At 69.8% G+C, this 113,996-nt stretch carries 108 protein-coding genes and 3 pseudogenes (2 of these 111 only partly in view); 51 read left to right on the top strand and 60 right to left on the bottom strand.

The window, feature by feature from the left end; all coding sequences use genetic code 11:
* From OHB21_RS12750 to OHB21_RS12735, 4 genes are all read right to left on the bottom strand, one after another.
* Positions 1-155, bottom strand: the beginning of a protein-coding gene (locus OHB21_RS12750) for a transposase (RefSeq protein WP_195142536.1). Its footprint begins 466 nt before the window's first position; the window shows 155 of its 621 coding nt (coding positions 1-155); it begins with the start codon at positions 153-155; the stop codon falls past the left edge of the window.
* Positions 80-619, bottom strand: coding sequence for a winged helix-turn-helix domain-containing protein (locus OHB21_RS12745; protein ID WP_195142535.1), 540 nt, complete (start codon positions 617-619; stop codon positions 80-82). Before OHB21_RS12745 ends, OHB21_RS12750 begins: the two co-directional genes overlap by 76 nt.
* A gap of 93 nt (positions 620-712) precedes the next feature.
* Positions 713-1,060, bottom strand: a complete 348-nt coding sequence (locus tag OHB21_RS12740; protein WP_228815696.1) for a cytochrome P450 — start codon at positions 1,058-1,060, stop codon at positions 713-715.
* Complete coding sequence (locus tag OHB21_RS12735) at positions 1,057-1,587, bottom strand: PaaI family thioesterase (protein ID WP_195142534.1); 531 nt, start codon at positions 1,585-1,587, stop codon at positions 1,057-1,059. The genes OHB21_RS12740 and OHB21_RS12735 overlap by 4 nt, the downstream gene beginning before the upstream one ends.
* Positions 1,588-1,824: 237 nt before the next feature.
* Between OHB21_RS12735 and OHB21_RS12730 the strand changes: the two genes are divergently transcribed.
* Both OHB21_RS12730 and OHB21_RS12725 read left to right on the top strand, forming a co-directional pair.
* The gene (locus OHB21_RS12730; RefSeq protein ID WP_324192310.1) at positions 1,825-2,460 is read left to right on the top strand and encodes a TetR/AcrR family transcriptional regulator; all 636 of its coding nucleotides are present in this window, start codon (positions 1,825-1,827) and stop codon (positions 2,458-2,460) included.
* Positions 2,461-2,532: 72 nt separating this feature from the next.
* Positions 2,533-3,534 carry an IS481 family transposase gene (locus OHB21_RS12725; RefSeq protein WP_328435373.1) on the top strand — a complete coding sequence of 334 codons (1,002 nt, stop codon included), beginning with the start codon at positions 2,533-2,535 and terminating at the stop codon, positions 3,532-3,534.
* A 557-nt stretch (positions 3,535-4,091) separates the two neighbouring features.
* Here the strand turns inward: OHB21_RS12725 and OHB21_RS12720 are convergent.
* From OHB21_RS12720 to OHB21_RS12700, 5 genes are all read right to left on the bottom strand, one after another.
* Positions 4,092-4,754, bottom strand: coding sequence for a response regulator transcription factor (locus tag OHB21_RS12720; RefSeq protein WP_195142346.1), 663 nt, complete (start codon positions 4,752-4,754; stop codon positions 4,092-4,094).
* Between the two features lie 52 nt (positions 4,755-4,806).
* The gene (locus tag OHB21_RS12715) at positions 4,807-5,412 is read right to left on the bottom strand and encodes a transposase (protein ID WP_324192240.1); all 606 of its coding nucleotides are present in this window, start codon (positions 5,410-5,412) and stop codon (positions 4,807-4,809) included.
* Between the two features lies 1 nt (position 5,413).
* Positions 5,414-5,605 carry a transposase gene (locus tag OHB21_RS12710; protein ID WP_324192241.1) on the bottom strand — a complete coding sequence of 64 codons (192 nt, stop codon included), beginning with the start codon at positions 5,603-5,605 and terminating at the stop codon, positions 5,414-5,416.
* A gap of 61 nt (positions 5,606-5,666) precedes the next feature.
* On the bottom strand, positions 5,667-6,176 hold the full coding sequence (locus OHB21_RS12705) for a universal stress protein (protein ID WP_195142347.1): 510 nt from the start codon (positions 6,174-6,176) through the stop codon (positions 5,667-5,669).
* A 22-nt stretch (positions 6,177-6,198) separates the two neighbouring features.
* On the bottom strand, positions 6,199-7,737 hold the full coding sequence (locus OHB21_RS12700) for an MFS transporter (protein WP_195142370.1): 1,539 nt from the start codon (positions 7,735-7,737) through the stop codon (positions 6,199-6,201).
* Between the two features lie 163 nt (positions 7,738-7,900).
* Between OHB21_RS12700 and OHB21_RS12695 the strand changes: the two genes are divergently transcribed.
* Entirely contained in the window at positions 7,901-8,575 is a 675-nt protein-coding gene (locus OHB21_RS12695) for a TetR/AcrR family transcriptional regulator (RefSeq protein ID WP_195142348.1), read from the top strand.
* Positions 8,576-9,143: 568 nt separating this feature from the next.
* On the opposite strand, the gene OHB21_RS12690 is transcribed toward OHB21_RS12695, so the two are convergent.
* Positions 9,144-9,707, bottom strand: coding sequence for a TetR family transcriptional regulator C-terminal domain-containing protein (locus OHB21_RS12690; RefSeq protein WP_324192242.1), 564 nt, complete (start codon positions 9,705-9,707; stop codon positions 9,144-9,146).
* Here OHB21_RS12690 and OHB21_RS37460 point away from each other — a divergent pair.
* Positions 9,671-9,748, top strand: a pseudogene (locus OHB21_RS37460) (peroxiredoxin); the annotation flags it as partial. The gene OHB21_RS12690 and the pseudogene OHB21_RS37460 sit on opposite strands and share 37 nt — an antisense overlap.
* A 13-nt stretch (positions 9,749-9,761) precedes the next feature.
* A complete protein-coding gene (locus OHB21_RS12685; RefSeq protein ID WP_228815553.1) occupies positions 9,762-10,040 on the top strand; it encodes a hypothetical protein in 279 nt (92 codons plus the stop codon).
* A gap of 157 nt (positions 10,041-10,197) precedes the next feature.
* Here the strand turns inward: OHB21_RS12685 and OHB21_RS12680 are convergent, their stop codons facing one another.
* From OHB21_RS12680 to OHB21_RS12660, 5 genes are read right to left on the bottom strand one after another with little or no spacing between them, the layout of a single operon-like run.
* Entirely contained in the window at positions 10,198-10,629 is a 432-nt protein-coding gene (locus OHB21_RS12680; protein WP_195142349.1) for a hypothetical protein, read from the bottom strand.
* Positions 10,626-11,804, bottom strand: coding sequence for a molybdopterin-dependent oxidoreductase (locus OHB21_RS12675; RefSeq protein ID WP_195142350.1), 1,179 nt, complete (start codon positions 11,802-11,804; stop codon positions 10,626-10,628). Before OHB21_RS12675 ends, OHB21_RS12680 begins: the two co-directional genes overlap by 4 nt.
* Positions 11,805-11,814: 10 nt before the next feature.
* Complete coding sequence (locus tag OHB21_RS12670) at positions 11,815-12,465, bottom strand: class I SAM-dependent DNA methyltransferase (RefSeq protein WP_195142351.1); 651 nt, start codon at positions 12,463-12,465, stop codon at positions 11,815-11,817.
* Positions 12,462-13,154 carry a TIGR04282 family arsenosugar biosynthesis glycosyltransferase gene (locus OHB21_RS12665; protein ID WP_324192243.1) on the bottom strand — a complete coding sequence of 231 codons (693 nt, stop codon included), beginning with the start codon at positions 13,152-13,154 and terminating at the stop codon, positions 12,462-12,464. The genes OHB21_RS12670 and OHB21_RS12665 overlap by 4 nt, the downstream gene beginning before the upstream one ends.
* Positions 13,151-13,816, bottom strand: a complete 666-nt coding sequence (locus OHB21_RS12660; RefSeq protein ID WP_195142352.1) for a glycosyltransferase family 2 protein — start codon at positions 13,814-13,816, stop codon at positions 13,151-13,153. Before OHB21_RS12660 ends, OHB21_RS12665 begins: the two co-directional genes overlap by 4 nt.
* Before the next feature lie 258 nt (positions 13,817-14,074).
* Between OHB21_RS12660 and OHB21_RS12655 the strand changes: the two genes are divergently transcribed.
* From OHB21_RS12655 to OHB21_RS12645, 3 genes are read left to right on the top strand one after another with little or no spacing between them, the layout of a single operon-like run.
* A complete protein-coding gene (locus OHB21_RS12655) occupies positions 14,075-15,316 on the top strand; it encodes a hypothetical protein (RefSeq protein ID WP_228815555.1) in 1,242 nt (413 codons plus the stop codon).
* Between the two features lie 6 nt (positions 15,317-15,322).
* Positions 15,323-16,021 carry a response regulator transcription factor gene (locus OHB21_RS12650; RefSeq protein ID WP_195142353.1) on the top strand — a complete coding sequence of 233 codons (699 nt, stop codon included), beginning with the start codon at positions 15,323-15,325 and terminating at the stop codon, positions 16,019-16,021.
* Positions 16,011-17,063, top strand: coding sequence for a sensor histidine kinase (locus OHB21_RS12645; RefSeq protein ID WP_195142354.1), 1,053 nt, complete (start codon positions 16,011-16,013; stop codon positions 17,061-17,063). The genes OHB21_RS12650 and OHB21_RS12645 overlap by 11 nt, the downstream gene beginning before the upstream one ends.
* Positions 17,064-17,073: 10 nt before the next feature.
* Here the strand turns inward: OHB21_RS12645 and OHB21_RS12640 are convergent.
* The 5 genes and pseudogenes from OHB21_RS12640 to OHB21_RS12625 all read right to left on the bottom strand — a co-directional run bounded on the left by OHB21_RS12640 (position 17,074) and on the right by OHB21_RS12625 (position 20,657).
* Positions 17,074-18,130, bottom strand: a pseudogene (locus tag OHB21_RS12640) (NAD-dependent epimerase/dehydratase family protein).
* A gap of 98 nt (positions 18,131-18,228) precedes the next feature.
* Positions 18,229-18,429, bottom strand: coding sequence for a hypothetical protein (locus OHB21_RS37455; protein ID WP_407675237.1), 201 nt, complete (start codon positions 18,427-18,429; stop codon positions 18,229-18,231).
* A complete protein-coding gene (locus OHB21_RS12635) occupies positions 18,402-18,794 on the bottom strand; it encodes an RNA polymerase sigma factor (RefSeq protein WP_228815557.1) in 393 nt (130 codons plus the stop codon). Before OHB21_RS12635 ends, OHB21_RS37455 begins: the two co-directional genes overlap by 28 nt.
* A 482-nt stretch (positions 18,795-19,276) precedes the next feature.
* On the bottom strand, positions 19,277-19,684 hold the full coding sequence (locus OHB21_RS12630) for a hypothetical protein (protein ID WP_195142356.1): 408 nt from the start codon (positions 19,682-19,684) through the stop codon (positions 19,277-19,279).
* A 352-nt stretch (positions 19,685-20,036) separates the two neighbouring features.
* The gene (locus tag OHB21_RS12625; RefSeq protein WP_157115844.1) at positions 20,037-20,657 is read right to left on the bottom strand and encodes a hypothetical protein; all 621 of its coding nucleotides are present in this window, start codon (positions 20,655-20,657) and stop codon (positions 20,037-20,039) included.
* Positions 20,658-20,881: 224 nt separating this feature from the next.
* Here OHB21_RS12625 and OHB21_RS12620 point away from each other — a divergent pair.
* Positions 20,882-21,183, top strand: a pseudogene (locus OHB21_RS12620) (ABC transporter); the annotation flags it as partial.
* A gap of 229 nt (positions 21,184-21,412) precedes the next feature.
* Here OHB21_RS12620 and OHB21_RS12615 read toward each other — a convergent pair.
* On the bottom strand, positions 21,413-22,375 hold the full coding sequence (locus OHB21_RS12615) for a helix-turn-helix transcriptional regulator (protein WP_195142358.1): 963 nt from the start codon (positions 22,373-22,375) through the stop codon (positions 21,413-21,415).
* A 116-nt stretch (positions 22,376-22,491) separates the two neighbouring features.
* Between OHB21_RS12615 and OHB21_RS12610 the strand changes: the two genes are divergently transcribed.
* The 3 genes from OHB21_RS12610 to mscL all read left to right on the top strand — a co-directional run bounded on the left by OHB21_RS12610 (position 22,492) and on the right by mscL (position 24,866).
* Entirely contained in the window at positions 22,492-22,887 is a 396-nt protein-coding gene (locus tag OHB21_RS12610) for a RidA family protein (RefSeq protein ID WP_067510762.1), read from the top strand.
* 334 nt (positions 22,888-23,221) lie between these two features.
* Positions 23,222-23,908: a TetR/AcrR family transcriptional regulator gene (locus OHB21_RS12605; RefSeq protein ID WP_067510739.1), complete on the top strand. Its 687-nt coding sequence runs from the start codon at positions 23,222-23,224 to the stop codon at positions 23,906-23,908.
* 550 nt (positions 23,909-24,458) lie between these two features.
* A complete protein-coding gene (mscL, locus tag OHB21_RS12600; protein WP_067510738.1) occupies positions 24,459-24,866 on the top strand; it encodes a large conductance mechanosensitive channel protein MscL in 408 nt (135 codons plus the stop codon).
* 261 nt (positions 24,867-25,127) lie between these two features.
* On the opposite strand, the gene OHB21_RS12595 is transcribed toward mscL, so the two are convergent.
* From OHB21_RS12595 to OHB21_RS12565, 7 genes are all read right to left on the bottom strand, one after another.
* Complete coding sequence (locus tag OHB21_RS12595; protein ID WP_067510737.1) at positions 25,128-25,805, bottom strand: MspA family porin; 678 nt, start codon at positions 25,803-25,805, stop codon at positions 25,128-25,130.
* 65 nt (positions 25,806-25,870) lie between these two features.
* The gene (locus OHB21_RS12590; RefSeq protein WP_067510736.1) at positions 25,871-26,545 is read right to left on the bottom strand and encodes an MspA family porin; all 675 of its coding nucleotides are present in this window, start codon (positions 26,543-26,545) and stop codon (positions 25,871-25,873) included.
* Positions 26,546-27,054: 509 nt separating this feature from the next.
* Positions 27,055-27,177, bottom strand: coding sequence for a hypothetical protein (locus OHB21_RS37450; protein ID WP_407675187.1), 123 nt, complete (start codon positions 27,175-27,177; stop codon positions 27,055-27,057).
* Between the two features lie 68 nt (positions 27,178-27,245).
* Positions 27,246-27,812 (bottom strand): MogA/MoaB family molybdenum cofactor biosynthesis protein, encoded by a 567-nt coding sequence (locus tag OHB21_RS12580; RefSeq protein WP_067510734.1) that lies wholly within the window; start codon positions 27,810-27,812, stop codon positions 27,246-27,248.
* Positions 27,812-29,113 (bottom strand): S1C family serine protease, encoded by a 1,302-nt coding sequence (locus tag OHB21_RS12575; RefSeq protein ID WP_084537807.1) that lies wholly within the window; start codon positions 29,111-29,113, stop codon positions 27,812-27,814. The genes OHB21_RS12580 and OHB21_RS12575 overlap by 1 nt, the downstream gene beginning before the upstream one ends.
* A gap of 67 nt (positions 29,114-29,180) precedes the next feature.
* A complete protein-coding gene (locus OHB21_RS12570; protein ID WP_067510760.1) occupies positions 29,181-30,644 on the bottom strand; it encodes a HAMP domain-containing sensor histidine kinase in 1,464 nt (487 codons plus the stop codon).
* Between the two features lie 9 nt (positions 30,645-30,653).
* Positions 30,654-31,340, bottom strand: a complete 687-nt coding sequence (locus OHB21_RS12565; RefSeq protein ID WP_067510733.1) for a response regulator transcription factor — start codon at positions 31,338-31,340, stop codon at positions 30,654-30,656.
* Positions 31,341-31,694: 354 nt separating this feature from the next.
* On the opposite strand from OHB21_RS12565, the gene OHB21_RS12560 reads away from it, so the two are divergent.
* The 6 genes from OHB21_RS12560 to OHB21_RS12535 all read left to right on the top strand — a co-directional run bounded on the left by OHB21_RS12560 (position 31,695) and on the right by OHB21_RS12535 (position 37,474).
* Positions 31,695-34,349 carry a sensor histidine kinase gene (locus OHB21_RS12560; protein WP_067510732.1) on the top strand — a complete coding sequence of 885 codons (2,655 nt, stop codon included), beginning with the start codon at positions 31,695-31,697 and terminating at the stop codon, positions 34,347-34,349.
* On the top strand, positions 34,346-34,756 hold the full coding sequence (locus OHB21_RS12555; protein WP_067510731.1) for a roadblock/LC7 domain-containing protein: 411 nt from the start codon (positions 34,346-34,348) through the stop codon (positions 34,754-34,756). The genes OHB21_RS12560 and OHB21_RS12555 overlap by 4 nt, the downstream gene beginning before the upstream one ends.
* A gap of 8 nt (positions 34,757-34,764) precedes the next feature.
* Positions 34,765-35,139: a DUF742 domain-containing protein gene (locus OHB21_RS12550; RefSeq protein ID WP_067510730.1), complete on the top strand. Its 375-nt coding sequence runs from the start codon at positions 34,765-34,767 to the stop codon at positions 35,137-35,139.
* A gap of 28 nt (positions 35,140-35,167) precedes the next feature.
* Positions 35,168-35,785: a GTP-binding protein gene (locus OHB21_RS12545; protein ID WP_067510729.1), complete on the top strand. Its 618-nt coding sequence runs from the start codon at positions 35,168-35,170 to the stop codon at positions 35,783-35,785.
* 10 nt (positions 35,786-35,795) lie between these two features.
* Positions 35,796-36,614, top strand: coding sequence for an MHYT domain-containing protein (locus OHB21_RS12540; protein WP_067510728.1), 819 nt, complete (start codon positions 35,796-35,798; stop codon positions 36,612-36,614).
* Between the two features lie 446 nt (positions 36,615-37,060).
* Positions 37,061-37,474 (top strand): hypothetical protein, encoded by a 414-nt coding sequence (locus OHB21_RS12535; RefSeq protein WP_067510727.1) that lies wholly within the window; start codon positions 37,061-37,063, stop codon positions 37,472-37,474.
* 707 nt (positions 37,475-38,181) lie between these two features.
* Here the strand turns inward: OHB21_RS12535 and rpmF are convergent.
* Genes rpmF through mrf form a run of 3 tightly spaced genes read right to left on the bottom strand, consistent with a single transcriptional unit; the run spans position 38,182 to position 39,909 of the window.
* Complete coding sequence (rpmF, locus tag OHB21_RS12530) at positions 38,182-38,355, bottom strand: 50S ribosomal protein L32 (protein ID WP_067510726.1); 174 nt, start codon at positions 38,353-38,355, stop codon at positions 38,182-38,184.
* A gap of 1 nt (position 38,356) precedes the next feature.
* Positions 38,357-38,623, bottom strand: a complete 267-nt coding sequence (locus tag OHB21_RS12525) for a type B 50S ribosomal protein L31 (RefSeq protein ID WP_067510725.1) — start codon at positions 38,621-38,623, stop codon at positions 38,357-38,359.
* On the bottom strand, positions 38,620-39,909 hold the full coding sequence (mrf, locus tag OHB21_RS12520; RefSeq protein WP_324192244.1) for a ribosome hibernation factor-recruiting GTPase MRF: 1,290 nt from the start codon (positions 39,907-39,909) through the stop codon (positions 38,620-38,622). The genes OHB21_RS12525 and mrf overlap by 4 nt, the downstream gene beginning before the upstream one ends.
* A 149-nt stretch (positions 39,910-40,058) precedes the next feature.
* On the opposite strand from mrf, the gene rpmB reads away from it, so the two are divergent.
* From rpmB to OHB21_RS12490, 6 genes are all read left to right on the top strand, one after another.
* Entirely contained in the window at positions 40,059-40,295 is a 237-nt protein-coding gene (gene rpmB / locus OHB21_RS12515) for a 50S ribosomal protein L28 (RefSeq protein ID WP_195142359.1), read from the top strand.
* An 8-nt stretch (positions 40,296-40,303) separates the two neighbouring features.
* Positions 40,304-40,474 (top strand): 50S ribosomal protein L33, encoded by a 171-nt coding sequence (gene rpmG / locus OHB21_RS12510; RefSeq protein WP_067510723.1) that lies wholly within the window; start codon positions 40,304-40,306, stop codon positions 40,472-40,474.
* A 1-nt stretch (position 40,475) separates the two neighbouring features.
* Entirely contained in the window at positions 40,476-40,781 is a 306-nt protein-coding gene (gene rpsN, locus OHB21_RS12505; RefSeq protein WP_067510722.1) for a 30S ribosomal protein S14, read from the top strand.
* A 33-nt stretch (positions 40,782-40,814) separates the two neighbouring features.
* Positions 40,815-41,069, top strand: a complete 255-nt coding sequence (gene rpsR, locus OHB21_RS12500; RefSeq protein ID WP_040695439.1) for a 30S ribosomal protein S18 — start codon at positions 40,815-40,817, stop codon at positions 41,067-41,069.
* 372 nt (positions 41,070-41,441) lie between these two features.
* On the top strand, positions 41,442-42,431 hold the full coding sequence (locus tag OHB21_RS12495) for a beta-ketoacyl-ACP synthase 3 (RefSeq protein WP_067510721.1): 990 nt from the start codon (positions 41,442-41,444) through the stop codon (positions 42,429-42,431).
* Positions 42,432-42,469: 38 nt separating this feature from the next.
* On the top strand, positions 42,470-43,462 hold the full coding sequence (locus tag OHB21_RS12490) for an AvrD family protein (protein WP_195124700.1): 993 nt from the start codon (positions 42,470-42,472) through the stop codon (positions 43,460-43,462).
* A 9-nt stretch (positions 43,463-43,471) separates the two neighbouring features.
* Here OHB21_RS12490 and OHB21_RS12485 read toward each other — a convergent pair whose 3' ends face one another.
* Positions 43,472-44,071, bottom strand: a complete 600-nt coding sequence (locus OHB21_RS12485; RefSeq protein WP_067510719.1) for a TetR/AcrR family transcriptional regulator — start codon at positions 44,069-44,071, stop codon at positions 43,472-43,474.
* A gap of 129 nt (positions 44,072-44,200) precedes the next feature.
* Between OHB21_RS12485 and OHB21_RS12480 the strand changes: the two genes are divergently transcribed.
* The 4 genes from OHB21_RS12480 to OHB21_RS12465 are packed head-to-tail and all read left to right on the top strand — an operon-like array spanning position 44,201 to position 47,952.
* Complete coding sequence (locus OHB21_RS12480; protein ID WP_228789019.1) at positions 44,201-44,827, top strand: AAA family ATPase; 627 nt, start codon at positions 44,201-44,203, stop codon at positions 44,825-44,827.
* Between the two features lie 36 nt (positions 44,828-44,863).
* A complete protein-coding gene (locus OHB21_RS12475) occupies positions 44,864-46,474 on the top strand; it encodes an MFS transporter (RefSeq protein WP_084537804.1) in 1,611 nt (536 codons plus the stop codon).
* Positions 46,475-46,476: 2 nt separating this feature from the next.
* On the top strand, positions 46,477-47,148 hold the full coding sequence (locus tag OHB21_RS12470; protein WP_195124699.1) for an HAD family hydrolase: 672 nt from the start codon (positions 46,477-46,479) through the stop codon (positions 47,146-47,148).
* Positions 47,149-47,163: 15 nt separating this feature from the next.
* Positions 47,164-47,952 (top strand): AAA family ATPase, encoded by a 789-nt coding sequence (locus tag OHB21_RS12465; protein WP_195142360.1) that lies wholly within the window; start codon positions 47,164-47,166, stop codon positions 47,950-47,952.
* 87 nt (positions 47,953-48,039) lie between these two features.
* Here OHB21_RS12465 and OHB21_RS12460 read toward each other — a convergent pair whose 3' ends face one another.
* Positions 48,040-48,606 (bottom strand): LysM peptidoglycan-binding domain-containing protein, encoded by a 567-nt coding sequence (locus OHB21_RS12460; protein ID WP_067510715.1) that lies wholly within the window; start codon positions 48,604-48,606, stop codon positions 48,040-48,042.
* A 226-nt stretch (positions 48,607-48,832) separates the two neighbouring features.
* Here OHB21_RS12460 and OHB21_RS12455 point away from each other — a divergent pair, with 226 nt between their 5' ends.
* The gene (locus OHB21_RS12455; protein WP_228815559.1) at positions 48,833-49,303 is read left to right on the top strand and encodes a hypothetical protein; all 471 of its coding nucleotides are present in this window, start codon (positions 48,833-48,835) and stop codon (positions 49,301-49,303) included.
* Here the strand turns inward: OHB21_RS12455 and OHB21_RS12450 are convergent.
* The 7 genes from OHB21_RS12450 to sucC all read right to left on the bottom strand — a co-directional run bounded on the left by OHB21_RS12450 (position 49,300) and on the right by sucC (position 57,761).
* Positions 49,300-50,187 (bottom strand): TIGR01777 family oxidoreductase, encoded by an 888-nt coding sequence (locus tag OHB21_RS12450; protein WP_067510714.1) that lies wholly within the window; start codon positions 50,185-50,187, stop codon positions 49,300-49,302. The two genes, OHB21_RS12455 and OHB21_RS12450, sit on opposite strands and share 4 nt — an antisense overlap.
* Before the next feature lie 199 nt (positions 50,188-50,386).
* Positions 50,387-51,970, bottom strand: a complete 1,584-nt coding sequence (purH, locus tag OHB21_RS12445; RefSeq protein WP_067510713.1) for a bifunctional phosphoribosylaminoimidazolecarboxamide formyltransferase/IMP cyclohydrolase — start codon at positions 51,968-51,970, stop codon at positions 50,387-50,389.
* Positions 51,967-52,599: a phosphoribosylglycinamide formyltransferase gene (gene purN, locus OHB21_RS12440; RefSeq protein ID WP_067510712.1), complete on the bottom strand. Its 633-nt coding sequence runs from the start codon at positions 52,597-52,599 to the stop codon at positions 51,967-51,969. The genes purH and purN overlap by 4 nt, the downstream gene beginning before the upstream one ends.
* A 132-nt stretch (positions 52,600-52,731) precedes the next feature.
* The gene (locus tag OHB21_RS12435) at positions 52,732-54,318 is read right to left on the bottom strand and encodes a cell division protein PerM (protein ID WP_195142361.1); all 1,587 of its coding nucleotides are present in this window, start codon (positions 54,316-54,318) and stop codon (positions 52,732-52,734) included.
* A gap of 98 nt (positions 54,319-54,416) precedes the next feature.
* Positions 54,417-55,469 (bottom strand): DUF5336 domain-containing protein, encoded by a 1,053-nt coding sequence (locus OHB21_RS12430; RefSeq protein ID WP_195124696.1) that lies wholly within the window; start codon positions 55,467-55,469, stop codon positions 54,417-54,419.
* Between the two features lie 185 nt (positions 55,470-55,654).
* The gene (sucD, locus tag OHB21_RS12425; RefSeq protein WP_067510709.1) at positions 55,655-56,569 is read right to left on the bottom strand and encodes a succinate--CoA ligase subunit alpha; all 915 of its coding nucleotides are present in this window, start codon (positions 56,567-56,569) and stop codon (positions 55,655-55,657) included.
* Between the two features lie 25 nt (positions 56,570-56,594).
* Entirely contained in the window at positions 56,595-57,761 is a 1,167-nt protein-coding gene (gene sucC / locus OHB21_RS12420; protein ID WP_067510708.1) for an ADP-forming succinate--CoA ligase subunit beta, read from the bottom strand.
* Positions 57,762-58,604: 843 nt separating this feature from the next.
* Here sucC and OHB21_RS12415 point away from each other — a divergent pair.
* Both OHB21_RS12415 and OHB21_RS12410 read left to right on the top strand, forming a co-directional pair.
* Positions 58,605-59,657 (top strand): M23 family metallopeptidase, encoded by a 1,053-nt coding sequence (locus tag OHB21_RS12415; protein WP_324192246.1) that lies wholly within the window; start codon positions 58,605-58,607, stop codon positions 59,655-59,657.
* A 667-nt stretch (positions 59,658-60,324) separates the two neighbouring features.
* Entirely contained in the window at positions 60,325-61,707 is a 1,383-nt protein-coding gene (locus tag OHB21_RS12410; protein ID WP_195142362.1) for a DUF1731 domain-containing protein, read from the top strand.
* Positions 61,708-62,191: 484 nt separating this feature from the next.
* Here the strand turns inward: OHB21_RS12410 and OHB21_RS12405 are convergent, their stop codons facing one another.
* Positions 62,192-62,617, bottom strand: a complete 426-nt coding sequence (locus OHB21_RS12405) for a hypothetical protein (protein WP_195124693.1) — start codon at positions 62,615-62,617, stop codon at positions 62,192-62,194.
* A 55-nt stretch (positions 62,618-62,672) separates the two neighbouring features.
* Positions 62,673-65,246, bottom strand: a complete 2,574-nt coding sequence (pcrA, locus tag OHB21_RS12400) for a DNA helicase PcrA (protein WP_195142363.1) — start codon at positions 65,244-65,246, stop codon at positions 62,673-62,675.
* Positions 65,247-65,612: 366 nt separating this feature from the next.
* Between pcrA and OHB21_RS12395 the strand changes: the two genes are divergently transcribed.
* Positions 65,613-65,912, top strand: a complete 300-nt coding sequence (locus OHB21_RS12395; protein ID WP_067513367.1) for a chorismate mutase — start codon at positions 65,613-65,615, stop codon at positions 65,910-65,912.
* 123 nt (positions 65,913-66,035) lie between these two features.
* On the opposite strand, the gene OHB21_RS12390 is transcribed toward OHB21_RS12395, so the two are convergent.
* Complete coding sequence (locus OHB21_RS12390) at positions 66,036-67,490, bottom strand: NAD-dependent succinate-semialdehyde dehydrogenase (RefSeq protein ID WP_195142364.1); 1,455 nt, start codon at positions 67,488-67,490, stop codon at positions 66,036-66,038.
* A 108-nt stretch (positions 67,491-67,598) separates the two neighbouring features.
* Between OHB21_RS12390 and pgi the strand changes: the two genes are divergently transcribed.
* Entirely contained in the window at positions 67,599-69,236 is a 1,638-nt protein-coding gene (gene pgi, locus OHB21_RS12385; protein ID WP_195142365.1) for a glucose-6-phosphate isomerase, read from the top strand.
* Between the two features lie 349 nt (positions 69,237-69,585).
* Here pgi and OHB21_RS12380 read toward each other — a convergent pair whose 3' ends face one another.
* Both OHB21_RS12380 and OHB21_RS12375 read right to left on the bottom strand, forming a co-directional pair.
* On the bottom strand, positions 69,586-70,158 hold the full coding sequence (locus OHB21_RS12380; protein ID WP_084538093.1) for a potassium channel family protein: 573 nt from the start codon (positions 70,156-70,158) through the stop codon (positions 69,586-69,588).
* Positions 70,159-70,703: 545 nt separating this feature from the next.
* Complete coding sequence (locus tag OHB21_RS12375; RefSeq protein ID WP_324192245.1) at positions 70,704-71,363, bottom strand: nucleoside/nucleotide kinase family protein; 660 nt, start codon at positions 71,361-71,363, stop codon at positions 70,704-70,706.
* Positions 71,364-71,680: 317 nt separating this feature from the next.
* On the opposite strand from OHB21_RS12375, the gene OHB21_RS12370 reads away from it, so the two are divergent.
* Positions 71,681-72,229: a type IV toxin-antitoxin system AbiEi family antitoxin domain-containing protein gene (locus tag OHB21_RS12370; protein ID WP_228815561.1), complete on the top strand. Its 549-nt coding sequence runs from the start codon at positions 71,681-71,683 to the stop codon at positions 72,227-72,229.
* Positions 72,230-72,362: 133 nt separating this feature from the next.
* Here the strand turns inward: OHB21_RS12370 and OHB21_RS12365 are convergent, their stop codons facing one another.
* Together OHB21_RS12365 and OHB21_RS12360 are read right to left on the bottom strand one after the other, a co-directional pair.
* Complete coding sequence (locus OHB21_RS12365; protein ID WP_067513360.1) at positions 72,363-73,985, bottom strand: acyl-CoA dehydrogenase family protein; 1,623 nt, start codon at positions 73,983-73,985, stop codon at positions 72,363-72,365.
* Positions 73,972-74,604: a TetR/AcrR family transcriptional regulator gene (locus tag OHB21_RS12360; RefSeq protein ID WP_067513358.1), complete on the bottom strand. Its 633-nt coding sequence runs from the start codon at positions 74,602-74,604 to the stop codon at positions 73,972-73,974. Before OHB21_RS12360 ends, OHB21_RS12365 begins: the two co-directional genes overlap by 14 nt.
* A 424-nt stretch (positions 74,605-75,028) precedes the next feature.
* On the opposite strand from OHB21_RS12360, the gene OHB21_RS12355 reads away from it, so the two are divergent.
* Entirely contained in the window at positions 75,029-76,387 is a 1,359-nt protein-coding gene (locus tag OHB21_RS12355) for a hypothetical protein (RefSeq protein ID WP_328438748.1), read from the top strand.
* 153 nt (positions 76,388-76,540) lie between these two features.
* Here the strand turns inward: OHB21_RS12355 and OHB21_RS12350 are convergent, their stop codons facing one another.
* On the bottom strand, positions 76,541-77,224 hold the full coding sequence (locus tag OHB21_RS12350; RefSeq protein ID WP_407675186.1) for a pyridoxamine 5'-phosphate oxidase family protein: 684 nt from the start codon (positions 77,222-77,224) through the stop codon (positions 76,541-76,543).
* A gap of 81 nt (positions 77,225-77,305) precedes the next feature.
* Between OHB21_RS12350 and pdxR the strand changes: the two genes are divergently transcribed.
* On the top strand, positions 77,306-78,688 hold the full coding sequence (gene pdxR, locus OHB21_RS12345; RefSeq protein ID WP_195142367.1) for a MocR-like pyridoxine biosynthesis transcription factor PdxR: 1,383 nt from the start codon (positions 77,306-77,308) through the stop codon (positions 78,686-78,688).
* Between the two features lie 24 nt (positions 78,689-78,712).
* Here pdxR and OHB21_RS12340 read toward each other — a convergent pair whose 3' ends face one another.
* The 3 genes from OHB21_RS12340 to OHB21_RS12330 form a co-directional block, all read right to left on the bottom strand.
* Positions 78,713-79,039: a cupin domain-containing protein gene (locus OHB21_RS12340; RefSeq protein WP_067513353.1), complete on the bottom strand. Its 327-nt coding sequence runs from the start codon at positions 79,037-79,039 to the stop codon at positions 78,713-78,715.
* 148 nt (positions 79,040-79,187) lie between these two features.
* Positions 79,188-79,703 (bottom strand): dihydrofolate reductase, encoded by a 516-nt coding sequence (locus tag OHB21_RS12335; protein WP_067513351.1) that lies wholly within the window; start codon positions 79,701-79,703, stop codon positions 79,188-79,190.
* Positions 79,700-80,503, bottom strand: a complete 804-nt coding sequence (locus tag OHB21_RS12330; RefSeq protein WP_067513349.1) for a thymidylate synthase — start codon at positions 80,501-80,503, stop codon at positions 79,700-79,702. The genes OHB21_RS12335 and OHB21_RS12330 overlap by 4 nt, the downstream gene beginning before the upstream one ends.
* A gap of 192 nt (positions 80,504-80,695) precedes the next feature.
* Between OHB21_RS12330 and cobF the strand changes: the two genes are divergently transcribed.
* Positions 80,696-81,448: a precorrin-6A synthase (deacetylating) gene (gene cobF, locus OHB21_RS12325; RefSeq protein ID WP_067513388.1), complete on the top strand. Its 753-nt coding sequence runs from the start codon at positions 80,696-80,698 to the stop codon at positions 81,446-81,448.
* A 10-nt stretch (positions 81,449-81,458) separates the two neighbouring features.
* On the top strand, positions 81,459-82,328 hold the full coding sequence (locus OHB21_RS12320; protein WP_067513386.1) for an Fpg/Nei family DNA glycosylase: 870 nt from the start codon (positions 81,459-81,461) through the stop codon (positions 82,326-82,328).
* Between the two features lie 31 nt (positions 82,329-82,359).
* Here the strand turns inward: OHB21_RS12320 and OHB21_RS12315 are convergent, their stop codons facing one another.
* Complete coding sequence (locus OHB21_RS12315) at positions 82,360-82,977, bottom strand: TetR family transcriptional regulator (protein ID WP_232331885.1); 618 nt, start codon at positions 82,975-82,977, stop codon at positions 82,360-82,362.
* A gap of 129 nt (positions 82,978-83,106) precedes the next feature.
* Here OHB21_RS12315 and OHB21_RS12310 point away from each other — a divergent pair, with 129 nt between their 5' ends.
* Entirely contained in the window at positions 83,107-83,574 is a 468-nt protein-coding gene (locus OHB21_RS12310; RefSeq protein WP_170160822.1) for a nuclear transport factor 2 family protein, read from the top strand.
* Between the two features lie 36 nt (positions 83,575-83,610).
* On the opposite strand, the gene OHB21_RS12305 is transcribed toward OHB21_RS12310, so the two are convergent.
* The 3 genes from OHB21_RS12305 to OHB21_RS12295 are packed head-to-tail and all read right to left on the bottom strand — an operon-like array spanning position 83,611 to position 86,799.
* Complete coding sequence (locus OHB21_RS12305; RefSeq protein ID WP_067513344.1) at positions 83,611-85,122, bottom strand: carboxylesterase/lipase family protein; 1,512 nt, start codon at positions 85,120-85,122, stop codon at positions 83,611-83,613.
* Between the two features lie 13 nt (positions 85,123-85,135).
* Positions 85,136-86,557: a dihydrolipoyl dehydrogenase family protein gene (locus OHB21_RS12300; RefSeq protein WP_067513342.1), complete on the bottom strand. Its 1,422-nt coding sequence runs from the start codon at positions 86,555-86,557 to the stop codon at positions 85,136-85,138.
* The gene (locus tag OHB21_RS12295) at positions 86,554-86,799 is read right to left on the bottom strand and encodes a DUF2630 family protein (RefSeq protein WP_067513384.1); all 246 of its coding nucleotides are present in this window, start codon (positions 86,797-86,799) and stop codon (positions 86,554-86,556) included. Before OHB21_RS12295 ends, OHB21_RS12300 begins: the two co-directional genes overlap by 4 nt.
* Positions 86,800-86,955: 156 nt before the next feature.
* Here OHB21_RS12295 and OHB21_RS12290 point away from each other — a divergent pair, with 156 nt between their 5' ends.
* From OHB21_RS12290 to OHB21_RS12275, 4 genes are all read left to right on the top strand, one after another.
* On the top strand, positions 86,956-87,966 hold the full coding sequence (locus OHB21_RS12290; RefSeq protein WP_067513340.1) for a Dyp-type peroxidase: 1,011 nt from the start codon (positions 86,956-86,958) through the stop codon (positions 87,964-87,966).
* Positions 87,963-88,763, top strand: coding sequence for a family 1 encapsulin nanocompartment shell protein (locus tag OHB21_RS12285; RefSeq protein WP_067513338.1), 801 nt, complete (start codon positions 87,963-87,965; stop codon positions 88,761-88,763). The genes OHB21_RS12290 and OHB21_RS12285 overlap by 4 nt, the downstream gene beginning before the upstream one ends.
* Positions 88,764-88,838: 75 nt before the next feature.
* Positions 88,839-89,369 (top strand): hypothetical protein, encoded by a 531-nt coding sequence (locus OHB21_RS12280; protein ID WP_067513383.1) that lies wholly within the window; start codon positions 88,839-88,841, stop codon positions 89,367-89,369.
* A 53-nt stretch (positions 89,370-89,422) separates the two neighbouring features.
* Entirely contained in the window at positions 89,423-90,871 is a 1,449-nt protein-coding gene (locus tag OHB21_RS12275; protein WP_170160824.1) for a TerD family protein, read from the top strand.
* Between the two features lie 130 nt (positions 90,872-91,001).
* Here OHB21_RS12275 and OHB21_RS12270 read toward each other — a convergent pair whose 3' ends face one another.
* The gene (locus OHB21_RS12270) at positions 91,002-91,667 is read right to left on the bottom strand and encodes a TetR/AcrR family transcriptional regulator (protein ID WP_067513381.1); all 666 of its coding nucleotides are present in this window, start codon (positions 91,665-91,667) and stop codon (positions 91,002-91,004) included.
* A gap of 210 nt (positions 91,668-91,877) precedes the next feature.
* On the opposite strand from OHB21_RS12270, the gene OHB21_RS12265 reads away from it, so the two are divergent.
* From OHB21_RS12265 to OHB21_RS12240, 6 genes are all read left to right on the top strand, one after another.
* Positions 91,878-93,401, top strand: coding sequence for an amino acid permease (locus OHB21_RS12265; protein ID WP_067513336.1), 1,524 nt, complete (start codon positions 91,878-91,880; stop codon positions 93,399-93,401).
* A 70-nt stretch (positions 93,402-93,471) separates the two neighbouring features.
* Positions 93,472-94,227 carry a DUF1989 domain-containing protein gene (locus OHB21_RS12260; RefSeq protein WP_067513334.1) on the top strand — a complete coding sequence of 252 codons (756 nt, stop codon included), beginning with the start codon at positions 93,472-93,474 and terminating at the stop codon, positions 94,225-94,227.
* Entirely contained in the window at positions 94,224-94,844 is a 621-nt protein-coding gene (locus tag OHB21_RS12255) for an urea amidolyase associated protein UAAP2 (protein WP_067513332.1), read from the top strand. The genes OHB21_RS12260 and OHB21_RS12255 overlap by 4 nt, the downstream gene beginning before the upstream one ends.
* Positions 94,841-96,841, top strand: a complete 2,001-nt coding sequence (locus tag OHB21_RS12250) for a 5-oxoprolinase/urea amidolyase family protein (protein WP_084538090.1) — start codon at positions 94,841-94,843, stop codon at positions 96,839-96,841. Before OHB21_RS12255 ends, OHB21_RS12250 begins: the two co-directional genes overlap by 4 nt.
* A gap of 136 nt (positions 96,842-96,977) precedes the next feature.
* A complete protein-coding gene (locus tag OHB21_RS12245; protein ID WP_195124685.1) occupies positions 96,978-97,376 on the top strand; it encodes a RidA family protein in 399 nt (132 codons plus the stop codon).
* Positions 97,377-97,408: 32 nt separating this feature from the next.
* Positions 97,409-98,497, top strand: coding sequence for an alkene reductase (locus OHB21_RS12240; protein ID WP_195124684.1), 1,089 nt, complete (start codon positions 97,409-97,411; stop codon positions 98,495-98,497).
* A 25-nt stretch (positions 98,498-98,522) separates the two neighbouring features.
* Here OHB21_RS12240 and OHB21_RS12235 read toward each other — a convergent pair whose 3' ends face one another.
* Both OHB21_RS12235 and OHB21_RS12230 read right to left on the bottom strand, forming a co-directional pair.
* A complete protein-coding gene (locus OHB21_RS12235; protein WP_170160823.1) occupies positions 98,523-98,675 on the bottom strand; it encodes a hypothetical protein in 153 nt (50 codons plus the stop codon).
* A gap of 97 nt (positions 98,676-98,772) precedes the next feature.
* Positions 98,773-99,930, bottom strand: coding sequence for an epoxide hydrolase family protein (locus tag OHB21_RS12230; RefSeq protein ID WP_195124683.1), 1,158 nt, complete (start codon positions 99,928-99,930; stop codon positions 98,773-98,775).
* Positions 99,931-99,992: 62 nt separating this feature from the next.
* Here OHB21_RS12230 and OHB21_RS12225 point away from each other — a divergent pair, with 62 nt between their 5' ends.
* A complete protein-coding gene (locus OHB21_RS12225) occupies positions 99,993-100,943 on the top strand; it encodes a helix-turn-helix transcriptional regulator (protein ID WP_195124682.1) in 951 nt (316 codons plus the stop codon).
* A 43-nt stretch (positions 100,944-100,986) separates the two neighbouring features.
* On the opposite strand, the gene OHB21_RS12220 is transcribed toward OHB21_RS12225, so the two are convergent.
* Complete coding sequence (locus OHB21_RS12220; protein ID WP_228815566.1) at positions 100,987-101,997, bottom strand: NAD(P)-dependent alcohol dehydrogenase; 1,011 nt, start codon at positions 101,995-101,997, stop codon at positions 100,987-100,989.
* Between the two features lie 79 nt (positions 101,998-102,076).
* Here OHB21_RS12220 and OHB21_RS12215 point away from each other — a divergent pair, with 79 nt between their 5' ends.
* Positions 102,077-102,733, top strand: a complete 657-nt coding sequence (locus tag OHB21_RS12215) for a TetR/AcrR family transcriptional regulator (RefSeq protein WP_195142368.1) — start codon at positions 102,077-102,079, stop codon at positions 102,731-102,733.
* Positions 102,734-102,826: 93 nt separating this feature from the next.
* Here OHB21_RS12215 and OHB21_RS12210 read toward each other — a convergent pair whose 3' ends face one another.
* On the bottom strand, positions 102,827-113,996 hold the 3' end of the coding sequence (locus OHB21_RS12210; protein ID WP_195142369.1) for a non-ribosomal peptide synthase/polyketide synthase. It continues 25,823 nt past the right edge of the window; 11,170 of the gene's 36,993 nt are visible here — the last part of the coding sequence; its start codon lies off the right edge, out of view; it ends in the stop codon at positions 102,827-102,829.

Below are 113,996 nucleotides of genomic sequence, written 5' to 3'. Positions count from 1 at the left end.
AACCGGCGCTGAGATCGTCCCCGGACCGTGACCACAGGCGTGCACCCACGCACCGACCAGGTACCCCGTGTCGGCGGCGTCATCGAGAATCCGGCCTCGTCCTCGAAGACCAGCCAGGCCCCGAGCGCCGCCGCCGTGCTTTTACCTGCGGCCACGTCTGTTTCACCCACCCGGCCACCGCCTGCGGGTCACGCTCGACCGCCCGCCGGGCCGGTATTTGATGGCTCCATCCGTGTCGACGCAGTAACTGCCAGGTACTCGCCGGCGACAGACTCGTGCCGAACCGGCGGCCGATGAGGGTCTGGATCCGGGCCAGGGTCCAGGTCTGGTCCGGCCAACCGTGAGCGAGGGCCCCCTTGGCCAGTTCGGTCTCCAGCACCGTGAACGTCTCGTCGTCGAGTTTCGGCCGGCCCGGCGATCCTTTCGACCGCACCGCATTCTGCCCGCCGCGCCTCCACGCTCCGCGCCACCGCTGCACCGATCGAACGCTGACCCGCAACCGCTTGGCGATCGTCGCATTGTCGTGCCCTTCGGCGAACATCTCGGCCGCCTGCACACGGATGCGTTCCCGGAACATCCGCCGCTCGGCCGTCAGCCCGCCACCCTGCGGATACCTCATGCCATCGGCATACACCCGCTGTCAACCCCACGACATCACGCCCAAAGGTTCGTTAACAGCCGGTTGATCTGGATGATGATCTGGGCTCGAAGCTCATCGATGTGGCGAGGCGTGAACACATCGGCGACCAGTCGGCGCAGCCGACTGGTCGGGGGGGTTGCGAAAAAGCATGGTGCGCCGGAATCGGTGCATGGCTTGATGTTGCAGCTCTTCTGGCACTTCGGACAAGCCGAACCCGAGCGACTCGTCGGCTTTGCCCAGCTTACGGTCGCGCAGCGCGGCGACGCAGTCGTCGTAGCGGGTCAGCACCAAGACCCCGGAGCGGGTCAGCAACGCGGGATACGTTTGGCGTAAGCGCCGGAACGCCTCGTAGGGACCAGCCTGTCCATGATCGGTGAGGAGCGCGTCGAGGAGTAGTTCCCGCTCGGTCGGCGCGGTCATCGTCGATCCTGGGTTTTCGCCTGCGACCTGATGAAGTGCTCGACGTCGACCACGATGAACAGGGCCGTGGCGGTTGCAACCGAGCGCCCCGCCACATCCTCGATCCTGGCCCCCAGATCCAATTTTCGGCCTTCGCGTGAGCGTACGACCGCATGAAGAGCGTAGGGAGTGTCCAACAGGATCGGAGCGAGATAGTCGATCTCGAGGTGCCGGGTCACGGCGAGCTCCCCTACCGTATAGAGGAGGAATCCGAACAAGTCGTCGATGACCGTCGCCACGGCGCCGCCGTGCGCGATCCCTGGCGCTCCGACATGGCGCTGATCGAAGATGTGGTGTGCGCAAACACCGTGTTCGCAACGCTGCGCGCGCAGGTGGTGTCCGTGCGGATTCTCCGGTCCGCAACCAAGACAGAGGTGGTGGTGTGGCGGCAGCTCGGGCGAGGCGGATTCCTGCGGCCGGAACGAACCGGCCCAGACTTCCAGGATCGGATCGGGTGATCCGCAGGTCATGTCCGGAGCCTCGCTCATGGGTAGACCTCTCTGCCGACGTGTCGGGCTGCGTGCCAACTGATCTCGCATACGGACCTCGAAACGGTACGCAATACCATTGCATACACTAGGTCTCTGTTTGTCAACAAATTACCAAAATCTGCCAGTTTGTTTGGGTCGTGTTTCAGGAACGCCGTGCAGTGCGTCTACATGCGACGCAGTTGGGGTTGGTGTTCATTCCTGAACAGATCCAGCTCCACTGTTACGATCGCCGGTGTGGTAGAAGAGTCGGTCAGGTTGTCGTTCCGGCGACAGCTACGTGACGAAGCGATCCGCGCGGCCCATGCACTGACCGTGGAGAAGGGCTGGGACCGGGTCCGGGTCAGCGAGGTTGCTGAGCTCATCGGGGTTTCGCGTCCCACGCTGTACAAGGAGTTCGGTGACAAGCAGGGGCTCGGGGATGCGCTCGTACTACAGGAAGCGGAACGGTTCTTGATCGGGATCGCGGAAGTGCTCGATCGCCACAGCAGTGCGGCCGAGGAGGCGATCCCTGCTGCGGTGCGCTACACGCTCGACGAGGCCGCCGCCAGCCCGCTGCTCAAGGCCGTGCTGATTGCCCCGGGCAGCACGCCTCGCGACGAGACCGGCGTTCTTCCGTTGCTGACGACCTCGGCGTCCATGCTCGGACTTGCGTCGGAGCGACTGGTCACCTGGTTCGGCGAACATTTTCCTCACATTGACCCCGACGACGTCACGGACGGAGTCGACGCGCTGATCCGGCTGACGGTCAGCCACCTCGTCTTGCCGAATACCGACGGTGCCGAGGCCGGACGCCGCATCTCCGAGGTTGCGTTGCGCTATCTAGGTGTTGCGGGTCATGAGGTTGTTGACGCTGGGGCAGGGGTGAGCTGAAGGGGGACGGATCTCCCGGCGGCAGGATGGAAAACGCCAATCCCCCATCCGCCCCAGCCGAAAGATCCGTCCGTGACCCACCGTAATGCCCCGCTGTCGATCGAAGGCCGCCGCCGTCTCGTGCAACGCTGCCGAACCCGCCCGATCGCCCATGTCGCCGCCGAGATGGGCATCTCGCGGCAATGCGCATCGAAGTGGGTCAACCGTCACCGTCAGTTCGGTGAGGCCGGGTTGCAGGACCGCTCCAGCGTTCCGCACCACCAACCGAGGGCCACCCGACCAGAAGTCGTGGTGCGGATCGAGAAGCTGCGGCGGGACAAGAAGTGGTCCGCCCGTCGGATCACCACCGAACTCGCCACCGACGATGTCGAGATCGCTGTGCGGACCGTCGGCCGGCAGTTGAAGCACCTGGGACTGCACCGGCGCCGGTTCATCGACCCGAACGGCGAGAACAACCGGAGACCACGCCGGATCACAGCCCGCCGGCCCGGTCACATGATGCATCTGGACGTGAAGAAGGTCGGACGGATCCCCGACGGTGGTGGCTGGCGCGTCCACGGCAAAGGATCAGCGCAAGCCAGAACCGTCGGCCGCGCCAAGAAGAAGGGCGCGCGAGCCGGATACGTCTACCTCCACTCAGCGGTGGACGGCTACTCCAGACTGGCCTACACCGAAGCACTCACCGACGAGAAAGCTGCTACAGCAATCGGATTCACTCACCGCGCCCGGGCGTTCTTCGCTGCTCACGGCATCAGGTTCATCGAACGGATCGTCACCGACAACGGGTCCTGCTACCGAGCCCACGACTTCGCGACCGTGCTGCACGGTGCCCGCCACCAGCGCATCAAGCCCTACACGCCCCGCCACAACGGGAAGGTGGAACGCTACAACCGGATCCTGGCCGAGGAATTCCTCTACGCCCGCGAATGGACCTCCGAACGGCAGCGCAGCGAGGCCCTCGGGATCTGGAACGTCCACTACAACTACCATCGGCCGCATACTGCTGCCGGCGACCGACCCCCGGCCAGCCGCCTCGACACCGGCGTCACCAACGTCATGGCCTCATACAGCTAGGACTCGCCGCACCCTCGTCCGGTATGAGGCTGCCAAAGTCCGTGCAAGGTCGAAGTGGAGTTGCTGCAGCCGCCGAACTCATGTGACGGCCGCAACAAGCGCCGCCGCCAGCGCGCCATGCGAGCCTGCCGACACGACGACCGTACGTCCAGCAGAGGGCTTGAGCCCCGGGTAGCGATTGTGAGTGAGCAGGTATCGATCGAGTCAGTTCGGTGCCCGATGTTACCGTCGGCGAGCTGCATGATCGCCCGGCTCATACGACGACGGTGCGGATCCAACAAGTACCTGGCGTGAGTGACGAGTACATGCGGCCATTTGTATAGGTCCTGCAAATGGCCACTTGTACTTTCGCGAAGCGAATAACTATCCCCGCCATGATCACTCAACTCAGGCGACGCCTACGAAGGTGGGATATGAGACCCGACCCCCGGGCGCCTGTCGATAGTTCCTGTGAGACCGTCCAACACGGGTTGGCTGCACGGCGAACCGATGAGTCGAATAGTCGGCGTACGTAGCTCTGGGTCGAGTTGCAGGGCCACCGGACATTTCGAGTGCTCTCAACGTTCATCGAGGCCATCGAGTAGTCCGTACCGTCCCGCCATGCCCGCTGCCTCGACGCGATTGGCCGCGCCGAGCTTGCCTAGGAGAGACGCGACCATGCGCTTCGCCGTCCGCTCCGACACATTCAAGCGATTGGCGACTTCGGTGGTCTCCAGTCCTCGTGACAGAAGTACCCAGAGGCGAAATTCTTCGGAGCCGAGTCGCGCGCGAATGTGATCGGGCGTGCGTCGGATACCGCCGAGCACCGCCGCGAACAGCGGGGCCTCTACTACTCGAAAGCCGGCAACTACGCTGAGCAACGGAAAGACCAGCGTGTCGGGATCGGCTGACTTCGAGAGGTAGCCGTCCGCACCTGCTCTGAGAGCAGCTTCCGCGAGGTCTTGATCGGTGGTGCCGGAAAGAGCCAAGACCTTTGTGTCTGGACATCGGGCCTTGATGTGTCGGATTGCTGCAATCCCGCCGAGTGGCGGCATCGCCAAGTCCACGATTGCAACATCCGCACGGCACTTGGTGACCAACGTGACGGCTTCCTCGGGGTACTTGGTGCATCCGCTGAGTTCGAACTTGTCGCCGGCCCGCGTGCTGAGCAACAACGCCAGACCCTGGGTGAAGAGATCGTGGTCGTCCACAAGCACGACGACCACCTTGTCGTCTGGCATGGGTATACTGTATCCAAAAGGTAACCGCTATGTGAAGCTCTGTTAAGAGCTCCTATCGGGTTCGGTTACTGGGGCGTCGCCAGCAGATCAGTGCCGCATCGAGATTCAGGAATCCGTAGTGGATGTCGACGCGGCGTTCCCACCGGACGGCCAGGCGCCGGTATTGGTGGAGCAGGGCGATGGTCTGTTCCACGATCCAGTGACTGGCGGTGACCTTGTCCCGGGTTCCGCGGCGAGGGATGTAGCCGGCGATGCCGCGTTGCCGCAGCTCGGTGTACACGCTGGGGTAGTCGTAGCCCTTGTCGCCGATGAGGGTCTTGAGCCGGCGGCGCGGTGGCCCGGGTCGACCGCGTAGTTGCCGGAGACCATCGAGCACGGCAGGCAGCATCAGGTGGTCGTTGACGTTGGCCGCGGAGAGCTCGACGACGAGCGGGAACCCGTTGCCGCAGGTCAGCGGGTGGTGTTTGGAGCCGGTCTTGGCGCGGTCTACCGGGCTGGGTCCGGTCGCGGAGCCCCCCTTTTGGCCCGCACGTGTGAGCCGTTGATCATGACCCGGTCGAAGTCGATCAACCCGGCGGCGTTGCTGCGGTCGAGGACCGCTTGGTGCATCGCGGTGAACACCCCGGCGGCTTGCCAGTCCCGCAGCCTGCGCCAGCACGTCATTCCGGACCCGAACCCGAGTTCCTGGGGCAGGTCTCCCAGCCGATCCCGGTGAACAGCACGAACAGGATGCCCTGGAACACCAGCCTCGGATCGTGCTGGGCCGGGCCCGGTGTCCCGGCCGGTTTCGCCGGTAGTAGCGGTTCGATAACCGACCACAACTCGTCATCCACGATCCATGGTGCTGCCACGGCGAAACATCCTGCACGACAGTGGGTCTCGCCGCTACCTGACCGAACCCGTTAGGAGGTCTTACCGGACACTCGCCGAGTGCCTGTGTGAGTGGTCCAGGGAGAGGTGGGGCGGATTGTCGGGTGGGGTGTGGACGATGAGGACGTCGCAGTGAGCTTTGCGGGCGAGTTCGACGGGCACGGTGGACGGCCAGCGGGCCAGCAGCGGGTGGCGGTGAGGGTGGCCGGTGACGATGAGGTCGGCGCCCGTGGTGGCGGCTAGGTGGAGCAGGGCGTGCAGAGTGGGTGGAGCCAGGATATGGGTGGCGATGTCGGTGGCGCCGTGGGTGGTGGCGTGGCGGTGTGCGATGCGCAGGATGGCGTCGGTGGGGGTGGTGCCGCGGATCTGGTAGGCGTCGGGGCCGAGTCGGTCGAGGTCGGGGCCGAGGGTGTGTGGGTCGATGTCGTGGCGGGCGCACAGGATGAGCAGGCGGGCGTGGCTGGCGTGGGCGAGTTCGGCAGCGTGGCCGACGACGCGGTAGGAGCGGTCGGAGCCGTCGGTGTCGACGAGGATGGTGTGGTAGGCGGTCATGGCCGGCTCTTCACGGTGGGTATCAGGCGTATCGGTCCGTCAGCGTGGTCGCCGGATCACGCACGGCGGTCGAGGTGAGCAGGGGTGTGCGTCCGGGGGCGAGGACGGCAAGCACGAGTGCCCCGGCCGCGGTAATGGCCGCCAGCGCGAGTGCGGCCCGGGTGCTGCCGTGCACGAACGCGGTTTTGGCGAACTCGGCCAGCGGCTGTGCGGCGGGTCCGGCGCGGTCGGCGACTTGCAGGGCGGCGGCGAGAGAGTCGGCGACCGGGCCGCGGGCGGGTTCGGGCAGTCGTGGCAGGGCGGGTTGGATATGGTGGGTATATCCGGCGGCGAGCACGCTGCCGGATACAGCGATCCCGATGGCCGCGCCGATCTCACGGGCGGCATCGTTGATCGCGGCGGCGACACCGTGTTTGGCCACGGGAGTGTCGGCGATGATGGCGTACGTTGCCGGCGCGGTGCACAACCCCAACCCGGCGCTCAGGATCAGCAACGGCCACAACAGGTCCGGATAATCGGCGGCCAGGGTCAACCGGCTCACCAGCACCAGTCCCGCCGCGATGGTGAGCAGCCCGGTGACGGTCATCGCCCGCAACCCGACCTGGCTCGACAGCCACGGCGCGATCACCGAGATCGCCACCAGCGGCACCACCATCGGCGCCAGGGCCAGCGCCGAGCCCAGCGGCCCGTAGCCCAGGATCAATTGCAGATATTGCACCAGCAGTAGGAACACCCCGAAGGTGACCAGGAACTGGATGGTCACCGACAACGACCCGGCCCCGAAACCCCGGCGGGCGAACAACCGCACGTCCAGCAGCGGTGCCGCGACTCGCAGTTCCACGATCACGAACACCACCGCCGCGGCGACACCGAGCCCGAGGGTCGGGGTCACGAGCGGGTCGAGCCAGCCGCGCGGGGGGATCTCGACAGCGGCGAACACGATCGCCGCGACCGCGACCGCCACCGTCACCGCGCCCACCCAGTCCATCGGGGGATGCTCACGCTGACGGGATTCAGCGATGGTGCACGCCAGCCCTGCCAGCACCAGCCCGGCCACGGTAAGCCCTACGAACACCGATTCCCACGACCACCGCTCAAGCAGCAGCCCCGAGCCGAGGATCCCGAGCACCGCGCCGGACCCGGCGACCCCGGCCCACACCCCGACCGCCCGCCCGCGATGAGCCTCAGGCAGCCCCGCGGTCAGGATCGACAGGGTCGAGGGCATCACCAGCGCCGCGCCCGCTCCTGCGGCCGCGCGGGCGGCGATCAACCACGCCGGCCCCGACATGAGCAGCGGCAGCGCCGAGGCCACGGAGAACACCGCCAGGCCCGCGATCAGCACCGCGCGGCGCCCGTAGCGGTCACCGACTGCACCGGCGGGTAGTACCAGGCACGCCAGGACCAGGGTGTAGCCGTCGACGATCCAAGTCAGCTGCGATTGCGTCGCGCCGGTCGCGACCGCGATGAGCGGCAACGCTGAATACAGCGCCGCCATCGCCGCGACGACCAGTGCCACCGCCAGGCACGACACCGTCAGCATCCACCACTCGGCCCGCGCCATCACACTGCGACCGTCGGTCGTTTCCGGTGCGTTCACCGGCACCTCCCACACGACGAAACCATCAGTATCGTTTCGCTACTATCAGTATCATAGGTGGGAGTGGTTGCGATAGAGTCGGAATCGGACACATTCACCGTCGCCCTTCCTGGAGGTCTGCCCGACCATGACCGCCCCCGACCCGGCCGACACCGGCACCGCCGCGCCCGAATCTCGCATCGGTGAGGACAGCGGAGATCTCGAACAGACCGATCCGCGGCTGGCGCGTTCGCGGGCCCGATTGCTCGACGCGGCCACCCACCTGCTGGCCACCGGGGGTATCGACGCGGTCACCATCGATGCGGTCACCCGCACCTCGAAAGTCGCCCGCACCACCCTCTACCGGCACTTCGGCAGCAGCACCCACCTGCTCGCGGCCACCTTCGAACGCCTACTCCCGCTCGTGGACACTCCTCCAGTCGATGGGCCCGTGCGCGAGAGGTTGATCGCGCTGCTCACCGCCCAAGCCGACCTGATCGACAATGCCCCCATCCAGCTGACCACCTTGGCCTGGCTGGCTATGGGCTCCATCCCCGCCGACACAGCCCCGAACTCAGCCGCGATCACCTCTCTGCGCGCCCAGGTCATCCGCCGCTACCGCGAACCGTTCGACCACATCCTCACCAGCCCCGACGCTCGCGCCCACCTCGGAGACCTCGACACCACCTTCGCCATCATCCAGCTCCTGGGCCCGATCGTCTTCGCCCGCCTCACCGGGCTGCGCAGCATCGACCACCACGACTGCGCACTGCTGGTCGACAGCTTCCTCACCGCCCACAATCGGCATCCCGCCCGCAAGTAGCCGACACAGCTCGCCGATGACCCCTATCGGCTCAACGGCCAGCGCAGCCCACGACGGACCGCCGTGCGCAGGATCTGCAATCTCCGGCACTGTCCCGTTCCGGTGGTAGCGAATCAGGTCTCACCCGAGGAGAATCGCTGCACAATGGCATGATGCACGGACCTGGTTCGGCGTGCCGTAGCCGAGAAGCCGACGGTCCCCGCGTGATCCTCGAGACGGCCTACCAAGTCATTCCGAGAAGACTCCACGCGATGACCTTTGGACAGCGTATCGACCCCAACACCCCCGTTCGGCTTAGCAGCTCGCCGCAACGAGCCCGGATTTGTTCCGCCGGATGCTGTGTCGACGTTCATCCAGACGATGATGAGCGTCGAAGCCCCCGCCGCCTCGCAGCGACCTGCCGCACGCAGACCACGCCATCACGAAAGTGGGCCAGATCCCAGCGTTCGCACCTACAGCCGCGACGCCGAGAAAGCCGACCGGCAGGGAAGGTGACGAACGGACATGCCGCCTGGAACGTGTCACCGCGCTGGGCCCGTTCCCAGCGGGTGCGGGCGGGAACCCGAACTCAGCGAACACCGCCGGTCGGCCGCGTTCGCCGCACGCGGCGTCGGTAGATACTCACATGGTTGAACGCCATGTTCAGAGCGAGTTCGAGCGGGCGTTCGCCGTGCGTTACCTGGGCCATCAGAAGCCCGCCCTGCAGCGCGCTCATGACCGTCAGCGCCAGTTCGTCGGGGTCGGCCTCGATAGTGAGCTCTCCACGGTCGCGCATGGCGGTAAAACCCTCGGACAAGTGCGACTGCCACACGGCGAAACAGTCGGCGAGGACCTGGCGCGCCGCCTCGGACCCGTCGGCCAGTTCGCCGACGAGTGAGCCGAGGGGGCAGCCGCCGGCCCCGTGGGTCGCGCGGCTCGCGGCCATCAGTTGCTCACACCAGCGCTGCAAGCCCTCCCACGAGGAGAGCTCGCTCAGCGTCGAGTTCTGGGCTGCGAGGATGCGGTCGAGCTGAGTTTTGATGACTCCGCGGACGAGCGCATCCTTGTCCGCGAAGTAAGTGGTATAGCTGCGACTTGCTCGTATTGCTTGTCCTGATCTACCGCGGATCCTGGTGCCCGTACTGCAACGCACAGCTCGCCGGGTTCTCCCGCGCGTACGACACCCTCGCAGAGCTGGGCGGCAAGGTTGTCGCCTTGTCCGTCGACGACGAGGAGACCTCCACCGCACTCGTCGGCCAAGCACGCACTGTCCTTTCCGGTCGGCTACGGCGCGGATGCCGAGAAGGTCGCGGCGGCGACGGGCGCGTACGTCAACGAAGATCCGCGCTACCTGCAATCGACCGCTTTCGTCCTCGCCCCCGACGGGACGGTGAAAGTCGCCGTCTATTCCAGTGACGCCATCGGGCGGTTTGTCGCCGACGATGTGGTCGGCGCCGTCCGCTACTGGACCCAGCACACCGCCTGACGCGCCACTGCTCCGAGGTGATGGGCGCGACGAAGTTCCTGCATTCGCCTTCCCTCACCCCGGAGACTATTTTGCCAGTTGTGGGACCACCCAGCCTGGCTGCGGGTTTCTGGTCGCTCGGCCCAGGGATCTTCACATAGAAGTAGATGCACCACTATTACTGATGTGATTGATCGTTGGGCCGGGAACGGCTCGAGGTTCGCTGCCATATAGCGAGGGTCGCGCCCAGTGCGGTGAGCCAGACTGCGGCGAGCGCGATGGCGAGCCCGAGCGGGTAGTCGCGGTCGAGGACAGTGGGGTTGCCGGTGCTGCTGCGTCCGAGGACGGGGACGGCGACGAGTATCAGGGTGATGGTGGCAACGGTGGCGTACGCGAGCGGGGTCCAACGGCGAGGTGGGATGGCGCGACGGGCGGTGAGTCCGGCGGCAGCGGCGAGAGGGGCGAAGACCGCGTCGTGGGCGAGGATGCCAGCGGTGAACCAGATGCCGATCGACCGGAGGTCGGCCGGGGGCAGGTCGAGAAGCAGGCTGAGACCATACGCGGCGAGGCCGATACCGACGGCGGCGAGCAGGACACGGATGATGGTCATGGCAGTACCTCGATAGTGGACAGCCATTTGGTTTGCAGGACGCCGGGGCGGTTGGGTGCGATGAGCCGGCAGGGGTAGCCGTGGTCGAGGTCGAGGTCGGCACCGTTGAGCCGTAGAGCGACCAGGGTGTCGGTGGCGACGGCGTGTCGGTGGGGCAGGATCGATTGCCGGTAGAGCCCGCCCGGTTCCAGAGAGGTGAACCGTACGTCGCCGTCGGTGTTCTCGTCGACAACGGCGAGCAGGTCGCGCAGCCGTATGCCGGTCCAGTGGGCGGTGGCGCTCCAGCCCTCGACGCAGGTGATAGGCAGGGTGGCTTCGGCTTGTGGTAGAGCTTGCAGGTCGGTGCGGGTGAACTGGCGCTGGCGGTCGCCCACGGTGACTGTGAGTCGGTAGGCGGGGTCGAGGGCAGATTTCCCGACTCCGGCTTGGGCGGCGGTGCGATTGACAGGTAGCCCTTGGGGGCCGTCACCGCTGCGGGGTGCGAGCACGGCCAGTCGGCGCAGCCAAGGCACGGTCTGGCCCGCGATCGATAGTCCAGCGGCAGTCGCGGCGAGCGCGGTCGCGCCGAGCACCGTGCGGCGGGACACGCCCACGCCTTGTCGCGTGGTGGAGGCTGGTTCCACGGGCTGCGTGAGGGCTCGACGTACGATCGGCAGCTTCACCGCCAGGTGCACGGCCAGTGCGCCGACGGCGATCCAGGCCATCGTGTAGTGGGCGGTGGGGAAGAAGAATCGCCAGGGGTAGTACTGGGCGATGTTGAACAGCCCGGTAGCCAGTTGGAAGATCACCGAGCCGACCAGTACGGCGATCGAGCCGCGTTCCAGCGCCCGCAGCGGGTTGCCGAGCAGCGGGCGGGCGAACAATCGCGGGTAGACCGACCATAGTTTCACCAGCAGCAGCGGTATGGCGATCACGCCGGAGATGACGTGCGCGCCTTGAGTGACCCGGTACAGCCATACCGGATGAGCGGGCCAGACGAACCAGCTGGGTGGGTGTTGGATGCCGTGGCTGATGAGACCGGTAGCGAAGCAGATTACGATAGCGGCGCCGAGAGCGATGCCGGCGCGGGCGGCGACGGCTGGTCCGCGGGCGGGGGAAATTCGCTCGGTGATGGCGTCGGGCAGCAACAGATCCGGGCGGGGTTGTTCCGGTGCGGGGTCAGGGCGGGTGGTCATTCGCGTCTCCTCATCGGGGTCGGGCGTGGGTGAGCCAGGCGATGGGACGGTCGGACACGGTAGTGGTGGTCAGTACCTCGAGTCCGGCGACGGCGGCGAGATCGGGGACGTGTTCGATGCCGACGTGGGCCCAAGGGAACCAGTCGCCGACGGCGGTGTGGGTTTCGAGCCGGATCGGCCCGGACACCATTCCTGTTCCGGCTGGTTCGAATTCGACGACGGCGACGCCGCCGGGGGCGAGGAGGTCACGGACGCGGCGCAGCATCCGGGCCGGGTCGCCACCGATGCCGAGGTTGCCGTCGGCGAGCAGGGCATAGTGCCAGCGGCCGTGGCCGGGCAGTGGCCCGAACAGGTCGCGTTGCAGCGCGGGTGCGCCGCGGGAGCGGGTGATCGCCACCGCGATCGGTGACAGGTCGACACCGAGCGCGGCTACCCCACGGCCGGTCAGGCGTGCGGCCAGCCGGCCGGGACCGCAGCCCAGGTCGATGGTCGGGCCGTCGCACCATCGGGTCAGGACGTCGTCGGCGAGCTCGTCACCGGTGGTGGCGCCGAGCCAGCGCCGCACCGGCAGCGGTCGGGTGCGGCCGTCGTCACAGCGCACCCAGCAGGGTTCTCCAGCGAGCGCCCGGCCGTAGAGGTGCATACTCGTCCCGGCGGTCATGACGACACCAGACGGGCGGCGGGGAGGCTTCGGACAGCGTCGGCGAAGCGTCCGGTGACCTCGGAGGCGACGGACAGAGCAGCGGGGAAGTCGTCGACGTCGGTCAGGATCGGCAGCCGGTGCACGCGGTATCCGTGCTGCTGCAGCATGTTGCGGGTGAGTTCGCCGGTGCGGGAGGTCGACATGGGGATGTCGGCGAGTGCCCGGGCGGGTCGGGGATCGGACAGTCCGAGCGCCCACCAGCCGCCGTCGGCGGCCGGTCCGAGTGCGGCGGTGCCGGTCGGCAGTGCGGCCGCGGCGGTGGTGAGCAGTTCAGGACCGGCTTGCGGGGTGTCCATCCCGATTTGCAGTACCGGTTGCCCGAAGCGGGCCGCGTCGGCGTGCGCGTTGGCCAGCCGCTGACCGAAGGTTTCGCCGCGTTGCGGGACCACGGTGAATTCGCGCAGGGCGGCGGCGATGTCGGCGGCAGCTTCGGCCTGCTCCAGGTCGCCGGTCCAGGCGACCATGAGATTCCGGACGCCGCTGGCGTGTGCCGCGGTCAGGGTATCCAGCAGTGCGGCAGCGGCCAGCCGGGCCGCTTCGAGGGGAGTCAGTGGCGGAGTGAGCCGGGTCTTGGCAAAGCCTGGAACGGGTGCTTTCGCCACGATCAGCACGGTGGCGGGCACCTCGGCACGCCGCGGCCGGGTCACCGCACGCTCCAGAAATCCTGTGCCGCAGTGACGCTACCGCGGACCGAGCCGGATACTTTCGATCGGCCATGGCTGCGCCGACGGTAGGTGATGTCGTGTTCGACAATCCGCCATCCCGCCCTTGCGGCGCTGACCAGCAGGTCCAGCGGGTAGCCGGAACGGGGATGCAGCGGCCCGAGGGCCTGCAACCGGTCGCGCCGGTGCACCCGCATGGCTGCTATGTCGTGGATGGGCAGCCCGTGGCGGCGACGCAGCCGGTGCGCGAGCAGCGCGTTACCCAGCCGGGCGTGCCAGGGCCAGACGCCGAACCCGGCGGGTCGGCGGCGACCGGCGACCATGTCCACCTCCGGTCCGAGCGCGGCCACCAGCCGCGGCAATTCGGCCGGATCCAGCGAGCCGTCACCGTCGAGCACCGCGACCACCTCGGTCTCGGCGGCATCGATGCCGGCGCGCACGGCGATCCCGTAGCCGGGCTGCGGCTGGGACACCAGCATCGCACCGCCGGAGCGGGCCACCGCGGCGGTCGCATCGGTGGATCCGTTGTCGACCACGATGACCCGGTATCCCGGCGGGACGGCCGACAGCACCGCGGGCAGCGCCCCTTCCTCGTTGCGGCAGGGGATCACCACCGTGACCTCAGCGGGTGAGTGTGTGGGTTTCATAGTGTCGACGCTAGATCCGCGTGCCCTGGATGAGGCGTGCGGAAACGGTGACGAAACTATGACGTGAACTGCTCCGATGGGGGCTGGCACACCTGGAGGCTGCCTAGGCTGGGTGGGTGTCGAACCAACTTCTGACGCTTCGGCGGCGCGTCGCCGCGACCCGCTGGGACCTGTACGGTGCGGTGGCCGCAGCGATTCTGGTCGCTGCCGCGGTAGCGGTGCCGGTGATCATCGGTGAACCGTGGCGGGGGCGGGTGTATGCGGCCCGCGGCCCCGCTGTTCGGGCACTGGCTACCGCACGTGGGGGCGGGGACCGTCCCCGCCATGCTCATCGCCGTAGTGGTCGTCTGGTACGGCCCGGTGGTCGCGGCCCGGCTGGCGTGGCCGCGACTGCTGTGGGCGGCGTGGGCAGCCGCGGTGGCGTGGGCGTTCGCACTGGCCATGGTCGACGGTTGGGAGCGGGGCTTCGCCGGACGGCTCACCACCCGCCACGAGTATCTGTGGGAGGTCGGCGGTGTCGCCGACATCGGGGCGATGCTGCGCGAGTTCTCCGGCCGTATCCTCGATTTCCAGCCGGATTCGTGGACCACGCACGTGTCCGGGCATCCACCCGGCGCGCTGCTGGTGTTCGTGCTGCTCGAACGGGTCGGGCTCGGCGGCGGAGCATGGGCGGCGTGGGTGTGTGTGCTGGCCGGGTGCAGCGCTGCGGCGGCGGTGTCGGTCGCAATCCGGGCACTCGGCTCCGAGCAGCGGGCGCGGGCGGCCGTGCCCTTTCTGGTGCTTGCCCCGGCCGCGATCTGGCTGGCGGTCTCGGCGGATGCCCTGTTCGCCGGCGTCGCGGCGTGGGCGCTGGCCCTGCTCGCGGTCGCCACTCGCCTCGAGAAGCACTGGCGTGTCGCCGCGGTGGTGTCTGGACTGTTGTTCGGATTCGCCGTCTACCTCAACTACGGGCTGATCTTGATGGCGGTTCCGGCCGCGGCGGTGCTGGCAGCCCGCGGGCTGCGGCCCGCGGTGATGCTCGCAGCCGGTGCGCTGGCGGTCGTGGCGGTGTTCACCGTGGCCGGGTTCTGGTGGTACGACGGCTATCAGCTGGTAGTGCAACGCTACTACCAAGGCATCGCCGACACCCGGCCCTACGGGTACTGGGTATGGGCCAACCTCGCCGCGACCGTGTGCGCCACCGGCCTGGCCACGGCCGCAGGTCTGACCCGCGTAGTTCCCGCCCTGCACCTGGGTGCGCTCTCCGGTCCAACCCGGCTGCGGCGGTGGCGAGCTGCCGTCGATCCCGCCGCGTTGCTCGCGGTGGCCGCCGCCGCGGCGATCCTGCTCGCTGATGCCAGCGGTCTCAGCAAGGCCGAGACCGAGCGGATCTGGCTACCGTTCGAGGTCTGGCTGCTCGCCGCCACCGCGCTGCTCCCATCGCGGGCCGTCCGGGCGTGGCTGAGTCTGCAAGCCGCGGGCACGCTGCTGGTGTCCCACCTCATCCTCACGAGTTGGTGACCGGCCGTGCGCATACTTGTTGCCGATGACGATCCGCTCGTCCGCGAGGTCGTGCGCCGCTACCTCGAACACGACGGGTTCGATGTCATCGAGACCAGCGACGGCCCCACCACCGCTGCGGTCTTGACCCGGGACGACATCGACCTGGCGGTTCTGGATGTGATGATGCCGCCGCCCGATGGTATCGACCTGTGCCGGAGGCTGCGGGCCGGACCGCGCCATGAGGTGCCGGTCATCCTGCTGACCGCGCTCGGCGAGGAGGACGACCGGGTACTCGGCCTGCAGGTAGGGGCCGACGATTACGTCACCAAACCGTTCAGCCCCCGCGAACTCGCCCTACGCGTCGCTTCGGTGCTGCGCCGCACGCGACCCGGTATCCGGCGGGACCAGCAGATACTGTGCAGCGGTTCGATCCAGCTGCATCACGACCCGCGCACCGTAACGGTAGCAGGAACTGCGGTCGACCTCACCGCCCGCGAATTCGACCTGCTCGCCTTTCTGCTCGCCAACCAGCGGCGGGTGTTCTCCCGTCAAGAGTTGCTCGCCCAGGTGTGGGGCTGGGACTTCGGCGACCTGTCCACCGTCACCGTGCATGTCAAACGACTACGCGCCAAACTCGGCGACGCCCACCGCATCGACACCATCTGGGGCCGCGGCTACGCCTGGCACCGTACCCCCACCGAGGAGGACGACCATGCCCACTGATCTGCCCGGCCTGATCGGTTACACGGTGGCCGGCGCCCTGCCGGTGGTGCTCGCCGGCTCCTTCCTGTTGCGCCGGACCCGCAACCGCACGATCACCCTGAGCACGGTGTTGCTGGTCCTGACCCCAATTCTGGCTGCCCTCAGCGGGGTGGTCGCGGTGAGCGGACTGATGTTCACCGACGAACTGGCCCGCACCGCCGTCGTCCTCGGCGTGGTCACCGCCGTCACCGTGCCCGCCGCCGTACTGCTCGGACGAGCGCAAGCCCGCACTATGGTGTGGCAGGAGCAGATGCGCGAGCAGGAACGCGCCGCCGAACGCTCCCGCCGCGAACTGGTCGCCTGGGTCAGCCATGATCTGCGCACCCCGTTGGCCGGTATCCGCGCCATGAGCGAGGCGCTGACCGACGGCGTGGTCTACACCCCCGCCGACGTCGCCCGCTACGCGAACCAGATCGTCACCGAAACCCACCGGCTCTCGGCCATGGTCGACGACCTGTTCGAGATGTCGAAAATCAATGCCGGCGCCCTGCGACTGGTCCTGGAACCGATCGATCTGCGTGAGCTGATCGACGAAGTGCTCGCCTCCACCCGACCCGCCGCCGACCGAGCCCACATCGCTCTCCACGCCGAGCAGCCCGAACACCCCGTCACCGTGGCCGGCAGCGACCGCGCCCTGGGCCGGGTGCTGACAAACCTGATCGCCAACGCCGTCCAGCACACCCCCGCCGGTGGACGTATCGACCTGTCCACCGGCGTCGACGACCGCCACGCCTGGGCCCGCGTCGACGACACCGGCCCCGGCATCGCCGACAGCGACCTACCACACATCTTCGACATCGCCTACCGCGGCAGCGCCGCCCGCTCCCCCCACGCTCCCGATCTGGGCAGCAGCAGCGGCATGGGACTGGCAATCGCCTCCGGGCTCGTCACCGCCCACCACGGCACCATCACCGCCGAAAACCACCCGCACGGCTGCCGATTCGAAGTCCGGCTCCCTCTGCACAACGGACAACCCGACGACCCCCGACACCGCCCGAGGTGATCGACACGGCTCAGCGCCATTCGAGGGGACCGGGCAGCGCTGCACGCAACGGCGCCGACGCGAACTCGGCCAGCCCCACCCGCGGATCGATCGCAGCGGTGAAACCCAACTCCTCACGGGCCCTTTCCGCGCTGGCCACGATGTGCCGCACATCCCCGGCACGGAACTCACCCGTCACCACCGGGGGCTTGCCGCCGCAGGCATCGGCGAGAACCGCCGCCACCTCCCCGATGGTGATCGGCGCCCCCGAGGCGATGTTCACCGGCACGAATCCGGCCAGCGACGCCTCTACGGCCGCGACATTGGCCGCCGCCACGTCCCGGACATGCACGAAATCACGCATTTGCCTGCCGTCTTCGAACACTCTCGGCGACTCCCCCCGCTCCAACGCCGACCGGAAGATCGCCGCGACACCGGAATATGGGGTGTCCCGCGGCATCCGATCGCCATACACGTTGTGGTAGCGCAGCGCGGTAGCCGCCGCCCCGGTCGCTGCCGCCCACGCCGCCGCGTAGTGCTCCTGCGCCATCTTGCTGGCCGCATACAGGCTCCGCGGCCCGCAACGGCGCTTCCTCATCAACCAACTCCCACGACAACACACCCCCGTCAGAACCACGATGATCGAAGAATCCACGCTCTAGGTCCTCGCGGCGGCGACGCCCCACCACGACCGGCTCACCCGCTTCATCGCGATAGCCCCCCTCCCCGTAGACCACCATCGACGAGGCCAGCACCAGCCGACGACAACCCGCCCGGTCCATTGCCGCCAGCAGTACTGCGGTACCGAGATCATTGTGGCTGGCGAAGGCCGGTGCATCCTGCGCGCTCACCCCCGCACCCACCACCGCGGCCTGATGACACACCACATCAACACCCCGCAGCCACGGATCCAGACCGTCGGGATCACGCACATCGACGTAGCCCACCCCCTCCGGCGGCTCCACCCCCACCCCGTGCGCCGCCGCGAGCATCACATCCACCGCGACCACCTCATGACCTGCCCCCACGACCGCCTCACAGACATGCGACCCGATGAACCCTGCCGCACCCGTCACCAAGACCCGCATCGGCCTCCTTCCAATCCTTCGCTCAACCCGTCACCTGAGGCAATTGTCACGCGAACCTGCACACCACACACCCCCTCGGCCAACCGCGGGCCGTTCTGTCACAGTCTCGTCACAAACCCTATCGGCGAAACGACCTCACCCAAGCCCATGTACCCCGGGTTCCGCGGAGTCGGGGGAAGACCACCGGAATCGCCGGGGGGATTCAGTTTCGGCGCGAGACCCGCGACGATCAGCTGATGGCGAATCCGTTTGCGGGCCCGGTGCAGTCTGCTCAGGACCGTGCCCTGCGGGACGTCCAGCAGCCGGGCGGCCTCGGCGTAACTGAGGCCGTGATATCGACGAGCTGCACCACCTGGCGGTGTCTATCCGGCAGAGCGGTCAGCGCCGAGTCGACCACGCTGTCGAAGGCCGCCCCGATCACCACCTCCTTCGCCGAACTGGGGAATCCGGTGGAGATGAGCCGATCCAGGTCGGCATCCGGGTCGTCGAGCAGGTGGGGCTGGCGGCGGCGATGCCTGTTCAGCTCCGCCCGCCGCATGATCGTCAGCAGCCAGGCCCGGGGATACCGGCCGTCGAATCGGTCGATCGCCCGGTAGGCACGCAGGAGCGTGTCCGGTACCAGTTCCTCGGCGTCGGCGGGTTGCTGGGTCGAGATTCCGATCAAACGCCAATCCCAAAGCGTGGGCGGGCCGCTGCGCGCGGCATGATCAATCAGCGCACTGTCAGTGGTCCCTGGGCCGCGGGGATCACCTCGGCCTACCGCGACTTCCTAATCGCCACCGACGGCACCGTGGTCGCCAGGAAGTACGGCTCGTACGCCTACTACCCAGTGGACTGTTGATGAAATTCTGGACTTGGCCCGGCGATTCGGCGGCCGACAGGAGTAGGCATGATCCATTCCTGGCCGGGCGTGTTCGTGTGCACGACGCAGTCGGGAGAGGCGCGATCTGCAAATGGTGGATCACGGTGGATCGAGTTTGGCCTGGGGGTTGGCTCCGCGCCGTACGTCGGCGCGTTCGTCGCGCCCCGGGGATGAGTGGGGGCGGAGCTCGACCCGCTGCGTTCTCGGACGGTTTGCGGGCCATTGCTAGGGAACGCGGTTCGCGTCGGCAGGACGCCTGTCTCGGGTGATCGTGGCGACCTGGGCTATGCGCGTGCCCGCTCGTGCGGATCTCGTGTGGGTATTCCGCGTCTACGCAGTGCGGCCAGGACCGTGGTGGGGTTGACGTCGAGATGGTTGCCGACCCGGGCGAGCGACCAGCCGAGCTTGTAGAGATGGATGGCGGTGTCGACTTGGTCGGGGGACAGGCCGCGGCGGCGCATCGGGACCTTGTGTCGGTGGAGGATGTTGCTGACCGTGCGTCGTTCGATATCGAATCGGTCGGCCAGTTGGTACACGGTGGCTCCGGCCTGGTAGCCGGTGATCAGCTCCGCGACTTCTTCGGTGTCGAGTTGCCGTGCCCGCCGGGGTTTGGGTCGCTTGACGGGTGGCTGGGCCGGCGTTGTCGGGTCGGGTAGCTTCTGGATCAGGGTTTCAAGGGCCTCTAGCTGCATTTCAAGGCTTCTACCTGTGGTTTCAGGGTTGTAGTAAGGTCCCCCAAGGTCCACTTCACGAAGCACCGCCCGACCAGCGCAAAGGCCGGGCGGTGTTTCGTTTTTCAGGAGCGTCCCCTACTGAGCTGCCCACACTCGCCCGCACGGCCTGGTCGAGAGCGGCGGCAACCGACTCGAAGTCGCGCGGGGGTCGGTTGCCGGCGAGAGCCGGGCCGGGACCGACCCTTCCGAGTGCTCCGTGATTCCGTGAGTGTCCTCAGCTTCGGCGGATCGGCTGGGCTCGCACGCGCAAAGGGTTCGGGCGCACCATAGTTATGGTGCGCCCGAACCCTTTGATTCCGCAGTGTGCAGGTCAGAGCACGCGGGGCACGCTCGAGGGAAAGGCCCAGCCGACAGCGGCCCCGATACCTGCACCGGCGGCGGCGCCAGCCGTGGCGCCCGCGGTAGCTCCGGCGGCGCCGCCGACGACCAAGCCGATACCGCCGCCGATGATGACGCCCGCCGGGACGGTCGCGACGACAGTGGGAGCGCCGACCACGGTCAAGGCAGGCGAAAGCCCGATGAGGCCGCCTAGTGCCGCTCCCGCGGCCATGCCCGCGACACCGCCGCCGATCGCACCGACTGCCGTGCCGACGCCGGCGCCGATCGCGGCCGCGTTATCGATCGCCGCGCGCCCGCCGTCCTGGTAGGCCGGAACCTGCTGATCCTGCTCGCTGACCGGTGCGGCGGCGGCCGGTGCGGCCGCGGCTGCCACCGGCGCCACATCCATCGACTGGGCAATGGCGGCCGCTGCGTCGGTGGCGGCCGGAGGTAGCACGGTGGTTGCGATCTGCGGGCTCGTCACGGCATCGGCGATCGCGATGGGCTGGGCGGCCGCTGGAGCCGTGTACGCGATCTGGTCAGGGGTTGTGATCGAATCGGGCGGAGTCGCGGATGCGACGCCGACCGAGGTGACCGCGGTGGCCAGTGGCACCGCGACCGCGGTTGACCACATGCCAGTAGTTGCCTTGGCGTGACGTGCCCTCATCAATAATCCCTCATCAGCAGTACTTGGGCGAGCGGAGCGCTCCTGGCCTTGAGTACCGTCCAAAGGTGAATGCGCCGTGAACGGCAGGAGTCCTTACTCTGCCTGCGGGTGCCCATCGGAGCGTACGCGCAGGTGAGTTCGCTTCTCCCAGGCGGGGAAGTGCGCGGGAGCGACAGGCGGATCTGGCGTCGCTCAGCCCTGGGGAAATCCGCGCAACCAGGTGTTTCCTCGACGAACCGACCACCGGGCTCGATCCGCGCGGCCGCCGGACCATGCGGGAAATCGTCCGGGTGCTCACCGCCGACGGCGTGACCATCTTCCTCATCACCCGGTACCTCGAGGAAGCCGATCAGCTGGCCGCAAGATCGCGGTCTTCGACCGGGGCCATATCGTCGCCGAGGGCACCGCCGACGAACTCGAGCGCAGCATCCCCGGCAGCCACGTCCGGCTGCGATACGCCGACACTGCCGGACGCGATCCGCCATACATCGCCTGCGCCAGCTACGGCAGGTACCGTGCGTGACCTGCCGCGATGTCACTGCGTGATCCGCCGTCGGCGCGACGCGTCTTCTACCACGGACGGAACCGATCGCCGGTCGAGGCGGCCGTGGCGGATCCGGGCCGGCCATCCGCGGTCGATTCGCGGCGCCCTCGGACGGGTTGTGTGTAGGGCTCGGTCCGGTGACTTCCCGGTCGGGCTGTCAGCGGACCTCGTACAGGTCGGCGATTTCGAGTGCGCGAGCGCGCAAGGCCGCCCGGAGGGTTTGCGGGGCACGAACTTCGGCGTCGGGGCCGAGTTGCCACAGCGCCCATTCGGCGTGGCGGGCGTCCTGGAAGATGACTTCGAGACGTAGGCGGCCGGTCGGGTCCAGGGTCTCGGAGAGGACGGCGAGGACGGTGGTGAGAAGTTCGTCGCGTCTGGTCGGGTTCAGCAGGAGCTGGGCGGTGAGCTGGTCGCCGCCGGTGCGGAAGCGGGTGGCGCGTTCGCGCCAGATCTGGTTCAGGTCGACGCGATCCGGGCGCCGGGCAGGCTCCGGGAGTTCTTCGGCGGCGCAGATGCGGGACAGGCGGTAGGTGCGATCCGCACCGGATCTGGTGGCCAGCAGGTAGCCCTGGTCGCGGACGGTGACCAGGCCGATCGGGTCCACCGTGCGCCAGCGCGGCGCCTGGTCCACGGCCGTGTAGTGGATGCGCAGCTTCCGGCCGGCCACCACGGCGCGGCGGACCACCGCCATCGCGTCGCCGGGCACGTCCTCGGCGGGCAGGCGGCGGGCGAGCAGGTCGGTCTCCGGCTCCACGAGGAATCGCCGGGCCACATCACCGGCGGCGGCGCGCTGACTTTCGGGCAGCGCGTCGACCACCTTGCGCATGGCCGAGGCGAGTGCCGAGCCGAGACCGAACACCTGCCCCGAACCGGCGGTCAGCAGTGCGAGGGCCTCGTCGTGATTCAGCCCCGTCAGCTCGGTGCGGAAGCCGGGCAGCAGCGCGAAACCGCCGTGCCTGCCGCGCTCGGCGTAGACCGGGACGCCCGCCGCGGACAACGCCTCGATATCGCGCAGCACGGTGCGGGTGGACACCTCCAGCTCGCGGGCCAGGACCTCCGCCGTCAGCCGGCCCCGCTGACGCAGCAGCAGCACCAGGGAGACCAGGCGGTCGGCGCGCATACGAGAACCCTATCGAATACACGACACAGGGTGTCGTGATTTGTCGGCAAGCTCATCGGCACGACGTCGACGACCCGATCGACGGACGTACTCGAGCGAATGGAGTTGATGTGGGCATCGAACGCACGGCGGTCAATCCGGTCACCTGGTCGGTGGAGCTGGGGTTCAACCAAGGCGAGGTCGTCTCCGGGCAGACCCGGACCCTCTACATCTCGGGACAGACCGCGATGAACAGCGAAGGCAAGCCCGAGCACGAGGGCGATATGTCGGCGCAACTGGCGCTGAGCATCGACAACGTGGAGGCTGTGCTCCGGGAGGCGGGCATGTCGGTCGCCGATCTCGTCCGGCTCAACGTCTACACGACCGACGTCGACCTGCTCTTCCAGCACTACGGCGTGCTGGCGGCGCGGCTGGGCGCCGCCGGAGTGGCGCCCACCACCACGATGCTCGGGGTGACACGCCTGGCGATTCCGGGCCAGATGGTGGAACTCGAGGGAACCGCCGTCGCGTGACGCGGCCGGTCGCTCGTGCCGGATGATCCGGCACGAGCGACCGGCCGTCCGGCACGGCCGCACTATCTCGCATCCCTGTCCGTGATCGGGCTTCGCGACCAGGCCCGGCTGACATCGATCGACCCATGTGGTCAACCGGGGGTGGTAGTCGGCGAGGAGGCGGTTCGGTGTCGTTCAGCGCCCGGCTCGCGGAGGAGGGGCGCACTACGCATCATCGCCGGCATCGCCCGCCCGTCGGATCCCACCCGCTTCCGGTGCAGCCGGACTGATCGGCGGCACCGGTTCGACGGTCGGAGTCGGGAACCCTGTCGATGCGCTCGCGTATAAATGCTGCATGGAGACTCGTGGGCCGCAGGTCGAAGAGGAGGAGGCGCCGCCGTCGATGGCGCGGTCGTCCTTGTTGCGGGAGTTGCCCAGCACGCAGCGGGGGCTGCGGACGCGGGCGGCGCTGGTGGCCGCGGCGCGGAAGGTCTTCGAGAAGCGCGGGTATCTCGACACGCGGCTCAGCGATATCACCAAGGCGGCGAAGTGTTCCGCGGGCACCTTCTACACCTATTTCGCGAGCAAGGAGGAGATCTTCGCCGCGGTGCTGGAGGTCGCGCAGGAGGACATGATGCACCCGGGCATGCCCCGGGTGGCCGAGGACGCGGACCCGGCGCAGATCATCGCCGCCAGCAACCGCGCCTATTTCCTCGCCTATCAGCGCAACGCAAAATTGATGGGGTTGCTCGAACAGGTCGCCACGATCGACCCTGAATTCGCCGCATTGCGCAGGCGGCGCGCCGAGGCATTCGTCCTGCGCAACGCGCGTAGCATCGAGAACCTGCAGGAACGCGGGCTCGCCGACGCCGAACTCGATCCGATGCTCGCCTCACGCGCCCTGTCGGGGATGGTCAGCCGCCTCGCCTACACCCATTTCGTCACCGGCTACGACGGTGCCGAACCCGCCCCGCTCGACGCCCTGATCGACACGGCGAACCGGCTGTGGATCAACGCCTTACGCATTCCTCGTAACGACTGAGCTCGGCACGCCCGGGCACGAACCTCGGCGCACCGGGGGAACCCTCCTGAACGCCGAGTCGATCGTGCGCGCGAGAGGCTACGGTCTCCCCTGCACAGGTCCGCCGTCAGCCACGTGCGTTTCCAGCGAACCGGCCCAGCCCGGCACCGGCCCACTCATCGATCATCGACGACTACGCGACCCTGACACCGCCCCCGGCCCGACCGGCATCGATCTTCGCCGACAACCTCCGCGATGAAGGAGCGGAGCGGCGCCCGCGCCGCGCGAACGGGAACGGCATCCCGTCGGCATCGACACCCGCCACAAACGCACGCGGCGGCGAATCGCTTCGGCGCCGGCCCGAGCGAACCGCCCCTCGGCACCAGCGGCTGACCAACCACCCGCCCACGCTCAGTTCACCGAGCGGACATACGCGCGCCCACCCGAATTCCTCGACGCCGAATATGTTCGCCGGACAATAACCACCAAGGTCAACTAGCATCTCTCGATACCCGGCGCCATTATTCGGCCGAGTGTGACCGCAGCTCCACGGGAAGAGGAGAGATCGGCAATGCTCAAGGGATTCAAGGATTTTCTACTCCGCGGAAACGTCGTCGACCTGGCGGTAGCGGTCGTCATCGGTACCGCGTTCGTCGCGATCGTCACCGCGTTCAGCAACGGCATCATCAATCCACTGCTGGCCGTGTTCGGCGGTAGCGACGAGATCGGCCTCGGTTTCTACCTGGTTGCCGACAAGCCCGCGACCTTCGTGGAGATCGGCCCGATCATCACGGCGATCCTCAATTTCGTGCTCATCGCGGCGATCCTGTATTTCGTGCTGGTGGTGCCCGCGACGCGGTTGAAGAAGCGGTTCGGCGGCGAGCCGGAAGAACCGTTGAGCGACACCGAAATCCTGATCCAGATCCGCGATCTGCTCGCCGAGGGCCGCGAGAGCGGCGGCGGCAAGCACGAGTTCTGATCCGAGAGCGGGAGCGGGCCGCGAGCAGAGGTTCGACGGCCCGCTCCCTTCGGTTCGTCCGGGTTGTCCCCTCCGAACGACCGCTACAAGCATATCGGGCGCAGCTGGGCGGAGCCCATCCGAAAACCTCGCGCATGGCCGGAGCGAAGGCGGAGGTACGCCTAACCCGAAGTTCGAAACTATAGGAAGATAGACAACGGGCCCGCCGCTCGCGCGACGGGCCCGTTCCCACATCATCTCCGGGCGGCTAGCCCGCGATCATCAGCCGAGGCTGAAGGGCTGGCCCCACAGGGTGACCCAGCTGATGACGTTGTCGGTCTCGACCTCGACGCTCACGAAGGAGCGCGCCTGGGCGTAGCCACCGCAGCCGGACAGGCCGATGGTGGAGTCGGCCCAGGTGACCGAGCCGCTGCTGCCCTTGAACTTGTTGCGCTTCTTGTGCGACTCGCTGCCGTAATCGTCGGCCTGCTCCAGGTCGAGGACGTAGAACGAGGTGGCCTGGCCGGGGCCGAGCGACAGGTTGCCGCCGCTGCTGGCACCAGCGCCGCCGGTGACGGTCTCACCGCTCCAGTCGAGCGAGCCCTCGACACCGCCGTCGACGCCGCCGCCTGCGATGTTGACCTGGCAGCCCACGACGTAGCCGGGGAAGATGGCGCCGCCGACGTCGCCGCCGGTGCCGGACAGCTCGACCTGCGCCGAACCCGAGACCCACGCGTTGCGGTGGACCGGGGTCGAGCCCATGGACGGGCTGATGGTGGCGGACTCGCCGACCATGCGGATGGTCACCACGGTGCCATCGCTCAGCGTCTTGGTGATTTCGCCGCCGGGCAGCGGCACGAAGGTGTCGGCATTGGCGGCGCCGGCGGAGAACAGGCCCATCGCGATGGTCGCGGCGGCGCCGGCACCGGCGAGCCGCGCCACGGTCTTACGAATGCTCATTGGTTGATACCCCTCGAGGGTTGATTCGCTTCAGCGAGAAGAATGTTCGGTGGATTCGACAGACGTCAGCCGATGCTGAACGGCGCCCCGTAGAGGGAGGTCTTCGAGTAGTGGTCGCCGATGATCTCGACGACGGTGTACGCCCGCGCCTGGGCGTAACCCGCGCAACCCTGGATCTCGATCTCGGCGTCCTGGTACTCGATCGAGTAGACGCCGGGCTTGAGGATGTCCTTCGCGCTGATCTGCACGAACTTGACCTCACCCGGGCCCAGGCTCAGGCCGACCGAGCCGCCGAGGCCACCGCTGCTGAGATCGATGACGCCGGAGATGCCCAGGCTGATCGCGTCGTCACCGATGCTGACCTGGCAGCCGACGATGTAGCCGGTGTTGATCTGCGAAGCACCGTGCGTCGAGGAGTTGTTGCTGCCGGGAGCGCCGGACGGGCCGTTGTAGGGACCCACCTCGCCCTCGGGGGTGACGGTGACGTCGGCGGTGGCTTTGCCGGACACCCAGACGACTCGTCCGGCGCCGTTGGCGGCCATCGATGGCGAAATGAGAGCGCTCTCCCCGGTGCGCGTGATGGTGACGCCAGGGCCGATCTTCTCGCCGTCCGGCAACGGCACGAAGGTATCGGCGTTGGCGGCGCCGGTGGACAGCAGGCCCATGGCAACGGCCGCGGCGGCGCCGACGCCCGCGGCGCGGGCTCCGCGACGCAAACCGTTGGTGCGGTTCTCGCTCATACTTCCCCTCATCAGGTTCAAACAGTCAACCTCGACCGTCGAGGCTGGACGGGTGGTCCTCTCAGGCCCAGCTCAGTTTGTCGCCTGTTTGTTGCCAACGTGTAACCCGTTGTTATTTCGGCGCAAAGCGTGAGCCGGCCCCGGAGCCGAGCCAGGCTCCGCCGGATCGGCGTCGTACGTGCCGCTTCCGAGCCCGAAGGGACCGTGTGGTGTGGGTGGCTCGTGGCGAAGATTAAACGGTGGGTAACGACTCGGCAACGCAAAGAAATATAAAGTTCAACGTGATGTAAATCACATGAAAACAGATGTTGATATCGCTTGACGTGCATAAACCGGCGGCGAACGCATCTGAAACCGTCGAATCGAGCGGTTCACGGCGCAAGAATGCCAAGCGAGCGCTACGCGCCAGCACAGTATTCGACCGTGCCGACATCGCGGCTCATCGCCCAGCTAATGGGAAGATCACCGCTTCTCCCGAGTCATCTACGGACTGAATCAGTAGTAACTGGTCATCCGTGATGGGGCGGCACCTGCGACCGCAGCCAGTCGTCACCCGAGCCGTTCTCGCGCGGATCGGTGTCGCGCTCGTCGGCGGTCGTGTCGGGCAGCGTGTCGCCGAAGATGCGCGCCAAACGCGCGACGTCCCTCGCGCGGCGCGTTGCCTCGCGAGGGACGTCGGGAGTTTCGCCGGGGGTGGCGATCAGTCCGCCAACCCGGACAGTTCGCCGATGACCTTGCTGGCCAGCGGCGACAGAGTTGCCATCCCGTCGCGGACGGCGGCGCGGGTTCCGGGCAGGTTCACCACGAGGGTGCTGCCGGAGATGCCCGCCAGCCCGCGCGAGAGGCCGGCGTCCAGCGATCCGGCGACCCGGCCCGAGGAGCGCAGCGCCTCGCTGATGCCGGGCAGTTCACGGTCGAGCACCTGCGAGGTCGCCTCCGGCGTCACATCGCGCGGGGACATGCCGGTGCCGCCGACCGAGATGACCAGATCGACACCGCCGATGACCGCGGTGTTGAGCGCGTTGCGGATCTCCACCTCGTCGGCCTGGACCGACACCGACGCGTCCACCAGGAAACCCGCCTCGGTCAGCAGTTCGGTGACCAGCGGGCCCAGCGAGTCCACCCCTCCGTGCGCGGTCCGATCGTCGACGACAACCACCAGTGCTCGCCCTGCCACAGGAGCATCGATTTCCATGGTGCTCACCGTAGCGCCTGCGCCGAGGAGTCCGGCGGCGGCAGCGGTGAATCCGGCTTCGGACAGTCGCATCAGCGGCCCCCGTCCGCGGGCGCGCCGGTGAGCGTCACCTCGACGGTCTTCGGATTGTTGCCTTGTTCGTCGGTATAGGTGATCTGCACCTTGTCTCCCGGTTGACGTGAACGGACGGCGGCGATGAGTGCCTCGCCGGAATCGATGGGACGGTCGTCGAGCCTGGTGATGACGGCGCCCGCCGGGATGCCCGCGCGGGCGGCCGGTCCGTCGGGTACGGCCTCGAGCACCAGCGCGGCGCCCGCCTGGGGCCGCACCTTGATGCCGATCTGCGCGTAGGTGGCGCTGCCGGTCTTGATGATCTCGTCGGCGACCCGCCTGGCCTGGTCGACGGGAATCGCGAACCCGAGGCCGATGGAACCGCTCTGCTGGCCGCTCAGCTCGGAGGCGCCCAGCGTGGCGATGGCGGTGTTGATGCCGATCAGCTTGCCCTCGCCGTCCACCAGCGCGCCGCCGGAGTTGCCGGGGTTGATGGCGGCGTCGGTCTGGATGGCGTCGATCACGGGCTGCGTGGTGGGGTTCTGGCTGCCCTGGCCGCTGGTCGACACCGGACGGTTGAGCGCCGACACGATGCCGGTGGTGACGGTGCCGGCCAGGCCGAGCGGCGAGCCGATGGCCACCACCGGCTGACCCACCTGGAGGTTCTGCGAGGTGCCCAGTTCGATGGGGGTGAGCCCGGTCTTGCCCTCGACCTTGATCACCGCGAGGTCCGAGACGGGGTCCGCGCCGACCATGGTGGCGGTCGCGCTGCTCCCGTCGGAGAACACCACTTCCATCCTGGCGTTCGCGCCGCCGCCGGCCGCGACGTGGTTATTGGTGAGGATGAGTCCGTCGGAGGAGAGCACCACGCCCGAGCCCTCGCCCTCGGCGCGGTTGCTGGCGACCTTGATCATCACGACGCTGGGCAGCACCTTCTGCGCCACCGCCTGGGTGGAGCCCGCGGGCGCGTTGGCCACCGTATTCACCCCGGGGCGCGGGGCATCGAGCGCATTGGTGACGGGCGCGCCACCGGAATCGTTCCCGGCGACCAGCGCACCGACCGCGCCGCCCACACCGCCGCTCACCAGCGCCAGCGCAACCGCGCCCGCGACGAGACCGGTGCGCACCGGTTTACGCGCGGGCGGTGCGGCGGGGGCCGTGGCAAAGGCGGGAGCGGCGTAGGCGGGCGGCGGGTAGCCCGGCGCGCCGTACTCCGCGGGCTGCTGTGGGTGCCACGCGGACTGATCGGCCGGGATCCGCTCGGTCGGCGGATGGCCGGGCGCCGAGTGTTCCCCGCGGCGTTCCTGGAAATCCTCGGTCATGGGTGTTCTCCTCACGTCTGCCGACCAGCGTGCCGACGACGGCTTAGAGCCGACTGAGACCGTGCTATCAGTTTTCCGAGAGCTGAGCGGCGGACGCACCGTCGCCCTCACCGGGTAACACGATACGGATCAGGGCGCCGCCGCGCTCCGAGGTATCGATGCTGATGGTGCCGCCGTGTTTGGTCACGACCTGCTTGACGATCGCCAGGCCCAGCCCCGATCCGGGCATGGAGCGCGAGGCGGTGGTGCGGTAGAACCGCTCGAACACCAGCTCCCGCTCCGCGGCCGGAATACCGGGCCCGGCGTCGTCGACGGCCAGTTCCAGCAGTCCGCGCCCGGCCTCGCGCATGGTGACCCGCACCGTGGTGCCGGGCGAACTCCATTTGGCCGCGTTGTCCAGGACGTTGAGCACCGCCCGTTCCAGCCCGGCCTCGTGCCCGTAGACGAACCACGGGCGCAGCTCGGCGACGAACTCGACGGAACCGCGCCGCCGCCGCGCCCGCTCCAGCGCGCGCTCGGTGACCTCGCCGAGATCGATCCGGTCGTACACGGTCTCCGGCGCGTCCTCGCGGGCCAGGTCGACCAGATCGCCGACCAGGGTCGACAGCTCCTCGATCTGGGCCACCACGTCGGCGCGCAGCTCGGCCATGTCCTCCTCGGGGATGCGCGGCGCGCCGGGCCTGCCGGAGGCGATGAGCAGTTCCATATTGGTGCGCAGCGAGGTGAGCGGCGTGCGCAGTTCGTGGCCCGCGTCGGCGACGAGACGGCGCTGCCGGTCGCGTGATTCGGCCAGCGCCCGCAGCATGGTGTTGAAACTCTCGGTGAGCCTGGCGAGTTCGTCGTCGCCGGTGACCGGGATCGGGGTGAGGTCGTCGGTGCGGGCGACGCGTTCGGTGGCGGCGGTGAGCCGGGCGATGGGCCGCAGCCCGGTGCGCCCGACCGCCGTGCCCGCCGCCGCGGCCAGCACCACGCCGCAGCCGCCGACCACGAACAGCAGCCAGGCCAGCCGGTCGAGCACTTCCCTGGTGGGTTCCAGGCGCTGCGAGATGACCAGCGTGGCACCGGAGTTCGTGCGCACCGCCAGCACCCGCTGGTTGCGCACGGTGCGCAGCGAGGAGGGCAGCGTGCCGTCGGCGACGGCGAGCTCCTCCTCCCCCAGCGGCGGATCGGTGTGCTGCGGCGGGATGTAGGGCTTGTGGTCGGCGAATATCAGCGCGACGCCCACGTCGTTGGAGAACAGGCCGGCCAGGATGATCGACTGGAAGCCCATGCTCTCGAAATTGTTGTTGATCATCGTCGACGCGCGCGCCCGCAACTGCGCGTCGACGTCGGCGTAGAGCGCGCGCGCCACCATCGCGTACGCGGCGATCGAGGTGAGCGCCACCGCGATCGCCACCACCGACGCCGCGAGCAGGGTGACGCGCCAGCGCAGCGACACCGACCGGGTGAGCGGCATGGGCGGGCGCATCTCGGCCGGATCGGGCCTGCCGACCGGGGCGATCTTGTGCGGGCGGGTGGAACCTCGTGCCATCACCGGCGCCTACGGCGGAGTCTCGCGCAGCACGTAGCCGACGCCGCGCACGGTGTGGATGAGACGCGGCTCGCCCTCGGCCTCGGTCTTGCGGCGCAGGTAGCCGATGTAGACCTCGAGCGCGTTGCCGGAGGTGGGAAAGTCGTAGCCCCAGACCTCTTCGAGGATGCGGCTGCGGGTGAGCACGCGGCGCGGGTTGGCCATCAGCATCTCGAGCAGCGAGAACTCGGTGCGGGTCAGGCTGATCGAGCGGCCGTCGCGGGCCACCTCGCGGGTGACCGGGTCCAGCGACAGATCGGCGAACCGCATGGCCTCCGACGTGTCGCCCTGGTCGGGGGCCCGGCGGCGCAGCAGGGCGCGCAGCCGCGCCAGCAATTCTTCGAGCGCGAATGGTTTCGGCAGATAATCGTCGGCACCGGCGTCGAGCCCGGCAACTCTTTCGGAAACCGAATCCCGCGCCGTCAAAACCAGAATCGGAAGATCGTCACCGGTGCTGCGCAACCGCCGGCAAACCTCGAGGCCGTCCAGGCGCGGCATCATCACATCCAGCACCAGCGCGTCGGGGCGCTGCGCGGCGGCTTTCTCCAGGGCGTCCACACCGTCCACGGCGAGATCGACGGAGTAGCCGTTGAAGGTCAGCGACCGGCGCAGCGATTCCCGGACGGCGCGATCGTCGTCGACTACCAGAATGCGCATGACAACAGTCTGACCGCACCGACTGAGAGCCGACTGAGAGGGGCGTGCGACACGCCACGTCGCCGTCCGGCCGACGACACGCCGAAGCACCACCGATGACCAGCGACTTTCATCGGCGCTCGCGGTTTCCGGTCGCTGGGTTGGTTGAGATTTCGACCGAATCTTGTTCTGCGTGGCCATATTAGGGAATTGTCGAACGGGACAGTCCGGATTGCCGGAACCCACGCGGCGGGGTATGTTCCCTGCGGTAAAAACAAGACCTCGAGTTGGTTCTCAGCGGGTTGGTCCCATACTTTTCGCGAACAGCCACTAACCATCCGGGGAACCCGCGCGGAGTGGAGGCGACGGAAGCGGATGGAAGCAGCACCGCGTTCCCGGCAATTCAGGCTGTCGAACTGGTCCGTCACCCGCAAGGTCGGGATCGTACTACTGCTGCCGGTGGTGCTGGCCTCGACGTTCGCCGTCTTGCGCATCAACGACGAGCTCAACACCATCGCCGACCTGGACGCCGCGACCGACCAGGCCAGGATCATCCGGCCGATGCTCGGATTCGCCTCGGCCACCGAACAACTCGCGGTCACCACGGCCACCGTCTGGGATAACCAGGAGACCGCGGGCGACGCCGAGATCGACCGCATCGCGGGCCGTTTCGACCAGGCCGCGGCCGATCTGCAGACGGCGCTGCGCTCCACCGGCGCCTCCACCGAGGTCACCAACGAACTCGACGCCGCGCTCACCGCGGGCCGCGCCATGCGCAACGGCCTACGCAACAGTTCCCCCGTCGCCATCGGCCAGCAGGCCGACGAGGTCGCCGCCCGCATCGGCAACGCCATCGCGCGCTCGACCTCGCTGGAGGAGATCACCATCCAGCGGTACTTCCTGCAGCTCGGTGTGACCACCAACGCGCGGCGGCTGCACACCCAGCAGTACCTGCTGATCGGTTCGCCCGGCGCCGACCGCAACCCCGCGGTGCGCCCCACGGTACTCACCACCGCCGGTGGCGAACTCGTGTTGCTCGCCCAGTTCGCCCAGCTGCAACCGAGTTCCGCGCTCAACGCCAGCGTGCTGATCGACTCGGTGAACGTGCGCCTCGGCGCGTTCAGCCAGAACCTCGGCGAGCCCGCCAGCAGCCAGCCCGTCGCGGATTCGCTGCGCACCAGCGCCACCGCCTACGACCAGACCACGCTGAGCCTGGTCGACACCATCGACGAACGGCTGGCCGCGCGAACCGCCGAAGTGCGCGGCGTGGTGTTGCGCGATATCGCGATCGTGGTGACCACCCTGCTCGCCGGTCTCGCGCTGGCGCTGGCGGTCGCCCGCTCGCTCGTCGTGCCGATCCGCCGCCTGCGCCACGGCGCCCTCCAGGTCGCCCACGTCGACCTCCCCAACGAGCTCGAAGTGGTGCGCTCGGGCGGCGCCACCCCCGAGGCCACCCGCGTCGACGTGCACACCACCGAGGAGATCGGCCAGCTGGCCCGCGCCGTCGACGACATCCACGACGCCGCGCTGCATCTCGCCGGTGAGCAGGCCCGTCTGCGCCTTCAGATCGGCAGCATGTTCGAGACCCTGTCGCGGCGCAGCCAGTCCCTCGTGGAGCAGCAGCTCACCCTCATCGAGGAACTCGAGCACGACGAGGACAACTCCGAGCGCCTGCAGAGCCTGTTCCGCCTGGACCACCTCGCCACCCGCATGCGCCGCAACGGCGACAACCTGCTGGTGCTCGCCGGCACCGCGCTGCGCCGCGGCCACCTGCCGCCGGTGCCGCTGTCGGACATGCTGTGGAGCGCGGTCTCCCAGGTCGAGGACTACCAGCGCGTCGAGATCGGCACCGCGCCCGACGGCATCGTGCCGGGTGAGCCCGCCGTCGACGTCGAGCACCTGCTCGCCGAGCTCATCGACAACGCGCTGCGCTACTCGCCGCCCACCACCCCGGTCGCGGTGTCGGTGGCGCGCGCGGTGGACGGCGGCTACCTGATCGAGATCATCGACCGCGGCCTTGGCATGTCGGCCGAGGACCTGCAGACCGTCAACGAGCACCTCGCCTCCGGTGGTGAGGTCACCGTCGAGACCGCCCGCCGCATGGGTCTTTTCGTGGTCGGCCGCCTCGCCAAGCGCCACAACATCACCGTCAACCTGCGCCGCACCTCGGCGATGGCGCAGCAGCCCGGCATCACGGCGAGCGTGCACCTGCCGGGCACGCTGGTCTCGCCGGTGCCGGTGTCGGACAAGACGCCGCAGCTCACCGCGCCGCAGCCGCCGCACGAGCTGCCCGCCGAGCCGACGATCGCGCCGCCGCGGATGCTGGTACCGGTGCCGAGTCTGGCGCTGCCCGAGCACACCTCGTCGTTCGAGACCAGCGCCAGCGGCCTGCCGCAGCGCCGCCCGGCCATCCGGGTGGCGGGCCCGGCCGAGCGCGAACCCGCCATCCTCGACGTGGAGACCACCGATCCCGGCCGCGGCGGTATGCGGCCGCTGCGCAATCGCACCGGCAACGGCGCTGCCTCCCAAGCCGAACCGCTCGCCCTGCCCGCCCCGGCGCAAGAAGAGGCGAAGGTGGACGTGTGGGCCGAGACCGAGACCTACGCGATCCCCGAACCGCCCGCTCCCGCCCCCGCGGCGCCCACCGCGACGGCCGCGCAGCCGACGGTCACCGGGCTGCGACCGGTCAACGGCGAATCGCCGACGCCGATCTACCAGCGCATGGTGTCGGAGTGGCTGGTCGAACCCGCCACCGCCGCCGCGGAGCACAGCGAAGGCACCTGGACCTCCCCCGCCGACGTGGGCTGGGCCGCCGCCGCGGAGGCCAGCAACCCGGCCACCTCCGGACGCACGTCCGGCGGTCTGCCGATCCGCCAGCCCGGCGCCCAGCTGGTCCCCGGCGGGCTCGCCCCGGCCACCGAATCCAACCAGCGGAATCCTGACGAGATCCGCAACAGCTTGACCAGGCATCTCAGCGGGGTCCGCAGCGGGCGGGCCGACGCCCAGTACAACGACGGAGGGCTTGCATGACCGAGAAACCAGGCACTACGACGGACGAGAACCTGAACTGGCTGGTCACCCGTTTCACCCGGGACGTCCCGGGTGTCACGCACGCCGTGCTCGTGTCGGCCGACGGCCTGCTGCAGGCCACCAGCCCGCACCTGCCCGGCGATCGCGCCGAACAGCTGGCCGCCGTCACCGCGGGTCTGGCGAGCCTGTCGGCGGGCGCGGCCCAGCTGTTCAACGGCGGCAAGGTGATGCAATCGATCGTCGACATGCAGCGCGGCTACCTGCTGGTGATGACGGTCGGCAACGGCTCGCACCTGGCCGTGCTCGCGAACAAGACGCACGACATCGGCCGCATCGGATACGAGATGGCGCTGCTGGTCGACCGGGTCGGTTCGGTGGTCCAAGCCACCGCCCGCACCGCTGTCTAGAGCGTGCCATGTCCAACCCAGCCGGCGGGGGGCCGGTCACTCCACCCACGCGTGTTCGACCGTACGCCCTGACCTCGGGGCGTACCGAGCCCGCGGTCGACCTACCCCTGGAGGCGGTCATCGAGACCATCTCCTACACTGCCCATTTCGATTGGCCGGTCGGCGATATCCGTACCGATATCGTGCGGCTCGCGACCGCGCGCTTGTCGGTCGCCGAGATCTCGGCTCAGCTACAGCGGCCGCTCGGCCTGGTCCGGGTCGTGATCGGCGATCTCGTCGTCGCCGGGACGCTGCGTGTGCATTCGACCCTGAGCGACCAGGCGACCTACGACGAGCGCCGGTCCCTGATGGAGAGGACTCTGCGTGGACTCCGCGCCCTATAACCCCCAGCCGTACGGTTCGGCGCCCGCGATGCATCCGGCGCCGCAGGCCCCAGGCGCACCGCAGGACAACCGGACCGCCTCGACCAAGATCGTCGTCGCCGGGGGGTTCGGCGCGGGCAAGACCACCTTCGTCGGCGCGGTGTCGGAGATCGTCCCGCTGCGCACCGAGGCGATGGTGACCGGTTTCTCCGACGGCATCGACGACCTGGCCGCCACGCCGGGCAAGGAGACCACCACGGTCGCCATGGATTTCGGCCGGATCGTGCTGCCGGGCAACCTGACGCTGTACCTGTTCGGCACGCCGGGCCAGCGCCGCTTCTGGTTCATGTGGGACGACCTGATCCGCGGCGCCATCGGCGCGGTGGTGCTGGTGGACACCCGGCGCATCGAGGACAGCTTCGCGGCGGTGGACTTCTTCGAGGCGCGGGGGTTGCCGTTCCTGGTGGCGGTCAACCGATTCCCCGACGCGCCCCGGTTCCCGGTGGCCGAGCTGCGCGAGGCGCTGTCGGTGCGCCCTGGCGTGCCGATCGTGGACATCGACGCGCGCAACGCCATGGAGGTGCGCCAGTCTCTGGCCGCCGTCACGGAATACGCGATCCAGCGGCTGGCGGCCGAGCAGGGTGCCCAGCCGGTCGGGCAGGTGTGAGGGTTCGCAGTTGATCTACTTCTCCATGGGCTATTGGGTGCTCGGCCTGTCGATCCTGGTGTCGATGGCGGGTGCCCTGATGGGCTTGATCTGCGTGCGCCAGTCCACCAAGTCGGTGACGGCAAAGTTCCGGATGGTGTGGCTGGCCTCGGCCGCGGTGTCGATCGGCGGCATCGGCACCTGGCTGGCGGTCTTCGTCTCGATGCTCGGCGTCGAACCCTCCGGCGACACGCTGATCCGCTACGACGTCACCCGGCTCACCGCCGCGGCCGTGCTGGCCGTGGTGTCGGTGTTCGCCGGATTGGTGACGGCGGGCCGCGCCCCCGCGCTGCTGCGGCTGGTGGGCAGCGGCGTGCTGATCGGCGTCGGGTCGAGTCTGGCCATGGCCCTGGGGATGAGCGCGGTGCGGATCCGCGGCGAGCTGGAGACCAACGTGTTCGCGATCCTGGCCGCCACCCTGCTGGCGATCGGGATCGCCGTGGCCACACTGTGGTTCGCGCTGGGCAGGCGTTCCGCGCTCACGGTGGTGGGCGCCGCGGCGCTGTTCGGCCTCGCCGTCGCCGGAACGCATTTCGTGCGGATGGCCGGTGTGGAGATGGTGCTGGACCCGCGCGCCGCCACCCCGGAGGGTGACGACCTCTTCTCGTTCTTGGTGCCGATGTTCGTGGTGGGCACGCTCTCGCTCTCGGTGCCGATCACCGCGGTGCTCGTCGCGCCGGACCGGCGCACCGCGACCGACCCGGTCGCCGCGCCCGCGCGGCAACCCGAGCCCCCGCGGCAGTCGGCGCCCTTCCCGGCGCGCGACCGTCAGCCGCAGTTCACCCGCTGATCGAGATTCCGGCGGATTGGACTGGGGCCCATGCGTTTCAGGGCGCGGTACGGCCGATTCGGCGCCGTACCGCGGATGCCCACCTCGCCGACGCCGCCACCGTGCTCGAACGCGCGAATGTGCGCTACTGCGGCGGTGTCCGGCCGGTGAGCCGTTCGCCGGACACAGGGGCGGGCGCTGCCCGCCAGACCGATGCCGGGCGAGCGGAATGCTCCACTCGGCAGACCGCGCCTGGCACCCGGAACACCGCGACCGACCGACAGCGGGCGGAACACCCCGCCCGGCGGACCGACGCCCGCGGCACAACGCTCGCTCGGCGGACCGACGCTCGGCGGGCGAAACACGCCAGGCGCGGCGCAATATTCAGCAGGCGCCTTGCTGCGCTGTGAACGTGGCCGGGACAGCGGATTTCGGCCGGTGAGAACTTCCGAGGAGAGGAACCGGACATGACGCCGGAGCAGGACGCGGTGCTGCGCGATATCCAGGTCCAGCTGCGCGGCCCCGGACTGGCGGGCTGGCCGCAGCTGGGCACCGACGCCGAAGGGCGGCACCTGACCCTGGTGGAGGGTTTGGCGGCGGCGCTGCGCCGGATCGGCGAGCTGGAGGGCGATACCGAGGCCCTGCGCGCGGAGGTGGCCGAACTGCGCACGGAGATCAGCGAACTGGAGGCCACGGCGGCCGAGCTGGCGGCCGAGGTCGGGCGCCTGGAGGGCAGGCGGTGGCCGTGGCCGCTGTCGCTCGTGGAGGGGCCCGCCGAGCTGATCGGGGCGCAGCTGGCGCGGTTGGAGGCGCTGCTGCCGGACCTGCCGGGCCGGGCCGAGGCGGCGTCGGCGCCGAATGGGCGAAACTCGGAGAATTGACACGCGCGTGCTGGAATTCCGGCCGGGGCTGTCGGCACGATAACGTTCCGGCAGAAAACATTTCGGCGAGAGGCCCGAGAAATGGCGATGAGCGGGTTCCACCGGAAACCCGGGGAACCCGCCCTCGCAGATGAGGGTACCGGCACGCTCGCGCGAAATCATCAGTGCACGAAGACTTTTAATCGGCTTAAAAACCAACTCTCAGTATGTATTTCACAGTACGGCAAATCGGGGGCGCGCGATCATAACCACATCCTCGCATGTGACGCCCGACACACCGATTGCCAGTCGGTTGCCCCGACCCGCCCGACGCCCCGAGGATCGTTGCGCGCGTTCGGCGCCCGCGACGAACCGGCGCAGTTGTCGTCGCCCGGTAGGAGGCGAGCCGGGCCTCGTCCGCCCGGCGGCACCCATCAAATTTCGTCTCGAAGGACGATCGCACGGCAGTCAACGTGGTACTCGACAAGACCCATGAGGACAAGTCGCTGTCGGAGATCCTGGCCGCCCCGCCGTCGGCGCCGGCGGGGCTCACCGCGAAGCACGACGAGGTGCCGAGCTGAAGATCGAGACCATCGCCGAGCCGGCGAACAACGAGTACGTCAAGCTCGCCGCCGCGCTGGCCGCACCGGCCGGGCAGGAGGGCTGGACACGACGACGGGCCGGCGGGTGTACCCGCCGGCCCGTGAGTCGCTCCGCCCGTCCGCGATTCAGAGACGGTCCAGATCGATCAGGCCGCGGCGCACGGCCTGCACCAAACGGCGCGGCACCTTGTGCACCACACCGCCCACGGTGACCGGCACCAGGTCCGGGGCCTGCGCCTTCCACTGCGACCGGCGACTGCGGGTGTTGGACCGCGACATCCTGCGCTTGGGCACCGCCATCTCAGGACTCCTTCCCGGCGCGCACGCGCCTGCCGTACTTGCGCTCGAACTTCTCCACGCGCCCCTGGGTGTCCAGCAGGCGGTTCGCGCCGGTCCAGAACGGGTGCGAATCGGACGTCACGTCCACGACCAGCAGCGGGTAGGTGTTGCCGTCCTCCCACTCCACGGTCCGGTCACCGGTCGCGGTGGACCGGGTGAGGAACCGCTTGCCGGTGCTCGAGTCCTCGAACACCACCGGGCGGTAGTCCGGGTGGATCCCTGCCTTCACTTTCCTTCTCCTCTCTGATGATTCGGCGGCGCGACCTCGTCGAACAGGTCGGGCGCGTCCTCGCACGGGTCGGCGTGCCACTCGCCGAACGGGTCCTCCCACAGCGCGACACGCTCGGGCGCGCGCTCCACCAGCCGCAGCTCGTCGTCCTCCACCAGCGCCCAGTGCAGGGCGCGGCGGATCTCGCCGGGGTCGGCGTCGTGGGCCAGGATCACCAGCGAGATGTCGCGGTCGCCGAAGGTGTCGTCCCAGCGCAGCGCGGCCAGCGCGCGCCGATCCGGATCGGCCGCCTCGATCTCCTCGGCGTCCATCGCGGCCAGCCAGCGCCCCGCCGAGCCCACGCGCAGCCCGCCGCCCGCCGACTCCAGCCACACCACCTCGTCGGGCTGGGTGGCCAGCCACAGGCGCCCGCGCGCGGTGATCACACCCTCGAACAGCACGTCCAGGGCGTCGTGCAGGCGCGCGGGGTGGAACGGCCTGCTCGCCGCGAACTCGAAAAGCGTGACGCCGCACTCGGACCCGAGCGGCGGCTGGCCGCGCAGCAGCGGCGCGTGCGCGTCGAAGATGCGGCCGCGGCGCGCGTGCGCGGGGATGCGCGCGAGCAGGGACTCGGCTTTGGCAGCCCCCAGCGCGGTGAAGTCGTCGAACCAGCCGACCGGCGCCTCCGGCGCCAGACGGCTCAGCACCGCGCCGAGCCGTTCGCGCTCCAGCGGGTCGGCGGGGGTGGCGACCACCAGGGCGTCGGCGAAGTCGACCTGACCGACGGCCACCTGCGCGACCGTGCGGTCGTCGTCGGCGGTGGCCAGGCCGCGTTCGGCCAGCGTGTCCTCACCGGTCGCGTCGGTGAGCCACTCCTGGCCGTCCACGCAGGTCACCACGGCCTCGACGCGCACGTCGCGCCCGGCCGGGCCGTCGACGCGACCCACCACACCGGAGACCACCACGTCCTCGATGGCCTGACAGATCGCCTCGGCCTCGAAGGCGGGATCCAGCGCGAGCACGATGCGGCGCACCGAATCCCGCGCGGCCAGCGTGCACAGCAGCGGCAGCAGATCGGCGCGCAGCGTGCAGGAGACGCAGCCGTGCGCCAGTTCCAGCACAGCGCTGGAGGCGTGGGTCGCGGTGCGCACCGTGCGGCGCACGATGCCTTCGCGCAGCTCGCTCAGCTCGTGGCGGACCACGACGGTGCCGTCGCCGAGCAGCGCCGCCGCGACGTGGTCGACGCCCGCCGCGGCGGGTCCGGGCAGGCCGGCGACCAGCACCACGGGCGTCCGCCGGTCGGTCACGGGCGGGACGGGATCGGGCACTACCACCACCGGAACCCCTTTCGATAACGATTTTCATTTGCCGTCGAGCAACGGTACAGTGTCCGACAGTCATTGTCGAAAACGATTGTCATCATCCATCGGGGTGATCACCACCGGAGGGAGCCCGCATGTCGGCCCACTGCCAGGTCACCGGGCGCAAACCCGGCTTCGGCAAGTCCGTGTCGCACTCGCACAAGCGGACCAATCGCCGCTGGGACCCGAACATCCAGCGCAAGACCTACTACCTGCCCAGCGAAGGCCGCCGCATCACGCTGACCGTCTCCGCCAAGGGCATCAAGACCATCGACCGCGACGGGATCGAGGCGGTCGTGGCCCGCCTGCGCGCCCGCGGCGAGACGATCTAGGAGTCCCCATGGCATCCAAGTCCACCGACATCAGGCCGGTCATCAAGCTGAAGTCCACCGCGGGCACCGGCTACACCTACGTCACCCGCAAGAACCGGCGCAACGATCCGGATCGCATGGTGCTCAAGAAGTACGACCCCGTGGTGCGCAAGCACGTCGAGTTCCGCGAGGAGCGCTGAGATGGCCAAGAAGTCCAAGATCGCCCGCAACGAGCAGCGCAAGGAGATCGTCGCCCGCTACGCCGCGCGGCGCGCCGAGCTCAAGGAACTCATCCGCAACCCCGCGACCGCCGACGCCGAGCGCGCTGCCGCGCAGGCGGCCCTGCAGCGGCTGCCCCGCGATGCCAGTCCGGTACGATTGCGCAATCGGGACGCCGCGGACGGTCGTCCGCGCGGTCACCTCCGGAAGTTCGGCCTCTCCCGTGTGCGTGTGCGCGAGATGGCCCACCGCGGAGAACTGCCCGGTGTGCACAAATCGAGCTGGTAAGAACCACCGATCCCGCAGAAGGAATCCCTGATCATGGCAGTCAAGCGAGCACCGTCGAAGAAGGTCCGCGCCGAGCAGGCCCGCCGCCCCAAGAAGAACCCGCTGATCGCGGCGGGCGTGGAGACGGTGGACTACAAGGATGTGAACCTGCTGCGCACGTTCATCTCCGATCGCGGCAAGATCCGCAGCCGTCGCGTCACCGGGCTCACCCCGCAGCAGCAGCGGCAGGTGGCCGTCGCGGTCAAGAACGCCCGCGAGATGGCGCTGCTGCCGTTCACCAGCCGGTAGCGAGACCGCTCCTTCCGCGCAGGCGGGGGTCCGGGTACATAACGTACCCGGACCCCCGCCTTCGTCGTTTCCGCCGCAGGTCAGGGGCCCCCTGTCTCGGACACCAGAAAAGTCCGGCCATTGCCCGGCTATCGATAGACCTGGGGAATCATCGGATTACTACATCCGGGCGAACTCCACGCAACCGCTCGGCGACCGCCCGGTTGACGCCCGGTGGGCGAGCAATGTCAATAGCGCATGAAGAAACGTGACCTTGATCACAATGTGCCGTTATACAGGCGTTATAGCAATGTGATCTGACTCCGCAATTCTGGACGGGTGATACATTGATTCATACATAATTGTTGAATCACCTCTCGGGGGTGGGAGAATATGACGGCATCACGCGCCGGTCTTCAGATGATCGGAGTCTACCGGCCCGATCGCATCGTTTCCAATTCCGAACTGGCCCCGAATCTGGGGGTCGACGAAGAATGGATCATCACGCGCACGGGAATTACCGAGCGCAGATTTGCGGGGGATCATGAAACGGTAATTTCCATGTCGGCGGCGGCCGCCCGGAAAACGCTCGAGGCCACCGGGACCAGCGCGCGCGACGTCGACGTCGTCATGCTCGCGACCTCCACCTATCTGAGCAATACCCCGGCAGGCGCCGCGCTCGTCGCGGCCGAACTCGGCTGCACCGGCGCGGCCTTCGACCTGTCGGCGGGCTGCTCGGGCTACGCGCACGGCATCGGCCAGGCCGCCGCCCTGATCAATGCGGGCCAGGCGGAGAACATCCTGGTCATCGGGGCCGAGAAGTTCAGCACCGCTATCGATCAGCGGGACCGTACGGTCGCCCCCATCTTCGGCGACGGCGCCGGCGCGGCCCTCGTGGGGCCCACCGAGACCGGGCACATCCGCCGCACGGTGTGGGGCAGCGACGGCAACCGGGCGCACCTGATCCGCCAGGAGCCGAGCTGGGACGTCCTGCGCGACGACCGCACGGCGAAATCGCCGACGCTGATCATGGAGGGCACCGAGGTGTTCCGTTGGGCGACCACCGCGGTGCCGGCAATCATCGCCGATATCGCCGCGGCCGGAGAAATCGCGCTCGGCGATATCGAGGTGTTCATTCCGCATCAGGCGAATCTGCGCATCATCGACGCGGTCGCACGAAAACTCGGCTGGCAGGAAGAATCCGTCGTCGTCGCCGACGACATCCGCCGGACCGGAAATACGTCGGCGGCGGCGCTGCCGCTGGCGATCGAGGACCTGGTGTCCTCCGAACGGGCGAAGCCGGGACAACTCGCGCTGCAGGTTTCCTTCGGCGCCGGTCTCTCCTACGCCGGACAGGTTTTCGACCTGCCCAAGGTCGCTTGAAAACCTGATATCGATATTTGTTCGAAAGTTGTTCTGCCATGACTGTTTCTTTCTCCAGTTACGACGAGCCCCTCGGACCCCGGGCGGGCCGCTATTTCGGTGAGGGCTACAAAAAGGTCGGCCCCGAACTGATCGATCTGCGGATCGCCCGCTCCACCGGCGTGGGCGCCACGCACACCGCGGTGGCCCGGCTCAGCTACCCCGGCTCCTGGTCCACCAAATCGGGCGGTGAACTGGTGCCGCACGTCAGCAGCGTCGACACCGTCATGCTCGCCACCTCGCTGTGCGACGCCGCGATCACCCACGCCCGCGATCTCGGCCCGGCCGAGTCCGCGCGCATGTGGGTGCGGCAGGCGTCGGTGCGCGCGGGCGCCGCGCCGCACGAGGATCTGGACCACATCCCGGTGCACGCCGAGGTCGTCTCCGAATCGGTGGCCGACGGCGGCGAGGTGGCCACCGGCTTCAAGTTCCGCGTCGGCAACCTGACCGGCAACCTGACGATCGTGCACCCCGTGGGCTCGGGCTCGCTGGATCTGCCCGGCGTCGATCACGTCGCGGGCCTGAGCGACATCTTCGGGCCCGCGCCGCACTACTACCTCAACGGCGTCAAGGACCACACGCTCACCGCCACCGACCTGATCGTCGACCCCGACGCGGGCCGCATCGTCAGCAGGCAGCACGTGCACAGCGGTGTCGAGGGCGGCTATGTCGGCGCCGAGTCGGCGTGGTGGAGCGCGGTGTCGCCGGTGGACGCCATCGTGGGCGTGGCGCAGCTGTCCCAGATCCTGCTCTACCAGCTGGATTCGATGACCAGGCGCGACAGCAACACCCTGTGGATGCGCAAGCTGGAATTCTTCGCCGAGGACCCGCGCCTGCGCTCCTCCGACGAGCCGTTCGACGGTGTGGTGGAGGTGCGCCGCGCCTCCACGATCGACCGCGGCGGCCAGCGCTGGCGCAGCGCCGATCTGCTGATCAAGGAGTTCCGCGGCGTCACCGGCACCACCCTGCTGGCGCACCAGCTGCCGGACTGAGCACCGGCCTCACCGCGACGGCGACCCGGTGCCCGCGTCGAACTCGCAGTCCTGGCCCAGCGCGCAGGCGGCGAGCGCGGCCAGCGCCGGGTCGCCGTCGGCGTGGCCGGTGGCGTTCATGGCCAGCAGTGCGTTGAGCAGCATGCCGTTGGCGATGAACTCCCTGGCTCGCTGCGGGGTGCAGCCGGTGCGCTCGACCACCAACGTGAACAGCGACGACACGAAGGTCCGTGCGGCGGCGGCGATCTGCGGATGCCCGGCCGCCGCGCTGAAGCCCTGGAGCAGCACGACGAGGACGTCGCGGTCCTCCACCAGATCGTTGTACACCGCGCCGAGCCGTTCCCAGACCTCCGGCGACGCGGCCACCGCGGGATCGGCGAGTTCCTCGGCGAAGGCGGTGAGCAACGCGCAGGCGGCGCGATCGAAAACCTCTTGGAACAGATCGGCTTTGGTGCCGAACATGCGCACCACATACGGCTGCGAGACCCCGGCTTCGTGCGCGACGACATCGGTGCTGGTGCCCGCGTATCCACCGCGCGAGAACGCGCGGCCCGCCGCCTGGAGAATCAGCTCGCGACGCTGCGCCGCACTCAACCTGGTCGCCGTCATATTGACAAGTTATCACCTGATTACTAGATTTTCGATGAACCCGGTGATACCGCATTCTCGAATGTGTATCCCCCACGCTCGCAAGGGGATACACGGCGAATGCGACACCCGCGATACAAGGACGCCCCGATGAAGGATGTACCCGCGCTACGACTGGCCGTGACCGGCGCGCCTCGTACGGGAAAGACCACCGTCTGCACCGCGCTCGCGCTGGCCACCGGCCTGGACTACGCGGCGGTCTCCGCCCCCCTGATCACCCCGACGACCGACCGGCGGCTGACCCCGACGGTGGACGCCGCGGTGCGCGGCTTCGAGCAGCGCGTCGATTCCGAGGCCAGGCTGACCGCCGGCTTCGTCTCCGACGGTTCGGTGCTCGAGGAGTGGGTGGCGGCCGAGGCGCTGCGGCGCACGCGCCGGATGCGGCACTGGCTGCTGGATCCGCGCGATCTGCCGTACCGGATCTTCGAGAAGCGGTATCTGATGGCCCATGCCGGGATCGTGAAGCGGCGGGCCGACGTGACCTACGACGGGTTCGTCCATCTGCGGATGGACTCCGGATCGGCCATCGACGGGGATGACCGGTTCCGCAAGACCATCGACCGAATGCTGCTCGACACCCTGCACGAAGGGACGGTTCCGTATCTAGTGATCGGGGGGTCGATCGAAGAAATCGTCACCCGGGTGGCCGGGATGTATCAGCTACCGCAGCTGATGCCGGTGCCCGACGCGGTCTCCGCAGCGCTGCGAGCCGCTTGAAAACCGCCGCCGCATACGGACTCTGAGGGGAATCCCATGGGCACACCAGGCCCGACCTCGCTCGACAAGCCATCCGACGCCACGCGATCCGACAGCGCGATCTGGACGCTGGTCGTGGTCGCGCTCGCGACCTTCATGCTGATGCTCGACCTGACCGTGGTCAACGTCGCGCTACCCGATATCCGCGCCGACTTCGATTCGAGTTTCTCGGCGCTCCAATGGATCCTGGACGCCTACGCCCTCGGCCTGGCCGCCGTGCTGCTGGCCGCGGGCTCGCTGGCCGACCGCCTCGGCCGCAAGCGGGTCTTCGACGTGGGCTTGGTCGTCTTCGTCCTGGCCTCGCTGGCCTGCGGTATCGCGCCGAACGACACGGTGCTGATCATCGCGCGCCTGGTGCAGGGCCTGGGCGGAGCGATCCTGTTCGCCGTCGGCCCCGCGCTGCTCGGCCACGAATTCCGCGGCAAGGACCGCGGTGTGGCGTTCGGCGTGTTCGGCGCCGTGGTCGGCCTGGCCATCGCGTTCGGCCCGCTGATCGGCGGCGGCCTCACCGAAACCCTCGGCTGGCGCTGGATCTTCCTGATCAACGTCCCGGTCACCATCGCGGCCATCGTCATCGGCTTCCTGAAGATGCGCGAATCCCGCGCGGACACACCGCCTCCGGTGGACTGGTCGGGCATGGTCACGTTCTCGCTGGCCCTGTTCTTCCTGGTGTACGGATTCATGGGCGGGCACAGCGAGGGCTGGGGCAGCGCGCAGATCGTCGGCAGCTTCGTGCTCTCGGTGGTGCTGCTCGCGGTGTTCGCCTGGTTGCAGATCTCGCGTCCCGGCCGGGCCATGTTCGACCTGACGCTGTTCCGCAACCGCACCTTCAACGGCCTGTCCGTGGTGACGGCGCTGTGCGCGCTGTCGGTGATGCCCGCGCTGTTCCTGCTCATCGCCTACATGCAGAACATGCTCGGCTTCGAGGCGTTCGCCACCGGCGTGCGCTTCCTGCCGCTGACGCTGCTGCTGTTCGTGGCCGCCGCCATCGCGGGCAGCATGGTCGCCAAGCTGGCGCCCTCCATCCTGGTCGGCGCCTCGCAGCTGCTCATCGCGGCGGGCCTGTTCGCGGTGCTGTTCATCGAGGTGGATTCGGCCTGGACCGCGCTGATTCCGGCGATGATCCTCATCGGCCTCGGCATGGGCGTGTTCAATCCGCCGCGCGCCGCGTTCTCCATCGCGGTCACCACCCCCGACAAGGCGGGCATGGCCTCGGGCGTGAACGAGACGTTCCAGCAGGCCGGCCTGGCCATCGGCATCGCCGCGGTGGGCGCGTTCTTCCAGGGCCGGGTGGAGGACAACTTCGCCGACTCCGAGATCGCCGCTCAGCTCGGTGACAGCGCGGGTGAGGTCGGCGCCGCCGTCTCGGCGGGCGGTCCCGGCGTGGCCGCGGGCGCGGTGCCCGAGGGCGTGGCCGAACAGGTCCGCGCCGCCGCGGAATCCGCGTTCGTCAGCGGACTGGAGAGCGCCATGGTCCTGGTCGGCGTGCTGGCCGCGATCTCGGGCGTGATCGCCTTCGTCACCATGCGCAAGGGCGATCTCGACGAGGCCGCCCTGGCCACGCCCGGCGTGCCCACCGACGACGCCGAACCGGCGAAGGTGAGCTGAACGTGGCGGCGACCGGGCCCCGCTTCGCGTTCACCGACGTGGACCACACGCTGCTGCGCGTCAGCACGCTGCACCACTTCGCCCGGCACTTCTTCACCGCGGCCGGGCGCGAGGACGTGCTGGCCGAACACGCCGAACGCATGCAGGGCCTGGCCGCCTCCGGCGCGGACCGGGAGACCCTGAACAAGAGCTATTACCTGCTCTGGGCGGGTGTTCCGGTCCGCGAGGTGGCCGAGGCCGCCGAGGACTGGCACGAGGGCATCCGCGCGCACGACCTCTATCGCGAGCCCGTCGTGCGGCGTCTGCGCGCGCTGCGCGCCGAGGGCGTGGAGACGGTGCTCGTGTCCGGATCGTTCCGCGCCTGCCTGCGCCCCATCGAGCGCGAATTACGGTGCGCGGCAACGCTGTGCACCGAACTGGAGGAACGCGACGGCGTCTACACCGGTGTGGTCGTCAAGTCCCTCATCGGCGCCGCCAAGCGCGCCGAGGTGGAGGCGTTCGCGGCCGGTTCCGGCGGGCACGACTTCGCCGGCGACCACGCCTTCGGCGACCACATCAGCGATGCGCCCGTGCTGGCGGCGGTCGGGCACCCGGTCGTCGTCCCCGTCGATCCCGCGCTGGAAACCCTTGCGCGCGAACGCGGCTGGGAAGTGCTGCGTGACGAGAAACCCTGAGATCGGAGAACGACCGTGTACCTAGTCGGCGGACAGCGGCGCGACAGCCTCAAACTGGCCATCTCGGGCACCTACGGCGTCGGCAAGAGCACGACGACCGAGACCTTGTCGATCGCCACCGGCATCCCGCGCACCCACGCGCTCACCTCCCGCGAACTGCTCATCGACCTGGCGCCGGGCAAGACCGTGATGGAGCTGAACTCGATCGAGCTGCTGCAGCTGGGCCTGCGCCGCTTCGAGGAGCGGGTGCACAACGAATCCCGTGACGACTCCTTCATTTCCGACGGTTCGGTGGTGCACGAGTGGGTGTACGGCACGGCCCGGATGGCGGTGGGCATCAACCCCGGCGCGGGCCTGCTGCTGCGCACCGTGAAGAAGGCGGCGGGCATCGGCCGCAGGAAACCGCTGATGGAGTACACCGACATCATCGGCGACATCGTCAAGGAGCGCGCCGCGCGGCTCTACGACGCCTACGTGCACCTGCCGGTCGAGTTCGAGATGAAGCAGGACGGGCACCGGCCGGTGTCCGAACCGTTCCGCAAGCTGTCCGACGACACCCTGCTGGAGGTGGTCAAGGACATCGGCCTGCCCTACGAGGTGGTGGGCGGCACCGTGCACGAACGGGTTTCGCGGATCATCGAACTGTTCGACCTGGAGACCGTGATGCCGGTCGACGAGGCCATCGCGGAGGCCAAGCGCCGCGTCACGCAGGCCACGGCGGTGCTGGAGGACGACGATCGGTTCAAGGCCGCCCAGCGCAAGAAATCGTTGTGGCGCAAGCTTTCCTATGCCATGCGCTACTGACACGAACCAGTTGTATTACGCGGACGTGGGACCCCGAGCGAAAGATCCGGGGTCCCACGTCATTTCCGTAGGCGTGCGCGACGCGACTTACGGGATGGTCAGTACCTGACCGGGGTTGATCAGATCGGGGTTCGCGATGCCGGAGGCGTTCGCGATCTCCTGGTAGCGGTTGCCGTCGCCGTAGAAGCGCTCGGCGATGGCCCACAGGGTGTCACCCGGCTCGACGGTGTAGGTGCGCACCTCGGGCGCCGGCGGCGGAGGCGGGGGCACCTCCTCGGCGACCGGGGCGGCCGCGACCGGCTCCGGCGCGGGCAGCGGGTTGTCGGTGTGGGTCCCCGAGGACCACGCCGCGCTGCCGTCGGTGCCGTACAGCACCACGTTGCGGTCCGCCTGCACGACCAGGCGGTCCACGCTCTTGCCGTTGGTCTCGGTGGACCAGGCGGCGCCCTCGCCCTTGTAGAGGACGAAGTTGCCGTCCGACTGCAGGGCGGCGCGCTCGACACCCTGATCGTGGGTCTGGGTGGCCCAGACGACCGTGCCGTCCGGCTCCGACAACACGAGGTTGCCGTCCGGCTGCAGGGTCAGGGTGTACGCACCGCCGGTCAGGGACTGGCCGAGACCGAGTTCTTCGCCTACGCGCAGCGTGTCGCCCACGTTGTTCCTTTCGAAGTTTCCTGCACAGCATTCGAATCCGATGCTCGCCCACGTCCCACCGGCGCGCATCGAGGGCGAATCTACAGTCCGGACGCCGGGTTGGGGAGGATTACGCGCACGGTTCGCGGAAAGTTCACTGTGTGGGCAATGTCAAACACCCGCGAGCCCCATCGGGCCTTGGGAGCGGGCAGAATACGCGTGCGCCCGCGAGGCTAGGGTGGTCCCTATGAACCCGATGCCGCGTCGCCGTCTCGCCACCGCTCTCACCGCGCTGTTGCTCGGCCTCGCCGCCTCGGGGTGCGGCGGCGGCACCGATGACGATGCCGCGCAACCGGATCCGGCGACGAGCGCGGAGTCCACCTCGCCCGCCGCGCCGAGCGAGGTGCAGGCACCGCTCGGCGACCCGGTCACCCCCGACCCCACGATCGTCGATCCGCGCCCGATTCCGTTCACCACGTGGGCGCGCGTGGCCGACGACCGGATCGCCGTCAACTTCCAGATGGGCGCGCCGGAGTGTTTCGGCATCGATGCGACCACCACCGAGACCGACGAGGCGGTCACGGTGGCGCTGCGCTCGGGCACCCGCGCCGACGCCGTCGGCAAGATGTGCGTGATGATCGCCGTGTTCGCCACGCTGGAGATCCCGCTGGACAGGCCGCTCGGCGACCGGGCCGTACTCAGCGCGACCGAGGGCTAACCGCGGCCGACGGTGTAGGCCATCGCCTGTTCCAGGGTGGGGTCGGCGAACTCGAAACCGTTGCTCACCAGCACCTTCGGCACCATCTTGTGGCCGTGCAGCAGTTCGGCGCCCGCCTCGCCGCCGACCAGCTTCAGCACGCCGCCGGGCAGGGTGAGCAGGGCTGGGCGGCGCAGCGCGCGGGCGAAGGCCGAGGTGAACTCCTTGTTGGTCACCGCCTGCGGCGCCACCAGGTTGACCGGGCCCGACACCGAGAAGGTGAGCAGCCAGCGCACGGCCGACAGCCAGTCCCGCAGCGAGATCCACGGCACGTACTGGCGGCCGTGGCCGAACTTGCCGCCGAGCCCGAGCTTGAACAGCGGACGCAGACCCGTCACGATCATCGAATCCCAGGCCAGCACATTGGACGTACGCAGCAGCACCACGCGCACCCCACCGGCGGACGCGGCGGCCGTCGCGGCCTCCGCGTCCCGGCACATGGTGGCGAGGAAATCGGGGCCGTGCGGGGCGAACTCGTCGACGTCGGCATCACCGGTATCGCCGTACCAGCCCGCCGCCGAGGCGTTCAGCAGCACCGGCACTTTGGCGTCGGCCACCGCGCGGGCCAGCACCTCGGTGGGCTTGATGCGGCTGTCGCGGATCTCCTGCTTGTACTCGGGGGTCCACCGCTTGCCCGCGACCGGCGCGCCGCACAGGTTGATCACCGCGCCCGCACCGGCGACGATCGCACTGTCGAACTCCGAACCGTAAGGGTCCCAGGTGATCTCGTCGGGCGCGGCGGCCGCGCGGCGTACCAGGCGGACCACCTCGTGACCGTCGGCCCGCAGGGTGGAGACGAGATGCTGACCCAGATGTCCCGATGATCCGGCGACTACGATACGCATGCGTACATTCTGCCCTATGGAAGTATCCGAATGGGCGTTGCGTCACGTATGTCCGGATCGGTGATAGCAGAGCGAATCCTCGAAATGCATTGCTACCGCGCGATATAGCGGATGCCGATCGGGAAGTTCTCTCGGACATGTGACCAAAGACAGCGAGGGCGAACGCCTATCGCGTCCGCCCTCGCCGCAGAAACCTCGCTCAGTGCGCGAAGTGCCGCGACCCCGTGAGGTACAGCGTGACCCCGGCCTCCTTGGCCAGGTCGATGGTCTCCTGGTCGCGCACCGAACCACCCGGCTGCACGATGGCGCGCACACCGGCCTGGATCAACTGCTGCGGACCGTCCGGGAACGGGAAGAACGCGTCGGAGGCCGCGACCGACCCCTTGGCCCGGTCACCCGCGCGCCGCACGGCCAGCTGCACCGCGTCCACCCGGTTCACCTGGCCCATGCCGACGCCGACCGACGCGCCGTCGGTGGCCAGCAGGATGGCGTTGGACTTCACGGCGCGGCAGGCGCGCCACGCGAAGCCGAGATCGGCCAGCGTCGCCGCATCGGCGGGCTCGCCCGCCACCAGCGTCCAGTTCGCCGGATCGTCACCCTCGGCGTCGAGGATGTCGCGCTGCTGCAACAGCACGCCACCGCTGATCGGGCGCAGCTCCACCCCGGCCCGCCGCGGCGGCTCGGCGACGAGGATGCGCACGTTCTTCTTGCGCTGCAACACCTCCACCGCGCCGTCGGCGTAGGACGGCGCGACGATCACCTCGGTGAAGATCTCGGCGACCTGCTCGGCCATCGCGAGGGTCACCTCGCGGTTGGCCGCGATCACGCCGCCGAACGCGCTCACCGGATCGCAGGCGTGCGCCTTGCGGTGCGCCTCGGCGATATCGGCGCCGATCGCGATACCGCACGGGTTGGCGTGCTTGATGATCGCGACCGCGGGCGCGTCGTGGTCGAAGGCGGCGCGCCAGGCGGCGTCGGCGTCGGTGTAGTTGTTGTACGACATCTCTTTGCCGTGCAGTTGCCGCGCCTGCGCCAGGCCCGCGCCGCCCTCGTCGGCGGTGTAGAGCGCCGCCGCCTGGTGCGGGTTCTCGCCGTAGCGCAGCACCGCGGCGCGCTCCCAGGCGCCGCCCACCCACGCCGGGAACGGGGTCTCGGCGGGCTCGTCGGCCACACCGGGCGCGAGCACACTCGTCATCCAGCTCGCCACCGCGACGTCGTAGCTCGCGGTGTGCTGGAAAGCCTTGGCCGCCAACGCCGTCCGCTCGGCAAGGGTGAAGCCGCCCGCGGTCACCGCGGCCAGCACCGATTCGTAGTCGCCGCTGTCCACGACCACCGCGACCGACGGATGGTTCTTCGCGGCCGCGCGCACCATCGACGGGCCGCCGATATCGATCTGCTCGACGCACTCGTCGGGGGTCGCGCCACTGGCGACCGTCTGGGTGAACGGGTACAGGTTCACGACCACCAGCTGGAACGCCTCCACGCCCAGCTCGGTCAGCTGGTCGAGATGCTCCTGCTTGCGGGTGTCGGCCAGGATGCCCGCGTGCACGCGGGGGTGCAGGGTCTTGACCCGGCCGTCCAGGGTCTCCGGGAAACCGGTCAGATCCTCGACCTTGGTCACCGGGATGCCCGCGTCGGCGATGCGGCCCGCGGTGGAACCGGTCGACACCAGTTCGACGCCCGCCGCGTGCAGCCCGGTCGCGAGCTCCACGAGCCCGGTCTTGTCGTACACGCTCACCAGCGCCCTGCGGATCGCCTTGCGATCTTGGCTGCGCTCACTCACTGGCGTACCCGCTCATCTGGAATTACTGCCTTTCGTCCGTCGGAGACAATGCCTCGCGTCGCGACGGCGGCGACGACCTCCGCCAGCAACCGTCGCTCGACAACCTTGATGCGCTCGTGCAGGGTGGCCTCGTCGTCGCCGGGCAGCACCGCGACCGGCTCCTGCGCCAGGATCGGCCCGGTGTCGATGCCCGCGTCCACCAGATGCACCGTCGAGCCGGTGACTCGCACCCCGTAGGCGAGCGCGTCGCGCACGCCGTGCGCGCCGGGGAAGGACGGCAGCAGCGCGGGGTGGGTGTTGATGATCCGGCCGCCGAAGCGCTCCAGGAAGACCGGGCCGAGCAGTTTCATGAACCCCGCCGAGACCACCAGGTCGGGCTCGTGCGCGGCGACCGCGTCGGCGAGCGCGACATCCCAGGCCGCGCGGTCGGGGAAGTCCTTCAGCCGCACCAGGAAGTGCGGGACCCCCGCCGCCTCGGCGTGCTCGATGGCCGCGCAGGTGCGGTCGACGCCGACGGCGACGATCTTCGCGGGATAGCCGGGCGCGCTCGCCGCCTCCAGCAGAGCGCGCAACAGCGACCCGGTGCCCGAGGCGAGGACGACGACGGTGGCGGGCGCCGCGGCGGGCACCCACTGGGCGTGCGGAGACGTCAGCGCTCTACTCCCTGCGTATCGGGTGGCGGGTGGCGGAAACGAAGGCCGCCGACGTCAAAGCCTAGTCGGTGGGGGTGCGGGCACTTCCGGCCGGTGGTGGCGGCGGCGTCAGCGACGGCCGGGGGCGGGGTCGGGCTCCTGATCGGATTCGACCACCTCGGCGTCGACGATGTCGGCTTCCTGCGCGCGGGGTGGTGACGCGGTGACGGCGGGTTCATCGTCGACCAGTTCGGCGTCGAGGGCGTCGTCCTCGTCGTAGCGGTCGTCGTAGTTGTGGTGGTCGTCGTAGCCGTAGTGCTCGTCGTCCGCGCGGAGGTCGTCGTCGTAGTGGTCATCGTGCGCGCGGAGGTCGTCGTAATCGTCGTCCGCGTAGTGATCGTCGTAGTCGTCGTAGCCGTAGTGCTCGTCGTCGTACCGGTCTCCGGCGTAGCGATCGTCGTCGTAGTCGCCCGCGCCCGTATACGCCGTCCCGGCCGGGACGAGGAACCACCGGGCACAGACCAGGCCCACGTACCCCGCGACGGCCAGCCAGCCGACGCACGCCACCGCGAAGATCGGCAGGTGCACGCCCACCCGGCCGAACTCACCCAGCTCGCCACCGGCCAGTGCGGCGAGCAGCACCAGCACCACGGTCGCGATCCCGGCCGAGGTCAGCGTCGCCCACGGCGCGGTGATGCGGTCGTCGGAGGTGCGGGCGGCGTCCACACCGCCGAGCACGCCCACCGCCGCGGGAATCACCAGCAGCGCGGCCCACCAGACGGCGGCGGGCCCGGTCGGCACCGCGGCGACCACCGGCAGCGCGGGCACCGGGCCCCCGACAACGGAGAACAGGCCCACCGACGCGTCACCGAACCCGACCGTCGCGCCCATCAGCACGCCGAGCGAGCCCACCACCACGTTCGGCAGGTACGCCAGCGACAACAGCGTCAATCCGATGACGCCCCACGCGTTCCCCGCGCCGTCGTAGGTCTCGCCGATCACCGACCAGTGCGCGAGCAGCGACACCACCGTCACGGCCGCCGCGCACGCGAGCAGCCGCAGCATCGTGCGCCACGCGCCCACCGCGCCCGCGAGTGCCCAGTCGGGCACCGGCGCGAGCGCGAGCAGCCGCCCGCGCATGGTGGTCGCGATCCCGGCGCCGGCCGCGAGCAGATGCAGACCGCCGACCCAGGCGAAGGCCACCAGGGTGTTCGGCGGTTGCAGCGCCACCACCGCCGAGGCGTCCTCGGCCACGGCCGAGCACACCGCCGTCACCACCAGCGGGCCGCCGACCGCCGCGCCGACGACCCAGCCGATGTCGGCGCGCGTACTGTCCGCCCGAACCGCGTGGGCGCATTCGCGGAACGCGAGCCACAGCAGCAGCGCGGTGGGCAGCAACGGCAACAGGCCCAGCGTGGTCTTGCCGATCACCAGCGGAACCTGGTGCGCGGCCAGCCAGCTCGCGGCCATCGCCCCCGACGCGCCCGCCATCCCGCTGCCCGAGGCGAGCAGGGTGATCAGCACCAGCGCGATGATCAGCGTCAGCGCGAACGTCGCGGGCCGCGCCGCGACCAGCAGCAGCACCCGCGCGCGCTCCGGGGTGAGCGCGCCGAATCCCGGTTCGCCCGCCTCGGCCCGCGGTTCGCTACGCACGGCGGGCACCGATCCGGTGCGATTCCCGGTCCAGCGGACGAGAGTGTTCCGGGGTGGGTTCATGGCAACTCAGCGTGGCACCCTTCCCGAGTGACGAGGGGCAGGCGCGCCGCGAGCACCCACCCTGGCCGGGTAGGTGCTCGCGTGGGACCCGCATGGACTTACTTGTTGTCCTCCGACGGGCGGAACGCCTGCGTCGCGTCCGAGGCCGGGTCGGCCGGCTTCTCGCCGCCGAACGGCTGGTTCGGCTGGGCCTGCTGGCCGTAGCCCTGCTGGCCGTAGGACTGCTGCTGACCGGCCTGCGCGCCGCCGAAGTGCTGGGTGGCGGCGTCGGGCTGCTGCTGCGCCGGGGCCGCGCCGTAGGGCGAAGCCTGCTGCGGCGCACCGTAACCCGCGGGCTGCTGGCCGTAGGACTGCTGCCCGTAGGACTGGCCGGCCTGCTGGCCGTAGGTGGGCTGACTCGGCTGGCTCTGCTGGCCGTAGGACTGGCCCGGCTGACCGTAGGTCGGCTGGCTGGGCTGGCTCTGCTGGCCGTAGCTCTGCTGCCCGAAGGACTGGCCCGGCTGCTGACCGAAGGACTGACCCGGCTGGCTCTGCTGGCCGTAGCCGCCCTGGCCGTAACCCTGCTGGCCGAAGCCCTGGCCCTGCTGGCCCGGGTAGCCGCCCTGCTGCTGCGGCGCGCCGGCCGGCTTCGGGGCGGGCGCGGAGATGATGCCCGCGTCGAACAGCACCGCGACCACCGCGACCGCGGCCTGCACGAGTGCGAGCACGATCAGCACCCACGCGCCGAACTCGGTCTTGTAACCCTCGGGCAGCGTGAAGGTCTGGAAGAGCAGGGTGAGGAAGCCGGCCACCGAAGCCGCGGCGGCGGCGCCCTTCCACTCCTGCTTGGGCAGCACGGACAGGCCCGCGAGCAGACCGCCGAGCAGCAGCAGCGCCAGCGCGGGCGGGATCACCACGAAGCCGTTATTGCTGTCACCGGTGACGGTGATGCCCCCGCTCGACGCCTCCATCACCGCGAACGGCAGGAAACCGAGCAGGAAATTGATCGCGCCGAGCGCGGCGACACCGACCACCAGCAAGAACGGCAGGCCCTTGGCATCGGAACCGGAAGCGCTCGCGCCGGTACCACCGCCGGCCGTCGAAGCGGGGCTGGCCGGTGTGGAGGGCGTCGCGGGTGTGTTGTACCCGGAGCCCCCGGTCGGGTATGACATGTCGTCGTCTCCTACGTCGAGTCGTTGTACTTCGGCTGGATCGCTCCTGACGCTACTGCACGAGCCCGCCGAGGTCACCCTCAACGAACTGGGCGTACGGCCACGAGTCGCGCGCGGGCCGCGAAAACCGGTGGCCGCCTTCCGCGATGCGAGCGGAAGACGGCCACCGGTGCGCAGCGTGCGGGTCAGGCGCTGACGCTCGCCTTCTCCAGGATCTCGCGGGCCAGCGCGGCGGTCTCGGACGGCGTCTTGCCGACCTTGACGCCCGCGGCCTCGAGCGCGTCCTTCTTCGCCTGGGCGGTGCCCGACGAACCGGAGACGATGGCGCCCGCGTGGCCCATGGTCTTGCCCTCGGGGGCGGTGAAGCCCGCGACGTAGCCGACCACCGGCTTGGTGACGTTGGCCTTGATGTAGGCCGCGGCCCGCTCCTCGGCGTCGCCGCCGATCTCGCCGATCATGACGATGAGCTGGGTCTCGGGGTCCTTCTCGAACGCCTCGATGGCGTCGATGTGGGTGGTGCCGATGACCGGGTCGCCGCCGATGCCGATGGAGGTCGAGAAGCCGAAATCACGCAGCTCGTACATCATCTGGTAGGTCAGCGTGCCGGACTTGGACACCAGGCCGATCGGGCCCTTGCCGGTGATGTTGGCCGGGGTGATGCCCACCAGCGACTCGCCCGGGGTGATGATGCCGGGGCAGTTCGGGCCGATGATGCGGGTCTTGCTGCCCTTCTCCAGGTTGTAGGCCCACGCGTAGGCGGTGTCCTGCACCGGGATGCCCTCGGTGATGACCACCAGCAGCGGGATCTCCGCGTCGATGGCCTCGATGATGGCGTCCTTGGCGAACTTCGGCGGGACGAACGCGATGGACACGTCCGCGCCGGTCTCCTTGATGGCCTCGGCGACGGTGCCGTACACCGGCAGCTCGACGGCGTTGCCCGCCTTGTCGGTGTGCGCGACGGTGGTGCCCGCCTTGCGCGCGTTCACACCGCCGACGATCTGGGTGCCCGCCTTCAGCATCAGCGCGGTGTGCTTGGTGCCCTCGCCGCCGGTGATGCCCTGGACGATGACCTTGGAGTCCTTGTTCAGGAAGATAGACATTCTCTTTGTCCTTACTCGGCCGTCGTCAGCGGGCGGCAGCCAGTTCGGCGGCCTTGTCGGCGCCTTCGTCCATTGTCTGCGCCAGCGTCACCAGCGGGTGCGCGGCATCGACGAGGATCTGGCGACCCTCTTCGACCTTGTTGCCGTCCAGGCGGACGACCAGCGGCTTGTTGGCCTCGGAACCGAGGATCTCCAGCGCCTTCACGATGCCGTTGGCCACGGCGTCGCACGCGGTGATGCCACCGAAGACGTTCACGAAGACGCTCTTGACCTGCGCGTCGTTCAGGATGACGTCGAGCCCGGCCGCCATCACCTCGGCCGAGGCGCCGCCACCGATGTCGAGGAAGTTGGCGGGCTTGACGCCGCCGTGGTTCTCCCCGGCGTAGGCGACCACGTCCAGGGTCGACATGACCAGACCGGCGCCGTTGCCGATGATGCCGACCTCGCCGTCGAGCTTGACGTAGTTGAGGTCGTTCTCCTTGGCCTTGAGCTCCAGCGGGTCGGTCGCGTCCTTGTCGGCGAACTCCGCGTGGTCCGGGTGGCGGAAGTCGGCGTTCTCGTCCAGGGTGACCTTGCCGTCGAGGGCCAGGATCTCGTCGGAGGGGGTGCGCACCAGCGGGTTGACCTCGACCAGGGTGGCGTCCTCGGCGACGAAGACCTCCCACAGCTTCTGGATGGTCACGGCCGCGGCGTCGAGCACCTCGGCGGGCAGGTGGCCCTGCTCGGCGATGGAGCGGGCGAAGGCGAGGTCGACGCCTTTGACGGCGTCGACGGGGACCTTGGCCAGCCGGTCCGGCTTGGTCGCGGCCACTTCCTCGATCTCCATGCCGCCCTCGACCGAGCACATGGCCAGGTAGGTGCGGTTGGCGCGATCGAGCAGGAAGGAGATGTAGTACTCCTCGGCGATGTCCTTGGCCTCGGCGACCAGGATCTTCTTGGTGATGTGGCCCTTGATGTCCAGGCCGAGAATGTTCGACGCGTGCGTGAACGCGTCCTCCGGGGTGGCGGCGTACTTCACGCCACCGGCCTTGCCGCGGCCGCCGACCTTCACCTGGGACTTGATCATCACCGGCTTGCCGATTTCCTCGGCGATGGCGCGGGCGTCGTCGGCCGTGTCCGTGACTCGACCCTCGGACGAAGGCACTCCGTGCTTAACGAAGAGCTCCTTCGCCTGATATTCGAAGAGATCCATGTACTCACCGTCTCGTCTGCGTTGTGATGACAACGTCTTTGTTGGCGGCCCGACGTCGGAGCGGGTCGGGTCGGACTCTAACCAGTCACATGGAGGGCCAAACGGCCACGTTCATCGTAAGTGGCGCAGGTCACGACCAGTTACCGAGGTCCCGAAAAACCGCTGGCCAAGGCTACTGATGAGTAGGCACGGACGCCGTGCCAGGTAGAACCCGAGAAGGGGCGATCTACTACATTCCGTCGTCGCGAGACCTCACTCGCGTGCCCCGAAAACAGTGAGTTATTCCGTGGCGTTACCGTGATGAATCTCACATGTTTGGACAGATCGGCCGCAGCGCTTGCGGACCCTGCAATCGTTTCGTTACCGTCATTGCGGTCGATGTCACAACTAGGTCACGACTCCGTTGTTCCAATGCTGAGGAGGACGGCAAACCTTGACGCACCACAGCGCACCGCAGTTGGTGAGCCGATCTCGAATCATGCCCGTGACCTCGCCGATATCGCCGCCCTGCCGAGCTCTCGGCGCCTCCACCCGTTTCACGATGTGGCTCCGCCGATGAATCCTCGCTCCACCCTGGCCGCCGGTGGCCGCGCGCGCTCCGGACATCGCTACCGCGACGACGACGAGCCGTTCGCCCACGCCGAGCCGAACAGACGCTCGTTCCCGTCGTCCAACCATCGCTACGGCACCGCCGCGCCCGCCGGATACGCGGGCACGCACCGCGACGCCGAGGCCCCGGCCGCCGCCTGGCAGGCCGACGCCGAATGGAACCGCCAGGACTCGTGGTCCGACGGCGGCGCCTGGAACACCGCGCGGAACTCCTGGACCCCCGACGCCGACGAGGTGTGGACGCCCGCCCCCGCGTCCGAGGGACGCTGGTCCCCCGACGCCGACAACGCGTGGACGCCCGCCGAGGACGACGCCTGGCAGCACGGCCGTGACGAATCCGGCCGCGACTGGTCCGCGCCACAGGGCGAATGGACTCCCGAATCTCAGGGCAGCTGGGCCCCCGAGTCCCAGGGCGAATGGGCCCCGGACGCGCAGGGCGAATGGGCCCCCGAGGCCGAGCGCGAATGGGACTCCGACAGCGCGTGGACCGAGGCCGGCGACGAGCGCCCGACCCCCACCGTCATTCCCGCACGCACCTCGCGCCGCCGCGGTGGCGCGCACCGGGTGCCCGCTCCGCCGACCGCGCTGAAGGGCCGCGCCGCGGTCGTCGCCGTCGCCGCGGGCGCGGTGGTCGCCGCCGGACAAGCCGCCAGCGCCTCCACCGACGAGCCGTCGCACACCATCGACTACGAGGCCGCGGGGCAGGTCCACGAGATCGCCGCGCAGTCGATCAGCCTGGCCGACCCGGCCGCCGCCGCCTCCCCCGACTCGCCGCAGATGCTCAACGTCACGGCCCCGTCCAATCTCGGTGAGTTCAACGAGATCCTGGAGAAGGGCCGCAAGTACGCCGAGGAGCTGGCCGCCGCCGAGGCCGCCAAGCTGCGCCCGCTGTTCGCCAGGTTCGCCGCGGGCAACTTCACCTCCGGTTTCGGCGCGCGCTGGGGTGTGCAGCACCTCGGCATCGACGTCGCGGGCCCCATCGGCACCCCGATCTACGCCGTCGCCGACGGCACCGTCATCGAGGCGGGCCCGGCGGCCGGCTTCGGAATGTGGGTGCGGATCCTGCACGACGACGGCACCGTCACCATCTACGGCCACATCGACACCGCCACGGTGTCGCAGGGCGAGCGGGTGCTGGCCGGCGACCAGATCGCCACCATGGGCAACCGCGGCTTCTCCACCGGCCCGCACGTGCACTTCGAGGTCTGGCTCAACGGCGTCGACAAGGTCGACCCGGTGCCGTGGCTGGCCACCCGCGGCATCAGCCTCGGCCAGATGCGCGACTGAATCCACGCGATCACTCGGCCTCAGGTCACCGGTCGGGCGCCGTGTTCGGTTATGCACCGGGGTGCGGACGGCCGTGCCCGGCTCGATCCACCGGGTGGGCGGCCGCGCATCCTCGCCGAATGTCGCGCCCTGGAATCCGCCCACCGCGGTCGCGGACTGCCGACCGGTCCGGTGTACAGCTCATCGGCTCCCACCCCGTCGCGGAGTCCCCTGTTCGGCACAGGCGGCCGTGATCAACAACGTGCATAGCGCACAGCGTCAGGTCGGCACAGCGGCAAGCGGCCGCCCGTCGCGACGAGAGGCGTTTCGGCGCTGGTGACGATTACGACGTCGCACCAGCCGACCAGTAGCCGTGGACCCTTTCCGCGCTACGTCGTGGCCATCGGTGGCACCATCGGACCGACGATGCGGCATCGTGGTCGGTACCCGTGCGGGTGCTGATCGACGCGGTGGACAGCCTTGCGCGTTGCGATGTTCGGCCAGAGAAGAGGCCACCACGCGCGCAGCACGTGAACGTGGTCGGCCCCCGCGTCGGATCGCCCGCACGCTCGATCCGGTGTGCTGATCTGCGCCCGGCACGTGCGCCTGGTCCCCGGTGTGACCACGCGCACCCGCGTGAGGAACGGCACGCTTCCCGTGCTCGGATTCGCGCATTAGCGTCGCCGATATGGCCGGTACAACGACGTACACCCAATTCCTCGCGCTGCCACCGGAAGTCGTCTGGCGGGTGGTGGGCGATCCCGCGCGATGGCCGGAATGGAATCCCGCCGTCGCTTCCGTGCGCCTGCGCGGCCCGCTCGCGGTCGGCGCGGAAGGCGACTATCTGCCGCGCGGGCGGTTCGTCGGCGCGCTGCACGGGCGCACCGCGCCGCCCTTCACGATCGCCGCCCTCACCCCCGAGCGCGAACTCACCCTCGAACAGCCCGAACCTGCCGGTCGCATGCGCCTCACCTGGCGGATCGAGCCCGTCGACGGCGGCACCCAGCTCACCCAGGAGCTGAGCTTCACCGGGCCGTCCGCGCCCGCCGCCCGCGCCATCGTGGCGCGGCTGCTCGAACACGAACCCCGCGTCTGCTTCGCCCGCTTGGCGCTGCTCGCCGGCATCGCGCCCGCCGCGGGAGCGCTCACCACCGTCATAGCGGGCGGCAGCGGTGCGCTGGGCCGCCAACTCGCCGCCGACCTGGTCTGCCGTGGGCAGCGGGTGGTGATCCTGACCCGTCGGCGCGATCCGAGCCTGCCGTTCGACCAGGCCGAATGGGACGGCCTCACCGTCGGGAAATGGGTTGCCGCCCTGGAGAATCCGGGTCCCACCGCGATCGTGAATCTGGCGGGCAAGCTGGTGGACTGCCGCCCGACCGAGCGCAATATCGCCGAATTGCGCCGCAGCCGTGTGGATCCCACACGTGCCCTGGTCGCGGCCGCCGCGTCGCTGCCCGCGCCGGTGGACCGGTGGATCCAGGCGAGCACCACCGCGATCTGGTCGGACGCGGGCGAAACCCGGTGCACCGAAACGACTCCGCTGCCCACCGGGCTGCCGCAGATGACCGGTGTGGCCGAGCCGTGGGAGCGCGCCGTCGAGGGCGCGAACACCGATCACCTCACGATCCTGCGCACGTCCATCGTGCTGGACCCGCACGCGCCCGCGCTGCGGCGGCTGTGCCAGCTCACCAAGGCCGGGCTGGGCGGCCGCGTGGGGCCCGGCGACCAGTGGTTCAGCTGGATTCACGTCGAGGACTGGCTCGCCGTCGTCCGCGCCGCCCTCGGCCTGGACCCGGCGCTGACCCTCCCGAGCGGAATCCTGGTGGCCGCCACCGATTTCCCGGTCCGCAACCGCGACCTGATGGCCGCCCTGCGCCGCCACCTCCACCGCCCACCGGCACCCCCGACCCCCGCACTCCTCCTGGCCCTCGGCGCCGTCCTCCTCCGCAGCGACCCGGCCCTCGGCCTCACCGGCCGCCACGCCACCTCCACGGTCCTGCGCGAAGCCGGCTTCGAATTCCGCTACCCAGATTTGGATTCGGCCCTCACCGACCTACTCCCCCACCGCTGACGGCGCCACGGCACAACAAGCTCGGCCGCAGACCCCGGACGATTCCGAGCGGAGACACGGACAGCGCCGCCGATCGCTCTCCGGCGCACGGAGACGCGCCAACGCGCGGCCCCAACGCAACCACTCCATTCACCCCGCCCGACAACATCTTCCGAGCGAAGCGAGAACAGAACTACAGTTCGCAGCCGTCCCCAATCGCGGCCGGCCATCGAGACCTTGCCCGAACCGACCCACGTAGCTGGACCGAGCACCGTAGCGAGGCGAACCGGGCCTCGGGATCGGTGGCAGCGAGTCGTAGCGCGCTAGCAGCGGTCCGGACTCCGGGCCGGGCAGTGCGCCGAGATACCCGGGCCTCCTCGCGGCGATCCAGCGCGGCGGAGTTCGGCTCACCGCGGACCTCAGCGCACGACGGCGCCAGGCCGCGCCCGCGACATCAATGCACAGCAGCGCGCCACTGTGGCTCGGCCAGCGACAGCCCCACCCCTCACGGCGCGGCGGCGACCGCCAGCCCGATCAGCGCCACCACTTTCCCCACTTCCAACCCGATGTACCAGAAGTGGGCGTGGGAGCGGGGTAGGTCTTCGCCGGCCAGGACGCGGTCGGAGCGGCGGGTGAGGACCGGGCGGACGAGCAGGATCTGGGCGGCGAGGAGGCCCACGGCCACCAGCAACCACACCCAGGTGGCAGCGGGGAGGCCGAGGATCAGGCCGGCGGCGACGAGCACCACGGCGAGCACGACCTCGACGGTGTTCAGCGCGCGGAACACCAGGCGGCCGATGCCGAGGCCGAGCGGCAGGGTGATTCCCGGCGCGCGGAACTTCAGCGGCGCCTCCAGGAACGAGATGGCCAGGACCATGCCGAGCCACACCATGGGGAGGAACCACACGAGATGCTGAGCGAGCCTGTCCACGCGCTGGACGCTACCGCCTGCCCACGGTGTGCGGCAGGGACCTACGGCCCTTGCGTCAGAGCTTGACCAAGGTCCGGCTGTACTGCGGAATCAGCCGGATCTTGCCCGCCGTGCCGAAGTCGATGGTGACCGTGGCCAGCGGGCCGAACCCGTCGGCGGAGATCACCCGGCCCAGGCCGTACTTGTCGTCGCTCACCCTGTCGCCCACTGCCAGCACCAGATCGGTGTTATTGCGCTTGGCCCCGCCCGGCGCGGGGCGGCGCGGGCCGCGATCGCGCACACCGGGCCGCTGCTCGGCCCAGCCGTCGCCGCGCGTCCAGTCGCGCTCCAGCCCGTCGTCCTCGCCGCGGCGGCGGATGCCGCGCGTGGCGGACGAGGGTTCCAGCCTGCGCCAGTCCATCAGGTGCCCGGGAATCTCCTGCAGGAACCGGGATTCGGGATTCGACACCGGCTGCCCCCACCCGGACCGCACCACCGCGCGCGTCAGGTAGAGCCGCTGCCTGGCCCGGGTGATGCCCACGTAGGCCAGGCGCCGCTCCTCCGCCAGTTCGGTGGGGTCGCCCAGCGCCCGCATGTGCGGGAACTGCCCGTCCTCCCAGCCGGTCACGAACACCACGGGGAATTCGAGGCCCTTCGCGGTGTGCAGCGTCATCATCGTGACCACGCCCGACCCCTCGTCCGGGATCTGGTCGGTGTCGGCCACCAGCGACACCCGCTCCAGGAACGCGGCCAGCGAACCGGGCTCCGGCTCGCCGTCGGCGAGTTCGGGCAGGATGCCCTCCTCCCGCGCGGCGACCGCGTTGTTGTACGCCTCGGAGCTGAATTCCCGTGCGACGCTGACCAATTCGTTGAGGTTGTCGAGCCGCGCGCCGTCTTGCGGGTCGTCGGAGCCCTCCAGTTCGGCGCGGTAGCCGGTGCGGTCGAGCACGGCCTCCACCACGTTGCCCACATCGGGGAAGTCGGTGTCGGCGCGCTCGCCCGCCGCCCTGATCTCCTCCAGCAGGTCGAGGAAGCCGGCGATGGCCCGCTGCGCGCGGGTGTTGAGCAGCGCCACCTTCCCGTCGGCGGCGTCGCGCAGCGCGGCGGCGAACCCGATCTCGCGCTGTTCGGCGTGCACCGCGACGCACGCCTCGGCGCGGTCGCCGATACCGCGGCGCGGGGTGTTGAGGATGCGGCGCAGGCTCACCGCGTCGTCGGGGTTCTCCAGCACGCGCAGGTAGGCGACGATGTCGCGCACCTCCTTGCGCTCGTAGAACCGCACGCCGCCGACCACCTTGTAGGGCAGCCCCATGCGGATGAAGATCTCCTCCAGCGCGCGGGAGTTGTTGTTCGTCCGGTAGAACACCGCGACATCGCCGTAGTTGGCGTCGCCGGTGTCGACCAGCCGGTCGATCTCGCGCGCCACGAACGAGGCCTCGTCGTGCTCGTTGTCGGCCACGTACCCGACGATCAGATCGCCGTCGCCGGAGTCGGTCCACAGCCGCTTCTCGCGCCTGCCCTCGTTGCGGGAGATGACCGCGTTGGCGGCGGAGAGGATGTGCTGGGTGGAGCGGTAGTTCTGTTCGAGCAGGATGGTCTCCGCGTCGGGGAAATCGCGCTCGAACTCCTCGATATTGCGGATGGTCGCGCCGCGGAAGGCGTAGATGGACTGGTCGGCGTCGCCCACCACGCACAGTTCGCTCGGCGGCACGCGGGGCGCGTCGGCGGGGGCGTCTTCATCCTCGCCCAGGGCGGCGGCCGCGCCCGCGTCGGCGTCGTCGGCACCGGAGGCGTCGGCGTCGGGACGGGCGGTGTGATGGCCGACCAGTTCGCGCACCAGGACGTACTGCGCGTGGTTGGTGTCCTGGTACTCGTCGACCAGCACGTGCCGGAACCGGCGCCGGTAGTACTCGGCGACCTGCGGGTGGTTCTGCAGCAGCGCGACGGTCTCGCCGATCAGGTCGTCGAAATCGAGCGCGTTCGCGGCGCGCAACCGGCGCTGATATTCGGCGTAGACCCGGGCCACCAGGGCGGGCAGTTCGGATTCGTCGGATTCCGCGTCGGCGGCCGCCTGTTCCGGACCGATCAGTTCGTTCTTCAGATTCGAGAGGGCCGTCGCCAGCAGCCGCGCCGAGTATTTCTTGGTGTCGATGTCGAAGTCGCGGCTGATCATGGTGAGCAGCCTGCGCGAATCGTCGGCGTCGTAGATGGAGAAATTGGAATTCATTCCCGGCAGCAGCGCCGCCTGCATGCGCAGGATGCGCACGCAGCTGGAATGGAACGTGGACACCCACATGGTGTTCGCGCGTGGCCCGACCAGGCCGATGACGCGTTCGCGCATCTCGGCGGCGGCCTTGTTGGTGAACGTGATGGCCAGGATCTGACCGGGCGTGACGCCGCGGGCGGCCAGCAGGTAGGCGATGCGGCGGGTGAGCACGGCGGTCTTGCCCGAGCCCGCGCCCGCGACGATCAACAGCGGCGAGCCGGTGTGGATCACCGCGGCCCGCTGCTGGGGGTTGAGCCCGTCGAGCAGGCGCTCGGCCTCGCCGGTCTGCTCGCGGTCCCGCTCGGCGCGGCGCGCGGCCTCGTCGGCGCGGCGCTGAGCGCGCGCGGCCAGGGATTGCGTCTGGGGAGCCACCGTGATGTCCATTGCCCATCCACGCTACCGGCGGGCACCGACACACCTGAAGCCCCCGGTCAGGTGCGGCCCGCCGGCTACCTTCCAGTGAACACCCGGAAGCGGTTCGGCGCCGCGAATCCGCCCGACCCGTTCTCAGCAGATTCACAAAAACTCGTGTTTTGCTTCGGTTGGCACGCGTGGCAGACTGGCCACATGATCAGCGTTGCCGCGACACGATCGCTCCGGTTACCAACCGGATATCGGTATCGCGGATTCCGTAGCTGACCGCACGCTGCTGGGGGGACTATGGATTGCCCACCAGGTCTGTTTCACGGTGAAAGAACCGGACGGTAACGCGTGACGCGTGACAACCGATCCACGTTCTGACACGAGGAGATGAATATGAGCACCCCTGCCACGACTACCGGGTCCGACGCGGCATTGCCGCAGACCGAAGCGGAGATCGACAAGCTCCGCAAGGAGATCGATCGGCTCGATGCCGAGATCCTGGCCGCCATCAAGCGCCGGACCGAGATCTCCCGGTTGATCGGCCGGACCCGGATGGCGTCGGGCGGGCCGCGGCTGGTGCACAGCCGCGAGATGAAGGTGCTGGAGCGCTTCAGCGAGCTCGGCCAGGAGGGTCACACCCTCGCCATGCTGCTGTTGCGCTTGGGGCGCGGTCGCCTCGGCCACTGACCTCGTGTTCCCAGCCGGCGCACGGCTGAACGAACCTCGCGGTGGCCGAGAGTCCACCGCCTCCCACAGGCCGCCCCGGGTGAAGTCCCCCGGGGCGGTCCTTCCATTTCGCGCGCGCCCCGCTCAGGTCAGCGCGATGTACTTGGTCGAGAGGTATTCCTCGATGCCCTCGATGCCGCCCTCGCGGCCGAAGCCCGAGGCCTTGACCCCGCCGAACGGCGCGGCCGGGTCGGAGATCACCCCGCGATTCACGCCGACCATGCCCGTCTCCAGTCCCTCGGCCACCCGCAGCGCCCGGTCCAGATCGCGCGTGTAAACGTAGGCGACCAGGCCGAATTCGGTGTCGTTGGCGGCGGCCAGCCCCTGCTCCTCGGTGTCGAATCCGACGATCGGCGCGACCGGGCCGAATACCTCCTCGCGCAGGATCCTGGCCTGCGGCGGCACGTCGGTGAGCAGGGTCGCCGGGTAGAACCAGCCCGGTCCGCCGGGTGCCTTGCCGCCGAGGCGCACCTGCGCGCCCGCCGCCACGGCGTCGTCGACGAGTTCGCTCACGGTGGTGAGCTGGTCCTCGTTGATGAGCGGCCCGAGGGTGGTGGACGGGTCGGCGCCGGGGCCGAGCACCACCGAATCCGCCATGGCCTCGGCCAGTTTCGCGGTGAACTCCTCCCGCACGCCGTTCTGCACGTGGAAACGGTTGGCCGCGGTGCACGCCTCGCCGCCGTTGCGCAGCTTGGCCAGCATCGCGCCCTGCACGGCCGCGTCCACGTCGGCGTCGTCGAACACCACGAACGGCGCGTTGCCGCCGAGCTCCATGGAGGTGCGCAGCAAACCGTGGGCGGACTGCTCCACGAGCTTGCGGCCGACCTCCGTGGAGCCGGTGAAGGTGAGCTTGCGCAGACGCGGATCGGTGAGCAGCGGCGCGGTGACGGCACTGGACCGTTTGGTGGTGATCACGGAGAGCACGCCGTCGGGCAGTCCGGCCTCCGAGCACAGCTTCGCCAGCAGCAACATCGTGAGCGGCGTTTCCGAGGCCGGTTTCACGATCATGGTGCAGCCCGCCGCCAGCGCGGGACCGATCTTGCGCGTCCCCATGGCGAGCGGGAAGTTCCACGGCGTGATGGCCAGACAGGGACCGACCGGCTGCTTGTGCACCATGATCCGCCCGGTCCCCGAGGGCGCGTGCAGGTAGCGCCCGTGTACCCGCACCGCCTCCTCGCTGAACCAGCGGAAGAACTCGGCGCCGTAGCGCACCTCGTTGCGGCTCTCCGGCAGCGCCTTGCCCATCTCGAGGGTCATCAGCAGCGCGAACTCCTCGGCGCGCGCGGTGATGCGCTCGTAGACGGTGCGCAGGATCTCGCCGCGTTCGCGCGCGGGCGTGGCGGCCCACTGCTCCTGCACGGCGACCGCCGCGTCGAGCGCGCGCACCGCGTCGCCCGGAGCGGCGTCGGCGACGTGGACCAGCACCTCGCCGTCGGCGGGATTGCGCACCGAGAAGGTGGCGCCCCCGTCCGCCTCGACGGGTCCACCGATCCACAGCTGCGTCGGCACGGATTCGAGTAGTTCACTCATCGACACCATGTCCGCCAGCCTAGGCCGCGCGGGCTCGCGCGCGGCCGGGAAATCCGGACACCCGAATGCGCGCCCGCACCGTGCGCGCGGCCGCCGGGGTGAGTACCCTCGGCGGACGTGAGCAGCGACATCACCGCATCGGCGGCCTGGCGGAAACTGCACGATCACTTCGGCGCCGTATCCGGGCGGCACCTACGCGAGATCTTCGCCGAGGACCCGGAGCGCGGCCGTGCGCTGACCGTCCGGGTGGGCGATCTGCTCATCGACTACAGCAAGCACCGTGTCACCAGGGAAACCCTGCACCTGCTGGTCGAATTGGCGCGCGAGGCCGGGGTCGCCGAGCACCGCGACGCGATGTTCGCGGGCGCCCACATCAACACCTCCGAGGACCGTGCGGTCGGGCACGTCGCGCTGCGGCTGCCCGCGGGCGAGTCGATGACCATCGACGGCGCCGACGCGGGCGCCGAAGTGCACGAAGTCCTGCGCAGGATGGGCGAATTCACCGATTCGCTGCGATCGGGCCGGTGGCGCGGCGCCACCGGTGCGCGCATCTCGACAGTGGTGAACATCGGCATCGGCGGCTCGGATCTGGGGCCGGTGATGGTGCACGGCGCGCTGCGCCACTACGCCGACGCCGGCATCGACGCCCGGTTCGTCTCGAACGTCGACCCGGCCGATCTGGTCGCGAAACTGGCGGGCCTGGACCCGGCGACGACGCTGTTCATCGTTGCGTCCAAGACGTTTTCGACGCTCGAGACGCTCACCAACGCCACCGCCGCACGGCGCTGGCTGGTCGCGGCGCTGGGCGAGGACGCCGTGGCCAAGCATTTCGTCGCGGTGTCCACCAACGCCGAGCGGGTCTCGGCATTCGGGATCGACACCGCCAACAGGTTCGGATTCTGGGACTGGGTCGGCGGCCGCTACTCGGTGGATTCGGCCATCGGGCTGTCGGTGATGGCGACCGTCGGCAAGGAGCGTTTCGCGGAGTTCCTGGCCGGAATGCACGCCGTGGACACGCATTTCAGGACCGCGCCGTTCGAGGAGAACGCGCCGGTGCTGCTCGGCATGCTCGGCGTGTGGTACTCGAACTTCTTCGGCGCGCAGTCGCGAGCGGTGCTGCCGTACTCGAACGATCTGGCGCGCTTCCCCGCCTACCTGCAGCAGCTCACCATGGAGTCCAACGGCAAGTCGGTGCGCGCCGACGGCACGCCGGTCACCACCTCGACCGGGGAGATCTTCTGGGGTGAGCCGGGCACCAACGGCCAGCACGCCTTCTACCAGTTGCTGCACCAGGGCACCCGCCTCATCCCGGCCGACTTCCTCGGATTCGCCCGCCCCACCGACGATCTGCCCACCCGCGACGGCACCGGCAGCATGCACGACATCCTGATGAGCAACCTGTTCGCGCAGACCAAGGTGCTCGCGTTCGGCAAGACCGCCGAGGAGATCGCCGCCGAGGGCACGCCCCCGCACCTGGTGCCGCACAAGGTCATGCCCGGCAACCGCCCCACCACCACCATCCTCGCGCCCCAGCTCACCCCGTCGGTGGTCGGCCAGCTCATCGCCCTCTACGAACACCAGGTCTTCGTGGAGGGCAGCGTCTGGGGGATCGACAGCTTCGACCAGTGGGGGGTGGAGTTGGGTAAGCAGCAGGCGCTTACGTTGGAGCCGTTGTTGACGTCGGCCGAAGATCCTGAGCCGCAGGGGGATTCGTCGACGGATGCGTTGATTCGATGGTATCGGGAGAATCGCTGAGGGTTCGTGTCGGTGGGCCGGTCCGTGGGTTGCGTGACGGCGGGCCGGCGAATGTCCGCCCGGTCACGTCGACGCGGTTCGCGAGCCTGTAGCGCGTGGGGGGTCCGTAGGAGGGGGATCGTGTTGCGGGGGCTCGCGCACGCCCGCAGATAATTCTCGGCGAACTGCGAACTGCGAACTGCAGGCAGCAGGCAGCGAAGGGCAGGCAGCAGGCGGAGCACGATCCGATCCGCTGGGCGATCACGCTGAGCGTGTTCGAGGCGGGGGCTTGGCCCGGTGGCGAGTCGGAGTCGTGCCGTGACCCCGCACAACCCATCGAATTCGCACATCGCCGCGAGAAGCCGCGCGGTCAGTCCTCGGTCTTCTCCGTGCCCCCGTCGTCGGGAATCTGCGCGGTGATCTCCTCGGTGGCGTTGTCGACGCGGTGGGTGATGCTGGTGGCGATGATCGCCAGGAGAGTGCCGATCACGACGAGGTCGAACACGATCTGGATCATGGTGGCGATGCGGGCGACCTGGCCGATGGCTTTGACGTCGCCGTAGCCGACGGTGCCGAGCGTGACGATCGTGTAGTACAGCGCGTCGGTACGGGTCTGCAGGCCCTCGAACTGGCCGGGGTACTCGGTGGCCAGGCGGTAGTAGAACAGGGCGAACACCACCACCACCGCGCACAGCAGCAGCAGCACGGCGTCGATCCGCTGCCCGGTGGCGCCCGGGTCGTGCAGGTAGCGCCCGATGCGCCGGAACGCCATCCACAGCAGGCCCACCGCTCCCGCCAGGAATCCCAGCAACCACAGCAGTTGCCCCGCCCAGTTGGCGGGATCCCACTCCAGCGGGATGCCGTAGAACACCAGAATCGCGCAGACCAGCGCCGACGCGGTGCGCACCGCGTACACACGCCCGGACACCCGCCGTCCCGCCATCGGCCCATGATCGCCCGGGGAGGCCGTACACAACTCACCCGAACCGGGTGAAAGATCGGGGGTACCGGACGGCCCCACGTCACCGCCGCTGGATCGGGCGCGGAGACCCGCGAGCGCACCCGGCGGTCTCGGACTCCGCCGCGATCTCATTCGATGTCGATCGCGCCTGCGCACGCGCCCGGTGAGCGCACCGCACACGGTGCGCCCGTATGAGTCGCCCCGCGCGGGTCCGATGCGGAGGACAGCTGCTGATCTGACGGGGCCGCGCTCACCAGATGGAGAAACCCCTGCACGGTGGCCCCGGGGCATCCTGCCAATCGACTCGACGAACCCTGGGGTGCGGACCGCGATCATGCCGCTGCCGGGCGCACTTGGTCGATCGGCTGGGCGCTGAGCTGTGCCGGCTAGCTGAAACATGGTCGCGGTTGCGCGCATGGGAGCAGATCCGGTGGGGCCCGCGCGGAGAGCCCGAGGGACTCGGCCCCGGCGCGGCCACCACGCCATTCACTCGGCCGGCGCGCTGGGCAATGGCGTGGGCCGCGACGTCAGCCGCCCACCACATACCCACCGTCGTCCGCGCGCAGGATCAGGTCGGCCCGGGACCGGGTCAGCGCGACCAGGTCCGCGTTGCGGAGGTCGCTGTCGGCCACTTTGGCGCGCGCCGCGTCGGGGGTGCGGCCGCCGAGGAGGTGGCGGTCGAGCAGACGACGTTCCAAGTGATCACGGTCGGCGTCCAGATACCAGCACTCATCGAGCTCCGCGCGCACCGCCGCCCACGGACCGTCCTCGAGCAGCAGATAGTTGCCCTCGACAACGGCGACGCGCTCAGCGCGGAAGACAACCCCGCCCGGGGTCGGCTCGTCCAGCGCGCGATCGAACGTCGGCCAGGGCACGGGCTCACCGAGCGGCGTCCCGCGCAACCGCCGCAGGTTCACGACGAACCCGCCGGCATCGAACGTGTCGGGCTCCCCCTTGCGCTCCACCATGCCCGCGGCCCGCAACACCGCATTCGACAGGTGATACCCATCCATCGGCGCGATCCCCGCCACCGACCCACCCAGCCCCGCGCACAACCTCTGCGCCAACGTCGATTTCCCCGCCCCCGGCGGCCCCGCGATCCCCAGCACATACCGACGCCCGAGCACCGCATCCGCGCGCTCCACCACCCGCCGAACCAGCACCCCGATCGACACACCCTCCACCACCCGGCGAATCTACCCGACGGTCCACGTTCACCGACCTTCCGGCGAACACCTACCTCAACGAACGGCTCCCCTGCCAACCACTCCACCGAACAACCACCACTCGGTGAAACCCGCCCCGACACACGGCACCGCCACCGATCGACTCGCGGCGATCTCACGTACGGTTCGACCGCCCGCCGCGCCGTACTCCGGCGCCAGGCCGCGATTCTCCAGCCGACCACAGACGGAACCATCCCCAATGGACAATGCCCCGAGCTCCCAGGCGGCCGGTTCTCGTTCGCTCGAGACGGCAGCACAGCAGACTTGGCAATAAGCCGTTGGCACGTGATGAGCTGTGGGACATCGCGACCACGCGGCACGGCTTCGTGACCGCCCAGCAGGCCACCGAGGCAGGAATCGACAAGTACGCACTGCAGATGCTCGTCCATCGGGGCACGCTGGAGCGAGCCGCGCACGGCGTCCACAGATTCCCCCGGTACCCGATCGGCGAGTACGACAACCTGATGCTGGCAGTGCTGTGGACCCGGGTGCCCGAGGCCGCGCTGTCGCACGAGACGGCACTGGACGTCTACGGCATCAGCGACATCAACCCCCATCGCATCCACCTCGCCGTCGGCAAGCAGCGACGGTTCCGGCGGACGAGTGGGGAGGACTACGTCGTCCACTACGAGCACCTCGAGCCGGCACAGGTCGGATGGTGGCAAGAGATTCCTGCAGTCACTCCCGCGACAGCGATCGCGCAATGCGTCGAGTACGGCACGCCGACGTACCTGCTGAGGCAGGCGATCGAGCGCGGGCATGCGAGGGGCTGTCTCGAGACCGCGGAGCGGGACGCGCTGACCGCAACAGTGGAGGCGCGCAAATGACCAGCTGAGCACATCGACCCCAGGCTCGCCCGTTTGTTGAAGACGCTGACACCGAAGACCAAGCAGCTTGGATTGCTCACGCCCACGACCCAGCGGGCCGCGCTGATCGGAGAACGACCGGGCAGGCTCCGGGTCAGCTCACGAAGGCGCGTTCGATGATCGCGGCGGTGTCGACGCCCGTGGGAAGGGTGCCGAAGGCGATGCCCCAGTCCTCGCCGAGGCGGGTGGCGCAGAAGGCGTCGGCGATGGCGGCGTGGCCGTGCCGGACCAGTTGCGCGCCTTGGAGGACGAGCGCCATCAGTTCGACCACGCGACGGGCGCGGTATTCGATGTCGGAGAGGTCGGCGAGTTCCTTGCCGACGCGGGTGATGGCGTCGTCCAGGCGCGGGTTCTCGCCGCGGGCCAGCGACACTTCCTCGAAGTACGCCTCCACGGTCTCGGGCTGACGGCCCATGGCGCGCAACGCATCCAGCGCCGCCACATTTCCGGACCCTTCCCAGATCGACATCAGCGGCGCCTCCCGGTACAGGCGCGGCATCCCCGATTCCTCGGCATATCCGTTGCCGCCCAGGCATTCCAGCGCCTCGGCACTGTGCGCGGGGGCGCGCTTGCACACCCAGTACTTGGTGACCGCGAGCGCGATCCGCCGCAGCGCCGCCTCGGCCGGATCGGTACCGGCACGATCGGTGGCGCCCGCGAGCCGCATCATCACGGTGGTGGCGGCGTCGGATTCGATCACCAGGTCCGCCAGCACGTTTCGCATGGCGGGCTGGTCGATCAGCTTGGCGCCGAACGCTTCCCGGTGCCGCGCGTGATGCACGGCGTACACCGTGCTCGCGCGCATGTTGGTGGCCGAGCCGATCACGCAGTCCAGGCGCGTCATGTTGACCATCTCGATGATGGTCTTCACGCCCGCACCTTCCGCGCCGACCAGCCAGCCGAGCGCGTTCTCGTACTCGATCTCGGAGGAGGCGTTGGACTTGTTGCCCAGCTTGTCTTTCAGCCGCTGGATGCGGATCGGGTTGCGGGTGCCGTCGGGCAGCACGCGCGGCAGCAGGAAGCAGGACAGGCCGCCGGGCGCCTGCGCCAGCGTGAGGAACATGTCCGACATGGGCGCCGAGGTGAACCACTTGTGCCCGACGATGCGGTAGCTGCCATCGGGTTGCGGTGTGGCCGTGGTGGTGTTGGCGCGCACGTCGGAGCCGCCCTGCTTCTCCGTCATCGACATGCCCGCGATCAGGCCCGCCTTGGTCGTGGGTTCGCGCAGTCCGAAATCGTAAGTGCGCGAGGACAACAGCGGCTCGAAGCGCGCGGCGAGTTCCGGGTTGTGCCGCAGCGCGGGCACGATCGCGTAGGTCATGGAGATCGGGCACATGTGCCCGGCCTCGGCGGTGCCCCAGGTGAAGAACTTCGCGGCGCGGGCGGTGTGCGCGCCGCGCCGCTCGTCGCTCCACGGCGAGCCGTGCAGACCGTGCGCGACAGCGACATTCATCAGATCGTGCCAGTGCGGATGGAACTCGACCTCGTCGATGCGGTGCCCGTACCGGTCGTGGGTGCGCAGCACGGGCGGGTACTCGTTGGCGAGCCTGCCCCACTCCTGCGCGGCGAAACCGCCTGCGAGCGCGCCGAGTTCGCGCACTTCGGCCTCGGCCCAGCCGGCGCCCTCGCGGTGCAGTCCCTCGAGCAGCGCGGGGTTGCGCGCCGCGTCGAACGGGACGATGGTCGGTACCTGGTTGAACACCTCATGCGTCGGCATCGGGCTCTCCTGTCCGGGTGGGGTTCGCGGCCACGCCGAGTGCGCGCGTGGCGAAGGTGACGAGGTCGGGGACCACGGATTCGGCGTGCGGCGCGGCGGCCAGCGGGCCGACCAGCACCTCGCCGATCGCGCCGACCAGGGCGGCGGCGGTGACGCGCGGGTCCTGCGGCGGCAGTGTGCCCGCGGCGACGCCCGCCGCGACCGCCGATTCGAAGGCGGCGGCGAAGGCGCGGCGGAAGTGCAGGCGCTCGGCGTCGACCACGGTGTCCACCGGTTCGACCAGCAGCACGTACGCCAGCTTCGGATTCTTCAATGCGCGCCCGGCGAAGGTCTCCACGGCGGCCGTGACCCGCTCGACGGCCTCGCCGCGTTCGGCGGCGGCCGTGACGGCGGCGACCTCGCGCGCGACCACCTTGCGGAAGACCGCGGTGACCAGCGCCGACTTGCCGTCGAAGTGCTTGTACACGGTGCCGGTGGCGATGCCGGCCCGTTTGGCGACGGCCGCCATCGACAGGCCCGCGAAACCGTCCTCGGCGAGGACGCGCGTCGCGGCCTGCACGATCACCTGCTCCTGCGCGTCCAGCCGAGCCTGGACGGCGGGGGTTCTGCGGTACGCCACCCAAGAAGTGAATCATAGATTCACTTCTTGCCGCAAGGGTGGGTGCTCGTATCGTGAGGGACGTGAGCGCCCACGATCGCCGACCGCCCGTGACCCGAGGACCGGGGCTCGCCCGGCGCGGGGCGGACACAGCGCGACACCACGGGCGAGGGGTGGCGCAAGCGGCTCGCTGGGCGGGTACGGCGCACGCGAACCACCGGAGCCTCGCACCACAAGTAGCCAGCGATATCGGGTCAGCGCACGCGCCCCACAGGAGCAGCGCGGCGCAGACGACCTCCATCACCAGCACCGCACGGCGAACCCACAACACCATCACGGCACACGCGAACCGCACAGCCCACGCGGCCGGACCAGCGCGCGCTGGATACCGGCCCGGCGGAGCGATGGCCCACGTGGGGCGCCTCCGACACCGGAGGACCCCGCGATGAGCAGGCTCACGGTCGTCGACGAGATCTTCCTCCGCACGCATCGAGGGATGGGAACGCCGATCGCGTTGCAGGGGTTGTGGCGCACGGGTGATCGAGTCGAGGCGGAGCTCCTGCGCGAGATCCACGATGTTCTGCGCGAGGGGCCGCTCGGCCGCCGTGTCGTGCGTCCCCGCATCCTCGGGGCGCGCCGCGGTTGGCGGCCGAACACCCGCGCGCACCCCCTCGCGATTCATCCCCAACCGCTCACGGGGAATGCGGTGCTCCCGTGGGCGGATTCGCTCGGCGCCGACTTGGACCCCGAGTTCGCGCCCGGCTGGCGGTTGGCGGCGGCGTCGCTCGCCGACGGTGGAACCGTTGTCGCCCTTACCTGTTCGCATGCGCTGGCGGATGCGCGCGGATTGATCATCGCGGTGGACCTCGCCCTGCGCGGCACCGCACGGGTGACCAACCAACCACTCTCCACCAGTGGGCCGGACGCAGCCGCTTCCCGCCTCGAACCCGACAGCGCACATCAGCTACAGGCCGCTGGGGAACCTCGCCTCGCCCGACAGCTGCCGACCCCCGCGCCCGCACGGACCGAACGCCCCGCACAACACGACGATTCGGACTGGTCGGACGCTGCCCGCCAATGGTCCACGGTCCTGCGCGGCACGGCCCGCGCCCTGCGTCGCGGCATCCCACCCCGCCCGTCCGCACCGCCCGCGCGCACTGGACCCGCCGAATCCCACAGCATCGTCGTCCGCTGCCCGAGCGCCGAGTGGGACCGCGTCGCCGCGGAACACGGCGGCACCCCCAACAGCCTGTTCATCCACCTCGTCGCGAACATCCTGTGGGACAGCGGATTCGACCGCGACACCATCGACGCCAGCCTCCCCGTCGACACCCGCCACGAACCGCGCGTCGACAACGACCTCGCCGTCACCGAGATCACCGTGACCCGCGCCGACACCCCGGCGACGGTGCGCGCCAAGGCACGTGCCGCCTACGAGCACCGCATGTCCAGCCCCGACGGCATGCCGGAGGAACTGCTCCAAGTGATCCCCGACCGCTGGGCGCACGCCTTGGCGAAGGGCGCGGGCGAGCGAGACATCCTGTGCTCCAACATCGGAACCCTCCCCGACTCCCTACGCACCCTCGGCCCCCACCCCTGCACCGACGTCGCCGCCCGAGCCATCCACCCCGGCCTCGACCCGAATCACCTCCCCCGCACCCGCCTTTCGGCCTACCTCTGCGAGATTGCGGGCACCCGCACCCTCACCCTCACCACCCTCGACCCAACCCTCTTCCCCACCCCCACCACCCTCCTCACCCACACCCTCTCCACCGCCCACCCCCTCCCCCTGACCCCCTGGTGACGCGAAACTCCCGGCCGCAGTACACCAGGTCCGCATACGGTCCAGCAGTGAGGACGCGCGCTCGAGCGGCACATGCTCAGGTTGCTCGTCGCGGTGAACGCCGCCGATGTATACGAGTACGGCTAGGCGAAACCCGTTCTCACGGAGCCATTTTCACTGCACCGAAACCAGGCCGGACCGGACGAGGTTCAGAACGTCCGGCGGTACGGCGACGCCGGCCTCCACGTCGTCCCCCGTCTCCGGCGGGCCGAAGACCTGCCGGACGGGGAGCACGCCCGCCCACACGCCCCCGGTGGCGATGTCGGAGGGGTCGTCCTTCGGGCCGCCCTCGCGGACTTTCACGGAGGCTTCGGTGAGGTCGAGGGACAGGACCATGGTCGCGGCGAGTTCCTTCTTGGAGGGTGGGCGGACGCGGGCCCAGGCGCCGGGGGCGACGTGTTCGACCACCACGCGCAGGCTGTGCAGGCGTTCGGCGGGGTCGGTGACCTCCACGGCGCGCCCGCGGACGACGGCGGAGCGGTAGTTCATGGAGAAGTGCATGGCCGAGCGGGCGTAGACCACGCCGTCGACGTGGGTGACCGCCACGGACACATCACCCAGCAGAGCGGCGCGCATATTGCCGGAGCCGGTGGATCCGTGCAGGTAGAGGGTGTCGCCGTCGCGGCCGTAGGCGGTGGGCAGCACGACGGGGCCGCCACCGAGGAGCACCCCGAGGTGGCACACCATCCCGGCGTCGAGCACAGCGTCCAGGTGCGCCCGCTCGGTGCGGGCGCGCTCCTTGGACCGGGTGAGGGTGGTGCGCGGGGTCGGGGAGAGGGGGAGCCTGGTCTCACTCATGTCATCCATCCTGCGGCCGGAAGTGGCATTATCGAAGTGCCAATTCCCTGAAATCTCGACAGTCCACTTCCGAGGTGCACCGTGCTGGACGATCTCCCGCTCCCCCTCGACCGCGCCGCCCCCGAACCGCTGTCGGTGCAGGTCGCCGACGCCCTGCGCGCCGCGGCCACCGGCGGACTGCTGCGCGCCGAGGACCGCCTGCCCTCCTCCCGCGCCCTCGCCCAGCGGCTGGGCGTCAGCCGCACCGTGGTCGCCGCCGCCTACGAGCAACTGCACGCGGAGGGCTGGATCGCGGGCAGGCACGGTTCCGGCACCTACCTCACGACAGCGCCCGCTGCCGCACCCGAACCCCACACCCCCACAAAGCCAACCGAAAACAATTCCCCCGCCTACGATCTCGCCCCCGGAGCGCCCTGTGTGGAGGTCATCGACCGGGCGGCGTGGCGACGCGCCTGGCGGGCCGCCGCCGACGTGCCCCCTACCGTCCGCAAGGAACGCGCGGGCGAACCCGAGTTCCGCGCCGCGGTCGCCGAACACCTGCTCCGCCACCGCGGCCTCGGCGCGGGCAGCGACACCGTGGTCCTCGCGACGGCCGGAACCAGCTCCGCCGTGGGCGAACTCGCGGCCGCGCTGCTCCGGCCCGGCGCCTCGGTCGCGATGGAAGACCCCGGCTACCAGCGCGCGGCGGGCGCGTTCACCGCGGCGGGCGTCCGGCTGGTCCCGGTTCCCGTCGACGACGGGGGCCTGCGCGTCGACCTCATCCCGCCCGACGTGGACGCCGTATATTGCACACCCGCACACCAGTTCCCGCTCGGTGCGCGCCTGCCCGCCGCCCGCCGCGTTCAGCTGGTCGAATTCGCCAGGCGGGCGGGAATTTTCGTGATCGAGGACGACTACGACGGCGAATTGCGCTACGACTCCGCCCCGTTGCCGCTGCTGGCCGCCATGGCACCCGATGTGGTGGTGCACCTCGGCACCGCGAGCAAGATCCTCTCGCCCGCCCTGGGCGTCGGCTGGCTGGTGACGTCCCCGGAGATCGCCGCGTCGGTGCTCGCCCACCGCGAACGCACCGGCACCACACCGAGTCCGGCCGGCCAGCGCGTGCTCGCCGAGTTCGCCGCCCGCGGCGACCTCGCCCGCCACCTGCGCCGACTGCGCCGCGCGCTGCCGCCCCGGCGCGAAATGGTCGTCACCGCACTACGCGGACGCGGCCTGTCGGTGCTGGGCGACGACGCGGGCTCCCACCTCGTCGTCCCGCTCCCCACCGCCGACGCCGAACAGCGCGCCATCGAGAAGGCCCGCACCCGCGGCCTTCTTCTCGACGGCCTGTCCCGCCACCACCTTCCCGGCACCCCACCCCGCACCTTCGGCGTCCCGCTCGGCTACACAGCTCTCTCGACCCCAGACCTCACCGCGGCCCTCCCCGTGGCCGCCGCCTGCCTCGCCGAAGCATCGGCCCACTGACAGGACCACCGCGCGGGACTCGCGCTATTTCGCCACCGTCAACAGAAACGCCACATCGTCCTCGGCCTTCACGCTGTGCCGCGCGCGCGGAACGACCAGCAGATCGCCCGCCGATCCCTTCCATTCGTTCGTACCGCTGATGAGGGTGAGCGTCCCGCTCAACACGTACAGGGTCGCGTCGCCGGCGTTGTCGTGCTCGGCCAGGCTCTGGCCCGCGGCCAGACCGACGACGGTCTGGCGCAGCGCGTGGGCGTGTCCGCCGAAGATCGTCTGGGAACTGCGACCGCTGGTGGCGGTCGCGGCCAATTTGAGCTGCTGGCGGGCGACTGCGGTCAGGGATTTCTTGTCCATGGCTGCCTTTCGCAAGGTGCTGGGCTGGTGCACCGGCGTCCGGGGCGGGTGTTGGTCCGCCCCGCCGCATGTTCATGGAGTATGCCCGACGGGCCCGGCCCGCGTGCCCGGTTTGCCCGCCCGCGCAGGGTCGCGGGCGTGTCCGGGGTCAGTCGCCGGGGCGGCGCAGGTAGCGGCGCACGCGGAAGCGCAGTCCGGTGGTGGAGGTGCGCCACGGTTCGGGGTCGTCGGCGTGCCAGTCGGGGCCGATCTCGGGGGCGTACGCGTCGCCCTGCACGCTGATCTCGACTTCGGTGACCACCAGTTCGGTCGCGAAATCCATGGCGGCGCGGTAGATCTCACCGCCGCCGGCGATCCACACCGCATCGGGCGCGCTCAGCGCCAGCGCCTCGTCCAGCGAGCCCGCGCGCTCGGCGCCGGGCACCGCCCAGTCCGCCTGCCGGGTGACGACGATATTGCGGCGCCCGGCCAGCGGCCGGAACTTCGGCGGCAGCGAATCCCACGTGCGACGGCCCATGATCACCGGGTGCCCCCAGGTGACGGTCCGGAAGTTGGCCATGTCCTCGGGCACGCGCCAGGGGATGGTGTTCTCGAATCCGATCACACCGTCGGGGGTCTGCGCCCAGATCAGGCCGATGCTGCGGGTGCGCACGGCCGTGCTCACACCGCCACCGGAGCCTTGATCGCGGGATGGTGCCGGTAGTCGTGCACCGCCACATCCTCGTAGACGTAGTCGAACAGGCTGGTGGCGGGCCGCAGGCTCAGCGTCGGGAACGGGTAGGGCTCGCGGCCGAGCTGCTCGCGGACCTGGTCGACGTGGTTGTCATAGATGTGGCAGTCCCCGCCGGTCCAGATGAACTCGCCGGGCTCGAGTTCGGTCTGCTGCGCCACCATGTGGGTGAGCAGTGCGTAGCTGGCGATATTGAACGGCACGCCGAGGAACAGGTCGGCGCTGCGCTGGTAGAGCTGGCAGGAGAGTTTGCCGTCGGCGACGTAGAACTGGAACAGCGTGTGGCACGGGGCCAGCGCCATCCGGTCCAGGTCGGCGACATTCCACGCGGACACGATCATGCGGCGCGAGTCCGGACTGGTGCGCAGGGTGTGCAGCACCTCGGCGATCTGGTCGATGTGGGTGCCGTCGGGCGTGGGCCACGAGCGCCACTGCACGCCGTAGACCGGGCCCAGCTCGCCGTCGGCGTCGGCCCATTCGTCCCAGATGGTGACGCCGTTGTCGCGCAGCCACTTGACGTTCGAATCGCCGCGCAGGAACCACAGCAGTTCGTAGACGATGGACTTGAGGTGCACCTTCTTCGTGGTGATCAGCGGGAATCCGGCGGACAAGTCGTAGCGCAGCTGATGTCCGAACACGCTGCGGGTACCGGTTCCGGTCCGATCGGTCTTCGCCGTTCCGGTCTCCAGCACCAGCCGGAGCAGATCCTCGTACTGCGTATCCGTGGTCGCCACAGTGTCCCAGCCTACTGCGGTGCGGGTGCGCGCGCCCCTGCCGGTCCGGCGCTCGGGTTGCTCGACCAGGCGGCGCGCCGGCCGACCGAGCCGCGTGCGCGACGGTCTCCGGCTGTCGGTGGAGGACGCCGGTCGGGGCTCGCCGCGTACCACCGACGCCACGACCGGCGGCACCCTGGCATGCTCACGCTCATGCGTGAGCTCTACGTGATCGGCATCGGCGCCGGTGACCCCGGTCAGGTGACGATGCAGGCCATCGAGGCCATGCGCCGCGCCGACACGTTCTTCGTGATCGGCAAGGGCGAGACCAAGCGGGAGCTGGTGGAGGTGCGGGCGGCGATCCTCGCCGAGCACGTGGGGCCGGGGTATCGGGTAGTGGAGATTCCCGATCCGCCGCGCGACCGCGCGCCCGCGGACTATCGCGGCGTGGTCGAGGACTGGCACGCCCGTCGCGCCGAGCTGCTCGCCGACGCGTTCGCGGCCGAGGACGGCGTGGGCGCGATCCTGGTGTGGGGCGATCCGGCGCTCTACGACAGCACCCTGCGCATGGTCGAGCGCGTGCGGACCCGGCTGACCTTCGACTACCAGGTGATTCCGGGCATCACCAGCGCGCAGGCGCTGGCCGCGCGGCATCGCGTGGTGCTGCACGGCATCGGCGAACCGGTGCACATCACCACCGGGCGGCGCCTGCGCGAGGACGGGCTCGGCCCGGATCCGACGGTGGTCATGCTCGACGGTGACTGCTCGTTCACCGAGATTCCCGCCGACGGTGTGCGCATCTGGTGGGGCGCCTACCTCGGCATGCCCGACGAGACGCTGATCGCGGGGCCGTTGGGCGAGGTCGCCGCGGATATCCGCGAGCGCCGCGCCGCCCTGCGCGCCGCGAAGGGCTGGATCATGGACATCTACTTGTTGCGCCGCGAAGGTGTCGGACCTCGCGGGTAGCCTGGGACGCGTGCCCGAACTACCCGAGGTGGAGGCGCTGGCGCAGTTCCTGCGAGAGCACGCGGTCGGCGCGGTGGTGGGGCGCGTCGACGTGGCGGCGCTGAGCGCGGTCAAGACGTTCGACCCGCCGGTCACGGCGCTGTCCGGGCGGGATGTGAGCGGGGCCGCGCGCTGGGGGAAGTTCCTGGGGATGGACTGTTCGGGGCTGTGGCTGATCACGCACCTATCGCGGGGTGGGTGGTTGCGCTGGATCGACGAGCCGAGTCCCACACCGCCCAAACCCGGCGGTAAGAGTCCGCTCGCGCTGCGCGTGCACTTCTTCACGCCCGAGGGCGCCACGCCGGCGTTCGACCTCACCGAGGCGGGCACCAAGAAGCGCCTGTCCGTCTATGTCGTTGACGATCCGAAGCTGGTTCCCGGCATCGCCCGGCTCGGGCCCGACGCGCTCGAGCTCACCGAACCGGAGTTCGCCGAACTCCTGCGCGGCACCGCGGGGCGCCTCAAAACCGTGCTGGTCGACCAGACCCTGCTCGCCGGCATCGGCAACGCCTACTCCGACGAGATCCTGCACACCGCGAAACTCTCCCCCTTCGCCACCGCGAAAACCCTTCCGCCGGAAAAGGTCACGGCCCTCTACGAGGCGATGCGCACCGTTCTCACCGACGCCGTCACCCGCTCCGTCGGCCAAGACGCCGCCCGCCTCAAGGGCGAAAAACGTTCCGGCATGCGCGTGCACGCCCGCACCGGCCTCCCCTGCCCCGTCTGCGGCGACACCATCCACGAGGTCTCCTACACCGACCGCTCGTTCCAGTACTGCCCCACCTGCCAGACCAACGGCAAGCCCCTCGCCGACCGGCGCATGTCCCGGCTGTTGAAGTAGCGGCGCCGGATTCGACACGGCAGGAGCGGTCCTATGCGAGGTCGGGGCCTACACCCAGCTGGTCGAAAGCGTTCCTGATCGCGTCGGGCAAGCGGCGCGGATCGTTGTCGGCCATCGCGCGGCCCGCGAAGTAGCAGGCCATCCCGATCTCGGCGGCCAGCGTGGCGACTTCTCGCTCGACCCCTTTCGCCGACAGCTCCTCGACCATCCGGTCTATGTAACCCCGCTGCTTGACCAGACTGCGCGCGTGCAATTCGGGCTGTTCGGCGATCAACCGCTCGTACTCGCGATACTCCACGGGCCGCTGGACCAGCTGGGCGACGAATGCGAGCACGAGGGTACGCATGAACACCAGTACCTCGGGCAGTGAGCGGCCGAGAGACTCGGTGCCGGGCTTCGACTCGACCGCGGCGAGGGCCGCCTCCAGATCGCGACCACTGTCGGCGAATACCACTTCCTGCTTGTCACCGAAGTAGCGGAAAAACGTTGCGCGACCGACTTCGGCCCGCGCGGCGATATCCGCGACGGTGACGTGATCGAACCCCCGCTCGGCGAAAAGTTCGTGCGCCGCCTCGACGATCGCCTCGCGCGCACGCAGTTGCTTGCGCTCGCGCAGCGACATCCCCGGCTGCTCCGACCCTCTGCTCACCGCTCCACTCTAGCCAGGGCGAACTTCCTCGGATATTCTGATACTCAGTCTCACATGAGACGAGATATCATAGGAGGAATCATGCGAGTACGCGTACTCACCACCGCGATCGTCGGAGTCCTGGCACTGGTGGCCGGCATCGCGATCGGCACCACACCCTGGGCATCGGCCGACGCACAGCCCGCCGGCCGCGCCGAGGAACTGACCCGCCGGATCCTCGACGCGTTCGAACGCAAGGACTTGAACGCCATTGCCGCTCTGCTCGACGAGAACGCCTCGATCACCATCCCGCTGTCGTTTTCCGGCGCGCAGGAACCCGCCGGTCATTTCGCAGGCAAAGACGAAGTTCTCGGCTACGTCGGCCAAGTGACGACGAACTTCCGGACGCTCCGATTCATCGACCTGAGAATCAGCGTGGCCGGTGACGGGGAAACGACCTTCGCGCAGGCGAACGGGGACTTCGTCACCGCCGACGGCCGCCCGTATCGGAACGTCTACATCTACCGATTCGACTGGAAGGACGGCCGGATGCTGCACGCCGACGAATACGCGAATCCCATCACGCTCTGCCAGACATTCGACAATCTGGACTGCTGACGCCGCTGATCAATCCCCAGCGGCCCGCCCGCGCCCTCAGGTGAGGGTGGGGGTGCGGAAGCCGGACCAGGCGAGACGTTGGGGGTGGTCGGGGTCGGATTCGAGGTGGGTGTGGGCGTCGATGATGAGCGTGGTGCGGGAGTCCTCGGTGTAGGCGGGCCAGGTGGGGAGGGGGGTGCCGGTGCGGGCGAAGGAGAGCCAGTTGTCCTGGAACTGGTGGGAGACGGCGCGCAGCGCCGCGCCGCCACCGAGGGCGGTGAGGGTGCGGCCGATGGGCCCGTCGACGTAGCCGAAGACCGGGACGAGTTCGCTGGCGTGGGTGGCGCCGTAGCCGGTGAGGTGCAGCAGGCGGGGCGCGAAGTCGTAGCGGTAGGCGTAGGTGGGCGCGTGCCGGCTGTGCCCCTCCATCGCGGCGACGGTGGGCCGCCAGAAGACGTAGTCACCGCCCATCCGCACCGCCACCTTCGGATCGGGGAACCCGGGATAGGCGGCCAGCACCCGGGATCGCGCGTCCGCACTCACTTCGCCGAGGATCTTGCGCAACCGCGGCTCGTTGGTGGGCAACTTGCCCGCCGCGCCGTCGAACAGGGTGCCCTCGTCGCGGTTGGTGCCGATGATGAGCGGTAACGGGTGCGCGACCCCGGCCGCCATGGCGTCGACCGGCGCGAGCGGCAGCAGTTCGCCGTCCACCACCGGACAGATCGGGAACACCCCCGGCCACTCGTCGGCGCCGGCGTCGAACACCCGCGCCACGGTGCGCCGAATCTCGTTGGCGGGCAACTTGATCAGCGCATCGGTGGCCTCCGACGGCGCGACGCCCAGCGCGTCCACGCAGCGGCGGGCGAACGCGCGCGCCTCCTCGGGCGTCAAAGCCCAACCGGCGGGCGGACTCTGGGCGATCGCGCGATGGAACAGCCCTTCGGCCGCCGGGCTGGCGAGCAGCGCGAGCACCGCGTTCGCGCCCGCCGACTCGCCGAACACGGTGACGTTCCCCGGATCTCCGCCGAACGCGGCGATATTGGCCCGCACCCACCGCAGCGCCGCGATCTGATCGCGCAGCCCGAGGTTGCTCTCGAAAGCCCTTTCCGGACTGCCGAATTCACCGAAGTCCACGTACCCGAACGCGCCGAGCCGGTAGTTCATCGACACCACGACCACGTCGCCGCGCACCGCGAGCCGCGCCCCCGAGTACAGCGGCACGGCCGACGACCCGGTGAGGTACCCGCCGCCGTGGATGAACACCATCACCGGGCGCGGCGACGGCGACTCCGCGACGGGGGCCGTGACATTGAGTGTCAGCGCGTCTTCATCGGTGGGTTGGTAGCGGCGCACGCCGAGGCGCGGGCCGTCCTTGTGTTGCATGGCGGCGAAACCGAATTCGGTCGCGTCACGCACCCCGTCCCACGGGCACGGCGGGTGCGGTGCGCGAAAACGCAAGTCGCCCACGGGTGGCGCCGCGTAGGGGATGGAGCGCCAGCGCAGCACGCGCCGTCCGCGAACACCGCGGACGGCACCGTCCGCGGTCGTGACCTCGACCGTGCCCGACATGTCCCGATGGTAGCTAGGAACGCAGCGCTTCCAACAGGCGTAGCCAGATCTCGCTCACCGTCGGGTACGCGGGCACCGCGTGCCACAGCGCGTCCACGGGCACCCGCCCGACCACCGCGACGGTCGCCGCGTGCAGCAGTTCGCCGACGCCGGGCCCCACGAACGTGGCGCCGAGCAGCGTCCCGGCGTGCTCGTCCAGCACGAGTTTCGCCCGGCCCGCGTAGTCGTCGCACAGCAGCGTCGAACCGGCCACGGCGATATCGAGCTCGACGGTGCGCACGGCGAGCCCCTCGCGCCGCGCGGCCGCCTCGGTGCGGCCGACCCAGGCGACTTCCGGCGCGGTGAACACGACCTGCGGCACCTGCCCGTTGTCGGCGCTCGCCACATATCGCGACCCGCTGAGCGGCCGCCCCTCGGCGCGCGCGGCGATCACGTCGCCACACACCCGCGCCTGGTACTTGCCCATATGCGTCAGCGCCGCACGGTGATTCACGTCTCCCACGGCGTAGAGCCAGTCCCCGTCGACGCCGCGGACGGTCAGGTGATCGTCCACCTCCACGTATCCGTCGGGCAGCCCGACCGTGGACAACCCGAGCCCCTCGGTCGCGGGCGCGCGGCCGGCCGCCACCAGGATCTCGTCGGCCTCGATCGGCCCGTGGCGCGTCTCGACGGTCACCGCCCCGCCGTGAATCCGACCCTCTCCGGTGTCGGCGGGCGCGATCCGGGACACCCGCTCGGGTTCCGTCCCGAACAGCACCCGCACACCCGCGTCCCCGAGCGCGACGGCTACCCGCTCGCCGGCGAAGGCCTCCGCCCCGCCGAGCAACGCCTTGCCCCGGACCAGCATGGTCACCGCGGCCCCCAGCGCCGACAACCACGTCGCCGCCTCGCACGCCACGACCCCGCCGCCGACGATCACCACGCGCGCGGGCACTTCGTGCAGGTTGGTGGCGTCGCGCGAGATCCACGGCAGTGCCGCGCGCAGGCCCGGCACGTCGGGCACCGCGGCCCGTGTCCCGGTGGCCAGCACCACCGCGTGGCGGGCCCGCAGCGTGCGGTCGCCGACCTCGACGAGCCGTTCGCCCGCGAGGCGCCCGGTGCCGCGCACGATGTCGATCCCGGTCGATGCGGCCCAGTCGACCTGGCCGGAGTCGTCGTGGTCGTGCACGATCCGGTCGCGGCGCGCCAGGACTTCGGCGACGTCGACCGCGCCCGCGGAGACTCCGGGCAGTCCGCGCACCGCCGCGACCACCTGCCCGGGACGCAACAGCGCCTTACTGGGCATACACGCCCAGTAGGAGCATTCCCCGCCGACCAGTTCCCGCTCCACGATCGCGGCCGTGCGCCCGCTGCCCGCGATCGCGTACGCGGCGGCGTTCTCCCCGGCGGGCCCACCGCCGAGAACGATCACGTCGTACTCGGCGGTATCCGTCACTGGAGGTAGCCCTCGACCTGGCGCGGCGAGTTGACCTGCGCGTCGTCGGGTGAGCCGCCCGCGTCGATCCGAGCCCGCCGCTGCCGCAGCAGATCCCAGCACTGATCGAGCATGACCTCCAGCTCGGCCAGCCGCTTGCGCTCGGTCACCGGGTCCACCTCCCCGGCGGTGACCTTCGCCCGCAGCGAATGCTCGTCGTCGACCAGTTGCTTGATGCGCCCCAGGATGTCCTGTTCGGTCATGCCGACCATGCTACGGCCGAACTCCCACCCGATTGCGAAAGATTTGCGGATGACCGGACATTCCTCGCGAACTGGGCTCGCCTCCCACCACCCCAGAACGCGCCGACGACCCCGGCAACACCCGCCCCGATCGACGTCCCACATAGACTCGCCCCCATGGGTGAGCCGCAGCCGATCCTCGAACCGCTCACGCCCGCCGCGATCTTCCTCGTCGCCACCATCGACGAGGGGGGCGAGGCGGCGGTGCGGGACCTGCTCGCCGATCTGCCCGGTTTGCGGCGTTCGGTGGGGTTCCGGCTTCCGGGGGCGGGGCTCAGCTGTGTGGCCTCCATCGGGTCACAGGCGTGGGACCGGTTGTTCGCCGGCCCGCGCCCTGCCGAACTGCACGTGCTGCCCGAGTTCGTGGGCGACACGCATCGCGCGCCCTCCACGCCGGGCGATCTGCTCTTCCACATCCGCTCGGAAGTGCAGGACGCGTGCTTCGAACTCGCGATGGCGATCGGCGACCGCCTTTCCGGCGCGGCCACTTTCGTGGACGAGACGGTCGGATTCCGCTACTTCGAACAGCGCGATCTGCTCGGATTCGTCGACGGCACCGAGAATCCGGAAGGCGGCGCGGCGGTGAGCGCGGCGCTGGTCGGCGACGAGGATCCCGAATTCGCCGGTGGCAGTTACGTGATCGTGCAGAAGTACCTGCACCCGCTCGACGAGTGGCGCGCGCTCTCGGTCGAGGAACAGGAGAAGGTGATCGGCCGGACCAAACTGGACGATTTCGAACTCTCCGACGAGGACAAGCCCGCCGATTCCCATGTCGCCGTGAACACGCTGGTGGACGCGGACGGCACCGAACGCCAGATCCTGCGCGCCAACATGCCGTTCGGCAGTGTGCGCGACGGCGAGTTCGGCACCTACTACATCGCCTACGCGGCGACCCCGTCGGTCACCGAGACCATGCTCTCGCGCATGTTCGAGGGCACCGAGGAGGCGGCCTACGACCGCATTCTCGACTTCTCCATCGCCGTCACCGGCACACTGTTCTTCGCCCCGCCGCTGGACTTCTTCGACGAGCTTCCGCCGCCGCCCGCGGCGCAGGCGCCCGCCGCTCCCGAGGTCACGGTGGGCGACGGTTCACTCGGTATCGGCACGTTGAAAAGGAGCACGCTGTGAACAACCTCCATCGCGAACTCGCGCCGATCACCGCCGAGGCTTGGTCGGCGATCGAGGAAGAGGCCTCCCGCACCTTCAAGCGCAATATCGCGGGCCGCCGGGTGGTGGACCTGTCGGGTCCGCACGGCACCGACTACTCCGCCGTGGGCCTGGGCCGCACCACCAAGATCGACTCGCCCGGTGACGGCGTGGAGTCCCGTCAGCGGATCGTGGCGCCGCTGGTGGAACTGCGGGTGCCGTTCACGCTGCTGCGCGAGGAACTCGACGATGTGGAGCGCGGCGCGCAGGACGCCGACCTCGACGCCGTGAAGGAAGCCGCCCGCCGCATGGCGTACGCGGAGGACCGCGCGATCTTCGAGGGGTACCCGGCCGCGGGCATCACCGGTATCCGGGCGAGCTCGTCCAACGCCGTGATCCAGCTGCCCGAGGACCCGCGGGGCGCGCCGGAGGCGGTGGCGCAGGCGCTGAGCGCGCTGCGGCTGGCCGGTGTGGACGGACCGTACTCGGTGCTGCTGAGCGCCGATCTGTACACGGCCGTCAGCGAGACCTCCGATCACGGCCACCCGATCCGCACCCATATCGAGCGGCTGATCCCGGAGGGCGAGATCATCTGGGCCCCGGCCATCGACGGCGCGTTCGTGGTCACCACGCGCGGCGGCGATTTCGATCTGAGCATCGGCCAGGACCTGTCCATCGGCTACCTGTCGCACGGCGCCGAGACCGTCGAGCTGTACTTCCAGCAGAGCTTGCAGTTCCAGGTGAACACCGCCGAGGCCGCGGTCGCCCTGCGCGCCTGACGACCCCGGGCACCCGTATCCGCCCGCGACGCGGGTGGGTACGGTGATCCCGGAGTACGCGGGAAGCGAGTGGAGATGGCGAAGGTGCGCGCGGGCGCGGTCCCGGTCGGGCGGTCGGTCGGCTACGGCGTGCTCGCCCTGTGCGCGGTCGCCGCGGTGACCGCCGCGACCGTCGCCGTATTCGGGGTGAACCGGGTGTTCACCGGTGTGCTGATCGGGCTGGCGGTGGGCGTCGCGCTGCTGGTCGCGCTGTTCTCGCGGGATTCGATCGTGCTGGCCGACGACGCGATCCACCTGCGCGTGCCGTGGTCGGAGACGCTGGTCGACTGGGACCGCGTGGTGGCCGCGCGCTTCACCCTGGACGAGAAATCGCGCTGGTCGCTGGCACTGGATCTGGCCGGCGGCGACGAACCTCACGGCGAGCTGGTGCTGCTGGCCATCCCGCCGGTGCACGGCCCCGTGTCGGGCGCTTACGACCTGCGCAAACGCGATCAGGTGCAGCAGATCCGGGAGATGTTGCGCGCCAAGCGCGTTCCGGTGACCGTGCTGCCCGAGATCGCGGCCGCCCTGAGCGAGCACTGGAAAATCGCGCCGCCCACCCGCTGACCGCCCACGGGTGACGAGTACGGCCGCAGTCGTATACGTTGGCAGCTGTGTCGATGATGAAGGGCGCCAACGTACCGGTGCCGATGTCCGCGGTCCGCATCGAATTGGGGTGGCAATCGGGTCCGGGTGTGCCGGACGCGGACGCCTCCGCTCTGCTCCTGGTCGGCGGCAAAGTCCGCTCCGACAACGACTTCGTCTTCTACAACCAGCCCGCGCACCCGTCGGGCGCGGTGCGTCACGAGGGCAAGCAGCAGGGTCCCACGGTGCTCGACGTGCTGTCGGTCAACCTCGCGCAAGTCGAGCCGCAGGTCGAGACCGTCGTCATCGCGGCGTCGACCGACGGCGGCACCTTCGGCCAGTTCCACGGCCTGTACGTGCGGGTGCTGGACGCGAGCAACGGCGCCGAGGTGGCCCGTTTCGACAGCACCGGCGCCACCACCGAGACCGCGTTCGTCCTCGGTGAGCTGTACCGCCGCCAGGGCGCGTGGAAGTTCCGCGCGGTCGGCCAGGGCTACGACTCCGGCTTGGCCGGGCTGGCCACCGATTTCGGCATCTCGGTGGACGACGCGCCCACCCCGCCGCCCGCGCAGCAGCACACACCGCCGCCGCCCCAGCCGCAGTACGCGCCGCCTCCGCCGCCGCAGCAGTACGCCCCGCCGCCTCCTCCACAGCAGGGCTACGCTCCTCCGCCGCCCCCGCAGTACGCGCCCCCGCCGCAGCAGGGGTACGCGCCGCCGCCCGCACCGCAGTACGCGCCGCCTCCGCCCCCGCCGCAGCAGCAGTTCGCGCCGCCGCCGCAGCAGCAGTTCGCGCCGCCGCAGCAGCAGGGGTACGCGCCCCCGCCGCCCGCCGCGGGTGGCGCGCCGGTGAACCTCGGCAAGATCTCGCTGACCAAGGAATCCCCGTCGGTCTCGCTCACCAAGTCGGGCGCGACGGGCGGCACCATGCGCGTCAACCTGAACTGGACCGGCGGCGCCACCAAGGGCGGCGGCCTGTTCGGCCGGCGCCGCAGCGGCCTCGACCTGGACCTGTGCTGCTTCTTCGAGCTGGCCGACGGCCGCATCGGCTCGGTGCGCGCGCTGGACCGCTCCTTCGGCGCGCTGAACCAGCCGCCCTACATCCGCCTGGATCAGGACGACCGCACCGGCGCCAGCACCACCGGCGAGAACATCGACATCAACCTCGATTTCGCCGGCCAGCTGCGCCGCATCTTGGTCTTCACCTCGATCTACGAGGGTGCCAACGACTTCCGCGGCGTGCACGCCACCGTCACCCTGTACCCGGTGGGCAGCCCGCCGATCGAGATGACCCTCGACGGCTGCCAGGACGACTCCCGCGACGCCGTGCTCGCCCACATCGAAAACATCAACGGCGAAATGGTGGTCCGCCGCGAAGGCACCTTCATCCGCCCGCCCGCGGGCCGCCCGGGCGCCGGTGTCATGGAGATCGCGCGAATCTACAACTGGGACTTCGGTTTCAAGGCTGGGCGCGGCAAGGACTGAGCTACGGCTCCAGAGCCCGGTCCGCGACCCGGGTGCGCGCGGCGGTGTCCGCACCGTCGCGCGCCCGCCGCGACCTGCCGTGGATGCGGGGCGAAATAGTCGGCGAGCGCGTGGGGCTCGACGCTCCGAGTCAGTGCGAGCGGGCCAGCAGGGCGTCGGCGGCGGTGCGGGTGTCGCTCAGGTCGCCGGACCAGCCGAGGAGGCGCAGGGCGGCGTCGGGGATGGTGCGTTCGGCGTACGCGGGGGCCGTGCCCTCGTCGGAGCGAATGTTGATGACCGTTTCCACCAGGCGGAACGGCAGCACTTCCGCGCCCGGGATCGCGTCGTGCCCGGCGCCTTCCAGTACCGCGGCGGCGAAAGTCTCGTAGTGGACGCGCAATTCGTCGCGGCGCAGGCGGAAGGTGGCGAACCGTTCGGTACGCAGCTCGGGCAGCAGGTACAGCGCGCCCAGATTCCAGCGGGCGGCGCAGAGCTGGCGCACGTCGAACCGGGCCAGGGCGTAGAGGCGAACGGGGGCGGGTTCCGGCGCAGAGCGCAGTGTGTGCGCGAGTTCCAGAGGGCTGGCGACGGTTTCGGCCAGCAGGGCGTCGAGGATGTCGTCCTTGGCGGCGAAATGATGGTAGAGCGAGGCCTGCCGGATGCCGACCGCGTCGGCGACCGCCCGCGTGGAGGTGTTGGCGTACCCCTTGGTGGTGAACAGTTCGCCCGCCGCGTCGAGGATCTCGTCGCGCGGTGTGCGACCGCGCCGGGGTCGCTGCTGCTCTAGCCGGGGACGACCGGGACCGGGGTTTGCCACATCATCCATTCTGGCATCGCCCAAGTCGCCCGCGGCTCGCCCGGCCGGACACCGCCACCGCGCGGAGAGGTTTCTGTCACTCGACAGAAACCTGGGCAACGCAGAAGTTACCCACGTTCCCGGAAGCGATACACGGGCGACACCGGAATCGCGATCGCGGCGGCAAAACTGTCATGCGATAGGTATTTGGCCGCACGCCGAAGGATCATCATGGCCACGACAGTCGCATCACCACCCACCGCCGAGACCGACAGCGCCGATCTGGCCCGCTTCGGCTACCGACCCGTCCTGCACCGCAAACTGGGCCGCTACGCCTCGTTCGCGGCGGGTTTCTCGTTCGTCTCCATCCTCACCACCATCTTCCAGTTCTTCGGCTTCGGCTATTCGTTCGGCGGCGCCGCGTTCTTCTGGACCTGGCCGATCGTGTTCGCCGGCCAGTTTCTGGTGGCGCTGAACTTCGCCGAGCTCGCCGCGCGCTACCCGATCTCGGGCTGCATCTACCAGTGGTCGCGCCGCCTCGGCGGCGAGATCGTCGGCTGGTTCGCGGGCTGGATGATGATCATCGCCCAGATCGTCACCGCCGCCGCGGCCGCCATCGCGCTGCAAGTGGTGCTGCCCTCGATCTGGAGCGGTTTCCAGCTCATCGGCGAGGACACCGCGCTCACCTCGCCGTCGGGCGCGACCAACGCGGTGCTGCTGGGCAGCATCCTGCTGGTGATCACCACCACGATCAATGTCATCGGCATCGACCTGATGGCGCGGATCAACTCCATCGGCGTCACCATCGAGATCGTGGGCGTGGCCGCCGTCATCGGCCTGTTCTTCGTCGACGCCGAGCGCGGCCCCGACGTGGTGCTCAGCACCGAGCACGCCGTGCCCGGCCCGTACTGGGCGGCGTTCCTGGTCTCGGGCCTGATGGCGGCCTACGTGATGGTCGGATTCGATTCCGCCGGTGAGCTTTCCGAGGAGACGAAGAACCCGCGCCGGGTCGCGCCGCGCACCATCCTGTCGGCGCTGTCGGTCTCCGCGCTGGGCGGCGGCCTGATGATGCTGGGCGCGCTCATGGCCGCGCCGAGCCTGTCCGACGGCGCGCTGGCCACCGACGGCCTGGCCTACGTGATCACCGCGAAGCTGAACAGCCCGGCGGGCACGGTGCTGCTCGGCTGCGTCGCGGTGGCGGTGTTCGTCTGCACGCTGGCCATCCAGACCGCCGGCTCGCGCCTGCTGTTCTCGATGGCCCGCGACGGCAAGCTGCCGTTCGCGCGGCAACTGGCCGCCGTGCATCCGCGCTTCGGCACCCCCGTGCTGCCCGCGATCGTGATCGGCGCGCTCGGCATCGTGCTGCTCGTGGTGAACCTGGGCAACGCCGCCATCTTCGCCACCCTGGCCAGCGTGTGCATCGTCTCGCTGTACCTGGCGTACCTGCTGGTGACGGTCCCGCTGCTGCGGCAGCGCCTGAAGGGCTGGGGCCGCGGCGACGACGTGACCGATCCGTCGCTGTTCGCACTCGGCCGCTTCGGCATCCCGGTGAACGCCGTCGCCGTGGTGTGGGGCATCGCGATGGTGATCAACCTGGCCTGGCCGCGCCCCGAGGTGTACGCGCCCGACGGCGGCGGCGGGTGGGTGCTCTGGGCCGCACCGCTTTTCGTGCTCACCGTGGTGTCGATCGGCGCGCTCGTGCGCTGGTTCGTGGTGTCGCGTCCCGCCGCGGACACCGCTCCCGCCACCGTCTGACCGATCCGTTCCACGCGGCCGTGCGCGGTGGTCACCGCCGCCGCGCACGGCCCCTCTCGAAAGGGAACCGATGACTGAAACCAGCACCGCGTCGACCGGGGGCGCCCGGGAGCATGCCAGGGCTCAGGCCGCCGCCGCGCTCCTCGCGACACCCGATCTGCCCTCGGGCGTCGATCCGGCGAGAATCACGTGGTCCCAGCGGATTCCGCCGGCCGGCTACGCCAACGTCGTCCTCGGGCGCGGCACGCGGGTGCGGTTCGCCGATCCCGCCGCGGCGGCCTGCGCGCACGTGCTGCTGCTGCGCGCCGACGCGCCGTGGGAGCGGCTGAATGTCGCAGACACGGTGAAAGTTCCTTGGCAGGCTTACCTTTCGCCGGGCCACCCGTTGCTCACCGATCAGGGACGCGTGCTCGCCACGGTGGTGGCCGACACCTCCGGCCGGCACGACACGCTGTGCGGCCCCTCCGCCGTGGCGCGCGACCTCCTGCATTCGGCCGGCGCGAAACAGGGGCTGGCGCCGCGTGACATCGCACCGACGGTGTCGTTCTTCCGCGGCGTCCGCGTGGAATCCGACGGCGCGCTCACCGCCACGGGCAGCGCCGAGGCGAGCGCGTCGATCGACCTGCTGCTGCACCTGCCCGCGATCCTGCTGGTGGCCAACGCCCCGCATCCGCTGGACGAGCGCCCCACCACCGACCTGGACGTGGTCGCCTGGGCGGCGCCCGCCGACCTGACGACCAGCCCCGGCGCCGACCCGGAATACCTACGGGCCGTGGAGAACACCGAGGCGGCCTGGACCGCCCTGACCGTGGAGGCGACGGCATGACCTCGGCATCGACCCTCACCACCGTGCTCGACGAGACCGTCCCCGCCCGCGCGCCGTGGTCGGCGATCGTGCGGGCGGGCGAGCAGCTCACGATCATCGATCTGCACGGCAACCAAGCCGTGGACTGCCTGCTCTACTCCGCCGCCGACCACACCCAGCGCTACAGCGCGCAGGCCACGATCGTCGCGCAGCGCAACATCTTCCTGACCACCGGCAGCGTGCTGCGCACCGATTCCGGCGCGCCGCTGATGACGGTCGTCGCCGACGAGGTCGGCAACCACGACACGATCGCCGGCGCGTGCTCGCAGGAGTCGAACACCCTGCGCTACGGCCACCACACCCGCCACCAGCACGCCTGCGTGGAGAACTTCCTCACCGAGGCCCGGAAATGGGGGCTGGGCAAACGGGATCTGGTGTCGAATATCAACTGGTTCATGAACGTTCCCGTGGAGCGCGACGGCACGCTCGGCATCGTGGACGGACTCTCCGCGCCGGGCAAGACGGTGACGCTGCGCGCCGAGATCGACACGCTCGTACTGGTGTCGAACTGCCCGCAGATCAATAACCCCTGCAACGGTTTCGATCCGACGCCCGTGCGCATGGTGGTCACGCGATGACCACGGTCGAGGAATACGTCGCCGCACCAGAACTCGCGCCGGTCGTCGCGTGCGCCGAGGTTGTCCGGCCGGGCACGCTCGTCACGGTGCAGGACTGGCCGGGGCGGGTCGGGTACTGGCACGTGGGGGTGCCGCCGTCGGGCCCGATGGACGATCTGTCGTTCCGGCTCGGCAACCGCGTCCTCGGAAACGACGAGGGCGCACCGGGATTGGAGTGCACGCTGGCCGGACCGGCGCTGCGGTTCACCACCGAGACCTGGGTCTGCGTGACGGGTGCGCCCGCGCCGGTCACCGTGGACGGCCAGCCCGTCGAACAGTGGCGGACCGTGCGCGTTCCAGCGGGCGGCCTGCTCGAGGTCGGCGCGATCCGCGGGCCCGGCATGCGCACTTACGTTCTCGTCTCGGGCGGCTTCACTCTCCCTGAATACTTGGGCAGCGCCGCCACTTTCACGCTCGGCCGCTTCGGCGGCGTCGACGGCGGACCGTTGCGTGCCGGGATGGAGCTACCTCTGGGCTTGGCTCGCACACCTATCGCGGCCGCCGTGCCGATGGGCGATCAACCCGTGCTGGCCCGGCGCTGGGAGGTGGCGGTCACCGAAGGTCCGCACGGCGCGCCGGAGTTCTTCACCCGCAAGGACTTCGACACCATCGTCGGCACCGACTACGAGGTGCATTTCAACTCCGACCGCACGGGCGTGCGGTTGATCGGGCCGAAACCCGAGTGGGCGCGCACCGACGGCGGCGAAGCGGGGCTGCACCCGTCGAACATCCACGACACCCCGTATTCCGTTGGCGCGCTGGATTTCACCGGCGACACCCCGATCCTGCTCGGCCCCGACGGGCCGAGTCTGGGCGGATTCGTCTGCCCGGTCACCGTGGTCTCCGCCGACCGGTGGAAACTCGGCCAGCTCGCGCCGGGCGACGCCGTGCGGTTCGTGCCGGTGCGCCGCGAACACGCCGCCTCCCCCAGGGAACTCGGCTCGGGCCGGCGCGCGGCGTGGTCCACCGTGCTGTCCCCCGGCGGCGACGGTGACGACGGCGTCCTGCGCCGGGCGGACGTGGACGACGAAGTCGGCGTGACCTATCGCCGCCAGGGCGACGACGGCATCCTGGTCGAATACGGCACGATGACCCTGGATCTGGGCCTGCGCGCCCGCGTGCACGCCCTGCATCAGCATCTGCTGGCCGCCGCCCCGCGCGGCGTCGTGGAGCTGACGCCGGGTGTGCGCTCGTTGCAGATCCGGGTCGACCCGCACGTGCTCCCCGTGCCCCGCCTGCTCGCGCTCCTCGCCGAAGCCGAGGGCGAACTGCCCGGCGCCGACCGCCTGGTCGTGCCGAGCCGCACCGTGCACCTGCCGCTCTCCTGGGACGACCCGTCCACCAGGGAGGCCATCACCCGGTACATGCACGGGGTGCGGGCCGACGCGCCCTGGTGCCCGTGGAACATCGAATTCATCCGCCGCGTCAACGGATTGGCGAGCGTGGAGGAGGTGTACGACACCGTGTTCGGCGCGCAGTACCTGGTGCTCGGCCTGGGCGATGTCTACCTCGGCGCGCCCGTCGCCACCCCGATCGATCCGCGCCACCGGCTCGTCACCACGAAGTACAACCCGGCGCGCACCTGGACGCCCGAGAACGCCGTCGGCATCGGCGGCGCGTACCTGTGCATCTACGGGATGGAAGGTCCGGGCGGCTACCAGTTCGTCGGCCGCACCACCCAGGTGTGGAACCACCGCGCCACCGAAACACCGTGGCTGCTGCGCTATTTCGACCGCATCAGCTGGTACCCGGTGAGCGCGGAGGAATTGCTCGACCTGCGCGCCGATTTCGCGGCGGGCAAGGTGGACGTCCGCGCCGAGGACGGTGAGTTCCGCCTCGCCGACTACCGGGCGTTCCTGGACGAGAACGCCACCGCCATCGCCGAGTTCCGCGCTGCGCAGTCCGAGGCATTCGGCGCCGAGCGCGAATCATGGCGTTTGGCAGGCGAACTCGGCTGAGCCGATACCGGCCGGGGGCGCTCGGCTCGGCTCGCTCGCCGGGCGCACCCCTCCGTGTTGACACCGGCCTCTCCGCCGTGTCAGTATCTGTATGCACATACATTGATTGCAAGTACATACAAGAAAGAGCGGGACAATGACGACCACCCAGCGCCTCGAGAAGATCGCCACCACCCCCGACTGGTACGCGCCGTACAAGATCTCGCAGGCGATCCGGGCCAACGGACTGCTGCACGTGTCCGGTCAGGCGGGCATCGACGAGCACGGCCGCACCGTCTCCGACGATTTCCTCACGCAGGGGCGGCAGGCCTTCGCCAATATCGAGCGCGTGCTGGCCGAGGCCGGGGCCGGCTTCGAGGACGTGGTCAAAGTAGGCATCTTCGTCACCGATATGGCCGCCAACCTCGACAAGGTCATCCAGCTCCGCGGCGAGTTCCTCCGCGAGCCCTACCCCGCCGACACCCTGCTCCAGGTGGCCGCCCTCGCCCAGCCCGACTGGCAGATCGAAGTCGAAGTCACCGCACTCGCCCGCTGATTCCCGATCCCGCGTTCCTGAGAGGAAAACCCTTGTCCGACAACCTTTTGCTGCGTCCCTACCAGCGTGGCGCGCTCGACTTGCCGAACCGCGTCGCGATGGCTCCGATGACCAGGGGGCGGGCCGATGACGCCACCGGCGTTCCGCACCCGCTCACCAAGGACTACTATGCCCAGCGGGCGAGCGCGGGCCTGATCGTCACCGAGGGCATCTACCCCCACATCCTCGGCAAGGGTGGTCCCGGTATCCCCGGTCTCGTGGACGACGCGCAGGTGGCGGGCTGGCGCGAGGTCACCGACGCGGTGCACGCGGCCGGCGGGCGCATTTTCGCCCAGCTGTGGCATGTCGGCCGGATGACCCACCCGCTGGTGCTGCCCGGCGGCGCGACGCCGCTGGCGCCCTCCCCCGTCCGGATCACCGGCTCACGGATCTTCACCGATCAGGGGCTGGTGGAGCACGTCACGCCACGCGCGATGACGACCTCCGAGGCCGACGCCACCATCGAGCATTTCGCCGCCGAGGCGCGCAACGCGATCGCGGCCGGGTTCGACGGCGTCGAGGTCCACGGCGCGAACGGCTATCTGATCCAGCAGTTCCTCGCGGAGAACACGAACCGGCGGACCGACCGCTACGGCGGTTCGCGCAACGGCAGGCTCCGGCTGGCCGTCGATATCGTCACCGCCGTCGCGGCGGCGGTGGGCGCCGAACGCGTCGGCCTGCGCGTCTCCCCGGACAACCCGGAAAACGAGATCGCGGAACAGGATCCGCAGGGCACCTACCGGGCGCTGGTGGACGCCCTCGACCCGCTCGGCCTCGCCTACCTCCACGTGATCGAGCGCGGTGAGTACGCCGCCCTCGCCGACCTGCGACCCCGCTGGTCGGGCACTCTCATCGCGAACTTCAACGGCCCGTCCCCCACCACGCGCGACGCGGGTGAGAAAGTGCTGAGTTCCGGTCTGGCCGACGTGTTCTCGTTCGGGCGACTCTTCCTCGGCAACCCCGACCTGCCCGCCCGGTTCGCCTCCGGAGCTCCGCTCAACGACTACGCGCGCGAGCTGATCTACGGCGGCGGCGCGGAGGGGTACACGGACTATCCCGCGCTGACGGCCGAACGGGTTTGAGGCCGGGGCACGTTCGGCTGGACCGTCACCAGCCGAAATGCTCGGCCAGGTCGATGGATTCGTCGTCCCACCGCTGTTCGATGCGGCGGCGTTGCGCCTCCGGCAGTTCCGGGCGCCACCCGCAACGCCGCCAGAACAGTTCCCGGTGCTCCTGCGTCATCCGCAACGGCTCGCTCATCGCGCTCACTCCCTGCCCGCCGTGTGCTCCCCACCCACGAGTGTGAGCCTGTTCCGGCGGCGACACACCGGAACAGGCTCACGAAAGGGGTTGCGATTCAGCGCAGGTCGCGGAAGAACTCGCGCACGTCGGTGGTGAGGAGTTCGGGCTCCTCCAGCGCCGCGAAGTGCCCGCCGCGATCGTTCACGTCGGTCCAGCGCACGATCGTGTTGTCCTGCTCGTCGAAGCGGCGGATCGCCACGTCGTGCGCGAAGACGATGACGCCGGTCGGCACACCGGAATTCACCTTCTCCACACCCCATTCCGCTTCCTGCGCGTATCCGACGTAGGCCGCCGAGCCCGCGGTTCCGGTGAGCCAGTACAGCATCGCGTTGGTGAGCAGCCGGTCGCGGTCGATGATCTCGTCCGGCTCCACATTCCGCGGGTGGGTCCACTCGCGGAACTTATCCATGATCCACGCCAGCTGCCCCACCGGGGAATCGACCAGCCCGTAGGCCAGCGCCTGCGGACGCGTGGACTGGATCGCGATGTAGCCGAACTCCTCCTGCATGAACGCCTCGACCCGCGCGATGCGGTCGCGTTCGATCTCGCTGAGGCTCGCCAGATCCTCCTCGGAGAGCGGCAGTTCCGGGAATCCGCCCACGCCGCCGTTGGTGTGCACGCCCGTCACCCGCTCGGGCGCCACGCGCGCCACCTCGGGGCTCACCGCCGCGCCGATGTCACCGCCCTGCACGCCGTACTTCTCGTAGCCGAGCCGCGCCATGAGCTCCGCCCACGCCCGCGCGATGCGCTCGACGTTCCAGCCCGCCTCGGTGACCGGACCGGAGAACCCGAAGCCGGGCAGCGAGGGAATCACCACGTGGAACGCGTCCGCCGGGTCCCCGCCGTGCGCCCGCGGATCGGTGAGCGGGCCGATCATGTCGAGGAATTCGACGATGGAACCGGGCCAGCCGTGGGTGAGCAGCAGCGGGAGCGCGCCGGGCTCCGGGGAGCGCACGTGCAGGAAGTGGATGTTCTGCCCGTCGATCTCGGTGACGAACTGCGGGTAGCTGTTGAGCTCGCGCTCCGCCGCGCGCCAGTCGTAGCCGGTGCGCCAGTACTCCACCAGGTCGCGCAGCCAGGCGGTGGGGACGCCGGTGGTCCAGTCGTCACCGGGCAGCGGTGCCGGGAAGCGGGTGTTCTCGAGGCGGCGGTGCAGGTCGTCGATCTGCGACTGGGGGATCTCGACTCGGAATTCGGTGATCTGGAAGCTCATGAGAACTACGATATTGTCAAGCTAGGACAGGTTCCGCCCTAGGCTGCCGGAAGACTGAAAAAATGTTGGAAACCTCCGCACGACTGCTGCGTCTGCTCTCCCTGTTGCAGACTCCGCGCGACTGGACCGGCACCGAACTCGCCGACCGGCTCGACGTGGACGTCCGCACCGTCCGCCGCGATATCGACAAGCTGCGCACCCTCGGCTACCCGGTGGAGGCGACCGCCGGGGTGGCCGGGTACCGGCTGGGCGCGGGCGCGAAACTGCCGCCGCTGCTGCTCGACGACGAGGAGGCGGTGGCGGTGGTGATCGGGCTGCGCACGGCCGCGGGCGGGACGGTCGCCGGTATCGAGGACAGTTCGCTGCGGGCGCTGACCAAGCTGGAGCAGGTACTACCGTCACGCCTGCGGCACCGGGTGCAGACATTGAGCGCGGCCACCGTGACGGTGCCCGCCGGGGCGAACACCGTGGACGCCGACGTGCTCACCGCCGTCGCCGGGGCGATCCGCGACAACCATCGGCTGCGCTTCGACTACAGCACGCACAGCGGGGGCGAATCGGTGCGCACGGTCGAGCCGTATCGCATGGCGCACACCGGCCGGCGCTGGTACCTCGTCGCCTGGGACGTCGATCGCGAGGACTGGCGCACCTTCCGCGTGGACCGCCTGCGCCCGCGCATCCCCACGGGTCCGCGCTTCACACCGAAGGAGCCGCCGGAAGAGGCGCTGCCCGAATACATCTCACGCGGCACCACCACCTCGGCGTACCGGTACGCCGCCCGGATCACGCTGTACACCTCCGCCGAGGTGGCGGCCGATCGCATCGCGCCCAGCGTCGGGATGATCGAGCCGATCGACGCCGAAACCTGCCTGCTGCACACCGGATCCAACTCCCTCGACGAGATCGCCGTGTACGTAGCGCTTTTCGACTTCCCGTTCACGGTGCACGAGCCACCCGAACTCGTGGAGCGGGTGCGCACGCTCGCGGGGCGGTTCGCCGAGGCGGTGGAGTGAGCGGGCACGGCGGCGCGGACAACCGTTGGCGGTGGAACCCGGGTCAGATCGTGAGCACAGACTTCCCGGCCGCGTGCCCCTCGGCGACATGCGCCACGGCACCGGCGGCTTCGGCCAAGGGGCGCTCGCTTTCGATCACCGGGCGCAGCTTCCCCTGCGCGACCAGGTCGGCCAGGTACTCGAGATCCGGGCGCGTCGGGCTCATGAACAGGGCGCGCAGGTTCTGTTTCGCGAAAAGGTTGATGGCCAGGGCTTTTCCGATCCCCGGGATCGGGCCGAACCAGTCGCCGCCGAATCCGGCCCCCGAGGACACGAAGGTGCCGCCGTCGGTGAGAATACGCCGCCACTGCGCGAGGGTGTGGTTGCCCGCCAGGTCGAACCCCACGTCATAGCGATCGGACCGAGCGGTGAAATCCTCTGTGGTGTAATCGATCACGATGTCCGCGCCGAGTGCGCGCACGCGGTCGATGTGCCGGGTGCTGCACACGGCGGTGACGTGCGCGCCGAGCGCCTTGGCGATCTGCACCGCCGCACTGCCGACACCGCCCGACGCGCCGTTGATCAGGACGGACTGCCCCGCGCGCAGGCCGCCGACGTCGCGCAGGCCCTGTAGCGCGGTCAACGCCGAGTCCGGCAGAGCGGCGGACTCCTCGAAGCGCAGGCCGGCGGGTGCGGGCGCGAGACGGTCGGCCCGCACCGCGACGTACTCCGCGAACGAGCCGGAAATAGCTGCGCCGTAGACGGATTCGCCCATGCGCACGTCGGTGACCTCCGCCCCGGCCGCTACCACCTCCCCCGCGAAGTCGTGCCCGATCACGCGGTGCCTGGGCTTGCGGAGCCCGAAACCGAGGCGCAGGACGTACGGCTTGCCCGCGAGCAAGTGCACATCCCCCTTGCAGACCGCGGCGGCGCGCACCCGGACCAGCACCTCCCGCGCGGTGGGCGCGGGGCGCTCGACCCGCTCGACGCGCAGCACCGCGCTGTCGCCGTAGCGCGGCGCGATCACCGCCGTCATGGTGGGGGTTCCGGCCCGCACCTTGGACAACTCCGTCATGACTCCACCTCTACTTACATCGTAAGTTCATTGTGGCGAATGCTACGCTTACGGTGTAAGTACGTCAAGGGAGGCCGGGATGCCCAAGTCCGCCGAGCGTGCGCCGCTGTCCCGCGAGCGGGTGCTGCGCGCCGCCCTGCGCTACGCCGACGAGCACGGGCTCGCGGCGCTGTCCATGCGCAAACTCGCCCAGGAGCTGGGTGTGGAGGCCATGTCGCTGTACAACCACGTCGCCGGCAAGGACGACTTGCTCGACGGGCTCGCCGATCTGGTGGTCGCCGAGATCGCGGTGCCGGAGATCGGCGGCGACTGGAAGGCGGCCATGCGGGCCCGCGCCCATTCGGCGCGCGCCGCGCTGCGCGCCCACCCGTGGGCGAGCGGACTGATCAGCTCCCGCGTGATCGTGGGCCCGGCGATGCTGCGCTACATCGACGCCACCCTCGGCTGCCTGCACGCGGCGGGCTTCACCTACATCCAGGCCGACCGCGCGTGGAACGCCATGGACAGCCACATCTACGGATTCACCTTGCAGGAGAACACCTTCCCCCTGCGACCCGACGAATACGCCACGGCCGCGGCACAATTCCTCCCCCTCATCCCCGAATCCACCCACCCCCATATGAACGCCCTCTCCCGCCTGGTCATCGACGGCACCCACCCCGGCCCCGCCGACTTCGACTTCGGACTGAACCTCCTCCTCGACGGCCTGGACCGCCTCCTCACCGAAGGGAAGTGAAGGTCCCCGCCGTCTCCGGGTAGCCACGTCCCGCGGGCCGATGAGGGTACCCCGGTCGGCGCGGACCGTAGCGGTTCGCGCCGACCCGGTACGTCACTCCGCGACGATGAGGCGGATCTGGTCGTCGGCTTGGTCGGTGGGGTCGGCCGGGGTGGTGAACCAGTGGGTGACCTCGCCTTCCTCCAAGTCGGCGGAGAGGTCGCCGGTGGGGAGGACGGAGAGGGCGCCCGCGGTGGCGGTGGCGATGAACTCCGACAGGGCGGGGCGGCCCGCGGCGGCGGTGGTGAACGTGGTCGACTCGTAGTCGATGTCGTTCGCCTCGCGCAGACGCTGGCCCAGATCCAGCACCTCGGTCTGGGTCAGGGTGACGGGCGCGCCGTCGACCAGCTCCACGAACGCCGGGTGTTCCTCGCCGAGCGGGCGCACCCGGTCGGCGTAGGACACCGGATGGCCCGGCGCGGCGGCCAATTCGGCCTGCACCGCCGGGTCGCTCGGCACGATCCAGCCGACCGCGTCGTCCCCCGCTTCCGTCGCGATGCCGAAAGCGGCTCCGGCCGAAGCGATCTCGGCGGCACTCAGCCCGTGGGCGAAAAGCACTGCGGCACCGGCCTTCTGCACCGCCCACACGGCCACCACCGAGTCCACCGAGCGCGGCAGCGCGACCGCCACCACGTCGCCGGGCCCGATGCCCCGCCCGATCAGCACCCGCGCCAGCTGCGAGGACCGCCGGTCCAGCACGTGGTACTCGTGCTCGTCGCCGCCGTCGAGCAGCGCGGGCGCCTGCGGATCGGCCTCGACCACCTCGGCGAGCACCTTGGCCACCGTGCGCGCGCCGACCCGGTTCACCGTCTCCGGCGCGGCGGCCACCCCCGACTCGGCGAGCAGTTCGGCTCGCTCCGCCTCGTCCAGGATGTCGATATCGCCGACCGGGCGATCCGGATCGCCGGCCAGGCCCTCCAGCACTCGCATCAGCCGGGCGCCGAGGGTCCGCACCTCCTCCTCGGTGAAGCGGCTGCGCAGGTACTCGAAGCTCACGCCGAGCGTCGACTCCGCGGCCGCCTTCAGCGTCAGCGGGTAGTGCGTGGTGTTGGCGACGTCCACGCCGCGCACCGACATCCCGTCGATCGAGCTGGCGGCCTCGATGGCCTCCCGGTCGATCGGGTACGACTCGAAGACGTACAGCGTGTCGAACTGCGAGCCGGGGCCCGCCGCGCGCTGGATGTCGGCCAGGCCGACGTAGTGGTGATCCAGCAGCTCGGCCTGCTCGCGCTGAAGCCCGCGCAGCTGTTCGTCGATGGTGCCGCGATCGTCGATGCGCACCCGCACCGGCAGCGTGTTGATGAACAGGCCGACCATCGACTCGACGCCGGGCAGTTCGGCCGGGCGGCCCGAGACGGTGGCGCCGAACGTCACGTCCGAGCGCCCGGTGAGCCTGCCGAGCAGGATGCCCCACGCCGCCGACACCAGGGTGTTCACCGTGATGCCCAGTTCGGCGCAGTGCTTGACCAGCGTCCGGGTGCGGTCCTCGTCGAGTTCGATGACGACCTTGCCGGTGCGGTAGTCCTCGGCGCCGCGCGGCGGCGGGGCCAGTTCGGTCGGCTCGCGCAGACCGTCGAAGGCCGCCGCCCAGGTGCGCAGCGACTCGTCCAGGTCGCGGTGGGTCAGCCAGTCCAGGAAGTCGCGGTAACCGGCCACCGTCGGCAGCGCCGACACGTCGCCGTGCACCGCGTACAGCACCAGCAGGTCCTGCATGAGCAGCGGCATGGACCAGCCGTCGAGCAGCAGGTGGTGAGTGGTGATCACCAGGTGCCAGCGGTCGGCGGCGGTGCGGTACAGGCTGTAGCGCACCAGCGGCGGCGCGGCCATGTCGAACTTGCGTTCCAGCTCCTCGGTGAGCCGGGCGCGCAGTTCCTCCTCGCGCCGCTCCTCCGGCAGCACGGTGAGATCGACCTCGCGCCACGGCACCTCGAGCCCGTCGACCGGGATCTGCACGGACTGGCCGGCGGAGTCGGTGACGAACGCGGTCCGCAGGTTCGGGTAGCGGTCCAGCAGCGCCTGCGCGGCGTGACGCAGGCGCCCGGCGTCGACCACGCCGGACAGGTCGATGACCGCCTGCATGTTGTAGACGTCCACCGCAGCGGTGGTCATCAGCGCGTGGAACAGCAGACCCGATTGCAGCGGCGTCACCGGCCACACCTCGGCCATGCCGGGGTAGGTGCGCTCCCACACGTCGATGTCGTCCTGCGCGACGCGCACCAGCGGCAGGTCCGAGGGGGTGCGGCCGCCGACGCCCGGCCGGTCCGCCAGAGTGGCGAGCGCGGTGAGCGCGGCGACCCAGCCCTCGGCCAGTTCCCGCAGGCGGTCCGCGGGCAGCACACCCGAGGGCGCGGCGAAGCCGGCCACCAGCTCGTCGCCCGCGATCATGGCGTCGATCTCGACGACCGCACCGGCGGGCCGGCCCGGATCGGTGACGGTGACGAGTTCGGCGGGCAGTTCACCCAGGTACCGGAACGCGATCTGCGCCGTGTCGGGCTGTCCGAGCAGTGCGTGGCCGCGACCGTGATCCGGCACCGCGAGCAACTGCTCCTTGACCGACTTCACCAGGCGGCCCAGCGTGTCACCGCCGGCGAGCGCGTCGGTGAGGTCGATCTCGCCGAGGTCGATCCGCACCGGGTGCTCGATGTCGAACGCGCCGAGGGTCCGCGCCAGGTCGGCGCCCGCCGCGGCGCGCACCGCGCGACCGTCGCCGGTGCGGCGGACGAGCACAGACGTGCCGTGCTGCTCGCCGCGCCAGCGCACCACGGCCAGGGCCAGCGCCGTGACGAGTCCGTGTTCGGTCTCGCCGTGGAAGGCCGCGGGCAGCGCGGTGCGCAGCGCCTCGGTGACCTCGGCGGGCACGGTGACCCGGATCCGTTCGACGGTGCCCGCGGTGTCCAGCGCCGGGTCGAGTTCCCGTGCGCCGAGCCGGTTCTCGGCGGTGCCCGCCACGTCCTGCCAGAACGGCAGTTCCGCCTCGCGCACCTCGTCGGCGGCCACGCTGTGCGCCCAGCGGCGCAGCGAGGCGCCGACCGAGGGCAGCTCCAGCGGGGCGTCGACGCCGAATCGCTCGGCGGCGGTGGACAGCTCGGTGAGCAGCGTCCGCCAGGACGGACCGTCCAGCGCGAAACGGTGTGCCACCACGAGCAATTCGTCGGGGCGGTTGTCCGCGAAGGTGAACAGCACGAACTGCGCCACCACACCCTGTTCGGGATCGAGCCGATCGGCGGCGGCCAGGCGTTCGGCCGCCACCAGCCCGTCCAGGTCCGCGCCGTGTTCGACGCGCACCTCCCGCAGCAGCGGTTCCACCTCGACGCGCGGCAGCGCCTCGAACACGCCGTCACGCAGCCGCAGGCGCAGCGCGTCGTGCCGGTCGACCAGCACCTCGAGCGCGTCGAGCAGCGTGTACCAGTCCAGTGCGGCGGGCAGCGGCAGCAGCGCGGCCCGCGCATAGGTCCGCGCGCCGTCGGCCAGGGCCGCGGCGACGGCGGGCGGCAGCGGCATCTCGCCGACACCGCCGCCGGGCAGTTCGTCGGGCACGCCGAAGGCGTCGGCGATGTGCGCGACCGTGGCGAGCGCGGCGACGCTGCGCTGGTCGAACACGTCGCGGACGCTGAACTCGACGCCGAGCGCCTTGGCCCGCGACACCAGCTGGATGGACAGGATGCTGTTGCCGCCGAGGCCGAAGAAATCATCGTCGGCGCCGATGTGCTCGATGCCGAGCACATCGGCGAACACGGTGGCCACGATCTTCTCGGCCCGGGTGGACGGCGCGCGGAACGCGGCCTTCTCGAAGGTCGGCTCCGGCAGCGCGGTGCGGTCCAGCTTGCCGTTCGCGTTGAGCGGCAGGGCATCCAGCGCGACGAACGCGCTGGGCACCATGTAGGACGGCAGGTCCGCCGCGAGTGCCGACTGCAAGGCACGCTTGTCGAGTTCGCCGGTCTCCGGGTCGAGGCCCGCCGGGGTGGGCACGACGTAGGCGACGAGGCGGTCGCCGAGGCCGGGATCGTTGTGCGCGAGCACCGCGGCCGCGGCGATGGTGTCGCGGCGCAGCAGCGCGGCCTCGATCTCGCCGAGTTCGATGCGGAAACCGCGGATCTTCACCTGGAAGTCGGTACGACCCCGATACTCCAACTCGCCGTCGGCATTCCACGCCACCAGGTCGCCGGTGCGGTACATCCGGGCGCCATCCGCTTCGAAGGGGTTGGCCACGAAGCGATCCGCGGTGAGGTCGGGGCGGGCGAAGTAGCCGCGCGCCAATTGCGTTCCGGACAGGTACAACTCGCCCGCCACGCCCACGGGGACGGGACGCAGCCGCGCGTCGAGCACGTAGACCTGGCTGTTCCACTCCGGCGCGCCGATCGACACGGACGCCTGGTCGGCGTCGGTGACGGCGTGGTTGGTGATGGAGACGGCCGCCTCGGTGGGACCGTACAGGTTGAACAGCGCGGCCGCGTTGGTGGCGCGGAATCGCTGCGCGGTGTCGGCCGGGAGGGCTTCGCCGATCGCCAGCACCCGCCGCAACGAATCCGGCAGACGCCCATCAGATTCGGTCAGCAACGCATCCAACATCGACGGCACCACATGCAACGTCGACACACCCGTCGACCGCATCAACGCGTTCAGGTAGGCCGGATCACGATGCCCGTCGGCGGTAGCCACCACCAGACGACCACCACTCACCGCAGCAGACCAGAACTCCCACACCGACAAATCGAACGTCGCCGCCGTCTTCAACAGCACCACATTCTCGGCATCCAAACCGAACTCGGCACTCTTCCACAGCAACTGATTCACGACCGCCCCGTGCGACACCGCCACACCCTTGGGCTGACCCGTCGAACCCGACGTAAAGATCACATACGCCGTATTCCCCGCGCGCAGAACACCATTGCGCTCGGTCTCGGCGATGGTGCCCGCCGCGTACGCCGAGAGGTCGAGTGCGTCGATGGCGACGGTCTCGGCCCGCTCGGTGGTGAACGCGTCCCGGCGAGTGGTCAACACGACGGTGGGGGCGGCCGTATCGAGGATGTAGTCCACGCGGTCGGCGGGCTGATCCGGATCGATCGGCACATACGCCGCACCGGACTTCGCCACCGCGTACATCGCGATCACCAGATCCGCCGAACGCCGAATCGCCAACGCCACCCGATCCTCCGGACGCACACCACGCCCGATCAGATACCGCGCCAGCTGATTCACCCTGGCGTCGAGTTCGGTGTAGGTGAGCTGGATCCGCTCACCCGACGCGGTGTCGGCGACCAGCGCGACCGTGCCCGGGGCGGCCTGCGCCACCGCGTTGTCGAGCAGCGACACCAGGGTCGCGTCGGCGTCGACGGCGTGCGCGGTGTCGTTCCAGGTCCGCAGGATCCGATCCGCTTCGTCACCGGCCAGCAGGTCGATCTCGCCGACCGGCACCGTCACGTCGGCGACGATCGCGTCGAGCACCCGCACGAACCGGTCGGCGAAACCCTGCACGGTGGATTCGTCGAACAGGTCGGTGGCGTAACCGAATTCGGTGACGATCTCGGCCGGGCTGCCGTCCTCGGCGTACCGGTCGTAGAGCGTCACGTGCAGGTCGGTCTTGGCCAGCTGCGAGTCGAAGTCGACCGCGCTCACGTTGAGTCCGGGCAGTTCCAAGGTGGTCTCGGCCAGGTTCTGGAACGACAGGCCGATCTGGAACAGCGGATTGCGCGCCGTGGAACGCTCCGGGTTGAGCACCTCCACCAGTCGCTCGAACGGCACGTCGGCGTTGGCGAACGCCTCCAGATCGCGTTCGCGCACATCGGCGAGCAGGTCGGCGAACCGGTCGCCGGGCCGCACCGAGGTGCGGAACACCAAGGTGTTCACGAACATACCGATGAGGTCGTCGAGCTCACGCTCACCGCGGCCCGCGATCGGGGTGCCGACGGCGATGTCGTCGGTGCCGGAGAGGCGCGCGAGCAGCACCGCCAGCGCGGCGTGCACGACCATGAACAGCGAGGCGTTATTGGCGCGCGCCAATTCCGCCAGTTCCGCGTGCCTGCTCGGCGACAGTTCGAAGCGAATCGCCTTGCCGTGGAACGACTGCGCGGGCGGGCGCGGCCGGTCGGCGGGCAGCTCGAGCTGGTCGGGCAGGCCGGCCAGCGCGGTCCGCCAGTAGGCGACCTGCCGGGCGGCCACCGACTCCGGATCGTCCTCGTCGCCCAGCACGGTGCGCTGCCACAGCGCGTAGTCGGCGTACTGCACCGGCAGCGGCGCCCACTGCGGCGCCTCGCCCCCGGCGCGCGCCACGTAGGCGGCCATCAGGTCGCGCGCGAGCGGACCCATGGAGGCGCCGTCGGCGGCGACGTGATGCACGACGAACGCGATCACGTGCTCGTCGGGGGCGATGCGGAACAGCGCGACGGCGAGCGGGATCTCGGCGGCGACATCGAAGGTGGTCATCGCGAAGGCGATGACGCGCTCGAGCAGTTCCGACTCGTCGAGCTGGATCGGCTCCAGCACCGGGGTTCCCCGGTCGACCGGCAGGATCACCTGGTGCGGGCCGTCGGGTCCGCTCGGGTAGGTGGTGCGCAGCACCTCGTGGCGCGCGTAGAGGTCGCCGATGGCCTGTTCCAGCGCGCGCACGTCGAGCGCGCCGGACAGCCGGACCGCGAGCGGGATGTTGTCGACCGCCGAGGTGGCCGTGTCGAACTGGTTGAGGAACCAGTAGCGCGCCTGCGCGGGCGAGAGCGGAATCCGTTCCGGCCGGTTGCCCGCGGTGAGCCGGGGCCGCGTGCGGCCCGACCCGGCGATGTTCTCCACGCGGGCGGCCAGCGCCGCGACGGTGGACGCCTCGAACAGGTCACGCACGGTGAGCTGGGCGTCCAGCGCCGCGCCGAGGCGGGCGGTGACCTGGGTGGCGACCAGCGAGTTGCCGCCGAGTTCGAAGAAGTCGTCGTCCAAGCCGACCCGCGTCACCCCGAGGACGTCGCCGAAGGCGCCGGCCACGATCTCCTCGACCGGAGTCGACGGCGCACGGAACGCCTTGATCTCGAACACGGGCGCGGGCAGCGCCTTGCGCTCGAGCTTGCCGGAGGCGTTGAGCGGGAACTCGTCGAGCACCACGAACGCCGACGGCACCATGTACGCGGGCAGGTCCGCCGCCAGGGCGGTGCGCACCGCGTCGATGTCCACGGAGCGACCGGCGGCCGCGATCAGGTAGCCGACGAGCTGGTCACCGAGGCGCTCGTCCGAACGCACGACCACGACCGACTGCGCGACTTCGTCCAGCGCCGTCAGCGCGGACTCGATCTCGCCCAGCTCGATGCGCAGACCACGCAACTTCACCTGGAAGTCGGTGCGGCCCAAGTACTCCAGCTCACCATCGGCCGTCCAGGTGACCAGGTCACCGGTGCGGTACATGCGGGTTCCGCTGCCGAACGGGTCGGCCACGAAACGATCCGAGGTGAGGTCCGGCCGTGCGACGTAGCCGCGGGCCAGTTGCGCACCGGCGAGGTAGAGCTCGCCGGGCACGCCCACCGGCACCGGGTGCAGACGCGAATCCAGCACGTACACCTGCGTGTTGAACACCGGAGCACCGATCGGCACCGTCTGGGTGTCGGCGTCGGTTACCTCGTGGAAGGTGACGTCGACGGCGGCTTCCGTCGGGCCGTACAAGTTGTGCAGGCGAGTTCCGGTGAGCTCACGCAACTTCTGCGCCGTGACAGCGGGTAGCGCTTCACCAGACGCGAAGACGTTACGCAGGCTGGTGCATTCACCCGCGCGATCCTCGGCCACGAACACCGACATCATCGACGGCACGAAGTGCGCCGTCGTGACCCGTTCGGCGGTGATGACATCCACCAAGTAACCGGGATCGCGGTGGCCTTCGGGCTTGGCGATCACCAGGCGCGCACCGATCTGCAAGGGCCAGAAGAACTCCCACACGGACACGTCGAACGTGGCGGGCGTCTTCTGCAACACCACGTCCGCGCCCGTGAGCCCGTACTCGGCCTGCATCCACACCAGACGGTTGACGATCGCGCCGTGCGAGACCGCCACACCCTTCGGGCGGCCGGTCGACCCCGACGTGAAGATCACGTACGCGGTGTTCGACGGACGCAGCGGCGCAACGCGATCCGAGTCCGCCAGCGGGGCGGCGTCGTAGCTGTCGAGGTCGAGGGTGTCGATGGTGAGCGCGGTGACCGACCCGGCGTCGAACTCGTCGCGGGTGGTGGTCAGCACCACGACCGGCTGCGCCAGATCCAGCACATAGTGAGTGCGCTCGGCCGGATGATCCGGATCCAGCGGCACATACGCACCACCGGCAACCGACACCGCGTACATACCCACAACCAGATCCAACGAGCGACGCATACCCAACGCCACCAGCGAATCCGGACCAACACCCAACGAAACCAAATGCCGGGCAAGACGATTCACCCGCGAGGCGAACTCACCATAAGCGAGGCCCGTCCCCTCGAACGTCAACGCCTCGGCATTCGGCGTCCGCGCCGCCTGCGCCTCGAACATCGACACCAACGTCGCCGACGCATCCACCGCATGCCCGGTCGCGTTCCACGACTCCACCACCGCCGACCGCTCGGCGGCCTCCAGCAGCTCCACGTCACCGACCACCACGGCCGGATCCGCGACGACGGCTTCCAGCATCCGCACCAGGCGATCCGCGAACGACGCGACCGTCGGCTCGTCGAAAAGGTCCGTCGCGTAGGCGAACTCGGCGGACAGGCCGTCGGCGGCGGTGCCCGAGAAGTTCAGGTGCAGATCGAACTTCGCGGTCACCACGTCCAGCGGCACGCCCGAGACCTCCAGGCCGGGCAGCTCGAAGCCGGCCTCGCCCTGGTTCTGGAACGAGAGCATGACCTGGAACAGCGGGTGCCGCGCCTGCGAGCGGGCCGGGTTGAGCAGTTCGACCAGCCGCTCGAACGGCAGGTCGGCGTGCCCGAAGGCGGCCAGGTCGGTTTCCCTGGTGCGGGCCAGCAGGTCGGCGAAGCGCTGCGCCGGATCGACGGCGCTGCGCAGCACCAGCGTGTTCACGAACATGCCGATGGCGTCGTCGAGGACGGCCTCACCGCGGCCCGCGACCACGGTGCCGATGGTGACGTCGTCGGTGTTCGACAGCCGCGCCAGCAGCGCGGCGAACGCGGCGTGCACCACCATGAACAGGCTGGCGCCGTGCGCGCGCGCCAATTCCTCACTCGCCCTGGCCAGTTCGGGGCTCAGCGCGAATTCGTAGACGCCGCCCCGGTTGGTGGCCACCGCCGGGCGCTTGCGGTCCGACGGCAGGTCCAGCTGGTCCGGCACCCCGGCCAGCGTGCGCGACCAGTAGTCGACCTGCGCGGCGATCAGCGAGTCCGGATCGTCCTCGGAGCCCAGGGTTTCGCGCTGCCACAGCGCGTAGTCGGCGTACTGCACGGGCAGCGGCGCCCAGCCGGGCGCCTCGCCGCGCGAGCGCGCCGCGTAGGCGAGCATCACGTCGCGGGCCAGCGGGCCGACCGACCAGCCGTCACCGGAGACGTGGTGCACCACGAACACCAGCACGTGGGTGTCGGGCGCGGAGCCGTCCATCGACCCGGCCACCCGGAACAGCGCGGCCCGCACGGGCACCGCCGCGGTGACGTCGAATTCGGTGAGCACGACCTCGCGGATGCGGTCGGCCAGATCGGCTTCCGACACCTCGATCGGCGTGAGGTCCGGATGGGCCTGGCCCGCGGGCAGCACGACCTGCACGCCGTGGCCCTCGGCGGTCTCCGGGTAGACGGTGCGCAGCACCTCGTGCCGGTCCACCACGTCGGCCACGGCCAGGCGCAGCGCCTCGGTGTCGAGGGCGCCGACCAGCCGGACCGCGAGCGGGATGTTATTGACCGCGGTCTGGTTGTCGAAACGGTTCAGGAACCACATGCGCTGCTGCGCGAGCGAGAGCGGGATGCGGTCCGGGCGCGGTCCGGCCACCAGGGCGTGGCGCGGCCTTCCGTCGGCTTCCACACCGGCCCTGGCGGCCAGCGCGGCGACGGCGGGCGCCTCGAAGAGGTCGCGCACCGAGAGGTTCGCGCCGACCGCCCGGTTGATGCGGGCGATCACCTGGGTGCCGACGAGCGAGTTGCCGCCGAGTTCGAAGAAGTCGTCGTCCAAGCCGACCCGGTCCACGCCGAGGACGTCGCCGAACGTGCTCGCGACGATCTCCTGGATCGGGGTGGCGGGTGCGCGGAATGCCTTGACCTCGAACACCGGAGCGGGCAGCGCCTTGCGATCCAGCTTGCCGGAGGCGTTGAGCGGGAACTCGTCGAGCACCACGAACGCCGACGGCACCATGTAGCCGGGCAGTTCGGCGCCGAGATGGGTACGCACCGCGTCGAGGTCGATCGCGTGCCCGGCCGCGGCCACGAGATAGCCGACGAGCTGGTCGCCGAGGTGCTCGTCCGAGCGCACCACGACCACGGCCTGCGCGACCTCGTCCAGCGCCGTGGCCGCCGACTCGATCTCGCCCAGCTCGATCCGCAGACCACGCAACTTCACCTGGAAGTCCGTGCGGCCCAAGTACTCCAGCTCACCGTCCGCCGTCCAGGTGACCAGGTCACCCGTCCGGTACATGCGCGCACCGGCGGCGAACGGGTCCGCGACGAACCGGTCGGCCGTCAGGTCGGGGCGCGCCACATAACCGCGCGCCAACTGCACACCGGCGAGGTACAGCTCACCCGGCACACCCACCGGCACCGGATGCAGACGCGAATCCAGCACGTACACCTGCGTGTTGAACACCGGCGCACCGATCGGCACCGTCTGCGTATCCGCGTCGGTCACCTCGTGGAAGGTGACATCGACAGCAGCCTCCGTCGGGCCGTACAGATTGTGCAGACGGGCACCCGTGAGTTCCCGGAGTTTCTGCGCCGTGACAGCAGGCAGCGCCTCACCGGAGGCGAAAACATTACGCAGGCTGGTGCACTCACCGACCCGCTCCTCGGCCACGAACACCGACATCATCGACGGCACGAAGTGCGTGACGCTGACCCGCTCGGCGGTGATCACGTCGACCAGGTACGCCGGATCGCGATGCCCGTCGGGCTTGGCGACGACCAGGCGCGCACCGATCTGCAAGGGCCAGAAGAACTCCCACACCGACACGTCGAACGTGGCCGGGGTCTTCTGCAACACCACATCGTCGGTGGTCAGACCGTACTCCGACTGCATCCACACCAGACGGTTCACGATCGCCGAATGCGACACAGCCACACCCTTCGGCCGA

Source organism: Nocardia puris (assembly GCF_036051655.1).
GTDB lineage: Bacteria > Actinomycetota > Actinomycetes > Mycobacteriales > Mycobacteriaceae > Nocardia > Nocardia puris.
Note: the sequence above shows the minus strand (reverse complement) of the source record. Positions and strands in the feature narration are given on the sequence as shown.

Bases quoted from the DNA above. Each gene is read 5' to 3' on its own strand.
- OHB21_RS12745 (WP_195142535.1), bottom strand. From the start codon at position 619: ATGAGGTATCCGCAGGGTGGCGGGCTGACGGCCGAGCGGCGGATGTTC.
- OHB21_RS12740 (WP_228815696.1), bottom strand. From the start codon at position 1,060: ATGACCGCGCCGACCGAGCGGGAACTACTCCTCGACGCGCTCCTCACC.
- OHB21_RS12735 (WP_195142534.1), bottom strand. From the start codon at position 1,587: ATGAGCGAGGCTCCGGACATGACCTGCGGATCACCCGATCCGATCCTG.
- OHB21_RS12720 (WP_195142346.1), bottom strand. From the start codon at position 4,754: ATGCCAGACGACAAGGTGGTCGTCGTGCTTGTGGACGACCACGATCTC.
- OHB21_RS12705 (WP_195142347.1), bottom strand. From the start codon at position 6,176: ATGACCGCCTACCACACCATCCTCGTCGACACCGACGGCTCCGACCGC.
- OHB21_RS12700 (WP_195142370.1), bottom strand. From the start codon at position 7,737: ATGGCGCGGGCCGAGTGGTGGATGCTGACGGTGTCGTGCCTGGCGGTG.
- OHB21_RS12695 (WP_195142348.1), top strand. From the start codon at position 7,901: ATGACCGCCCCCGACCCGGCCGACACCGGCACCGCCGCGCCCGAATCT.
- OHB21_RS12680 (WP_195142349.1), bottom strand. From the start codon at position 10,629: ATGACCATCATCCGTGTCCTGCTCGCCGCCGTCGGTATCGGCCTCGCC.
- OHB21_RS12675 (WP_195142350.1), bottom strand. From the start codon at position 11,804: ATGACCACCCGCCCTGACCCCGCACCGGAACAACCCCGCCCGGATCTG.
- OHB21_RS12670 (WP_195142351.1), bottom strand. From the start codon at position 12,465: ATGACCGCCGGGACGAGTATGCACCTCTACGGCCGGGCGCTCGCTGGA.
- OHB21_RS12660 (WP_195142352.1), bottom strand. From the start codon at position 13,816: ATGAAACCCACACACTCACCCGCTGAGGTCACGGTGGTGATCCCCTGC.
- OHB21_RS12655 (WP_228815555.1), top strand. From the start codon at position 14,075: ATGCGGCCCGCGGCCCCGCTGTTCGGGCACTGGCTACCGCACGTGGGG.
- OHB21_RS12645 (WP_195142354.1), top strand. From the start codon at position 16,011: ATGCCCACTGATCTGCCCGGCCTGATCGGTTACACGGTGGCCGGCGCC.
- OHB21_RS12630 (WP_195142356.1), bottom strand. From the start codon at position 19,684: ATGCAGCTAGAGGCCCTTGAAACCCTGATCCAGAAGCTACCCGACCCG.
- OHB21_RS12615 (WP_195142358.1), bottom strand. From the start codon at position 22,375: ATGCGCGCCGACCGCCTGGTCTCCCTGGTGCTGCTGCTGCGTCAGCGG.
- OHB21_RS12605 (WP_067510739.1), top strand. From the start codon at position 23,222: ATGGAGACTCGTGGGCCGCAGGTCGAAGAGGAGGAGGCGCCGCCGTCG.
- mscL (WP_067510738.1), top strand. From the start codon at position 24,459: ATGCTCAAGGGATTCAAGGATTTTCTACTCCGCGGAAACGTCGTCGAC.
- OHB21_RS12595 (WP_067510737.1), bottom strand. From the start codon at position 25,805: ATGAGCATTCGTAAGACCGTGGCGCGGCTCGCCGGTGCCGGCGCCGCC.
- OHB21_RS12590 (WP_067510736.1), bottom strand. From the start codon at position 26,545: ATGAGCGAGAACCGCACCAACGGTTTGCGTCGCGGAGCCCGCGCCGCG.
- OHB21_RS12580 (WP_067510734.1), bottom strand. From the start codon at position 27,812: ATGCGACTGTCCGAAGCCGGATTCACCGCTGCCGCCGCCGGACTCCTC.
- OHB21_RS12575 (WP_084537807.1), bottom strand. From the start codon at position 29,113: ATGACCGAGGATTTCCAGGAACGCCGCGGGGAACACTCGGCGCCCGGC.
- OHB21_RS12570 (WP_067510760.1), bottom strand. From the start codon at position 30,644: ATGGCACGAGGTTCCACCCGCCCGCACAAGATCGCCCCGGTCGGCAGG.
- OHB21_RS12565 (WP_067510733.1), bottom strand. From the start codon at position 31,340: ATGCGCATTCTGGTAGTCGACGACGATCGCGCCGTCCGGGAATCGCTG.
- OHB21_RS12560 (WP_067510732.1), top strand. From the start codon at position 31,695: ATGGAAGCAGCACCGCGTTCCCGGCAATTCAGGCTGTCGAACTGGTCC.
- OHB21_RS12555 (WP_067510731.1), top strand. From the start codon at position 34,346: ATGACCGAGAAACCAGGCACTACGACGGACGAGAACCTGAACTGGCTG.
- OHB21_RS12550 (WP_067510730.1), top strand. From the start codon at position 34,765: ATGTCCAACCCAGCCGGCGGGGGGCCGGTCACTCCACCCACGCGTGTT.
- OHB21_RS12545 (WP_067510729.1), top strand. From the start codon at position 35,168: ATGCATCCGGCGCCGCAGGCCCCAGGCGCACCGCAGGACAACCGGACC.
- OHB21_RS12535 (WP_067510727.1), top strand. From the start codon at position 37,061: ATGACGCCGGAGCAGGACGCGGTGCTGCGCGATATCCAGGTCCAGCTG.
- rpmF (WP_067510726.1), bottom strand. From the start codon at position 38,355: ATGGCGGTGCCCAAGCGCAGGATGTCGCGGTCCAACACCCGCAGTCGC.
- rpmB (WP_195142359.1), top strand. From the start codon at position 40,059: ATGTCGGCCCACTGCCAGGTCACCGGGCGCAAACCCGGCTTCGGCAAG.
- rpmG (WP_067510723.1), top strand. From the start codon at position 40,304: ATGGCATCCAAGTCCACCGACATCAGGCCGGTCATCAAGCTGAAGTCC.
- rpsN (WP_067510722.1), top strand. From the start codon at position 40,476: ATGGCCAAGAAGTCCAAGATCGCCCGCAACGAGCAGCGCAAGGAGATC.
- rpsR (WP_040695439.1), top strand. From the start codon at position 40,815: ATGGCAGTCAAGCGAGCACCGTCGAAGAAGGTCCGCGCCGAGCAGGCC.
- OHB21_RS12495 (WP_067510721.1), top strand. From the start codon at position 41,442: ATGACGGCATCACGCGCCGGTCTTCAGATGATCGGAGTCTACCGGCCC.
- OHB21_RS12490 (WP_195124700.1), top strand. From the start codon at position 42,470: ATGACTGTTTCTTTCTCCAGTTACGACGAGCCCCTCGGACCCCGGGCG.
- OHB21_RS12485 (WP_067510719.1), bottom strand. From the start codon at position 44,071: ATGACGGCGACCAGGTTGAGTGCGGCGCAGCGTCGCGAGCTGATTCTC.
- OHB21_RS12480 (WP_228789019.1), top strand. From the start codon at position 44,201: ATGAAGGATGTACCCGCGCTACGACTGGCCGTGACCGGCGCGCCTCGT.
- OHB21_RS12475 (WP_084537804.1), top strand. From the start codon at position 44,864: ATGGGCACACCAGGCCCGACCTCGCTCGACAAGCCATCCGACGCCACG.
- OHB21_RS12455 (WP_228815559.1), top strand. From the start codon at position 48,833: ATGAACCCGATGCCGCGTCGCCGTCTCGCCACCGCTCTCACCGCGCTG.
- OHB21_RS12450 (WP_067510714.1), bottom strand. From the start codon at position 50,187: ATGCGTATCGTAGTCGCCGGATCATCGGGACATCTGGGTCAGCATCTC.
- OHB21_RS12435 (WP_195142361.1), bottom strand. From the start codon at position 54,318: ATGAACCCACCCCGGAACACTCTCGTCCGCTGGACCGGGAATCGCACC.
- OHB21_RS12430 (WP_195124696.1), bottom strand. From the start codon at position 55,469: ATGTCATACCCGACCGGGGGCTCCGGGTACAACACACCCGCGACGCCC.
- sucD (WP_067510709.1), bottom strand. From the start codon at position 56,569: ATGTCTATCTTCCTGAACAAGGACTCCAAGGTCATCGTCCAGGGCATC.
- sucC (WP_067510708.1), bottom strand. From the start codon at position 57,761: ATGGATCTCTTCGAATATCAGGCGAAGGAGCTCTTCGTTAAGCACGGA.
- OHB21_RS12410 (WP_195142362.1), top strand. From the start codon at position 60,325: ATGGCCGGTACAACGACGTACACCCAATTCCTCGCGCTGCCACCGGAA.
- pcrA (WP_195142363.1), bottom strand. From the start codon at position 65,246: ATGGACATCACGGTGGCTCCCCAGACGCAATCCCTGGCCGCGCGCGCT.
- OHB21_RS12395 (WP_067513367.1), top strand. From the start codon at position 65,613: ATGAATATGAGCACCCCTGCCACGACTACCGGGTCCGACGCGGCATTG.
- OHB21_RS12390 (WP_195142364.1), bottom strand. From the start codon at position 67,490: ATGGTGTCGATGAGTGAACTACTCGAATCCGTGCCGACGCAGCTGTGG.
- OHB21_RS12380 (WP_084538093.1), bottom strand. From the start codon at position 70,158: ATGGCGGGACGGCGGGTGTCCGGGCGTGTGTACGCGGTGCGCACCGCG.
- OHB21_RS12365 (WP_067513360.1), bottom strand. From the start codon at position 73,985: ATGCCGACGCATGAGGTGTTCAACCAGGTACCGACCATCGTCCCGTTC.
- OHB21_RS12355 (WP_328438748.1), top strand. From the start codon at position 75,029: ATGAGCAGGCTCACGGTCGTCGACGAGATCTTCCTCCGCACGCATCGA.
- OHB21_RS12350 (WP_407675186.1), bottom strand. From the start codon at position 77,224: ATGAGTGAGACCAGGCTCCCCCTCTCCCCGACCCCGCGCACCACCCTC.
- OHB21_RS12340 (WP_067513353.1), bottom strand. From the start codon at position 79,039: ATGGACAAGAAATCCCTGACCGCAGTCGCCCGCCAGCAGCTCAAATTG.
- cobF (WP_067513388.1), top strand. From the start codon at position 80,696: ATGCGTGAGCTCTACGTGATCGGCATCGGCGCCGGTGACCCCGGTCAG.
- OHB21_RS12305 (WP_067513344.1), bottom strand. From the start codon at position 85,122: ATGTCGGGCACGGTCGAGGTCACGACCGCGGACGGTGCCGTCCGCGGT.
- OHB21_RS12295 (WP_067513384.1), bottom strand. From the start codon at position 86,799: ATGACCGAACAGGACATCCTGGGGCGCATCAAGCAACTGGTCGACGAC.
- OHB21_RS12290 (WP_067513340.1), top strand. From the start codon at position 86,956: ATGGGTGAGCCGCAGCCGATCCTCGAACCGCTCACGCCCGCCGCGATC.
- OHB21_RS12280 (WP_067513383.1), top strand. From the start codon at position 88,839: ATGGCGAAGGTGCGCGCGGGCGCGGTCCCGGTCGGGCGGTCGGTCGGC.
- OHB21_RS12275 (WP_170160824.1), top strand. From the start codon at position 89,423: ATGATGAAGGGCGCCAACGTACCGGTGCCGATGTCCGCGGTCCGCATC.
- OHB21_RS12265 (WP_067513336.1), top strand. From the start codon at position 91,878: ATGGCCACGACAGTCGCATCACCACCCACCGCCGAGACCGACAGCGCC.
- OHB21_RS12260 (WP_067513334.1), top strand. From the start codon at position 93,472: ATGACTGAAACCAGCACCGCGTCGACCGGGGGCGCCCGGGAGCATGCC.
- OHB21_RS12255 (WP_067513332.1), top strand. From the start codon at position 94,224: ATGACCTCGGCATCGACCCTCACCACCGTGCTCGACGAGACCGTCCCC.
- OHB21_RS12250 (WP_084538090.1), top strand. From the start codon at position 94,841: ATGACCACGGTCGAGGAATACGTCGCCGCACCAGAACTCGCGCCGGTC.
- OHB21_RS12245 (WP_195124685.1), top strand. From the start codon at position 96,978: ATGACGACCACCCAGCGCCTCGAGAAGATCGCCACCACCCCCGACTGG.
- OHB21_RS12235 (WP_170160823.1), bottom strand. From the start codon at position 98,675: ATGAGCGAGCCGTTGCGGATGACGCAGGAGCACCGGGAACTGTTCTGG.
- OHB21_RS12230 (WP_195124683.1), bottom strand. From the start codon at position 99,930: ATGAGCTTCCAGATCACCGAATTCCGAGTCGAGATCCCCCAGTCGCAG.
- OHB21_RS12225 (WP_195124682.1), top strand. From the start codon at position 99,993: ATGTTGGAAACCTCCGCACGACTGCTGCGTCTGCTCTCCCTGTTGCAG.
- OHB21_RS12220 (WP_228815566.1), bottom strand. From the start codon at position 101,997: ATGACGGAGTTGTCCAAGGTGCGGGCCGGAACCCCCACCATGACGGCG.
- OHB21_RS12215 (WP_195142368.1), top strand. From the start codon at position 102,077: ATGCCCAAGTCCGCCGAGCGTGCGCCGCTGTCCCGCGAGCGGGTGCTG.